Here is a 109,598-nt window from a genome sequence, read left to right as displayed (position 1 = left end):
CCCTAAAACGGCGCACTACCCGCCCCCTACCTAGCCCGCGCCCCCCCCGGGGGGGGGGGGCCCCCCCGGGGGGTGGGGGGGGGGGGGGGGCCCCCCACCCCCCCCCCGGGGGTTTCCCCCCCCCCACGACCGTCAGTCCTTCAGTTCGCAGAGGGTGGTGCCTTGGGACACCGAGTCGCCTGGCTGAGCCGACAGGCCCGTCACCGTGCCCGATTTGTGGGCCGTTACCGGGTTTTCCATCTTCATCGCTTCCAGCACCGCGATCAGGTCACCCGCCGCTATCTGCTGGCCGTCGGTTACCGCGATCTTCACGATCGTGCCCTGCATCGGCGCCGTCACCGCATCGCCGGAGACCGCCGCTCCGGCCTTGCCCGCAGAACGCTTGCGCGGCTTCGCCTTCGCCGCTGGCGCCGCCGACGGCGCGGCGAACTCGGCGGGGAGTGAGACCTCCAGGCGACGGCCACCCACCTCTACCGTGATCGTCTGCCTCGGCTCCGCTTCCTCGACCTCCGCACCTCCGGTGAACGGTTCGATGGTGTTGTCGAACTCCGTCTCGATCCAGCGGGTGTGCACCGTGAACCCGTCGGTGCCGACGAACGCCGGGTCTCGGACGATCGCGCGGTGGAAGGGCAGCACCGTGGCCATCCCCTCGACGACCATTTCGTCCAGCACCCGCCGGGATCGCTCCAGGGCTTGCTGGCGGTCGGCACCGGTGACGATCACCTTGGCCAGCAGCGAGTCGAACTGCCCGCCGATCACGCTGCCCGTCTCCACCCCGGCATCCACCCGGACACCCGGTCCCTGCGGGGCGACGAAGCGGGTGACCGTGCCGGGCGCGGGTAGGAAGCCGCGGCCCGCGTCCTCGCCGTTGATGCGGAACTCCAGCGAGTGGCCGCGCGGCTCGGGGTCCGCGGTGATGCGCAGCTTCTCCCCCGCTGCGATCCGGAACTGCTCTCGGACCAGGTCGAGGCCGGTGGTCTCCTCCGAGACCGGGTGTTCCACCTGCAGCCGGGTGTTGACCTCCAGGAACGAGATCGTCCCGTCCAGGCCCACCAGGAACTCCACGGTGCCCGCACCGTAGTAGCCAGCCTCCGCGCAGATCGCCCGCGCCGCCTCGTGGATGGTGCGGCGCTGCTCGTCGGTGAGGAACGGCGCCGGGGCCTCCTCGACGAGCTTCTGGTGGCGGCGCTGCAACGAGCAGTCGCGGGTGCCGACGACCACCACGTTGCGGTGCTGGTCGGCGATGACCTGCGCTTCGACGTGCCGCGGCCGGTCCAGGTAGCGCTCCACGAAGCACTCGCCTCGGCCGAACGCGGTCTCGGCCTCCCGCACCGCGGAGGCGTACAGCTCCGGGATCTCCTCCAGCGTCCGAGCCACCTTCAGACCTCGACCGCCGCCGCCGAACGCGGCCTTGATGGCCACCGGCAGGCCGTGCTCCTCGGCGAAGGCGACCACTTCGTCGGCGCCCGACACCGGGTCCTTGGTGCCCGGCACCAGCGGTGCCCCGGCGCGGGTCGCGATGTGCCGGGCGGTGACCTTGTCGCCGAGGTCCCGGATCGCCTGGGGGGACGGGCCGATCCAGATCAGTCCGGCGTCGAGCACCGCTTGCGCGAACTCGGCGTTCTCGGACAGGAACCCGTAACCGGGGTGCACCGCGTCGGCTTCCGACCGCTTCGCGACGTCGATGATCTTGTCGATGCTCAGGTACGACTCGCCCGGCGTCGAACCGCCCAGCGCGAACGCCTCGTCGGCCAGCCGCACGAACGTCGCGTCGGCGTCCGGCTCGGCGTAAACGGCGACGGAGGCGATGCCCTCGTCCTTGCAGGCGCGGATCACCCGCACCGCGATCTCACCGCGGTTGGCGACCAGAACCTTGCTGATCGACGTCACGTCCACAGTGGTCAACTCCTCATTTCCCGGCGCGCCGCCGGAGGAACTGGCGAAATCTTGGTTGGCAGGAACCGGTCAGCCCGGCAGGCCCGACGCGCGCCAGGCGTGCGGGCCGGGGCGCAGCGGCCGACGGCCCGCCGGGTGGCGCAATCGAGCTGCTCGGTCACCCCACAGCGACATCGGCTGCCGCTGCGGCGGCTCCGCGGCCTGCGCGGCGGCCAGGCCGCTCAGCGCCGCCGTCAGCGCGGCGATCTCGACGTCGTCGGGATTGCCGCGCACGATGCGCAGCACCGGGCGCTGGCCCGGTGTCGCGTCTGCGTGCTGGCTCATAAGAACCTCCTCGTGAGCGGCAGCGACCACCGCCGCTCACGACCGTCACAGGGGGATGTTTCCGTGCTTCTTCGCGGGCAGGTTGGCGCGCTTGTCGCGCAGCATCCGGAGCGACCGCGCCACGTACCCACGGGTGTAGGACGGCGGGATCACCGAGTCGACGTAGCCGCGCTCGGCGGCGACGTACGGATTGCAGAGCGTGTCCTCATACTCCTCCTGCAACCGCGCCCGCACCGCGTCGACGTCCTCGCCAGCCTCGGCCGCGTCGGCCAGCTGCCGCCGGTACAGGATGTTGACCGCGCCCTGCGCGCCCATCACCGCGATCTGCGCCGTCGGCCAGGCCAGGTTGATGTCGGCGCCCAGGTGCTTGGAGCCCATCACGTCGTAGGCCCCGCCGTATGCCTTGCGGGTGATCACGGTGACCAGCGGGACGGTGGCCTCCGCGTAGGCGTAAAGCAGCTTCGCACCGCGCCGGATGATGCCGTTCCACTCCTGGTCGGTGCCCGGCAGGAAGCCCGGCACGTCCACGAAGGTCAGCACCGGGATGTTGAACGCGTCGCAGGTTCGCACGAACCGCGCTGCCTTCTCGCTGGCATCGATGTCCAGGGTGCCTGCGAACTGGGTCGGCTGGTTGGCCACCACACCCACCGGGTGGCCCTCGACGCGCCCGTAGCCGGTGATGATGTTCGGCGCGAACAGCGCCCCGACCTCCAGGAACTCCGCGTCGTCGACTACGCGGGAGATGACCTCGTGCATGTCGTAGGGCTGGTTCGGCGAGTCCGGCACCAGCTCGTCCAGCTCCCGGTCGGCGTCGGTGATGGACTCCGCCACCGGGCCGGTGCCGGTGTCGGGGCCCTCGAACACGGGTGGCTCGGCGAGGTTGTTGCTGGGCAGGTAGGACAGCAGCTCCTTGACGTAGGCGATGGCGTCCGCCTCGTCGGTGGCCAGGTAGTGCGCGTTGCCCGAGCGCGAATTGTGGGTGCGCGCGCCGCCGAGCTCCTCGAAGGTCACGTCCTCGCCGGTCACCGTTTTGATCACGTCCGGGCCGGTGATGAACATGTGCGAGGTCTGGTCGACCATCACGGTGAAGTCGGTGATCGCCGGGGAGTACACCGCGCCGCCCGCGCACGGTCCCATGATCAGCGAGATCTGCGGGATCACGCCGGAGGCGTGGGTGTTGCGCTTGAAGATCTCGGCATAGAGGCCCAGCGCCGCGACGCCTTCCTGGATCCGCGCGCCGCCGGAGTCGTTGATCCCGATCAGTGGGCACCCGGTCTTCAGCGCGAGGTCCATGACCTTGACGATCTTCTCGCCGAACACCTCGCCCAGCGATCCGCCGAAGATGGTGAAGTCCTGCGAGAACACGCACACCTTGCGGCCGTCGATGGTGCCGTACCCGGTCACCACGCCGTCGCCGTAGGGCCGGTTGGCGTCCATCCCGAAGTTCGTGGACCGGTGCCTGGCGTGCTCGTCGAGTTCCACGAACGAGCCGGGGTCCAGCAGCATGTCGACGCGCTCGCGGGCGGTGTTCTTGCCCTTCGCGTGCTGCTTGGCCACCGCACGCGCCGAGCCCGCGTGCACCGCCTCGTCATTGCGCCGGTACAGATCCGCCAGCTTGCCCGCGGTCGTGTGGATGTCCGGCACGTCCACCGGGGGCTGACCCACCGGCTCCGTCGCGCTGCTCATGACTGGCCCGCCCCTCCGCGATTCGCAGTGGTGGTTGCGTCCACACGAATCTCGCGTTTCGCGGTTTCTTGTGGCTGGCTTGCTTCACGGTCCCCTGAGGTGCGGTTGAGGAGGACCGGGGCTACAGGGCTACTCATGCGACCAACCTGTCCTCGTTAGCTGCTCGGCTCCAGTGTCTACGGCCCACCTGCGGCTGTACACGACGCATGTGCGGGCAGACCCGGCAGGTGCGGAGACTAGTGCGGCGCGGTCCCCGAAGTCAACCTCGAAGTGAGCGGCGCATAGCCCTTCCAGGACTAGGGGGATCCTCTCTTCCTGCGGATTCACCCCTTAAGTGAATAGATAGTAGCGAGTCAGCCGGTCGTCACCGGAGTGTCGAGCATCAGCGCCGAGCCGACCCGCAGCAGGGCGTCGACGTCGCGCACCGCGCCGGTGCGGGCCATGTCGTTGGCCGCCGTCAACGCCGCCTGCACCAGGATCCGGGACCGCACCGGGTCGAGTTCCGGGCGCGCTTCGCAGAGCAGCCCGACCCACTCCGCCACGTAGGCGTGCTGGGTCTGCCGCGCCCGGTGCCGTTCCGCGTCCGGCAGGTGGTTGACCTCGCTGACCAGGATGTCGATGAACCCGCCGTGGTCGAAGGCGAACGTGATGTAGGAGCGCAGCAGCTCGCGCAGCGCGTCGTCGGCGGCCGGGGTGTTGGCCAGGGTGCGTTCGAGTTCAACCTCCAGCCACGCGTTGCCGCGGGTGATCACCGCGCCGAGCAGTTCCTGCTTGCTGGCGAAGTAGTTGTACAGGCTGGGCCCGGCGATACCCGCCGCCGCACCCACGTCTTCGGTGGTCACCTTGGTGTAACCGGCGTCGGAGAACAGCCGCATCGCCGCGGACAGCAGCAACCGGCGCCGGGATGCCCGCCCGGCGAACAGCGCCGACCGCTGGTCGAGCTCGGCGGTGCCGCGGTCGGCGAACCGCTGCGGCGGCTGAGTGCCGATGACGACGACCATGGCCCGCAACAGCTGCTCGAACTCCCGCCGGGCCAGGTCCACCTGGTGGTAGGAGGGGCTGGTGAGGACGCTGAACATGCACCAAGCGCGGAACCGGGCGTCCGCACCGGTCAGCTCCGGCCGGAAGGCCCGCGCCACCTCGGCGAGCCCGCTGGCGACGCCGCGCAGCTCCTCGCGCAGCACGTCGCGCTGCTGCTCCGGCAGCTGCCGGGCCTCGCGCTGCCACAGCACTCCGAGTTGGCGGTGGTCGAGCGCGGCCGTGGCGAGCTGCGCGACCACCTGGTCCAGGTCCTGCTCGGCCACGCGCGCGGTGATGGCGCTGAACGGCTGGAGTTCGTCGAGCACGACGCGGGTCAGCAGCTGCTGCTTGCCCGCGAAGTGCCGGTACAGCGCCGACGAACCGACCCCGACGGCCTCGGCGATGTCGCTCATCCCGACCCGCCCGTAGCCGAGGCGGTAGAACAGGTCCGCCGCGGCGGCGGTGATCAGGGCACGCCGGTTGCGCGGACGCGTGTTGCGGGCAGGTGGGTTGGTAACTTCAGCCATCGCCGCCTCCCCTTCGCCGAGCAGCACGAGCATACTTGCGCAGCGTGCGGCCGACACCGGAGCGTGCGGGTCCACATCAGATCATCGGCGAAAAGGCCCGATCAGCAGTGGATCTCCGCAAATGTCCACTGTGGATCTCCCGATCACCAGCGCCAACGGGTGAGCGCCGCGAGTTCGTCCGGTTCCACGTCGCCGAAGCGGTCCGCTTCGGCGCGGCGAACCGTGCAGATCGCGTCGTGCAGTTCCTCGCCCAGGGCGTCGGCCAGCACTTCCGATCCCTCCAGCGCAACAGCGGCTTCCGACGCGTTGGTGGGCAGCCGGTGAATACCCGCCGCAGCGCGTTCGTCGTCGCTGAGCGCCGCCGGATCGCCGGTGATCTCCGGTGGCAGCCGCAGTTCTTCGCGCATCCCGGCGAGACCGGCCGCCAGCACGGCACCAACCGCCAGATACGGGTTGGCGGTGGCGTCGAAGCATTTCACCTCGGCGTTGGCCGCCCACTGCTCGGTGCCGGTCGTGCCGGTGATCAGCCGCACCGCGGCCTCCCGCGTCTCCCGGCCCCACACCTGCCAAACCCCGGCCCAGCGGGAAGGTTCCAGCCGGAGGAAGCTCGCCGGGTTGCCACTTCCGATGGCCACCAGTGCGGGAAGTTCCCGCAGCACACCCGCCAGGAACGCCTCCCCCGCGCGCTGCAGGCCGTAGCGGCCGGGACCGTCGGCGAGCAGGTTGCCGTCCGCGCCGTGCACCGACAGGTGCAGGTGCGCACCGGAGCCCGCGCCGCCCGGAACCAGGCAGGGAGCGAAGCTCGCGCGCCAGCCGTGCCGCCGCGAGACCGCTCGCACCGTGTGCCGCACCAGCAGTGCGTCGTCCGCCGCTCCCAGCGGATCCTTCGCCGCCACCGACAGCTCGACCTGGCCGAGCGCGTACTCCGGATGGAACTGCTGCACCTCCAGCCCCTGCTCGTGCAACGCGCCGACCAGCTCGCGCGCGTAGTCGGCGGTCGCCTCCAGCCGCACCTGGCCGTAGGCGGGGCCGGTGAAAGCGGGCACGAATTCCTCGGTGTCGACCGCGCCCAGCGCCCATTCGTGCTCGAAAGCGGCGAGCACCGCCAGCCCGGCGTCCGCGGCGGCGCGCACCTGGCGAGCCGCGAAGGCTCGCTGGCAGGCGACGAAGCGCTGCCCGTCCTGGGTGAACTTGTCGGCTGGCGCCCAGGCCCAGCCCGGCAGCGCCGCCAGCCGCACCAACCGGTCCAGATCCGGCACCAGCCGCAGATCACCGTCCGGTCCGCCGAGATATCGGCCGAGCACCATCTGATCGTCGAAGGTGAACGTTTCGAAGCACGGCGAAGCCCCGACGCCGAAGCGGGCCACCGCGGGCAACCGTCCCAGCGGGACCGACTTCGCCCGCACGTTCCCCGCGTTGTCCACAAAGGACATCTCGACCAATTCGACGCCCTCGGCGCGCAGTCGCGCAAGGACGTCGGCCAATCCAGCCCGCTCGTCGGCCGGGATGCGATCGCCAGTCATACCGCCACCGTATCCGTCGGCCGACGTGCGCGGCACCTCCTGGCCCAAACCTCAGTTCCTGGGTTGCGCGAGGAGTTGTTCGAAAGGGATCGGGTCCGCGAAGGCATCGGGTGGAGCCGTGGCGGGACGCTGATCGATCAGGGCGGCGAACTCGCCTGCCGCGCGCTCGATTCGGTCGGCCAACGCCGTCGCGTCACCACCGGTGCCCCAATCCTCGGATGCCGCGTAAACCGCCGTCGGCACCACCACTGCCCGCAGGTAGCTGAACATCGGTCGCATCGCGTGTTCCAGTGCGAGCGAGTGGCGGGGCGATCCCCCGGTCGCACCGATCAACACCGGCTTGCCCACCAGCGAATCGCTGTCCAGCACGTCGAAGAACGACTTGAACAGCCCACTGTAGGACGCCTGGAAGATCGGCGTCACCGCGATCAGGCCGTCCGCCGTGGCCACCTGGTCGAGCACCCCGCGCAAGTCACCGCCGGGAAATCCGGTGACCAGGTTGTTCGCGATGTCCTTGGCGTGATCGCGCAGCTCGACCACCTCGGTGCGCACCTGCACGACGCGTGCGGTCGCGGCCGCCAGCCGGTCAGCCAGCAGTCGGGTGGACGACGGCTGGCTCAACCCGGCCGAGACGACGACCAGTTTGCGGTCGCTCATTTCACCGCCTCCGATTTCTTCGCCTCGGCCGCGGCCAACAGCGAGGCGTGCGTTGGCGCTTGCGGCACGTGCTTCGGCCGCAGCAGCTCGAACTCCTTGCGCAGCACCGGGACGACCTCCTCGCCGAGCAGGTCGAGCTGTTCCAGGACGGTCTTCAGCGGCAGCCCGGCGTGGTCCATCAGGAACAGCTGGCGCTGGTAGTCGCCGACGTAGTCGCGGAAGGTCAGGGTCCGGTCGATGACCTCCTGCGGGCTTCCGACCGTCAGCGGCGTCTCGCGGGTGAACTCCTCCAACGACGGCCCGCCGCCGTACACCGGCGCGTGGTCGAAGTACGGCCGGAACTCTCGCACCGCGTCCTGCGAGTTCTTCCGCATGAACACCTGGCCGCCGAGCCCGACGATCGCCTGGTCCGCCGAACCGTGCCCGTAGTGCTCGAACCGCTGCCGGTACAGCCGCACCATCCGCTCGGTGTGCTCCTTGGGCCAGAAGATGTGATTGGCGAAGAAACCGTCGCCGTAGTACGCGGCCTGCTCGGCGATCTCCGGACTTCGGATGGAGCCGTGCCAGACGAACGGCGGCACGTTGTCCAGCGGCCGGGGCGTCGAGGTGAACGACTGCAGCGGGGTGCGGAACTTGCCCTCCCAGTCGACCACGTCCTCCCGCCACAACCGGTGCAGCAGGTGGTAGTTCTCGATGGCCAGCGGGATGCCCTGGCGGATGTCCTGGCCGAACCACGGGTACACCGGGCCCATGTTGCCGCGGCCCATCATCAGGTCGACCCGGCCGTCGGCCAGGTGTTGCAGCATCGCGAAGTCCTCGGCGATCTTGACCGGGTCGTTCGTGGTGATCAGCGTGGTCGAGGTGGACAGGACCAGCCGCTCGGTGCGCGCCGCGACGTAGCCGAGCATGGTGGTCGGCGAGGACGGCACGAACGGCGGGTTGTGGTGCTCACCCGTGGCGAAGACGTCCAGGCCCACCTCCTCGGCCTTCAGCGCGATCCGCACCATCGCCTTGATCCGCTCGGCCTCGGTGGGGGTGCGGCCGTTGGTCGGGTCGGTGGTGACGTCGCCGACCGTGAAGATCCCGATCTGCATGCGAACTCCCGCGCTAGCCGATTATTACAATCTTCAACTACTTTCACGAACGATTCTTCCTTGCGAAATGTTCCCCGGTGAACCGGAACCCATCCCAACGGGACGCAGGTCACAAGCAGACCGCGATCAAGCCCCGGTCGTCCACCTGCTCAGCCCGACACACCGCCGCATGTCGTAGCTGGCGGCGCACCGGTTCACGTCATCGGGGCTGCGTAAGATGCGCGCCGTGGCTTCCCCCGATCTTGCTTTCGAGGTGACCAACGCCCAGCACGTCCTGCAGCGGGTGTTCGGCTACGACTCGTTCCGCGGCGCGCAGCAGGAGATCGTCGAGCACGTGGTGAGCGGCGGCGATGCGCTGGTGCTGATGCCGACCGGCGGGGGCAAGTCGCTGTGCTACCAGATCCCGGCGCTGGTGCGGTCCGGGGTGGGCGTCGTCGTCTCGCCGCTGATCGCGCTGATGCAGGACCAGGTCGACGCGCTCAACGAACTCGGGGTGCGCGCGGGCTTCCTCAACTCGACGCAGACCTTCGAGCAACGCCGCCGCACCGAGGACGCGTTCGTCTCCGGTGACCTCGACCTGCTCTACCTGGCGCCGGAGCGGCTGCGGCTGGACTCGACGCTGGAACTGCTGGACCGCGGCGAGGTCTCGCTGTTCGCGATCGACGAGGCGCACTGCGTGGCGCAGTGGGGCCACGACTTCCGCCCCGATTACCTGGCCCTGTCGGTGCTGCACGAGCGCTGGCCGTCGATCCCGCGCATCGCGCTGACCGCCACTGCCACCGACGCGACCCGCCGCGAGATCGCCACCCGGCTGGAGCTGACCGAGGCGCGGCACTTCGTCGCCGACTTCGACCGGCCGAACATCCAGTACCGCATCGCGCCGAAGAACGACGCGAAGAAGCAACTGCTGCAACTGCTGCGCACCGAGCACGCCGGTGAGGCGGGCATCGTCTACCGGCTCTCCCGCGCCGAGGTGGAGCGGACCGCGGAGTTCCTGGTCGCCAACGGGATCGACGCGCTGCCCTACCACGCGGGTCTGGACAAGGAGGTCCGCGCCGCCCACCAGTCCCGGTTCCTGCGCGAGGACGGCCTGGTCATGGTCGCCACCATCGCCTTCGGCATGGGCATCGACAAACCGGACGTGCGCTTCGTCGCCCACCTCGACCTGCCCAAATCGGTCGAGGGCTACTACCAGGAAACCGGGCGCGCAGGCCGCGACGGACTGCCATCGACCGCATGGATGGCCTACGGCCTGCAAGACGTCGTGCAGCAGCGAAAGCTGATCGAGCTCTCCGAAGGCGATGACGCGCACCGCCGCTCGCTGTCGAGGCACCTGGACGCGATGCTCGCGCTGTGCGAGACCGTCGAATGTCGCCGCATCCAGTTGCTCGCCTACTTCGGCCAGCAGGCGCAGCCGTGCGGGAACTGCGACACCTGCCTGGCCCCGCCGGAGTCCTGGGACGGCACGGTCGCCGCGCAGAAGTTGCTGTCGACCGTGGTCCGACTCGACCGCGAGCGCAATCAGAAGTTCGGCGCTGGCCAGGTCATCGACATCCTGCGCGGCAAGAAGACCGCCAAGATCGAACAGTTCCGGCACGACACGCTGAGCGTGTTCGGCGTTGGTGCCGACCTGAGCGACAACGAGTGGCGCGGCGTGATCCGCCAACTGCTGGCCCAACGCCTGCTCGCCGTGGAAGGCGACTTCGGCACCCTGGTCCTCACCGAATCCAGCGGCGAAGTGCTGCGCCGCGAGAACCCGCGCCAAGTCCTGCTGCGCACCGAACCCAAGCGCACCTCCGCACCGGCCAAGTCCAAGGACCGCAAGCAGGCAGCCCAGGACATGCCACCGGAGGCGGAGCCGATCTTCCAGCAACTCCGTGCCTGGCGCGCCGCCACGGCCCGCGAAGAGAACAAAGCGCCGTTCATCATCTTCCACGACTCCACGCTGCGGCAGATCGCCGCGATCCAACCGTCCACTCTGGACGAGCTGGCCGCCATCAGCGGAGTCGGTGAACAAAAACTCGCCAAATACGGCCAAGCCGTCCTGAACGCCCTCCAAGACGAGTGAGCTGATCAGGGGTACCGGAATTCAGGTAGCCGACGTTTTCCGGTAAGCGCTGGGTGTGGTCCCGACCTCGCGCCGGAAAACCGATCGGAAGTTCGCGGCGGTGCCGAACCCCGTCACGGCCGCGATCTTCTCGACCGACCAGTCCGACTTCTCCAGCAGTCGGCGAGCGCTGAGTACGCGCTGCAGGACAACCCAGCGCATCGGCGGCATTCCCGTTTCGCTCTCGAAGTGCCGGATGAACGTCCGGCGCGGCATGTTGCTGTGCTCAGCCATGCGTTGCACCGTTATCGACTCCCCGATGTTCTCCATCACCCACGCCCGAGTGCGGGAGAGGTCCGAACTGGACGGTGTCAGCACATCGACGTACTGCAGTTGGTCGCCGCTGCGCGCCGGGGCGGCGACAACGCCATTTCCCGCTTCGCGCGGATCTAGTCCAGCAGCGCAGCGCCTTGCTGGGTGGTTCGGGCGCGTTCGCGGAGGACGTTCTTCTGGAGCTTGCCGGTGGAGGTCTTGGGGAGGTCGCCGAAGATGACCCGCTTCGGGGCCTTGAAGTGGGCGATGCGGGCGCGGACGAAGTCGATCAGGTCGGTCTCGGTGGTCGTCGCCGTCCCGCGCAGCGTCGCGTAGGCGATGGGGACCTCGCCCCACTTCGGGTGCGGGGCACCCACCACGGCCGCCTCCAGGACGTCCGGGTGCGCGGTCAGCGCGTTCTCCACCTCGATCGAGGTGATGTTCTCGCCACCGGAGATGATCACGTCCTTGATCCGGTCGCGCAGTTCGACGTAGCCGTCGGGGTGCCGGACTCCGAGGTCGCCGCTGCGGAACCAACCGTCCAGCGAGGCCGCCGCGGTCGCGGCTTCGTCGCGGTAGTAGCCGAGCATCACGTCGTTGCCGCGCAACAGGATCTCGCCGGGTGTCTGCCCGTCGGCGGGCACGTCGCGCCCCTCCAGGTCGACCACGCGCAGCGGTTCGGCGATCACGTTCGCGATGCCTTGCCGGGCGATCAGCCGGGCCCGCTGGTCGATGGGAAGTTCGTCCCACTCCGGCTGCCACTCGCACACCACCGCCGGGCCGAAGGTCTCGGTCAGGCCGTACAGGTGTCGGATGTCGATGCCCAGTTCGGTCATCCGCGCCAACAGCGCGGGCCAGGGTGGAGCGCCACCGGCGAACACCCGCACCTGCTGGGTGACCGGCTTCGCAGCCTCGGGGTGCTCGGCCAGCATCGCCAGCACGGTCGGTGCGGCGCAGAAGTGCGTGACGCCGTCGATGCGGATCGCGCGCCAGATGTCCTCGGCGACGACCTTGCGCAGGCAGTGGTGCACCGCCCCGGCGGCCGTCACCGCCCACGGGAAGCACCAGCCGTTGGTGTGGAACATCGGCAAGGTCCACAGGTAGCGCGACGACGTGTCGAGCTTCGCGTGGTAGGCCATCGCCAACGCCTGCAGGTAGGCGCCGCGGTGGTGGTACATCACGCCTTTCGGACGGCCGGTGGTGCCGCTGGTGTAGTTGATCGACAGCAGGCCGCGCTCGTCGGCCACCTCGACGCGGTGCGGTCGCGCGGCGTCGCGGAGCTGGTCGTACTGGTCCGAACCGAGCACCGGCAGGTCGAGACCGGACATCGCCGCGTCGAGGACCTGCCGGTGCTCGGTGTCCACAATGACCAGTGCCGCGCCGCTGTGCTCCAGGATGTAGCCGATTTCCGGCGCCGCCAAGCGGGTGTTCAACGCGACCAGCACCGCACCGGCCAGCGGCACCCCGTAGTGCGCCTCCAACAGCAGGTGGGTGTTGGGCGATAGGACCGCGACCCGGTCTCCTGGCCGAATTCCGTGCGCGGCAAGCATTCCGGCCAGCCGTTGCGCGCGGTCCCAGAACTCCGCGTAGCTGTAGCGGTGCTCGCCATCGACGACTGCCAGGCGATCGGCGAACACCGCCGCTGCACGCTCCAAAAAGGACACCGGCGACAGTTCCCGAAACGCGATCCCGCTCACCACGCGCCCTCCCGGCTTGCTTTGGACGCCCAGTGCCGGTTGCCCAGCACTGGGCGCGTCCGGAGCATAACCAGAACACCCCGGCCAGCGCGATAGTCGATTCGCACAGCGGCGCAAGCGTTCTCACGCATGCCACCCGCGCCGCTACGCAACGCGACCCGACTAGAAGGCGAAGCCGCCCGGTTTGTCGTTTCGATCAGCCAGCAGACCAGCCAGGGTCGCGATGGCGATCTCCGGCGGCGTCCGGGAGCCGATGTTCAGCCCGATGGGCCGGTGCACCCGCTTGATCTCGGTGTCCGGTACGCCCAGTTCCTGGAGCGCGGCCACGTGCGGACCGACGTGGCGCGGGTTGCCCATGATGCCCACCCAGCGCGCGTCGTGCGCCAGCACGTCCCGCAACACCGTCCCGAGTTCCGGGCGGTGGTGATCGGTCACCACCACGTCCACCTCGGGCCCCAGGTCCGGCACCGCTGACCGCACATCGACGCCGTCGGGCGTCGCCCGCTCGGCGTCCGGCTCGACCAGCACCGGCCGGAAGCCGAGGTCCCGGCCGTAGCGCAGCAGGAAGTCCGCCACTGGCGAGGCGAAAACCGCCACCAGCGTGCGGCCACCGGTGTCCACCGGAACTTCACCGTGCGCCACCGCGCACGCAGCATCCTCGGTCATCCACCCAGTGTGCCAGCTGCGCACGGCCGGGACCACACCCCCAGGGTTCCACAGTGGACTTCAGCGGCGGGTGGCGGTGGCCAGCCAGGCCGGGAGTTCGACCAGCGCACCGTCCTCGACGCTGAACGCCACCGCGTGCTCACCGCGCGCGACGCCCTGGTAGCTGCTCGGCCGCACCCCCTCCAACCGCCAGCCTTCGCCGAAGACCTCCTGGAACACGGTTTCGCGGACAACCGGCCCGAAGGCCGGTTCGGTCTCGGCGAGCGCCAGGATGTGCACTCTGGCCCCGGCCCGGCACACCCCGTGCAGACCGCGCACGTAGGCCAGCTGGCTCTCCAGGTCGAAGACGTGGAACAACGCGCTGTCCACGACGGTGTCGAAGCGCGGCTCGCCGCCGAGGTGCAGCGCATCGGCGACCTCGAAACGGGCGTCTACCTGCTGCTGGGCGGCGTTGGCCCGAGCTCGCCCGATCGCCCACGCGGAGAAATCGACCCCCTGCACGTCGTAGCCCAGCTTGGTCAGCAGGATCGTGTGCTCCCCGGCGCCGCAGCCGGGGTCGAGCACCGCACCGCTGATGCCACCGGCCCGTTCGAGCTCGACGATGGCCGGTTGCGGCGCGCCGATCACCCACGGCGCGGTGTTCGACTCGTAGGCGGAGTCGAACACCGTTCGGTCCACTGAACTCTCCATGCTAGTGCCCCTTCGATGCGACGTGATCGCGGTCGAGCCCAGCTTGAACCTTCCACTTAACTAGAGGTCAACCCCACTGCGTCAGTCCTCCCCGGTCTGCTGCCACTTGAAGAGGTAGGACATGGCGAAGCCGAGCAGGCCGGTGACCCCTGCGGCGATGGTCATCGCCTTGCCCAGGCCGTCGACGACTCCGGAGACCAGCGCGGCGTTGCCGGTGAGCACACCGATCGCCTGGGCACCGACGACGATGATGCCGAGCAGCAAGAGGATGGCCAGTCCGCATTTGAACAGCGGCATGGTGATCCGGCGGGCGAGATCGGCAGGCATGGGAATTCCTTCCTAGACGAACAGCGGTAACGCACCTGTCGCGATCAGCACGCCGATGACCAGCGTCGGGATCACGAACCAGAGGATCAGGCGGACGAACGTGCGGGCCGGGTCGACCCCGGCGATCCCGCTGGCGATGTAGATCGGTGCCGCACCGGGCGGCGACGCGCCCTCGGTCGAGGCGAAGATCAGGATCACCGTCGCCGCCACGGCCGGTGCGACACCTGCGCTGGTCAGGGCGCTGAAGGCGACACCGCCGATGGCGGCGATGGTGGCGGTGGCGGTCAGCGGCGCGGCGATGATCACGATCAGCACGCCGACCAGCGAGACGATCACCCAGAGCGGGGCGTGGATGTTGTTCATGATCGCGGTGAGCTGGTCGACCAGTCCGAGCTCGCCGAGGCTGGCCGCGGCGGCGAAGGCGAACAACAGCGTCGCGCCGATGACCGCGTACCGGGGCGCCATGTCGCCGAGCACTTCGCTCCAGCCGCGTGCCGTGCGCGGTAGCCGCTTCCAGCCGACCAGCAGCGTCCCGATGATGGTCAACACCGGGATCCACACCACGATGCTGATGTCGTCGGCGGCGTCGCCGAGCCGGGATTCCAGGAACCGCACGCCGATGTCCAGCGTCATCAGCACCGGGATCGCGATGCCGAGGTAGACCAGCAGCGAAGCCGCTCCCTGCCGCAGCGCGACGCGGAACGGGGCGATGTCGGCCGCGTCCATGGCGTCCACCCGGAACCGGCGGACCCAGATGAACACCACCACGAAGCGGTGCAGCACCGTCCACAACCCGCCGACGAACGCGGCGACGATGAACTGGTCGGCGGTGAGCACCGGCGCCACCGCCGCCGAGCCCAGCAGCAGGAACATCGACGAGCTCGGCGGGATCGAGATGCCCAGCCCAGCGTTCCCGGCCACCAGCGACGCGGCCAGCTCCGGCCGCCAGTTGGACCGGACCATCCACGGGATGGTGACCGAGCCGACCGAGGCGGCGACTCCGGAGCCCGACCCGGCCGGGCCGCCGAGCAACGCCGCGGTGGCCGTGGACACGTAGGCCGAGCCGCCGCGCAGTCGGCCGAACACCGAGTTGAGCAGCGTGACCTGCCGGTCGATCAGGCCGAGCCGGGTCATCAGGTAGCCCATGAAGACGAAGGCCAGCGCGGCGAAGACCACCTCTTCGGAAAGCGCGTCGTCGAGCCCGGCCCAGGCCAGTTCGAGCGCGTTGGAACCGCCGAAGAGGCAGACCACCACGAACCCGATGAGCATCGCCTCGCCGATGTTGCGCTTGAGCACCGCGTTCCAACCGACGATCACGCCGATATAGCAGATCAGCGCCCATATTGCTACGCCCACAACGAGATCTCCTTTGATCGTGGAGCGTTCGATTACCGGGGGTGTTGCGAGATCTCCTCGGCCAGCGCGAGAACGCGGCGGGCTTTGGCGACGATGGGGGCGTCGACGAACCGGCCGTCGGGCAGGACGAGCGCGCCGACGCCGTCGACTTCGGCCCGTGCCGCGGCTTCCACCACGTCCCGAGCACGGGAGATTTCCGCCTCAGTGGGCCGGAACGCCTTGCGGATCAACGGGATCTGGCTCGGATGGATCGCGGTTCGGCCGAACAGGCCGAGGCTTCGGCCGCGTCGGCAGGAATCGAGCAGCCCCGCTTCGTCCCGGACGTTGGCGTACACCGACATCGGCACCGGTCCCAGCCCGGCCGCCGCCGCTGCGACGACGACTTGCAGGCGCAGCTGGTCCAGGGCGGCTTCGTCGATGGACAGTTCCGCGAGGAGGTCCTGCTCCCCCAACGCGATCCCGGCGGTGCGCGGATGCGCCGCGATGGCATGCGCGTTCGCCAGGCCCCGCGCGGATTCCAGCAGTGGGAACGCGGGCATCGCTCGGTCGCCGAAGACCTCGTCGAGGACATCCAGGTCGGTCGGCGACTCGACCTTGGGCAGCCGCACCCCGGCCAACCCCGCAACGTCGGCGAAGGCCGCCAGGTCCGCCCGGCCGCGCTGGGTCGCCAGGTCGTTGATCCGAACGTGCACCTCCGGACCGCCCCTGGTCCCGGCCAGGTGCGCCACGGCGTTGTCCCGCGCCTGGTCCTTCCGGCTCACATCAACGGCGTCTTCGAGATCGATGATCACCACATCGGCACCGCTGGCCGCAGCTCTCTCGAAGCGGTCCGGGCGGTCGCCGGGCACGTAGAGCCAGGTGATCGGCGTCGTCATGCCACGACCCCCGTCCGGCGCAGTTCTTCGATCTGCTCGGCGGCATAACCGGATTCGGCGAGCACCTCGTCGGTGTGCTTGCCCAGCGGCGGGCCGGGCCAGCGGACCTCACCCGGTGTGCCGGACAGCCGGAAGAGCACGTTCTGCAAAGTCACGCTGCCGAGCTCTTCATCGGGCAGGTCGACGAACGTGCCCAGCGCGGCGTACTGCGGGTCCTTCGCGATGTCGGCGACGTCGTAGATCGGCGCGATCGCGGCCTGCGCCTCGGTGAAGGCCGCGATCACCTCGTCGGCGTCGCGCTCGGCGATCCAGGAGGCGACCGCCGCGTCCAGCTCCTCGACGTGCGCGACCCGTCCGGCCCCGGTGCTGAACCAGGGTTGCTCGGCGATCTCGGGCCGTCCCACCAACGTCATGACGCGTTCGGCGATCGACTGGGTGCTGGTGGAGATCGCCAGCCAGCGGCCGTCGCGGGTCCGGTAGGTGTTGCGCGGCGCGTTGCTGTTCGAGCGGTTGCCGGTGCGCTTCGGGACCACGCCGAGCGCCCGGTACGCGGTCATCTGCGGGCCGAGCAGGCCCAGGATCGGCTCGATGATGGCCATGTCGATGACCTGGCCGTGCCCGCTGCCTTCCCTGGCCCGAACCGCGACCATGATCGCGTACGCCATGGCCAGCCCGGCGATGCCGTCGGCCAGCGCCAGCGGCGGCAGCACCGGCGGGCCGTCCGGTTCGCCGGTGCTGGCGGCGAAGCCGCTCATCGCCTCGGCCAGGGTGCCGAAGCCGGGCTGGGCGGCCATCGGACCGAACTGCCCGAAGCCGGTCATCCGGGCCACGATCAGCCGCGGGTTGATTTCCAGCAGGTCGGCGGGCGCCAGGTGCCAGCGTTCGAGCGTGCCCGGCCGGAAGTTCTCGATCAGCACGTCGGAGGTTTCCGCCAGCCGCCGCAGGACCGCTTGCCCATCGGATTGGGACAGGTCGACCGCGGCGGTGCGCTTGTTGCGCGAGAGGGTCTTCCACCACAACCCAACGCCGTCCTTCAGCACGCCGTGGCCGCGCGCGGGATCGCCTCGTCGCGGATGCTCGATCTTGATCACGTCGGCGCCGAAGTCGCCCAGCAGCATCGCCGCGGACGGTCCGGCGAACAGCGTGGCGGCGTCGATCACCCGAAGCCCGGCAAGACTCGTCATGGCGCGATAACTTATAAGATGTATGTAGTAAGTCAAGCCCTGCTTCGGGCAACCAGGCGGTACGGGATACTCGACGCAGATCGACTAGCCGAAGGATGGGCATGCCGGAGCCGACGGCCAACCGTCCGCCGATGAGCAAGGCGGACTACGTCTACCACGTGCTGCTGCGCGAGATCCGCAGTGCGCAGATCCCCGGTGGCACCCAGCTGAAGGCCGCTCCCTTGGCTGAGCGCCTGGGCGTGTCGATCACCCCGGTACGGGAAGCCCTGCGGCGCCTGGAGAACGATCGCCTGGTCAGCTACCAGAGCCACTACGGCGCGACCGTGATCGATCTCAGCGACGAAGCGCTGTTCGAGTACTACAACGTCCGCGCGGTGGTCGAAGGTCTCGGCGCCCGGCTGGCCGCCGACCGGATCACCGGAGAACAGCTCGCCCAGCTGCGCATCCGCCACGACGCGATGGTCCGCGCCGCCGTCGAGGGCGACCGGGACGGACTCGGCGAGCAGAGCCAGGAACTGCACCTGGCGATCGCCGACATCGGCGGCCCGGCCTTCCTCGGCCAACACGCCCGCGCGGTGCGCAACAGCTACCCGGTGCCGACCGAGGCGTCGCTCTGGCTCGACCCGGAGCACACGCGACGCCACCTCGAAGCACACGCCGAACTGCTCGACGCGCTCGAAGCAGGAGACGGCGCGAAGGCCGAGCGGATCATGATCGACCACATCAGAGCCGCGGGCACCTACCGCGTCGGCCAACGCACCGCGGATCACTAAGGCTGTCCTCGCGAGGACCTCGGGAGGCGGGGTGTCCTAGATGATTGCTTCCAAGGACACCTCACCTGTGCCCGGCAGGCCCGTCGCGCCGTCACCTGGCCCCGATCGGCTGTGTCAGGCCGACGTTCGGTAGGTGCGGAATGCGCGTGTGGACAGCAGGCCCATCACGAGGGCTGCCGCTGTGAGCAGCCCCAGGTGTGCCCAGACCGTGCTCCAGTCGGTGTGGGCGAGCATCGCCCCCCGGGCCGCAACGACCGCCCATTTCATGGGGTTGTAGTCGGCGACGTGATCGACCCAGCCAGGGGCGAGGCCGAGGTCCATCACGGCCGAGCTTAGGAACATGAGCGGCAACGTGGTGAACTGGGAGATCGCGATGAGCGTCGCTTGCTGGCGGGTCAGCAGGGCGACGGCGTCGGACAGCGCCGAGAAGATCAGGGTCAGCAGCACTGCGGCGAGGAGTGTGACGCCGACGCTAGCGACGCCCCCGGGGAACCGGGCACCAGCGACCAGGGCAATGGCCACGATGATCAGACTCTGGATGAGCGTCTGGATCGCCTGGTAGGCCATGGTCGCGATCACCATGGCGCCCCGACTGGCAGGCGACGTGAGCATCCGGTCCATCACGCCGCGGTCGATGTCCTGGAGGTAAGTCGTTCCTGCCCACGCGCTCGCGAACAGCGCGGTCATCATCACCACGCCCGGCGTGAGGAATTGCAGGAAGCCGCCGTCGCCGTGCGCGAACCCGGGCAAGTTCACAACCGAGTGGAAGAGCTGCCCGAACAGCAGCAGCCAGATCACCGGCTGCACGAGGCCGATGACGAGGAAGGTAGGCATCCGCCGCAGAGTGCGCAGCAGCCGACCGGTCAGGAGCGCGGAGTGCATGATCACGGTCAGCGGGCGCGAACTGGCGAGGCGCGCGGGTGCGGTGGTCACTTCGTCGCCTCCAGGGTCTTCAGGGCCGTGTCGGCGTCGAGAGTGCGGCCGGTGTGCCGGAGGTAGACGTCGTCGAGCGAGGGCCGGGCGAGCGTCGCGGAGCTCACAGCGATGCCCGCTTCCTCGAGCGCAGCAAGCACGGGTCGCAACGCCCGAGCACCATCGTCGGTACGGCCGCGGACAGCGCTCCCGGCCATGGTGATGTCACGCAACTCGGGCACCGTCTGCAGCACCGGGAGCGCTTTGTCGTCGGCCTGGGCGAGCTCAACGTGCACCCCGTCGCCACGCAGGCCGCTTTTGAGCTCATCCGGGGTGCCCGCAGCGACCACGGTGCCGTGATCGACGATCGCGAGACGGTCGGCGAGGTGGTCGGCCTCCTCCAGGTAGTGCGTCGTCAGGAGCACCGCCATCTGCTCCTCCCCGGCCATCCGGGCGACCTCGGCCCACATCTCGCTCCGGGCGTGGGGGTCGAGCCCCGTCGTCGGCTCGTCGAGGAAGAGCACCTGGGGGCGGTGCATCAGGCCGAGAGCGACGTCGAGCTTGCGCGCCATGCCGCCGGAGTACGTCTGCACCAGCCGGTTCGCGGCGTCGGCCAGGCCGAACCTGTCGAGAAGCTCACGGGCCCGCGCCACGGCATCCCGGCGGGACATCCCGTGGAGGCGCCCGGCGAGCAGCAGGTTCTCGGTCGCGGTGCCCATCGGGTCCGTGCTGGGCTTCTGGGACACGAACCCGATCGCCCGGCGCACCCGCTCGGGCTGCGTCACCACATCGATTCCAGCCACGCGTGCCGATCCCGAGTCGGCGGCTGAGAGCGCCGAGAGGATCTTCACCGTGGTCGACTTGCCGGCCCCATTCGGGCCAAGCAGCCCGAAGACGCTCCCCCTCGCCGCGGAGAAGCTCAGTCCCCGCAATGCCGTGACCGGCCGCTTGTTCCGGCCCGCCGGATAAGTCTTGACCAGATCGACGGCTTCCACAGCCGGATCTGCTGCCTGGGCAGCACCCATCGTCACACCCCTTGTCAGGATCTGGTGTGACTTCCACCTTCCCGGTGTCACCGGACACGAGGAGGCTGGATGGCGAGGGCTGGACCCTACGGTGAGAAGTCGTCAGGGACGCTAACACACGAGCGCAAGCGACCAGTTCCGATGCCGACCATGGCGGCCGCATCCTGAACACCTATGACCGCCGCCCCCTCGGAAGCAAGCATCTAGCGTGAGTGCGAAAACCGGCTCCAGCCGGTTTTCGCACTCACGACTTCGTCGGCGGGCGCCAGTGCGCGGACGGCTTCGACCCAGTCGGTTTGCGCTGCCTTGTCGTCGCCGCGGAACCCGGTGTCCAGCAGTTGATCGCCCAGCCGCCAGGTCACCACGACCAGTCCGGCACCGGGCACCACCTTGTTGGCCAGCTTGTGGTCCAACCGGCAGTCCACGATGGACTCCGCCGGGATCCACAGCGCACTGGCTCCGGTCCGGCGCAGCAGCAGCCCCGAAGCGTGCAGGTGCGCGGTGCCGTTGGCGCGGTGGCCGATGTCCCCGACGGCGATGCGGTCCTGCCAGTCGGTCGCCTTGGTGGTGCCGACGTACATGCCGGACGCTGCGGGCAGCAACTGCTCACCCGGCTCGGCAGGCGGCACCGGGAAGTCCGGCAGTTCGGCGGCCTGTCGACGGGCCCGGTGCACCCAGCCGCGCCGCATCCCGAAGAACACCAGCGCGAGCAGCGCGACGAGACCGAGCACCCACAGCAAGCGTTCCATCAGCGCCTCACCTTGCCTTCGTGCGCGGTGAGCCGTCCGCGCAGCAACGTCGCGACCACCCGGCCGGGCAACCGCATGCCTTCGAACGGCGAGTTCTCGCCGAGGCTGGCCAGTTCCGCGCCGCGCACCGTCCACTCGGCGTCCGGTTCGACCAGCACCAAGTTCGCCGGTTCGCCCGCGGCGACCGGTCGGCCCTGGTCGGTCAGCCCGGCGATCTCGGCGGGCCGCTCGCTCATCACCCGCGCCACGCCCCGCCAGTCCAGCAGGCCGGGACGCACCATCGTCTGCACCACGATGCCGAGCGCGGTCTGCAGGCCGAGCATGCCGGGGCTCGCGGCGGACCACTCGCAGTCCTTGTCCTGCGCGGCGTGCGGTGCGTGGTCGGTGGCCACGCAGTCCACGGTGCCGTCGGCGAGCGCCTGCCGCAGCGCCAGCACATCGGCGTCGGTGCGCAGCGGCGGGTTGACCTTGTTGACCGGGTCGTAGCTGTTCAGCCGGTCGTCGGTGAGCAGCAGGTGGTGCGGCGTGACCTCGGCCGACACCCGGCACGCGGACTTGCGGGACTTCCACCAGCGCAGGATCTCGGCGGTGCCCTCGGTGGAGACGTGGCAGATGTGCAGCGTGCCGCCGGTGTGCCCGGCGAGCAGGCAGTCGCGGGCGACGATCGCTTCCTCGGCCGGTGCGGGCCAGCCCGCCAGGCCCAGCCGCGCGGCGTTCGCACCCTCGTGCGCCTGCGCGCCGACGGTCAGCCGCGGCTCCTCGGCGTGCTGCGCGATCAGGCCGCCGAACGACTTCGTGTACTCCAGCGCGCGCCGCATGATCAGCGGGTCGTGCACGCAATGGCCGTCGTCGGAGAACACCCGGACCTCGGCGGCGCTGCGGCGCATGGTGCCCAACTCGGCCAGTTTCTCGCCCGCCAGCCCCACGGTCACCGCGCCGACCGGATGCACGTCGACCAGTCCGACCTCGCGGCCCCGGCGCCACACGTGCTCGACGACCACTGCGTTGTCGGCGACCGGGTCGGTGTTGGCCATCGCGAAAACCGCGGTGTAGCCACCGAGCGCGGCGGCCATCGAACCCGTCTCGACGGTTTCGGCGTCCTCCCGGCCCGGTTCCCGCAGGTGGGTGTGCAGGTCCACGAAGCCCGGCAGCGCCACGGCACCACCGGAGTGCACGATCTCGTCAGCGTCCACATCGAGATCCGGGCCGATCTCGGCGATGACCTCGCCGACGATCAGCACGTCCACCGGCTCATCCGCACCGTACGGGCGGACCTCCTTCAGCAGCACCCGGCTCATGCTGCGATCTCCTCTCCGGCCAGCAGGTGGTAGAGCACCGCCATCCGCACGTGCACGCCGTTGCTGACCTGCTGGGTGATGGCGGCGCGTGGCGAATCGGCCACCGCTGGCGCGATCTCCATGCCGCGCAGCATCGGACCGGGGTGCAGGACCACCGCGTGCTCGGGCAACCTGCCCAGCCGCGCCTCGTTGAGCCCGTAGGCGATCGAGTACTCGCGCGCCGACGGGAAGAACCCGCCGTGCATCCGCTCGGCCTGGACCCGCAGCATCATCACCGCGTCCAGCTTCGGCAGCTCCGGGTCCAGGTCGTGGCAGACCTCCGCGCCCCAGTGCGACGCCCCGACGGGCACCAACGTCGGCGGCGCGACCAGCACCACCTCGGCGCCGAGGGTGCGCAGCAGGTGCACGTTCGAGCGCGCCACCCGGCTGTGCAGCAGGTCGCCGACGATCGCGATGCGGCGCCCGGCCAAGTCACCCAGCCGCTCGCGCAACGTCGCGGCGTCCAGCAGCGCCTGGGTGGGGTGCTCGTGCATGCCGTCGCCCGCGTTGATGACCTGCGTGCCGACCTCGTCCAGCCAACCGGCCAGCCGGTGCGCCGCGCCGGAGGCCGGGTGCCGGATGATCACGCAGTCCGCTCCGGCGGCGGCCAGCGTCAGCGCGGTGTCGCGCAGCGACTCGCCCTTTCCGACCGAAGAACTGCTGGCCGAGACGTTGATCACGTCGGCGCTCATCCACTTCCCGGCGACCTCGAAGGACACCCGGGTGCGGGTGGAGTTCTCGTAGAACAAGGTCACCACTGTCCGGCCGCGCAGCGTCGGCAGCTTCTTGACCTCGCGCCCGAGCAGCGTCTGCTTCAGGGTGTCGGCGGTGTCGAGCAGGCTCGTCGCGGTGGCCGCGTCCAACCCCTCGGTGGACAACAAGTGGCGCATCACTCGCCTCCCTCTCGCCGCAGCAGCACCACGCCATCGGTCTCGTCGGTCTCTTCGAGCTGGACGGCGACGTCTTCGGAGCGCGAAGTCGGGATGTTCTTGCCGACGTAGTCGGCGCGGATCGGCAGCTCGCGGTGCCCCCGATCGACCAGCACCGCCAGCTGCACCGCCCGCGGTCGGCCCTGGTCGCGCAGGGCGTCGAGGGCGGCGCGCACGGTGCGGCCGGAGAACAGCACGTCGTCGACGAGCACGACCAGCGCGTTGTCGATGCCCCGCGTCGGCAGGTTGGTGGGCTCCAGCGGACGGTTCGGGCGCTGCCGCAGGTCGTCGCGGTAGAGCGTGATGTCCAGGGTGCCGGTGGGCACCGTCACCCCGCTGAACTCGCTGATCTTCGCGGCCAGCCGCCGGGCCAGCGAAGTCCCCCTGGTGGGGATGCCCAGCAGCACTACGTCGCTGTTCGCCGTGTCCAGCGCGGTCTTCTCGATGATCTGGTGGGCAATCCGGGCAATCGTGCGCGCAACGTCACCGGCCGAGAGCAGCTCACGCTGCTCGACCGGTTCCGCCGCGTCCGCCGGTCGGCGTGACGCCACGGTGGACCTCCTTCCCCGCCTCACTGGACGGGTCCTTAAAGGATGGTGTGTGACCTGCCCCGCAATCCTGGGCTCAGAAGCCACTGCGGACTGCCGGGCTGCCTTGTACGCTATCAGCGCCGACAGGTCAATCGTCCGGGTGGTGTGGTGGCGTTCGCCGCATTGCCGAGAAAGACCAACTTGACCTGGTGACGCTTGCGAGCGAACATTACTCTCCGTATCGATCTGAGCTTTGCTCCCCGGTCGCCGTTATCGGCTGACGGGGCGAACGAACGGAGAAACGCCACATGGGCGACTACGCCAAGGCGCTGGGCAGCAAGCTCCGCGCTATCCGCCAGCAGCAGGGTCTGTCGCTGCACGGCGTCGAGCAGAAGTCTGGCGGGCGGTGGAAGGCCGTGGTCGTCGGGTCCTATGAGCGAGGCGACCGTGCGGTGACCGTGCAGAAGCTGGCCGAACTGGCCGACTTCTACGGAGTTCCGGTCGCGGAACTGCTTCCGGAGGGCCGGGTGCCATCCGGCGCCGAGCCCGCCACCAAAGTTGTGATCAACCTGGAACGGCTGCAGCAGCTGCCCGCTGAGAAGGTGGGCCCGCTGGCCCGCTACGCGGCCACCATCCAGAGCCAGCGCGGTGACTACAACGGCAAGGTGCTGTCCATCCGCACCGAGGACCTGCGATCCCTGGCCATCATCTACGACATGACGCCGGGCGAGCTCACCGAGCAGCTCATCGACTGGGGCGTGCTTCCGCCGGAGGCCCGCCCAGCCCGGGAGGAGTGACAACACACCCGGCCCCGCTCGAACAGGTGAGGGCCGGGTGACGTGAACGGGGCACCCGACGACCAGAAGTCGCAACAGGTGCCCCTTCGTCTTATTCGCGTGAGGGGCACCCTTCACCAACTAAGTTGGTGAAGGGTGCCCCTCACGCGTAGCTCGTCTGGTTCGGCGCGTGATCGGAGCGGCCTGCGGCCTCGTCTCGGAAGGGACCGCGCCGGGCTCAACCGCGCGCGAGAGCGCGGTGCGTGGGCAGCAGGTGCAAAGCAGGTGCCGGGTCGGCGGGCGAAGTTATTCGGAGACTTGGTCTGCGGGTTGCTCCGGGCGCACCGACTTGCGGAGGCGGTGCGCGATGCCCGCGATGCGCCCCAGGACTCCGTTGACGAAGCGCGGTGAGTCGTCCGTGGACAGCGCCTTGACCAGCTCCACCGCCTCGTCGATGGCCACCGCTGGCGGCACGTCGTCGCTCCACAGCAACTCGTACAGGCCCAACCGCAGCACCGCGCGGTCCACGGCGGGCATCCGACCGAGCGTCCAACCCTCGGCGTGCTGGGTGAGCAGTTCGTCGATCCGCTCGCGGTTCGCGTTGACGCCCTCCACCAGGGTGATCGTGTACTCGCTGACCGGCGGCACGTCCGGCGAACCGACCCGATCGGCCAGCAGGGTCACCGGGTCGATGTCGCGTTGATCGGCTTCGTAGAGGAAGTCCACGGCGCGCTTGCGCGCCTTGCTCCGAGAACCCACCTCACACCCTCTTTCCGGCCGGAGCGACTCCCGCGGCGGACGGGCAGGCGATCATTTGGCGCTGACGCGGCTGAGGTACCGGCCGTCGCGCGGGTCGACCTTCACCTTGTCACCGGTGTTGAGGAACAGCGGCACCTGGATCTCGGCACCGGTCTCCAGGGTGGCGGGCTTGGTGCCGCCGGTCGAGCGATCGCCCTGCAGACCCGGATCGGTGTGCGAGATCTCCAGCTCGACGGAGGCGGGCAGCTCCACGTACAGCGGGTCGTTGTCGTGCCGTGCCACGACCACCGAGCTGTTCTCCAACATGTAGTTCGCCGCCTCGCCGACGACATCGGCCGAGATGCCGACCTGGTCGTAGGTGTCGGTGTCCATGAACACGTAGTCGGCGCCGTCGTTGTAGAGGTAGGTCATCTCGCGGCGGTCGACGTTCGCGGTGTCCACCTTCACCCCGGCGTTGAAGGTCTTGTCCACCACCTTGCCGGAGAGCACGTTCTTCAAAGTGGTGCGCACGAAGGCGCCGCCCTTGCCGGGCTTGACGTGCTGGAAGTTCACGACGCTCCACAACTGGCCGTCGATGTTGAGCACCAGTCCGTTCTTCAGGTCGTTCGTGGTTGCCACGGTGGGGGTCTCTCCTGCGGTGATGGCTTGGGCGTGTTTCGTCGGAACGCGAACCGGATTCCAGCGGTGTGCGTCAGACTTCGACGAGCTCCTTCGTCGTCAAGGTGAGGAGCTCCGGTGTGCTGGGACGCACGACCAGCGTGTCCTCGATGCGGACCCCGCCCTGCCCTGGTAGGTAGACGCCAGGCTCGACGGTGACCGCCATCCCGGCGCTGATTCTACCGTCCCCCCGCTGCGACAACATCGGTGCCTCGTGGATCTCCAGGCCCACACCGTGCCCCAAGCCGTGCAGGAACTGCTCCCCGTAGCCCGCGTCCGCGATCACGCTGCGGGCCGCGGTGTCCACGGCCTTGACGTCGGCGTCGACCTGCACCGCGCCGCGTCCAGCGGTCTGCGCCGCACGCACCAGCTCGTAGATCTCGCGTTGCCAGTCCGCAGCGTTGCCGAGCACCACGGTGCGGGTCATGTCCGAGTGGTAGCCGTCGACCAGCGCGCCGAAGTCCATCTTCACCAGGTCTCCGGACGCCAGGACCCGGTCGGTGGGCCGGTGGTGCGGCACCGCGGAGTTCGACCCGGCGGCGATGATCGTCGCGAACGACGGACCGGCCGCACCGTGGTCGAGCATCCGGGTCTCCAGTTCGCGAGCCACCTCCAGTTCGGTGCGGCCGGGGCGCAACCCGCCGTGCTCGATGAGGTCGGCCAGCGCCCGGTCGGCGGCGGCGCAGGCCATCCGCAGCGCTTCGATCTCGGTTTCGTCCTTGATCAGCCGCAACTTCTCGACGATGCCCGGCGCGCGCACCAAATCGGCCTTGCCCGCGGCGTCGGCCAGCGCATCGCAGCGGTCGACGGTGACGTGCTGGCTCTCGAACCCGACGCGGCGGTGTTCGGTGGCCTCGGCGCCGATCCGCTTGGCCAGCTCCAGGTCGCTCGCCCGGTCGATGACGCGCGCCAGATCCGGCACCTGCGCTTCGGCCTGGGTCAGGTAGCGACCGTCGGTGCAGAACACCGTCCGCTGCTCCGCGCCCGGCTCGTCGGCGGCGTGCACCACCAGCGCGGCGTTGGATCCGGTGAAGCCGGTCAAGTAGCGGATGTTGAGCAGATCGGTCACCAAGATCGCGTCCAGCTCGTTCTCGCGCAGGCGAGCGCGGACGGCGTGACGCCGGTGGGCGTAGGTTGCGGACATGTTTCGGAGCCTAACCCGCGATACAGCGAACCGGCCTGGTCGCGCGAACGTTTGCGGGAAGCCGCCATGATCTTGCGCATCGCCTGTTGTCGGTGCTCAGCGGTACTCTGCCGGACATGTCGCTGTCGTGGAGCGCGGTCGCCAGCCCGGTCGGGGAGCTGACGGTGGTCGCCGCCGAATCGGGGGTGCGCCAGGTGGCCTTCGCCGGACCGGATGCGGTGCTCGGCGAGTTCGACGGGGCCGAGCTGAGCCGGGACACCGGCATCGCGGTCGATGCCGCACGGCAGCTCGACGAGTACTTCGCGCGGCGGCGCCGCGAGTTCGACGTGCCGATCGAGTGGTCGCCCCTGGAGGGGCTGCGGTTGCACGTGCTGCGCACGTTGTACGAGCTGGTGCCGTTCGGCGAGACGGTGAGCTACAAGCGGTTGGCGGAGTTGTCCGGGCGGCCGGAGGCATCGCGGGCGGTCGGCACCATCATGGGCAGCAACCCGGTGCCGTTGCTCGTGCCGTGCCACCGGGTGCTGGCCAGCGGTGGCGGGCTTGGCGGGTTCGGCCCCGGACTGGAGGCCAAGCGGCGCCTGCTGGTGCTGGAAGGCGTCCTGGAGCCCAGCCTGCTCGAACTCGACCTGCTACCGGCCGGACAGGAATAGGTGGTAGGTCGTTCTCGCACGGCCCAGCTCCACCGGGATCGCGATTTCTTCGCAGTTGCCGAAAACCGCGTGCATCGCGGCGCGCAACTCCGGCGCGGTGTCGGCCGACCAGATCGCGACCGTGCCGTTCGGGGCGAGCACTTTTGCGCACCGGCTCAGGAAATCGCTCCGGTAGATCGCGGAATTCGCTTCGTAGACGAGGAAATCCGGGCCGTTGTCCACATCGAGCAGCAGGACGTCGAAGCTTTCCGGCGGCTGCGCGCCGATCACCTCGGTGATGTCACCGACGCTGAACACGACCCGGTGGTCCTGGATCGCGGTGGCGGTTTTCGGGATCAGCCCGCTGCGGTGCCAGTCGAGCAGGTCGGGCTCGATCTCGACGACGTGCGCTTCGCGCACCCGCGGGTCGGCCAGCACTTCGCGCAAGGTGAAACCCAGGCCCAGACCACCGATCAGCACCCGAACCCCGTCGGTCCGGACGGCCGCGCGCAGCGTGGCGCTGGCGAGCAGCCGTTCGGTCTCGGTGTGCACGGTGTCCATGACGAACACGCCGTTGACCCGGAGCTCCAAGGCCCCGTCCCGGCGCAGCAGCACGACCTCACCGCGTTCGGTGCGGGCACTCGCGACACGATCCGACACCCCCCGAACGTACCGCGCCCCGGAACCAGGCCCGACCTGCATCGGGCCGCTCGGGCCCGCAGTTGCCACTGCTACCCCGACCTCCGGGAAATTCCCGCCCCGACGTCGATCACCGTGACGCTGACCCCGCGGTGACCTCGCCCGGCGTCGCGGGTGTGGCGGCGACCCGCCGGATCGAGACCGAGAAGGCCGTCGCCAGCAAGCACAGCAGGCCCGCGCCGTACCAGGCGGCGGCGTAGTCGCCGAACTGGTCGCGCACCACGCCCGCGATGCTGGCGATGGCCGCCGCCCCGACCTGGTGCGAGGCGAACACCCAGCCGAACACCACCGATGCGCGGGGGCCGAAGTGCTCCCGGCACAGCGCCATCGTCGGCGGCACGGTGGCCACCCAGTCCAATCCGTAGAAGACCACGAACAGCACCATGTTCGCCTCCACCGACGGCGCGAACAGCTGCGGCAGCACGAACAGCGACAGACCGCGCAATGTGTAGTAGACGGCGAGCAGGATGCGCGGGTTGATCTTGTCGGTCAGCCAGCCCGACAGCACGGTCCCGGCCACGTCGAAGACGCCGATCACGGCCAACAGCCCGGCGGCCATCGTCGTGGGCATGCCGTGATCGTGCGCGGCGGGCACGAAGTGGGTGTTCACCAAACCGTTCGTGCTCGCGCCGCAGATGGCGAAACCGCCTGCCAGCAGCCAGAAAGCCGGTACGCGGGCCGCGTCGCGCAAGGTGCGCAGCGCGACGACGGCGGGGTTGCCGCGCTCCAGCGCCTGCTCGGGTTCGGCGTCTGCCGCGCCGTAGGCGGCGACGCCGAGGTCGCGCGGCTGATCGCGAAGCACCAGCCGCACGAGCACGCCGACCAGCAGCGCCGCACCGGCGATGGTCAGCGAGGCGACGCGCCAGCCGAAGTCCTCGACGAGCACGGCCGCCAGCGGTAGGAAGATGAGTTGCCCGGTCGCGCTGCCCGCGGTCAGCACCCCGCTGACCAGTCCCCGCCGGGCCACGAACCACCGATCGACCACAGTGGACACGAAGGCCAACGCCATCGATCCGGTGCCCAATCCGACCAGCAGCCCCCAGCAGACCACCAACTGCCAGCTGGCCGTCATGAACACGGTCAGCCCGCTTCCCGCCGCCACGAGCAGCAGCGCGGTGACGGTCACCCGGCGGATGCCGAAGCGCACCATCAGCGCCGCCGCGAACGGTGCGGTCAGACCGAAGAGCAGCAGGTTCAACGACACAGCGGCGGAGATGACGCTGTGCGGCCAGCCGAATTCGTCGTGCAGCGGATTCATGAACACGCCCGGCACCGACCGGAAGGCCGCAGCGCCAACCAGGGCGATGAAAGCGACGGCCGCCATCCACCAAGCCGGGTGGACTCGCCGCGCGGACACAGTGCTGATCACGTTAGCAGCCTCGCCGACGCCGAAGCTCCGGACCAGTGGCCGGAGGGACAAGATGTGAGAGGATCCGGCCATGCACCAGCCACACCGGATCGCGGTCCTGGGGATCCCTGACGTCGTCGGCTTCGACCTCGCGATCCCGTCGCAGATCTTCGCCGGTGCCCTGGGCCCGGACGGCGAAGCGCTCTACGACGTCCAGGTCTGCAGCCTCGACGGCAGCCCGATCCGCACCACCAAGGGTTTTTCGATCCTGCCCGAGCCCGACCCGGACTTCCTCACCGCGCCGGACACGCTGATCATCCCCGGCACCTACGCCGAAGGCCCGCGCACCGACGGCAGCCTGGACCCGAAACTGGCCGCCTACCTGGCCGAACTGCCCCGCACCACCCGGATCATGTCGATCTGCACCGGCGCCTTCGTGCTCGCGGCGGCGGGCCTGCTCGACGACCGCCCGGCGACCACCCACTGGGCGCACGTGCGCCGCTTCCAGCGGCTGTACCCGCAGGTCGAACTGCACCCGGACGTGCTGTTCGTGGACGACGGCGACGTGCTGACCTCGGCTGGCGTGGCCGCCGGGATCGACCTGTGCCTGCACGTGATCCGCCGGGACCACGGCAGCGAGGTCGCCAACCGCGCCGCCCGTTCCAGCGTCGTGCCGCCGTGGCGCGACGGCGGCCAGTCCCAGTACATCGAACGGCCGCTGCCGGAACCCACCGGTGTCGGCACCGCGCCAACTCGCGCGTGGCTGCTCGAACGGCTCACCGATGTCCGCACGCTCGACGAGGTGGCCGCGCACGCCGGGATGAGCGTGCGGACCTTCACCCGCAAGTTCCGGGAAGAGACCGGCACCAGCCCGCTCGACTGGCTGCTGCAGCAACGCATCGAGCGCGCCCGCCACCTGCTGGAGTCCACCGACCTGCCGATCGAGGCGGTGGCCGAGCAGTCCGGCCTGAGCACGGCGGCATCGCTGCGCAAGCACCTGCGGCAGCGCCTGGGCACCAGCCCAGCCGCCTACCGCCGCACCTTCCGCAGCGGTGCGTAGCGGTTCGGGTCACATCGACAACCCGCGCATGGGTCGCGCGTCTCTTGATCAGAGTTTCGACACATCGGGAGACGAGATGATTCGAGCCAAGTTCTTCGCGATCACAGCTGCGGCGTTGGCGGTCGGCACGGTGGGCCTGAGCGCCTGCAGTCCGGGCGGATCGAGTGCGCAGGCTCCGACGGACCAGGCACCAGTTTCGCAGGCAACCGGCTCGTCCGGCGCAACGTCCGGGCTGATGGCGCAGTCCCCCACCGATCAGGAATCGGGCACCGACGCCGGGCTGTGCACGGCCGGGGACCTCCAGCTGTCGTTCGGCCGTGGCGGCGGGGCAGCCGGAACCACCTACCGGCCGCTGATCTTCACCAACACCAGCGACCAGGCGTGCGTCCTCCAAGGCTTCCCCGGCGTGTCCTACGTCGGCGGCGAGGACGGCCACCAGGTCGGTGCCGCCGCCTACCGGGACGGTTCGAAGGGACCGGCGGTCACCCTCGCCCCCGGCGACCAGGCTTCCGCCGTGATCGGTTTCGCGACCGTGGAGAACTACGAAGCCGAGGTCTGCCGACCGGAGCCGGTCAAGGGGCTGCGGATCTACCCGCCGCAGGAGACGGCGTCGATGTACATCCCGTTCGACTACGCCGAAACCGGCTGCGCCAACGAACAACTGCCCGGCAACCAGCTCACCGTGCAGACCATCCAGGCAGGCACCGGCGAGCAGTGAACCGCAGGTGAGCGGACCGCTCACCTGGGATGAGTCCGACCGGCGCCGTCGAGGAAGACTGTGGTGATGGCGGCGCCCGCCGACTCGACGCCGAGTTCACCGCGGGCGACCAGCTGCAGCGACTTCTCCAGCAGTCCGGTGAACATCTCGAACAGGACCTGCGGGCTCAGGTCCGTGCGCAGCGTGCCGTCGGCGACGCCGCGGGCGAACAGCTCGCGAATGGGGGTGGCGACCGCGCGTTCCATTTCGGCGCGGTCGCCCAACTGCTTCTTCGCACCGTGCACCAGCACCGCGTACTTGCTGCCCGCGAGGGCGGAAAGCCTTGCCAGCCGGGCAATCCCGTCGCGGACGTCGACGGTGTCGAGCTCGGCCCCGGCGATCAGCTCGCGCAGATCGGCAGTCGCGACCTCGATGAGGCCGCGCAGCAGGGCATCCCGGTTGGGGAAGTAGCGGTACAGCGTCGCCCGCCCGACTCCGGCCGCCTCGGCTATCTCGGCCATGCTCACCGCCTCGCCGCGCTCGGCGAGCACCGCTGCGGCGGTTTCGAGAATTCCGGCCGCGACCCGGTCCTGCATTGCACTGCCCTTTACCACCTACGCAGCATACTTCGCTGACTCTTCGTTTGACATGCATGCCTCGTGGTGAGACATTGATGTCTCACTGGAGGTAATCATGGACAACCGCAGACTCGGCACCACCCAGATCGAGATCAGCCCAATCGGACTCGGCTGCCTGCAGTTCGCGGGTCGCGGCCTCGCCGCGCAGTTCTACTCGTCGCCGGAGGCCATCACCGAGATCGTGCGCACCGCGCTGGACAGCGGGATCAACTGGTTCGACACCGCCGAGATGTACGGCCGAGGCGGCTCGGAACGCGCGCTCACCACCGCGCTGCACGAACTCGGCCGCAGCCCCGGTGAAGTCGTGATCGCCACCAAGTGGTCACCGGCGATGCGCATCGCGTCGAGCATCCACCGCACCATCGAAGATCGGGTCGCCGCGCTGCAGGGCTACCCCATCGACCTGCACCAGATCCACCTGCCGCACGGCGGTTTCTCCAGCATCGAACGGCAGGTCCGGGCGATGGCGGAGTTGAGCCGCGCCGGTCGGATCGCATCGGTGGGGGTCAGCAACTTCTCGGCCCGCCAGATGGAACGGGCCAGCGAGGTGCTGCGCTCCTACGGGCTCGCCCTGGCCAGCAACCAGGTGCAGATCAGCCTGCTCAAACGCGATGTGGAACGCAACGGCGTGCTGGCCACGGCACGCCGCCTGGGCGTCACGCTGATCGCCTACTCCCCGCTGCGGTCCGGCGTGCTCACCGGCAAGTTCCACGACGATCCGGCGCTGGTCAAGGCGATGCCGCGGATCCGACGACTGCTAAGCGGCCTCAGCGAGCGGGCGCTGGTCCGAACCGCCCCGCTGATCGACGAACTCCGCGCGATCGCCGAGGCCCACGGCGCCAGCATCGGACAGGTCGCACTGAGCTGGCTGATCAGCTTCTACGGCAACACCGTGGTGGCGATTCCGGGCGCGACGAAACCGCACCAGGCCAAGGAAAGCGCCGCCGCGATGAACCTCCGCCTAACCGACCAGCAACTCACCCGCCTCGACGAACTCTCCCGTTCGGGTGATGAGTGAAGGGCACCTTTGACCGGCTTACTCGGTCGAAGGTGCCCTTCACTTGGACCCGGTCGGGTGACTCAGGTCTCCGGCCGAGGCGTGCGCACCCCATTCCTGTTGGGAGACATCGACAATCGGAGAACCGTTGGCGTCGGCCACTTCTGAAGGAACCGTCCACAGTCGACCTTTGTCGTCCAGCAGTCCGACCTCGCCCTGCGGTGATCGCAATGCCTTCGTCCCAGCCGAAATCGTGGCGACCACCGGAAGATCGTCCAATGCGGACACCCGCGTCTCCAGCACCTTGGTGACCAGCTTCTCCGCGACGGAGCGGCGTTCCACGCGGATCAGCTGCCCGTCGCGCACCACGTCGACGGTACGAGCTGGCGACGGCACCGCGAAACCCGCCAGCACAGCAGCGGCCTGACTGGTCGTCGCGCATCCATTGACACCGGTCACGTCGATGCCGAAGTGCCGGATGTCGGTCGGCGCCGGAGCAGCCGCAGTAGCGCGGAGGAGGTCCACCGGAACCGTGCCACACGGGTCCGATGTGGACGCTGGGGCGTGACCGTCGGGTTGGCGGACCAGTCCCGGCCCCTCCTGCCAAGGGCCGGGCACCACCACCGGTTCGTACGGGTGGCGGGTGAAATCGCGGTCCCAGAAGGTGATCGTGGTGCCCGCCGAGGTCTGGTGCGCGATGGCGAAGGCGTCCAGCGCCGGAACCCACATCCAGTCCGCGCTGAACGCATCCACCACCGAACGGGATCGCTTGGCACTGGCAGGCTCGAAACCGGCCTCGGTCAACGTCTGCACCTGGTCGGTGAACTCGGCGTTGCGGGCGCGGAGCACGAACTGCCCGGCGCCGTTCCAACCCGCGCCGGACGCAGTCGTGTCGGTGAACATCAGGTAGAACCAGCCGTCCAGGTACAGCGCGGACGGCTGGCCCGCCCCGTAGACGTTGTCCCGGTTCACCTCGCCGGACGCCGTCACGATCGGGCCGCCACCGGCCTCCCGCCGCCACGCGAAGCCATCGGCGCTGCTGGCCACCCCGATGGCGTTGCCGTGCGCGTGGTCCCCCGCCGCACCCGTGTAATACAGGTAATAGCGACCGTCCACTTTCAACACTGACGGATCGCACGTGTGCATGCCGTCGAAACTTCCCGGCTGCCCAGCGAAAACCGGCACCGCGGGCGCGCCGCCGGGGTGTGTGAAGGGGGCATCGAGACTGCTCGAAACGGCGTGAAGGATGTCGTCCCCGGCCGGGCCGATCCCAGGCAACTGGCTGCACCACCAGGCACGGTACTGCCCGCCCTCGACCAGCACCGTCGGCCCGTAGTTGTACGGCGCGGGCAACCCGCCCGCCGCCACCACGCCAGCGCTACCGCGTTCGCCGCCAACCGAGAGCTTGATCGGCTCGCGCGGCACGTCCACCCGCGGCTCGACCTGCGGCTGCGGACCGGGCGTGCCCTCCACCTGCGTGCACCCCGCCAACAACACCGCCGACGCCAGCACGCCCACCCGCCGCAAAACCCGCTTGCTCACCCGGAACCTCCCCCCAAGCACCGCACCAACACCCAGGAGCACCCCGCTGACCCGTGCGAATGGTGCAGGTGGTGGGGGCACCAGTAGGTAACCTACTGGGTCGTCGGTGCCCCTCGCCCCAACGTCAGCCGCGTGTGTCGGCCAGCCAGCGGATCGCCAGCGGGTAACCCGCCACGCCGAGGCCCGCGATGACCGCGGTCGAGATGTCCGACAGGTAGCTGGTGTGCCGGAACTCCTCCCGCTTGTGCACGTTGGAGATGTGCAGCTCGATCAGCTCCGCGTTGAGCTGTGCCGCCGCGTCGCGCACCGCGATCGAGTAGTGCGTCCACGCGCCCGCGTTGAGCACCACCGGCCACTGCTGGTCGGCGGCCTCGTGCAGCCACTGGACCATTTCGCCTTCGTGGTCGGTCTGCCGGACCTCGACCTCGACACCCAGTTCCTTGCCGGTCCGCGCGCACATCTCGACCAGATCGGCGTACGTGGTGCTGCCGTAGACCGAGGGTTCGCGCTTGCCCAGCCGACCGAGGTTCGGCCCGTTGAGGACGAGCACCTTCACAGCAGCACCTCCGAGCTCGACTTGGCTTCGCCGCCGGTCACCGCGGAGTACGCGGCGGCGATCAGCGACGGGTCCGGGCCCTCCAGCCGACCGGGCTTGGCCAGGCCGTCGAGCACGACGAACCGCAGCGTTCCGGCGCGGGTCTTCTTGTCCACCCGCATCGCCTCCAGCAGCTGGCCGAGCGCGTCCGGGTCGTAGCTCGTGGGCAGGCCCAGCAGGTCGAGGACCCGCTTGTGCCGGTCGGCGGTCTCGTCGTCCAACCGCCCGGCCAGCCGGGCCAGCTCCGCGGCGAAGACCAGTCCGACGCTGACCGCCGCGCCGTGTCGCCAGCGGTAGCGCTCCCGGCGCTCGATGGCGTGGGCCAGGGTGTGCCCGTAGTTGAGCACCTCGCGCAGGTGCGATTCCTTCAGATCCGCGGCGACCACCTCGGCCTTGACCTTGATCGACCGGCGCACCAACTCAGCGAGCACCTCGCCGCCGGGGTCGGTGGCGGCGGCCGGGTCGGCTTCGATGAGCCGCAGGATCTCCGGGTCGGCGATGAAACCGGCCTTGACGATCTCGGCCATGCCCGCGACGAGTTCGTTGTGCGGCAGGCCCTCCAAGGTCGCCAGGTCGGCCAGCACCAGGCTCGGCTCGTGGAACAGGCCGACCAGGTTCTTGCCGGTCTCGGTGTTGATGCCGGTCTTGCCGCCGATCGCGGCGTCCACCATGCCCAGCAAGGTGGTCGGCACGTGCACCACGCGGACCCCGCGCATCCACGTCCCGGCGACGAAACCGGCGATGTCGGTGACCGCGCCACCGCCGAAGGAGACCACCACACCGCTGCGGTCCATGCCGATCTTGCCGAGAACTTCCCAGCAGAACCCGGCCACCTGGAGGCTCTTGCCGTCCTCGGCGTCGGGGATCTCCACCCGGTGCGCGTCCACCCCGGCCTCGGCCAGCTCATCGCGCACCGCTTCTACGGTGTTGGTGATGGTGGGCTGGTGCACCAGCGCCACCACCGATGCGTCGCGCAGGTAGTCGACGAGCTCGCCGAGCAGTCCCCGGCCGACCACCACGTCGTAGGGCTGCTGGCTGGCCACCCTGATCCGCACCGGTTCGGTCATCATCGTCCCTTCGGCAAAGAGAGTGCTGGGCTCGTGCTGCGGGTCGGCGTCCCCACCGGACTCCGCTCGGTCCGAGGTCCCCGACTCGTGCATGTCCAATACTCCACGTCGAGACCGTCCTCCCGCAGCGACATTCGAGAACCCGCGGCAGCGCGAAACGGCTTCGCACGTGCAGTCGAACGCATCCCACTTCCCATCCGCGGCGGCCTCGTCCTGATCAGCTGGATGGGGCGCTGCTCGCCGACAGCGCGGCGATCACCCGGTCCACGACCTCGTCGGGGCCCACGTGATCGGTGGCGATCTCCACCGCGGCCGCCGAACGGTAGATGGGCAGCCGCGCCTCCAACAGCGCTTTGAACGTGGCGCGGGGGTTCACCCCGGCCAACAGCGGTCGCGCGGTGGACAGCCCCACGCGCTTGGCACCTTCGGACAGCCCGACCGACAGGAAGACCACGGGATGCCCGGCCAGGCGCTCGCGGGTGCGATCGGAGAGCACCGAGCCGCCGCCCAGCGCCAGCACGCCGTCGTGTTCCCGCAGCGCTGTGGCGACCGCTTCTTCTTCCATCGCCCGGAACACCGGCTCGCCGTCGTTGGCGAAGATGTCGGCGATGGGCCGCCCCGCCGTCCGCACGATGTCGTCGTCGGTGTCCCGGAACGCCACGCCGAGCCGCTTCGCCAGCAGCTGACCGATCGTCGTCTTCCCCGCGCCCGGCGGGCCGATCACCACTGCGCGCGGCGCCATCACCGCACCTGCCGCTTCTCGGCGCGCTCCCGCAGCGAGGCCAGGTAGCCCTCGACGTTGCGGCGGGTCTCCGGCAGGGAGTCGCCACCGAACTTCTCCAACGTCGCCTCGGCCAGGACCAACGCGACCATCGTCTCGGCGACCACCGCGGCGCGCGGCACCGCTGTGATGTCGGAGCGCTGGTGCATCGCCTGCGCGGGCTCGCCGGTAGCCATGTCCACAGTGGCCAGTGCGCGCGGCAGGCTGGAGATCGGTTTCTTGGCCGCGCGGACGATCAGCGGCTCGCCGTTGGTGATGCCGCCTTCCAGGCCGCCCGCCCGGTTGCTGCCGCGCCGGACCCACTTGGCGCCCTGGTCGGGGTAGATCTCGTCGTGCGCCGCGCTGCCGCGCCGATGCGCGTTGGCGAAGCCCTCGCCGATCTCGACGCCCTTGATCGCCTGGATGCTCATCAGCGCCCCGGCCAGCCGCGCATCGAGCTTGCGGTCCCAATGCACGTGGGAGCCGATGCCCGGAGGCAGGCCGTAGGCGATGACTTCGACGACGCCACCGAGGGTGTCGCCGTCCTTGCGGGCCGCTTCGACCTCGGCCATCATCCGCTCGGTCGCCTCGTCGCCGAAGGCGCGCACCGGGTTGTGGTCGATCGCGTCCAGGTCGTCCGGCCCTGGCAGCACACCCTGTTCGGCGTCCACGCCACCCAGGCTGATCACGTGGCTGACGATCTCGACCCCGAGCGACTGCGAGAGGAACTGCCGGGCGACCGTGCCGACCGCCACCCGCGCGGCCGTCTCGCGGGCGCTGGCCCGCTCCAGCACCGGTCGGGCCTCGTCGAAGCCGTACTTCTGCATCCCGGCGAGGTCGGCGTGCCCGGGTCGCGGCCTGGTCAGCGGCGCGTTGCGGGCCAGCGACGACAGCACGTCCTCGTCGACCGGATCGGCGGCCATCACCTGCTCCCACTTGGGCCACTCGGTGTTGGCGATGCGGATCGCGACCGGCCCGCCCTGGGTCCGGCCGTGCCGGATACCACCGACCAGTTCCAGCTCGTCGGCCTCGAAGTTCATCCGCGGGCTACGCCCGAAGCCGAGCTTGCGCCGCTCCAACTGGGTCGCGATGTCGGTGGAGGTCACCTCGACCCCGGCCACCATGCCTTCCAGCACCGCCACCAAGGCGGGGCCGTGCGATTCTCCAGCGGTCATCCAGCGCAGCACACATAGATCCTGCCACGTCAGCCCCCCGACGAGCCGGGCCGGGGGTCCCGGTCGTGAGTACGAAACCGGCCTCCAACCCGGCCACGCACTCACGACCCCATTCAGGTGACGAGTGAAGGGCACCTTTGACCGAGCAAGCCGGTAAATGGTGCCCTTCACCTCGTTCCCGTCACCCGGTGGTGCCGCAAGGGACAGGAGGATTCGGTTCAGCGCGGGTGGGTTCGTCATGGCCATGGTGGGAAGGTGGTGGCGAGCCAGGCCGGGGCGAGCATGGCCGGGCCGTGCGGGATTCCGCCTCGGCGCAGGCACACCGCCGCCACCAGCGTTGTTGCCGCCGCAGCGACCATCACCACCAGCACCGCCGTCAACGACACCGCACCCACCACCGCACCGAGGCTGCCCGCCAGCTTGACGTCACCCGGTCCCATCGCGCTCGATGACACCACGCGCACCAGCAGGTACACGCCGAAGAACAACAACGCGCCACCGACCGTTCCGATCAGGACTCCGGGCCGGTGCACCGCCGCGACGGCCAGCAGTACCGCTGCCACCGGATATGCGGGCAGGGTCAGGACATCGGGCAGCCGTGCGGCGAGCACATCGCACACCGTCAGCAACACCGCAAGCCAACCGAGCAGCAGCGGAACCGCCGCCCACCACAACGGCATCCCGGCGGCAGCGCGGAACGCGACGACTGTCCACAACAGCCCCACCGCCACCTCGCACCACAGCCGAGGTGGCCTGACTCCCCTGCGCGCTCGGCACAGCAGCAGCCGTCCCAGCCGTCCCGCACCGAATCCCGCTGCACCACCGACGATTCCGATCAACATGAACATCGCGTCAGCCTCGATCGAGCAGCACCGCGCCGCCAGCACCCCGCCCGCGAAGGTGCGCGTGTCGGCACGGGTTCGTGAGTGGTAATAGCCGCTATGACAGCCACAACCGCTCACGAACCCGATCGAGCGCTCCGCAACAGGGGTGAGGGGCACCCGTGACCATGTAACTGGGTCACAGGTGCCCCTCACCCCGATGCCGAACGGGTCAGGCGTCCACTGTGAACAGGGGGTCGCCAGCGAGGACCTGGCCGTCTTCGCGGAGGTCGGCCAGCGTCTCCGCCGCCACGTCCAGGGCGACGATCGGGCAGATCGACGAATACCCGTGCGACTCCACCTCGCTGGGATTCCAGCTGACGATGCGCTGGCCCGCTTCGACGGCGTCGCCCTTGGCCACGTGCACGGTGAAGCCCTCGCCCTTGAGCTTCACGGTGTCGATGCCCAGGTGCACCAGGATCGCGGCACCGCCGGGCGAGGCGATCACGAACGCGTGCGGGTGCAGGGTCGCGACCTTCCCAGCCACCGGCGCGACGGCGTCGGCCCGTCCGCCAGACGGCTGCACCGCTACCCCAGGACCCACCATGGCCTGCGAGAACACCGGGTCAGGCACCTCGCTGAGCGCGGTGGCCAGGCCCGCGACCGGGCTGCCGACCTCGACGCTCACATCAGGTCCTCGATGTCCCCGGCCAGCGTGTCCGCCTCCGGCCCCACCACGACCTGCACGACCGAGCCCTGCTTCATCACGCCATGCGCACCGGCGGCCTTCAGGGCCGCCTCGTCGATCTTGGAACCGTCCTCGACTTCGCAGCGCAGCCTTGTGATGCACGGTTCGATCTCCACCACGTTGTCCCCGCCGCCAAGTGCGGCCAAGATCGCCGCGGCCTTGTCCTGAGCCACCCCGTGCTCCCTTCGTCCTCCGACGACGCGGGCCTGCGCGCCGCGCCGCGACGATCTTGCGTTACTCGGTGTCGATGCGGCAACGAAATCCGGGCCGTCTTGACACCCGATCGCATGACGGCGCATTGTTCGCAACCGACTGGTTTAGACCGGACAGTACCAACAGGGTGACGCCGGTGAACAGCACCGGATGAAACCACGATCCGATCCGCTCATGTTCGACCTGGTGCCGGTAGTCCACAAGGCACCAGACGTGGTGTTCTGCAAGACCGTTGGAGGCAGTGGTGGCGGCACGGCGAACCGCGGACCGCGGTCAGCGCGCTGAGGTGCTGCGCGACGGTCCGATGCCCAAGCACGCCCAACTGCGGGAAATCCTGCGCGGGCTGGCGAATTCGGAGCTGCTGCCAGGATCGCCGGTGCCCTCCGAACGCGACCTCGCCCTGCGCTACGGGGTGTCCCGGCTGACCGTCCGCGAGGCGGTCGGACAGCTCGTCGCCGAGGGCCTGCTGGTGCGGGTCCGCGGCAAGGGCACCTTCACCACCCGGCCGCGGGTGGACTCCCAACTGCACCTCGCCTCGTTCACCGAGGACATGCGCCGCCGCGGCATGCGCCCAGAAACAGAGGTGCTCGAAGCCGCCGAGGCGATCCCACCGCCCCGCACCGCCGAAGCGCTGGGCATCGACCCCGACCAGCGCGCGTACTGGCTGTACCGGCTGCGCAAGGCCGACGGAGCGCCGATGGCGGTGGAGCGCGGCTGGTACCACTCCGGGATGCTGCCGCGGCTGCTCGACCACGACCTGACCGCCTCGCTGTACACACTGCTGGCCCGCCGCTACGACGTGCAGCTGGAAAGTGGTACGCAGACCGTGCTGGCCGAAGGCGCCGACGCCGAGACCGCGCGGTTGCTCGGGGTGCGCACCGGCAGCCCCGTCCTGGTGTTCCGCCGGATCGCCACGGCCCAGGGCCAACCGGTCGAAGACATGACTTCCTGGTATCGCGGCGACCTGTACCAGGTAACCATGCAACTGGACCGCGATCCCAGCGGCTCCGGTCACAACCGCCCGTCCATGCGGCCCACCTGACCGGGGCCGACCACCAGACCACTCGGTGTCCACGACACAGGAGGTATCCGATGAGTGCCAGCACCACCACGGCACGCGGCAACAGGAAGGGTTTCGCCCTGCTGCAACGGCTGGGCCGGAGCCTGATGCTGCCGATCGCCGTTCTGCCCGCCGCCGCGCTGCTGGCCCGACTCGGCCAGCCCGACCTGCTCGGCGAGGAGGGACTCGGGCGGGCCTTGCCCTGGTTGCAGCCGGTGGCCGGGGTGATCGGCGCGGCCGGTAACGCGCTGTTCGACAACCTGCCGATTCTGTTCGCAATCGGCGTCGCGATCGGCTTCGCCAAGAAGGCCGACGGCTCGACGGCGCTGGCCGCGGCCGTCGGCTACCTGGTGCTGTCCGGGGTGCTGTGGGAGATCACCGGCACCGAGGCGGACACGTCCCTCAACAAGGGCCCGTACGGCGTGCTCGGCGGCATCGTCGCCGGGTTGACCGCGGCCTGGCTGTGGCAGCGGTACCACCGCATCAAACTGCCCGACTACCTGGGCTTCTTCGGCGGGCGCCGATTCGTGCCGATCATCACCGCGTTCGCCATGGTGATCGCCGGGGTCGTGCTCGGTCTGCTGTTCCCGATCTTCGACGCCGTGCTGACCGCCTTCAGCGACGCGGTGACCCAGAACGCCGTTCTCGGCGGCGGCATCTACGGCGTGATCAACCGGCTGCTGCTGCCGTTCGGACTGCACCACATCCCGAACAACGTGGTGTGGTTCCTCTTCGGCGACTACCACGGTGAGAAGGGCGACATCGCGCGGTTCTTCGCTGGTGACCCGACCGCGGGCACCTTCATGACCGGCTTCTTCCCGATCTTCATGTTCGCCCTGCCCGCCGCGGCGCTGGCGATCTGGCAGTGCGCGAAGCCGTCGCAGCGCAAGATCGTCGGCGGCGTGATGATCTCGGTGGCGCTCACCTCGTTCCTCACCGGCATCACCGAGCCGCTGGAGTTCTCGTTCATCTTCGTGGCCTGGCCGCTGCTGCTGATCCACGCGGTGCTCACCGGCACCTCGCTGGCGCTGGTCAACGCGCTGGACATCCACACCGGGTTCGGGTTCTCCGCGGGCGCCATCGACTACCTGCTGAACTTCGGCATCTCGCAGAACTCGCTGTGGCTGATCCCGATCGGTCTGGTCTACGCGGTCATCTACTACTTCGCGTTCCGCTTCGTGATCACCAAGTGGCAGCTGCGCACTCCGGGCCGTGAGGAGGACGACAACGACACGGGCGCGGTGGCTGCGGATAATGCCGGTGGGGACGCCACGCCGGACCCCGAGAAGAGCTGATCCCCGGCGTTCGTTCCCGATTCCCCCGACGAACGGAGAGCCATGCTGGAGCGACGGGTAACCGTGGCTAGCAAAGTGGGGCTGCATGCGCGGCCAGCGGCACTCGTGGCCAAGGCCGCCGCAGCGCAGTCCGTCCCGATCACCATCCGCAAGGACGACACGGATCCGGTGGAGGCGGGCAGCATCCTCGGCCTGATGACCCTGGGTGCGGCCTACGGTGACGAGGTGGTGCTCGCCGCCGAGGGCGAAGGCGCCGAAGCCGCGCTGGAGCACATGGCCGAACTGGTCGCCTCCGACCTCGACAACAACTGAAACCATCCCCCGACTGAACGGCCCCTCTTCCCGGGGGGCCGTTCGTATGAGTTCACCGAGCGCGCGCCGTTCAGGTGAGAGGTGAAGGGCACCTTTTACCCAGTTACTTGGCAAGAGGCGCCCTTCACCTCGCCGCACCAGTGCCGGTGTCAGAGCGGGAGCGGGACTTCGCCGCCGGTGGCGGCGGCGAGGGCCTCGCGCATGGCTTCGCGGGGCGCGGTCCGCCCGGTGAACTGCTCCACCTGGCCGAACGCCTGGTGCAGCAGCATGTCCAGACCGGTGGCGATCCGCCCACCGGTCGCGGTGACCGCGGTGGCCAGCGGCGTCGGCCACGGGTGGTAGACCACGTCCAGCACGCACGCGGCCTTCGCAAGCTCAGCCGCTCGCGCGTCCAGCGCTCCCGCTGGCAGCGTCGACACCACGACGTCCGCCGCTGCCGCGGCGTCCGCGAGCGACACGCGGTCCAGCCGCTCGACGCGCACCCGCACTCCGACGCGCTCCGCGGTCTCCGCCGCGTCGCGCGCTCGCGCGGGCTCGCGCACCGCGAGCGTCGCTTCGCCGATCCCGAGCTCCGCGAATGCCGCCAGGGTCGCGGCGGCGGTGCCGCCCGCTCCCAAGATCAGTCCACTGTGGCCGGTGGTGAACCCGCCAGCACAACGCAGCGCACCGACGACTCCGTCGACGTCGGTGCTGTCCGCGCGCCAACTCCCATCTGCTTGGTGCACCAGCGTGTTCGCCACGCCGACGGCCACGGCCCGCTCGCTGGCCTCGCTCGCGACCCGCAGCGCCGCCCGCTTGCCGGGCATGGTCACCGACAGCCCGACCCACTCCGGGCCGAGCCCGGCGACGAACTCGACCAGCCGGTCCGCGTCGGCCTCCACCCGCTCGTAGGTCCAGTCGTGCAGACCGAGCGCGGCATAGGCGGCGCCGTGCAGCACCGGGGACAGCGAGTGCTCGATCGGCGAACCGAGCACTGCTGCCCGGCGTGGCTCAGAACGCGCCACGTGCCCGTGCCTCGGCGATGTAGGCATCGTGCTGTTCCTGGGTGTCGGCGAAGCAGGAGGTGCCGTCCGGGTAGCACTTCACGAAGTACCGCCAATTGCCCTCGGCGGGCTTCTCCGCAGCGGCGACCGCTTCCTTGCTGATCGCCGAGATCGGCGTCGGTGGCAGGCCGTAGTTCTGGTAGGTGTTGTACGGGCCCGGCCGGTCCCGGTCTTCCGGCCTGGTCAGCAGGGTCGGCTTGTCCAGCGGGTAGTTGATCGTGGAGTCCAGCCCGAGGTGCATGGCGGGCGGCGCCAGGCGGTTCTGGATCACCCGCGACACCTGCGGGAAGTCCTTGGTGATGCCTTCGCTCTGCACCAGCGATGCGATGGTGAGCAGCTGGTACGGGCTGAAGCGGGTGCCCTCGGCGGCCTGCGGCAGCCCGGCGACCTCCAATGCCGCCGCGGACCGGGTGACCACGTCGCGCAGCACGTTCTCCGCGCTCTCACCCGGCTTCACGTCGTAGAGGCCGGGCATGATCAGCCCTTCCAGCCGCCGCTTGGGTTCGGCCCTGGAGGCGTCCGCGATGGCCCACTCCGGCACGCCCAGCGAAGCCAGGTCGGCCGTCTCGGCGACCCGGTGCATCTCCTCCGGCGTGGTGCACTTGGCGTTGGCCCCGGCGCAGGTCGCCTCGGCGAGGCGCCGCAGGATGCCGGGGGTGTGCCCGCCGTCGGGCGCCAGCTGGTCCTCCAGCCGCATGCCGCCCCGGATGTCCACCCGGCCGACCTTCGCGTCCATGGACAGGATGTGCGCCACGGCCGCTTCGCCGGACATCTTGTTGCGCATCAGGTAGTAGCCCGGCTGGATGCTGTTGATCTGCCGGTTGTCCTCGGCGGCCTTGGTGAACGCCTTGGTGCTGGCGACCACGTCCCGGTCGGCGAGGGTGCGACCGATGGCGCTGACCGTGTCGCCGGATTTGACCTCGATGACGACGTCGCCAGCGCCCTCGCCTTCGTAGTCGTCGTAGCTGCCGATCTGCATGATCTGGCTGGCCCCGTAGAGCACCCCGGAACCGACCAGCAGCAGCACGAACAGGCCCGCCACCGCGGTCACTATTCGACGTCGTTTGCGGCGGCGGAACCGTTCCGGATCTGGGGCGCGCCGCCGTCGCTCACCGGGCTCGTCCGCGAACAGTCCGAGATCGTCGGTCACGAAAGTTCCTCTCGTGTCGTCTGCCCCCGGCCGTCCAACCATGCCTGCAGAATCTCCACCGCTGCCGCCTGATCCACCACGGCGCGCTGCTTCTTCCCCCGCACGCCGCGTTGCGACAGCATCCGGCTGGCCGTCACGGTGGTCAGCCGCTCGTCGGCGAACCGCACCGGCACCGGTGCGATCCGTTCCGCGAGCGCCGCCCCGTACGCCTGCGCCGTTTCCGCTGCAGTTCCGTGCCGACCCGCCAGCGTCTTGGGCAGGCCGACCACGACTTCCACCACCTCGTGTTCGGCCACGAGCTCGGCCAGCTGACCGAGGTCGTGACCTCCGACGGCGTCCCGCTGCAAGGTGATCAGCGGGGTCGCCAGCATCGGGGCGGGGTCGCTGAGCGCGACACCGACCCGGACCGCACCGACGTCAACGCCGAGTCGACGTCCCGGTCCGGGGTCCGCCTGCCGGTGCTCGTTCACCCGTTCGCCACCACCTGGTCCAGCGTCACGCGCAGCGCTTCGATCGCCGCCGTGATGCCCGCCGGGTTCGAACCGCCGCCCTGCGCCATGTCCGGCTTGCCGCCGCCACGACCGCTGACCTCGCTGGCGAAGCCGGGCACCAGCTTGCCCGCCGCGATGCCCTTGTCCTGCGCCGCGTCGTTGACGCCGACGACGAAGCTGACCTTCTGCTCGTCCGCGGAGAACAGCGCCACCACGGCGGGCCGGGAACCGATCCGACCCCGGATCTCACCGGCCAGCGCGCGCAGCGCGTTGCCGTCCACACCGTCCGGCACCTGCTCGGCAACCAGCGTCACGCCGTGCACGTCCATGCCCTTGTCGGCGAGTTGGCCAGCGGATCGCAAGACCTGGGCGATGCGCAGCTGCTGCAACTCCTTCTCGGCGCTGCGCAGCCGGGACACGACGCCCTGGATGCGCTCCGGCAGCTCCTCGGCGGGCACCTTGAACTGCTCGGCGAGCTGGCTGACCAACAGGTGCTCCTTGCTGATGTGGCGCATCGCGTCCATGCCGACCAGCGCTTCGACGCGGTGCACGCCAGCGCCCACCGAGGAGTCGGCGACCAGCTTGACCACCCCGAGGCGGGCGATGCTCGGCACGTGGGTGCCACCGCACAGCTCGCGGGAGTAGTCGCCCATCTCCACGACTCGGACCCGGTCGCCGTACTTCTCGCCGAACAGCGCCACCGCGCCGAGCTCCATGGCCCGGTCCATCGTCGTGACGAAGTCCCGCACCTCGACGTCGGTCTGCAGGTAGTCGTTGACCTCTTCCTCGACCCCGGTGAGCACCTCCGGGGACACCGAAGTCGGGACGGTGAAGTCGAAGCGCATCCGGCCGGGCGAGTTCAGCGAACCGGCCTGCGCGGCCCGTTTGCCGTAGGCGCCGCGCACCGCCGCGTGCACGAGGTGCGTCGCGGAGTGCGAGCGCTCGATGGCGTGCCGACGCGCCACGTCCACAGCGGCCTCCAGCGTGGTGTCCACGCCGAGTTCGCCTTCGACCACCTTGGCGCGGTGCACGAACAGACCCGGCACCGCGCGCTGCACGTCGTGCACCTCGACGGCCACTCCGGGGCCGACCAGCCGACCGGTGTCGGCGATCTGGCCGCCGCCCTCGGCGTAGAACGGGGTGCGGTCCAGCACCAGCTCGACATCGGTGCCCGCCGCGGCGGACTTCACCGGCTGACCGTCCACCAGCAGGCCCAGCACCCGGCTGTGCGACTGCAGATCGGTGTAGCCGAGGAACTCGGTGGTGCCGTGCTGGTCCAGCAGCGTCCGGTAGGTCGACAGGTCGCCGTGCCCGCTCTTGCGCGCCTTGGCGTCCTCCTTGGCCCGGCGGCGCTGCTCGGACATCAGGTTCCGGAAGCCCTGCTCGTCCACGGTCAGGCCCTGCTCGGCGGCCATCTCCAGGGTCAGGTCGATCGGGAAGCCGTAGGTGTCGTGCAGCTGGAACGCCTTGTCCCCGGCGAGCTGCTTGCCACCGGCCTGCTTGGTGTCGGCCACCGCCATGTCGAAGATCTTCGAACCTGCGGTCAGCGTGGCCCGGAAGGCGTCCTCCTCGTTGCGCATCACCGAGTCGATCCGGTCGAACTCGGCGACCAACTCGGGGTAGCTCGGTGCCATCGCGTCCCGCACGACCTTGCTGAACTCGCCGAGCACCGGCTCCTGCACGCCCAGCAGTCGGGTGGAGCGGATGATGCGGCGCAGCAGCCGCCGCAGCACGTAGCCGCGCGCCTCGTTGCCGGGGGTGACACCGTCGCCGATCAGCATCACGCCGGAGCGGGCGTGGTCGGCGATGACGCGGAACCGCACGTCATCGTCGTGACTGGCGCCATAGCGGCGGCCGGAGAGCTCCTCGGCCTTGGCGATCACCGGCCGGACCAGGTCCGTTTCGTAGACGTTCTCCACGCCCTGCAGCAGGCATGCCACCCGCTCGACGCCCATGCCGGTGTCGATGTTCTTGGTGGGCAACTCGCCGATCGGCGGGTGCCCTTCCTTCGGCGGCAGCTCACCCCGGATGTCCTGCATGAACACCAGGTTCCAGATCTCGATGTAGCGGTCCTCGTCGGCGATCGGACCGCCTTCGCGCCCGTACGCGGGACCGCGGTCGTAGTAGATCTCCGAGCTCGGACCGCCGGGACCGGGCACGCCCATGTCCCAGTAGTTGTCCTTGGCGCCGCGGGCCTGGATCCGCTCGGCGGGCATGCCGGTGATCTTCTGCCACAGCCCGGCGGCTTCGTCGTCGCCCTCGTAGACGGTGGCCCACAACCGCGCCGGGTCGAGGCCGTAGCCGCCGTCGGCCTGCGACCTGGTGATCAGTTCCCAGGCGTGCTCGATGGCGCCCGCCTTGAAGTAGTCGCCGAAGGAGAAGTTGCCCGCCATCTGGAAGAACGTGTTGTGCCGGGTGGTCTTGCCGACCTCGTCGATATCGCCGGTGCGCACGCACTTCTGGATGCTGGTGGCCCGCGGGTACGGCGCCGGGGCCTCACCCAGGAAGTAGGGCTTGAACTGCACCATTCCGGCGTTGACGAACAGCAGGGTCGGGTCGTCCAGGATGAGCGAAGCGCTGGGTACCACGGTGTGCCCGCGGCTGCGGAAATGCTCGATGAACCGATCGTTGATCTCGTGGGTCTGCACGGTAAGTCCTCGGGAGTTCAGGTAACGGACACGGCTGCGGGTATCGGCGAACGGCTGGCGGCGCGATGCGCCGACGTCAGCGGCCCGCCCGACGAGCTCGTCGACCGTTGGCCGCGCCCGCGTCGCCAGGCGCGTCGATCCGGCGGAACTGCACGGTGTCGGCGCGGTCCACCACGTCCTGCAGTTCCTGCTCCCGTTCCTGCATGCCTGCGCGCACCTCGGCACCGAACGAGCCGACCGCACCGGCGAGCTCCCGGACCGCGCCGCCCAGCTGCTCGGCCATGCCGCTCGGGGTCGCCTTCCGGGCAGTCTCGTTGAGCTTGCGCGCCAGCGCGACTCCGGCCGCGACTCCGGCACCGAACCAGAACAGGCGCCTCACTTGCGCCCCCCTTTGCCCTTGCGGCGGAAGTGCCGACCAGCAGGCTCCTGCTTCCGCTTCCGGCGGGCCCGCAGCGCCTTGCTGACCCCGTAGGAGAACGCCGCCGTCTTCACCAACGGACCACCCAGTGTAGCCGTGAACAGCGAGGACAACGCCGAGACGTTGCCGCTGATCGTCTTGGCGTTGGCGGTGATGCCGTCGACCCGCTCCAGCTGGGTATTGACATGGGTGATCGTCGAGTTCGCCCCGGTGAACAGCGGATCGGAGTTCTCGTGCGCCTTGCGGATCGCGATGGTCGCCTCGTCCAGCGTGCGGCCGAGCTTGATCAGCGGGATCGCCAGCAGCACGACCAGCAACACGAACGCTCCGGCGGCGATCAGCGCGGCGATCTGCGTGGGCGTCACGTGCCCTCCCGTATGTCCACGTCATGTCCGTAGCACCGAGACGCGAGCCCCGGTCTGTTGATCGTGCGTCAGGTTACCGGGGCCACCGCAGGACGCCCGCACCCGGTCGCAGCAGCGCGGGGCAGCGGGCACCGCGGACGGCCCCGCCCTCGCCGCAAGGCGGTTTCGCCTGGTCAAGATCGTCAGCGGTGCTCGTGCTCAGGGCCGTACCGGGGTGACCGGTTCGTTGCCGGTGAGGACCGCGACCACGTTGCGCGCGGCGAGTTCGGCCATCGCGGTGCGGGTTTCGGTGGTCGCTGAGCCCAAGTGCGGCGCTACCACCACGTTGTCGAGCTCCAGCAGGGCCGGTTCCACCTCCGGCTCGCGCTCGAAGACGTCCAGCGCCGCGGCCCCGATCTGGCCTTCGCGCAGCGCCTTGGCCAGCGCCTGCTCGTCGACCACCGGCCCCCGACTGGTGTTGACCAGCACGGCGGTGGACTTCATCGCGGCGAGCGCTGATTCGTCGATGAGGTGGCGGGTCTGCTCGGTCAGCGGGCAGTGCAGGGACACCACGTCCGCGGTGCGCAGCAACTCGTGCTGGGGCAGGAAGCGGGCCTCCAACTCCGCCTCCACCTCCGCCGGTGCGCGGCCACGGCCGGTGTAGACGATGTCCATCCCGAACGCGCGGGCCCGCCGGGCGACGGCCTGGCCGATCGCACCGAGCCCGACGATGCCGAGCGTCTTGCCCTGCAGTCCGGTGCCGAGCATGAAACCGAGGTGGAAAGTCCACGACTGGCGGGCACGCAGCAGCCGTTCGCCCTCGCCCAACCGCCGGGTGACCATCAGCAGCAGCCCGAGGGCGAGGTCAGCGGTCGCGTCCACCAGCACGCCAGGGGTATTGGTGACGGTGACGCCGCGTTCGGTCACCGCCGGGACGTCGATGTTGTCGTAGCCGACCGCGACATTTGCCACCACCTGCAACTGCGGTCCGGCCGCAGTGATCAGGTCGGCGTCGATCCGGTCGTGCAGCATGGTCACCACGCCGTGCGCGCCGCGCACCGCTTCGTGCAGTTCGGGGACCGTCAGCGGTCGGTCCTGCGGGCAGACGTGCACCGCCCCGACCTTCCGCAGCATGTCCAGCGCCGACTCCGGCACCGACCGGGTGACCACGATCTGCTTGCCCACCACCAGCGACCTCCTCGCGACGAATCCCCGCGAAATCTACCCGGCACGGCACCCCAAGATCACCAGGTGGCTTCGCCCACCCGCGCCGTCGGACTCAGTCCTCGCCGCGGATGATGCCGCGCAGCTTCGGGACGCGGTCGCTGAGCGTGCGCTCGGCACCTCGGCCGGTCGGCTGGTAGTAGTCGCGGCCCACCAGCCCGTTCGGCGGGTACTGCTGGGGGAGCACGCCTTCGGGCTTGCTGTGCGGGTACTCGTAGCCCTGCGCGTTGCCGAGCTTGCTCGCTCCGGCGTAGTGCCCATCGCGCAGGTGCGGCGGCACCGGGCCGCCCTTCCCGGCGCGCACGTCGCTCAACGCCTCATCGATCGCAGTGATCACCGCGTTCGATTTCGGGGCGGTGGCGAGGTGGATCGTGGCCTGCGCCAGCGCGATCCGCCCCTCGGGCATTCCGATGAACTGCACCGCGTGCGCGGCGGCCACCGCGGTTTGCAGCGCGGTCGGATCGGCCATCCCGATGTCCTCGCTGGCGTGCACCACCAGTCGACGGGCGATGAACCGCGGATCCTCCCCCGCCTCCACCATCCGGGCCAGGTAGTGCAGCGCAGCGTCCACATCGGACCCGCGGATGGACTTGATGAACGCGCTCACCACGTCGTAGTGCTGGTCACCGCCCCGGTCGTAGAGCACCGCGGCGCGATCCACGGTGGCCTCCACGGTCGCCAGGTCGATCGTGTCCGCACCGGTCGAATTCGCCGATTCCGCCGCTGCTTCCAGCGCGGTCAGCGCTCGCCGCGCGTCACCCCCGGCGAGCGACACCAGGTGTGCTTCGGCGGCTTCGTCGAGGCGCAATGCCGCACCCAAGCCGCGCTCCTCGTTGACCGCTCGGCGCAACAGCGTGCGGATGTCCTCGTCGTCGAGGCTGCGCAGTTGCAGCACCAACGACCGCGACAGCAGCGGCGCTACCACGGAGAAGAACGGGTTCTCCGTGGTAGCGGCCACGAGCAGCACGGTGCGGTCCTCGACCGCGCCCAGCAGCGCGTCCTGCTGGGTCTTGGAGAAACGGTGGACCTCGTCGATGAACAGCACCGTCGACTCGCCGGACCGGCCGAGTCGGCGACGCGCCTCCTCGATGACGGCGCGCACCTCCTTGACCCCGGACGACAGCGCGGACAGCGCCGCGAACCGGCGGCCGGTGGCCAGCGAGACGAGGTTGGCCAGGGTCGTCTTGCCAGTACCGGGTGGGCCGTAGAGCAGCACCGATGCCGGGGCAGCGCCTTCGACCAGGCGGCGCAGCGGTGCCCCGGCGCCCAGCAGGTGCTGCTGGCCGACGACCTCGTCCAGGCAGCGGGGCCGCATCCGCACCGCCAGCGGCGCGTTCTCGGCCAACCGCTCGCCCGCCCGAACCTCGGTGTCGGCGCCGAACAACCCTTCGTCGAAGAGCCCTTCACTCACGCCGACGACGCTACCCGCCACCCCCGACGCGTCAGCCCACCCGTGCGGGCAGCGCGACCTCGACTGTGCAGTCACCGCGACGGCGCTGCGCCGCCCAGTGCTCGACTGCCTGGTGGCAGGCCCGATCGAGGTGCCGGACCATCGTCAGGTCCAGGTGCACGTGCTTGGCCGTCGGCAGCTGTTCGAGGTGGTCCAGCAGCCTCGGCAGTCGCAGGAACGTCGCGTTGCCACCCATCTTGACCCACACGTGGTCCTCGCCGTGCTCAGCCCGAACCGACAGCCGGGACACCTCGACCGCGGTCTTGACGATGGCGACCGCCAGCCCGGTCAGGGTGCCGATCAGCAGGTCGGTGGCCACGATCGTGCCCGCGGTCAGCACGAGCACGAACGCCTCCGAGCGGTGCTCCCGCACCAGCGCGACGACCTGCCGCAGTTCCAACAGCTTCCAACCGGCCTGGATCAGCAGCGCGGCGAGCACCGCAGTCGGGATGAAAGCGAGCACGCCCGGCAGCAGCACCACGAACAGCAGCAGCCAGAACCCGTGCAGCACGCGGGAAAGCTTGGTCTTCGCACCCGCTTGCACGTTGGCGGAGCTGCGCACGATCACCGCCGTCATCGGCAACGCCCCGAGCAACCCGCAGACCGCATTGCCCGCACCCTGGGCGACGAGTTCCTTGTTGTACTGGGTCTTCGGGCCGTCGTGCATGCGGTCCACGGCGGCGGCGCTAAACAGGCTTTCCGCCGAGGCGATCAGCGCGAAGGTCAGAATCGAACCCAGCACGGCTGGCGTGGCGAGCGAACTCCAAGCCGCCGCGGTCGGCAGGTTCAGCGCCGCGAGCAGCGAGCCCACCTCGACCTTCTGCACCGGCAGCGCGAGCAGCGCCGCCACCACGCTGGTCGCGACGACGGCCACCAGCGCACCGGGCACGAGCCGCAACCGGGCCGGAGCCCACTTCCAGGCGGCCATGATCACCAGCGCCAGCACGGCCAGCGCCACCCCGCTGATGCCCTCCGGGGTGGTCGTCATCGTGATCAACAGGTCCGGGATCCCGGAGAACTTCGCCCAGGTGGACTCGGGCTGCGCGAGCCCGCTCACCGGGTAGATCTGGCCGAGGATCAGCACCAGCCCGATTCCGGCGAGCATGCCCTGCACCACCGACGGCGAGATCGCCCGGAACCAGGTGCCGAGCTTGCTCAGGCCCAACAAGACCTGCACGATCCCCGCGCCGAGCACGATCACGCCGAGCACGGCCAGGCCGTGCTGGTCGACGGCCGAGGCCACCAACACCGTCAGCCCCGCCGCTGGCCCGCTGACCTGCATCGTGCTGCCGGGCAGCAGGCCGACCACGAGCCCGCCGATGATGCCGGTGACGATGCCCAGTTCGGCGGGCACCCCGGACGCGACGGCCACGCCGACGCACAGCGGCACGGCCACCAGGAACACCACCAGCGAAGCCCCCACGTCGGCGCCGAACGTCGGCGCGCTGGGCTTTCGGCGCGTCCGAGGCGGATCAAGTTGCGTAGTCACAATGCCCTCCAGGGCGAGTAGCGGAATGCCGGGAAGCAGGTATCGCGCCGCGCACCTCGGGGTGCGGGCGTCGACCTGGCGAAACTGGACTTACAGCGGCAGGAAGTCCGACGCGTCCGGGGTTTGCGGGCAGGCGAAGGTCAGACCGGTGTCGATCTCGTAGAACCAGCCGTGCAACCGCAGTTCACCGGTGGCGAGCCGATCCCGGATGAACGGGTACTCGCGCAGCGTCTGCAACTGGGCCTGGATGTGCCGCTTGCTCTCGGCGCTGACGCTGGGGTCGCCTGGCTCGACGCTGGGCTGGCCGTCAGTGCCCAGCCAGGTCCGCAGTGCGGGCAGTTCCTCCATGCCTCGTCCGGCAAGCGTCAATGCCGTGACGGCACCGCAGTACGAGTGCCCGCAGACGATGATCTCCGGGACGCGCAGCTGCAGCACCGCGTATTCGATGGTGGCCATTTCACTGGACGCCGAGTCCGGCGCATATTCCGGGACGACATTGCCCGCGGTCCGCAGTTCGAACAGCTTTCCGGGTTCGGCGCCGGTGATCTGGGACGGGATCACCCGCGAATCGGAGCAACCGATGAACAGCGCGGTCGGTTTCTGGCCTGCCGCGAGCTGCTGTCGGCGGGCCTCGGAAAGGGTGCTCGGGTGTCGTCGTGCGTGCCGCACGAAATGTTCGAAGCTCATGATTCGCCTCCTGGTCGCTGGCTTGCGAAAAATGTCGCGAGCGAGCCGATCAGCGGCGGATGACCTGGAGTCCGGCTGGTGAATGTCTGAGCTTCGCGTAGCAGTGGTGCGGCGTGGGCCCGGCATCCGGCAGCGTGCCGACCTCGGCCTGGCTTTCGATATCGGCGACGCGCTGCAGTTCTCGCGGCAGCAGCGCGCGGCGGCCGTCGCGCCGCTCCTGGGAACGTCGCTGCAGCGCAATGCCAGGCAGCCGTTCGCGCAGCTTCTCGCAGTCCCGGCGCTCCTTGGTCTCCGAATTGGACTCCGCGGGAGCGCCGGTGCGCGACAGCGCGCTGGCCTCGGCCTCCGACTGCACCGGCCCGAGCACGGCGAGCACGACCGCGAAGAGCAGGAACAGCCCTGCCCTCGTGATCTGCCAAGCCTTGCCCCGCACCGAATGCCTCCTGGAATTGAGCAGCCGATCCCCTTCCGGCGACATCGACGGTAGCGGGAAGAAGTAGCGAAACGCTGAACTCAAGGTATCCGACAACTGCGGTGGTAGCGCAAGTCTCAGATCCGGGCAAGCTGCCCGGAAACAAATGAAGATTTGTTGATGCAACCCGGTTCGAGCTGCGAATTCACCCGAATGCCGGGTGGACAAGGCAACCGCCATTGCGGTGTGTAAACGATGTTCACTACGCAATGTGTCGGATTTGTGACAAGGATTACCTCATCGTGGGAGTTTGAAACCTGAACTGAGTTCACACAGGCAACGAAGTCGAAACAACGAATCCTAGCGGACCCGATAGTGGTAACTGTGCGAGGGCACGAAACCCAGCGTTTCGTAACACCGGCGCGCACCGGGATTGTTCGCCTCGACCTGGAGGAAGAGCCGCGCGGCCCCGGCCTCCGACGCCCACCCGGCGCCCGCCCGCAGGATCGAGCTCGCGATGCCGCGCCGTCTCCAGTCGGGATGCGTGGCCATGCCGTAGACGCCGCACCAGTCCGCCGAGACGGCGAACATCCCGACACCGACCGGGAGTCCGCGGTGCAGGGCGATGGCGAACCGAACCGGCTGCGGTACCCGGTCCAGGCTCGGTTCCGGCGTGCTGCCCACCGCCTCGGCGGCGACGAGCCAGGACGGTCGCGGGCCGGATTCAAACCGGACTTGAAAGGCAGCGGTCGGAGCCGCGGAGGCCACCCGCGCGCAGTCGGCGAACATGGTATCCGTCGGCGCGATCGCGCGATAGCCCCGCTCGGCGAGGAACGCATCGAGCTCGGCATGCCGATCCAGCGGGCTGACCTGCACGATCGGCGCGATGTCCCAGGCGGCGTAGAAGCCCTCCACCTGTTCGACAGCCGCAGCCGGATCCGCGACGACCTCGGGCGGCAGTGCCGAGTTCGAGCGCTTGCGCTTCATCAGCCCGCAGTGCCGCAGCAGCCAACCGTCCACGCGCTCCACGGTCTCGGCTGGCCAGGTGTCCACCGCCGCCCGCTCGATCTCCAACTCGACGGAAACCACGCCGCACACCCTCCCGCTGCATACTGTTGCAAGTATTCGTATACCGATACAAGCACAGCGGGCGCGGCCCTTCAACGCAATTACTGGGAACACCTCGATCGGCAAGCGCCGCAACGCGCCCAGGCACGCACGCGCCATGGGAACGAGCTCGGGTACGCAACAAAGGTCGTGCGGCTCGGGCGTGACGAGGGTGGTCGCCAGACAAGCGGCGCGAGCAGCTTCCCGCGTCGCTGCTCCGCAGGCCCGCTAGGCGGTTCGGAAAGCCGGATATGGCAACAGATGCAGGGCACCAGCGCCGAAGCGGTCCACCAGCGCGTCGACCAACTCGTTGGCGAACTCGGCGATGTCGGCCATCCCGGCCGCTTCGGCGTCCGCGCGCAGATGCCGCCAGCGGTCGACCAGCGCCGTGCTGCGTCGCGGCGAGGGCATGTGCAGGTCGATCGGCCGGTCAGTTTCCCCGGTGCGCGGCAGGAACCACCACGTGGACACCCACACCCACAGCAACTGGGCGTTGAACAGCCGGGGCATCAGCACCTCGTCGTCGTCCAGCTCCGGCCAGACCTCGGCGATCTCCGAACGCCACGTCGACAACATGCTCTGCGCGAGATTGTCCGGCAGCGCGTAGGAACACCACGACGACGGGAACGGGTACTGCAGGTACGCCGCGTCCATCGCGACATCGCGCACGCAGCCCCACTCGAAGTCCAGGAAGCGCACCCCACTACCGGTCACCAGGCTGTTGTCCGGGCAGATGTCCGACGGGCTGAACGACCGGTACTTGCTCGCCTCCAGGAGTTCGGCGGCGCCGGTCAGCCGCTCGACCATGAGCGGCGGCGTGTCCACCCCGAGGGTCTGGGCCAGCAGCTCCGGCAACTCCGACACCGAACGGACGATGTCGTCGGCGACCGGATCGGTCCACGACTTGGCGCCCAGGCGGCGCATCAGCGCGTCGAAGTCCGCTTCGCAACCGGCGGTTGTGCTGTGCAGCCGCCCCAGCGCCCGAGCCCAGGCCAGCAGCGCCCGCTCGGCGACCCGCGGGTCATCGGCGAACAGCACGTCGGCGAGGGTGGAACCCCGCCCGAGGTCTTCGAGCACCAGCAGACGCTCGGCGGCATCGTGCGCGATGAGTTCAGGGCCCACCCGGGCCTCCGGCGACAGCGCCGTGGTGAGCTGGCAACTCGCCGCCTCGTGTGCGAACGGATCGGAGCGGGCTTCCGCCGGGCACTCGCCGTAGTGCTTGACCACGACAGTCCGGGGCAGTTCGAACGGCGATTCGGCGATCCGCACCCGCATCACGACCGAGCGGTCACTGCCACCAAGATCCTCAGCATCGGCAAGCCGGACCGGGGCTCCGGTCCGCTTGCTCAGCACGGCTTCCGCGGTCCCGACGGTGTCGCTCGCCTCCGTGCTGGCCGGAACACGAACCTCCGGGGGGCCGGTGGTGATCTCCACGCTCATCGTCTCCAGACACTACCCCCACAACATGAACCCGAAAGGGCATGACCGGTCAAGTGACACGCAACCGGTCAACACCCGTAATCGCAGCGTGTTCGCCCGAATACACCGCTCCCACCACCGGCGAGCACGGCGCGAACACACCCCCTAGACGCTGACGGAACCGGACGTCGGTGGCGTTGCACGGCGGCGAAGATTGCGCAACCGCAGCCCCCCGCACCTCACAGCTCCTCCCGCGTCAGCACTCGATCGCCCGCCCTCGCACGCCTGCGGCGCAGCACGAGAACCCCGGTGGCGGCAACGACGATGCCGACCAGGTTGACCAGCAACTGCGCCACCGAACTCAGGCACTGCGCCCAGTCGCCGAGCGTCGCGGCGACCATCGCGTAGCCAGCGGCGGGCACCGTGGTGACCGAGATGAACACGCCGACCAACACCGCCGATTTCGCTGAGGTCAGTGACAGCATTCCGGCGGCACCGGCCAATAACGACACGATGAGTGACGACCAGCCGACCTGGTAGACGAACGCCACCTGGCTGTCCGGCGGCAGGCCGAGCCGGTCGATCAGGCCGCCCCACTCGCCGAGCAGCGCGGCCGCCGCGGTCACCAACATGGCCACCGGGAAGCCGACGCCGAGCGCCACCGCGGCCCGTTGCGCCAGCAGCCAGCGGCGGGACACCAGCCCGACGGCCAACGCCGCCAGCGGCCCGAACTCAGGGCCGACCACCATCGCGCCGACGATCGTCACCGGCGAGTTGGTCACCACCCCGACAGCTGCGAGCACGCAGGCGATGGACAGGAAAGCCAGGAACGTGCCGCTGAGCCGACACTCCTCGCCGGTGCGGGCGATCAGCTCGTCCCAGACCACCGCGTCGTCACCGTCGCCAGGCGCCGCCTCCTCGGCACGCTCGGCGCGGTGCGACAACGTGGTGCCAGCCTCGGTGATGGTCACCGCGCCGACCTCGGCCAGTTCGGAGGCACCGATCGCGGCCAGCACCTCGTCGGCAGCCTCCCGCGCGAGGTCGACCTCGACGAGATCACCCGGCGGATCGACCGCGCCACCGCGCACGAGCACGACGTGTGCCGCGCCCGGATGTGCCTGGACTCCGGCCAGCACGCGATCGGTGTACTCGGCCGGGCAGATCACTCGCAGGTGCAGCACTTGGCGGCCCGCTCCCGGTCAGCCCTGCTTCTCCACCACCCCAGGTGGGAATACCGAAATGCTCTGGTCGCCGACCTGCGCCGCCGGTTTGGCGTCGATCCCGGCTTCCTTGCGCTGCTCGATGGTGATCGGCGAGGGCGCCCCGGTCAGCGGGTCGAAACCGCCGCCGCTCTTGGGGAAGGCGATCACGTCGCGCAACGAGTCGGCACCGGCGAGCAGCATGCAGATCCGGTCCCAGCCGAAGGCGATGCCGCCGTGCGGTGGCGGGCCGAACTTGAACGCCTCCAGCAGGAAGCCGAACTTGTCCTGCGCCTGCTCGTGCGAGATGCCGAGCAGTTCGAACACCCGCTCCTGGATGTCGGAGCGGTGGATACGAATCGAACCGCCGCCGATCTCGTTGCCGTTGCAGACGATGTCGTACGCCCAGGCCAACGCGTTCTCGGGATCCTGGTCGAAGTTGTCGATCCAGTCGGCGTTCGGTGAGGTGAACGGGTGGTGCACCGCGGTCCAGCGGCCGGTGCCGACCGCGATGTCGTCGGTCTCGTCCACCGGCTCGAACATCGGGGCGTCCACGATCCACACGAACGACCAGGCGTCGTGGTCGATCAGACCGCCGCGTTCGGCGATCTCCAACCGGGCCGCGCCAAGCAGGCCGCGGGCCGCCGAGCGCGGACCGGCGGCGAAGAACACGCAGTCGCCCGGCGCCGCGCCCACCGCCTTGGCCAGGCCGTCGCGCTCGCTGTCGGACAGGTTCTTCGCGACCGGGCCGGACAGCGTGCCGTCGGCCCCGACGAGCACGTACGCGAGGCCCTTGTGGCCGCGCTGCTTGGCCCACTCCTGCCAGGCGTCGAGCTGCCGCCGGGGCTGGTCGGCGCCACCGGGCATCACGACCGCACCGACGTAGGGCGCCTGGAACACCCGGAACGGGGTGTCCTTGAAGTACTCCGTCATCTCGACCAGTTCGAGCCCGCAGCGCAGGTCCGGCTTGTCCGTGCCGTACCTGGCCATCGCCTCGGCGTAGGTCATCCGCGGAATCGGGCGCGGGATCTCGTGATCGGCGAGCTTGGTCCACAGCGCGGCCAGGATCTCCTCGCCGAGCTCGATGACGTCGTTCTGCTCGACGAAGCTCATCTCGATGTCGAGCTGGGTGAACTCCGGCTGCCGGTCGGCGCGGAAGTCTTCATCGCGGTAGCAGCGGGCGATCTGGAAGTAGCGCTCCAGACCGCCGACCATCAGCAACTGCTTGAACAGCTGCGGCGACTGCGGCAGCGCGTACCAGTTGCCGGGCTGCAGCCGGGCAGGGATCAGGAAGTCCCGCGCGCCCTCGGGCGTCGAACGGGTCATCGTCGGGGTCTCGACCTCGACGAATTCGCGGCCGTGCAGCACGTCTCGGGCGGTCCGGTTGATCTCGCTGCGCATCCGCATGGCGCGGGTCGGTTCGGCGCGTCGCAGGTCCAGGTAGCGGTGCTTGAGCCGGACTTCCTCGCCGACCTCCAGGTGCTCGTCCAACGGGAACGGCAGCGGCGCGGCCTCGGAGAGCACGTCCAGCTCGGTGGCGGTCACCTCGATCTCGCCGGTGGCGATCTCCGGGTTCTCGTTGCCCGCCGGGCGGCGGATCACCTCGCCGGTCACCTTGACGCAGAACTCCGCGCGCAGCCGGTGCGCCCGCTCCGCCATCTCGCCCTCGCGGAAGACGACCTGGGTGACGCCCGAGGCGTCGCGCAGATCGATGAAGATGACCCCGCCGTGATCGCGACGGCGCGCCACCCACCCGGCGAGGGTGACGGTCTGCCCGGCATGACCGGCGCGAAGCGATCCGGCCTCGTGCGTGCGCATCACGGGTATTGAGCTCCTTCTTCCACTGTTCAGCGCTTGCTGGTGACGATGTTGCCGCCGCCGAACTCAGCACGCCCGGTGGACACGCAGGCTCAGCAGCCAGGACACGAGATGTCAAGGCTAGCCAACCGGCAGCGGGCCGCAGCGGGCAGGTGTCGCGCCTCCGGCCACCACCGCAGGGTGCGACCGCCTCCGATCACGCACCCGACCAGGGGGATGCCCACCTGGTTAGCCCGTTCGCCAGAGCGACGCCAAATGGTCGATACCAATTTCGGCACAGGTGGTCCACAATTCACCTGATTCCAAGCACGATCGACGATCACGCAGGCGGCATTGTTTCGGTGTCTCGGGAGTTGATTCCAGCCATAAGTTCAGCCCACTTCCTCCTTTAGTTGGAGGCACCTACCGGAACTCGGTCGTTGCACAACATAGATGCACTGATTAGCGTAAGTCGGAATTCGGCGGACACGAGGAGTAACGATGACCGGCCCGAAAACCGAGGCTCGCCCGGCCGCCCACCAGGCCGTCCGCAGCGCGCAGCAAGGAGCGAATGCATTGTCGGCCGAACTCTCCGAGCTGCTCCGGACCGGTCCGTTCGAAGCCGCCCTGCGCACCGCGATCCGCGCGAGCCGGTTGAGCCTGGAACGCATCCAGCACCGGCTGCGCGCCCGCGGCACCCCGGTCAGCATCACCGCGCTGAGTTACTGGCAGTCCGGTCGCCGACGCCCGGAGCGTCCCGACTCGCTGCTCGCGCTGCAGCAGCTGGAGCAGGTCCTGGGCGTTCCGGAGAGCTCGTTGTCAGCCCTGCTGGGACCGCCCCGCCCCCGCGGCCGCACCCGACAGGCCCCGGCCGAAGCGCCACCGCTGAGCGCGCTCTGGTCGGAGAACGAGTCGGCCGCCGAACTGCTCACCAAGATCGACACCAGCCATGACAGCAAGCTCGCCCGGCTCAGCCACCACGACGTGGTGCACGTCGACCAGCGCGGTGAGCTGCGCAAAATCCGCACTCGCAAGCTGGTCCGGGCCGAGACCAACGGTGTCGACCGCTGGGTGATCATGTTCGACGGCGCCTCGTCCAGCGAGACCCCGCCGATCATCCGCCCGATCCGGTCCTGCCGACTCGGCCAGGTGCTCACCGACCACGCCCGCGACCTGGTGGTGGCGGAGCTGCTGTTCGACCGGGCGCTGGCGCGCGGTGAGACGCTGCTGCTGGAGTACGAGATCATCGACCCGCCGACCGGACCGAACGAGGTCGAGCACAGCTTCTGCCGACTCTTCCGGCTGCCCGTGCGGCAGTACGTGGTCGAGTTGCAGTTCGATCCCGCGCACCCACCGACCAAGTGCGAGAGCTACGTCGGCGACTCCAGGACGCAGGAAGTCGAGCCGCCGAAGCCGCTGGCGGTGGACCGTTTCGGTCGCACCCACGCGGTGGCGCTGGACTTCGGCATGGGCGTCTTCGGCGTCCGGTGGCAGCCCGAGGAACACCTGGGCTCCGGCACATCCTCGCGCACCACGACGCGCTAGCGGGTGCGCGGATCGGCTTGCGAGGCGGAAGCAACCGCCTTCTCGGCTCCCTGGTCCGCGATATCCAGGCATGTCCACCACGTCGGTGCTGTTCCCCCGAGGCAGCTCGGCGTGCGGCGTGTACCCGCATGGCACCCTCGAAGAGCCTGCGGCGGTGCACGCTGCGGGAGCGGTGAAAAGCGGCCGTAGCCGCGTGCCTGGCGGCGGGCCACCCCCGTCACGCCTAATCCATGCGAGTTAGCCCGATCCGGGCGCACGTCGAGCGGGCAGCACGCAAGGTAACCAGGAATCGATGGCCTTCTGAACGCTCGCCGAACTGCGAACAACGCCGCCAGCGCTTTTACATTCCAGAAACCAGCCGCCACGTTCCGATAGTCACCAGCAATCGTTTTCCTTATCATTGTCTTATCCCAATCGAAAATGATGTGCATTTCCTGAACCAGGATTCCACACCCCCGGTCCGGCCGGGTCACAGCAAGCTGAGCTGGCGCACCCCCTCCCCATCGGCAACGGACCGGGCGGCCCCGGCCGATACGTCGCGGAACTCCGGCATCCGCGACGATCCGATGCCGTGGCGGCGCTTCGCGTCGGCCACCAGGGCGAGCACCTCCCGCTGGTACGACTTCGGCAGGTAGGAGCCCTCCCGGTACAACCTGGCGTAACTCGGCACCAGTTCGGGATGCCCACGCTGCAACCAGGCCCGGAACCACTCGCGCGCGCCGGGCCGCAGGTGCAGCCGCAGCGGCGTGACGTTAGCCGCGCCTGCCTGGGGGCCAACTCCCGCACCGTCATGTCGATCTGCTCCGGCGCGTCGCTCAGTCCAGGCAGGATCGGGGCCATCAGCACCGAGCAGCCGATACCGGCATCGGCGAACCGCCGCACCACGTCCAGCCGTCGCCGTGGCGACGGCGCGCCCGGCTCGACAGCCCGCCACAGGCGTTCGTCGACCGACCCGACGGACACCGCCACCGACACCGGCGCCACCTCGGCGGCCTGCAAGATCAGGTCGAGATCGCGCTGTATGTCGCCAGCAGCGCCCGAGACGCGGCCGACTGCGGGCAACTGCTCGCCATGCTCGGTCTCGCCGCAGCCGACGCCCGACAGGAGGTGACCGCGTGAACGCCACCGACACCCAGCCGTGCACGATCGGACGCTGCCAACGCGCCGCCGATCCCGGCAGCTACGCCTGCCCCCCAGTGCGCCGAGCTGGTGCGCCGCTGGCTACGCGAAGTCGAGGAGTTCGCCGCCGCGCTCAACCCTCGACTGCGGTGGCGACAGTGGCCGCCGCTCACCCGGCTATGGAAGCAGGCCACCGGTCCGGCTCGACGTGATCGCCGCACTCGATCCACGCAGCCTGCCGCACGCCATCGGCCCCGACGACGGCGACGTGCGTTCGATCCTCGGCACCCTGGCCGCGCTCGCTCGATGGGTTGCTGAAGAGCCGCCGACCTACGGCGAGCGATACGGCCACGATTGCCAGCGAAGCGCGGTACCTGCGCGGGCGCATCTACTGGTGCACTGGACGGCATTGGGTCGACGAGTTCGCCGCCGACCTCCGTGAGCTGCACGCCCAAGCCCGCCGATTGGCTGGCGAGGCACCGAAACCAACTGCGCCTTGCCCTGATTGCGATGGTCCACTGTGGCCGATCGGCGACCGCGAAACAGTCGCTCTGCGCTGTGGCGAATGCAGAACTACGTATGACGAGTGGTTCACCTCCCGAACAAAGGAATCACACGGCTTCCACAGTGTGCACAAGCCGAAAGCGCTGGGTCAGCACCAAGGTGTCATCGTTCACGGTGAAACCAGGGTCGCCCAGTTCCGCACGCACCTCCGCGCTGTGCCAGAACCTTTCGTGCCCGGCCCGCCATTGCGCAACTGACTCATCGCCCTCACCCTCATCCAGGGCGTGCTGCAGGTCTACATCGGCGAGCCGGACCACCCGCACCTCGGTCAGCTCGATCGCCGCGACTCGCCGATCCTCTGAGTCCACCACCGCCAATTGCTGGCCGACGCTGGGCAGCGGCTCGTTCTCACGCTGATACGCCAGCACCAGTCCAGAGGTCGAGGTCTTCGCGCCGGACAGGATCGCGGCCACCAACTGATCCCGCAGTGGCCCGGGGAACGCGAACTCCGCCCTAGGTAGACCGTCAAGATTCACGCAGTAGAAGCTACAGGGCGGACGTCGCAACGCCGATCCGTGCGGCCTGCACCACGTCGATGACCGGCAAACAAGTCGGAATCAGTCGTCTAGTTCGGTTTCGGTCGGAACAACCGCCGCGGATTACTGTCGCTCCCCGCGCCGAATGGCAAGGAGGTACGGCGGTCGAATCCCGCCCACCATCCACAATGGACGTCGAAGGTGCGCGCGCGGTTTCACCTCGTCAGGACGCCGCTACTAGTCAAGGGCACCTTCAAGACTGCCTTGAAACCCCGAGTACAGCCAACTTTGTTGGCACCCCTCTTGACCTGTGCTTTTTTACACTTAGGCGTCAAGAGATTTGACACCCGTGGCGTTTTCGCACTTAGACGAGTCGACTTCCGGACGAGAGCTCGACAACTGCGCAGCGACGACACTTCGCCTGGCGCTCGAACGCGTTATCTGGGGTGTCGTCGTCGGCGTGTCATCGCCGCTTCGATCACCGCGTCGATAGCTTCCGGGCTCGTCGTTGTCGCCGGAAGCAAGGACGTGCGCGGTGCTGGTGCAGAAGGTGGTGATGCCCGACGAAGCCACCGAGTTTTGGACCGTGCTGGACCGGGACTTCGCCCAGGTCGATCGGCCATGCCGTCGCCGTCAGTGATGCTGTCGGCGCACGGCGACCCGTGCCCTGCGCCGACGGGCCTGTCCGCGCGATTCAGACGGGGCGGTAGGTCAGCAGGACGTTGCCGGAGCGGAACGTCGTGGTCCGCCACAGTTCGAGCGGGACGCGCTTGTTCAGCGTCGAGAACAGCGAACGGCCCTCGCCCAGGATGAGCGGGTTCACGAGCACGCGCAGCTCGTCGATCAGGCCGAGTTCGAGCAGGCTCGCGGTCAGCGTCACGCTGCCGAACAGCGCGATCTCCTTGCCCGGCTGCCCTTTCAGGGCCTTGATGGTCGTGGCGACGTCGTTGCTGCCTACGAGGGTCGTGTTGTTCCACTCCGCCTTCTCAAGCGTGGAGGAGACTACGACCTTCTCCACGCTGTTCATGAACTAGACGATCTCGGGGTCGGGCCCGGTGGCGTTCGGCCAGTGTGCGGCCATGTGCTCGTATCCAGTCCGGCCGAACAGCAGTGTGTCGATGTAAGCGTTGCTCTGGTTGGCGAACTCGAAGTACTCCGCGTCGACATTCGGCCAGTCGAACTCGCCGTTCGGGCCCTCGTAGTAGCCGTCAAGGCTGATCGCCACGTAAGAGAAGAGTGTGCGCACGGGATTCGATCTCCGATCTTGTCTGAATGTCGGCTCTGGAAGTCAGACTGCTCGCGAGAGCGAAACTCATCGGGCCCTGTCGGCCAGCTAGGCAGCGAGCTTGTCCCATCACCACGGGCGGACTCGCACAGCGGCAGAGTCCGCACCGCCGACGGGGCGGGTCTGCACGCCATCCCCCTTCCAGTCTGCGCCCGACGACAACACTGTTCTCGACATAGACCGGCAGCTCAGCGCCATCATGAACAGCATGAACCCTGGTGAACTCGTGTTCGACAACGTCCACCCGAAGCCACCGTGGAAGCGCGGCGACGACCGCAGGGTCCGCCCGCCGCGGCCAGTGTGGGTGCCCTCGCTTCGGTGTAGGCGGCTTCCTGCATCGCTTGGAGTGCCCCGGCAGCTTCGGCTGCGTCAGGAGTTGACGGGGAGGTCCGTTCCGGGAAGTCCAGCGTCGGTAGACGATGTGCTGGAAGGTGCCTCGGGTGGATAGATCAGATCGCCGACAGCGGCAACGACCGCAGGAAAGGGAACCGGGGCCTTGACGATCGAGATCACGAACTGGCGCAAGTCCAGCCGCTCCACCAACTCGCAGTCCTGCGTTGAGGTCGGCGGGACTAGCGACGCTGTCGGTGTCTGAGACACCAAGAACCGCGCTGCTGGATACGTCACCGTGACCTCTTCGCAGTGGTTCGCGTTCCTCGACGCAATCAAGGACGGCCGGTTCGACGCCTGCTGACCACGTAGACAGGCGGGCGCTGGGGATTCTGATTTCCCGCTGTAGGCGGCGAGGTTGTGCGCCTCGACGGTCGCGTCACAACAGAGTGAGCTGGCGCTCCCGGTCCCGGTCCGCGTCGGACTGCGGGGGATCATGCTGCTGTTCGCGGAAATTCTCCGGTCGCTGCGGGTGAGCCAACCCATGACGACGCTTGGCCTGCTCCACCAGGTTGGCGACTTCCCGCTGATACGACTTCGGGGTGTACGCGCCGTTGCGGTAAAGCCGCTCATACAACGGCAGCAGTTCGGGCCGCTGACTGCGCAGCCACCCGTGATACCACTCGCGCGCACCCGGACGCAGATGCAGCACTATCGGCGTCAGACTCGTCGCCCCCGCCTCGGCAATCGCGGCCACCGTACGATCAATCTCGGCTGACGAGTCGCTGAGTCCGGGCAGGATCGGCGCCATCAAGACCGAGCACCCGATGCCCGCCTCGGCAAACCGCCGCACAACGTCGAGACGACGCAGCGGCGATGGCGCCCCCGGCTCCACTGCCCGCCACAAACCCTCATTGACCGACCCCACCGACACCGCCACCGAGACCCTGGCCCGCTGCGCAGCCTCCGTAATCAGATCCAAGTCCCGCAGGATCAGCGTCCCCTTGGTCAGGATCGAGAACGGGTTGGCGCGATCGCGCAGCGCCGCGATGATCTCCCGCATCAGCCGATAACGCCCCTCGGCGCGCTGGTACGGATCGGTATTGGTGCCCATCGCGATCGGTTCACCGGTCCAACGCGGGCTGGCCAACTCCTTGCGCAGCAACGCCCCGGCGTTGACCTTGACGACGATCTTGCTGTCGAAGTCATGGCCCGCGTCCAGGTCCAAGTACGTGTGAGTGCGGCGGGCAAAACAATAAATGCAAGCATGGGTGCAACCTCTGTAAGGATTCACCGTCCAGCGAAACGGCACCTGGGACTCCCCCGGCACCCGGTTCAGCACCGACTTCGCGTGGATCTCGATCGCGTACGCCTCCTCCGTGCCCGCCTCGATCGGCACCGGCTCCGGCAGGCGCAGCCCCGCCCGCGGACGCTGCTCCGACGAACTAGGGGCGCCTTCGGGCAACCCCAAAGGAAGCTCCGGGGCACTCGCGCCCTCTTTCGGAGGCACCACCCGTTGACGTTCCCATCTCATGACTCGATTCGAACACAGTTTCGAGATCGTGTCGAGCAACATTTCCTGATGTCCACCTATCGTGGAATCGCGACGGCGCTGTTCCGCCAGGCCACCTCTCCGGAGGTCACCGACCGGGCAGTCCGCATAATTGCCCGGTGAACGCCCGCCCTCCCGCCGCCGAACCTCCGGAACCCGGAGGCGGCCGCCGAGCTCGCCACCGCCGGGCAGCGGACCGGGACCAGGCGAACCCGGATGCCCCCCAGCAACACGGACACGGACACGGGCACGCCCCGGCGGAACCGGCGTCCAAGCAGGTCAAACGGATACTCGCGATAGCACTGGTGCCCTTCGCGCTGGCCGCCATCGTCGGCATCCTGCTGCTCTACCCGTTCGGCCACCACCAACGCACCGGCACCGACCTCGGCTTCGGGCAGTACCCGGTGAACGCGGAGGTCGTCTCCGCCGCCGCCGGTTCGTGCACCCAGGACTCCGCCGAGCAAGGCAGCTGCGTGCACCTCGGCGTGCGGATGCAGGACGGTCCGCGACCGGACCAGACCATCCAGCAGGTGGTGCCCACCGACCCCGGCAGCCCGCGCTTCGCCGTCGGTGACCAGGTGGTGCTCAGCTACTCCGGCGCCGACCCCGCCGACCCGACCTCCTACCAGGTCGTCGACTTCCAGCGCGGCACGCCGCTGCTGGTCCTGGCGGTGGTGTTCGCCGCGGCGGTGATCGTGCTCGGTCGTTGGCAGGGCTTCACCGCGCTGATCGCCCTCGGACTGAGCCTCGTGGTGCTGATCGGCTTCGTGCTGCCCGCCATCCTCGCGGGCGAGGACCCGCTGCTGGTGGCGGTCGTGGGCGCCGGGCTGATCATGTTCGTGGTGCTGTACCTGACGCACGGCTTTTCCGCCCGGACGTCGACGGCGGTGCTCGGCACCCTGCTTAGCCTCGCGCTGATCGGCCTGCTCAGCACGATCTTCTCGGCAGTCACCAGCCTGACCGGACTGGACGAGGACACCGCCAGCCTGATGGGCGTGCTGGGTGCCCCCATCGACGCGCGCGGTCTGTTGCTGGCCGGGATCGTGATCGGCGCGCTCGGTGTGCTCGACGACGTGACGGTGACCCAGACCAGTGCGGTGTGGGAGCTGCGCCGGGCCAACCCGACGCTGTCCTGGCGGCAGCTGTACTCCGCCGGGCTGCGCATCGGCCGCGACCACGTGTCCTCGGCGGTGAACACCCTGGTCCTGGCCTACGCGGGTGCGGCGCTGCCGATGCTGCTGGCCTACACGCTCTCCGGCCGGACCGTCGGCGAGATCGTGAGTTCCCAGGCGGTGGCGCAGGAAGTGGTGCGCACGCTGGTCGGCAGCATCGGTCTGGTCGCCGCGGTGCCGATCACCACCGCGATCGCCGCGGCGGTGGCGATTCGGGAGCCCGCACCGGTCACCCGCCGCAGCGGGAGCTCGGTCGCGGATCTGGTCGGCCGGGCAGCCGCCACCGGCGCGGAAGCGCCGACGGTGCGAAGGCGTCCGCCGCACCGCAAGCCAGGTCGCTGATTGGGCTGTGCGGCCCGGCCGCCGTGCAGCAGACTGTCGACCATGCGAATGCCGTTACCCGATGTCGGCAGCATTCTCGTCGTACCTGGTCGGTTGCTCGGTGGTCTGGCCCTCGTCGGGGGCCTGGTGATCCGCGAAACCGGCGCTGTGCTCGCCGCGATCCACGCGCTTCCGCGGCTGGTCGTGGCCCTCGACCGGCTCGCGCCAGCGGCCGACTCGCTCGCGGCGCTCGCGGAAACCCGCGACGCGCTCGACGAAATCGCCAACGGCGCCGAGCACCTCGCCCCGACCCTGGACCAACTCCGCGCGCTGCACGAACAGGTCGTGGCGCTGGCTTGCGACCTGCGCGCGCTGGAGCCGGAAATCCAGGGCCTGGCGCAGAGCGCCGCTACGTTGGACCGCTCGATTCGCGTGCTCGCTGGTGCGATCGGTCCGCTCCAAAGCACCACCGAGCGCGTCGGCCGCCTGGTGGACCGGCTACCGGAACGGCGTCGCCGCGCGGGTCAGTGATCCAGCGCAGCGACGAAGCGGGCGACCGCGTCGGAATGCAACCGCTGCGCCATCCGGCCCGGCGGCGCGACTGACGCGAGCCGGTACAGCGGACGGTCCGAGGCGGCGTCCCCGCGCGCTTCCGAGCGCAGTTGGGCCACGATCAGCTGCGAGAGCACCAGTGCTCGGGTGTCCTCGGAGCTCGCCAAGGTGTCCGCCAACCGACGCAGCGCGTACACCCCGAGTTCGCGCCCGCCGGTACCCGCGTACATCGCCAGCGACACGCTGATCGCCTTGCCCTTGGGCGGGCCGCCGACCAGCAGGTTGACCGTCCGCGCGCCGCGCAGATCGGTGACGAACAACTCGAGGCGATCCGCCGTGCGCACGTCGACCACCCGGCTGCCCAGCGCGCGGGCCACCACCTCGCCGCCGCGCAACGCGATCGTCTTGCGCGCCTCGGCGAAAGCCATCAGCAGCAACGGGATCGCCACGATCGCCGCGGTGATGGCGAAGCCGGTGGGTCCGGCGAACAGGCTGACGATGCCGCCGAGCGCCGCCGCGACGATCAGCGCCGCGATGGCGACGTTGCGGGCGCGGGTCCGGATCGTCTTGCGATCCAGCAGATCCAGCGGGATCGTCTCGGCTTCGGTCATCTCAGCGGCTCCGCGACAGCGGCCTGGACGTCGTCCACCAACGTCTCCAAGGACACCGCCCGCTGCTCGCCGCTGGCCAGCTCCTTCAGCTGCGCGCTACCGGCTTCGAGGTCCCGCTCGCCGAGCACCAGCGCGAACCGGGCACCTGAGCGGTCGGCGGCCTTCATCGCACCCTTGAGGCCCTTGCCGCCGTAGGCCAGGTCGACGCGGATCCCAGCGGCCCGCAGCCCGCCCATCGCCGTCACCAGGCAGCGCTTGGCCGCCTCGCCCATCGGCACGCAGTACACATCGCATCGAGCCTGGTCACCGACCGCGATCCCTTCGGCCCGGCAGGCCAGCAGCGTGCGGTCGACGCCGAGACCGAAGCCGATGCCGGAGAGGTCCTGGCCGCCGAGCTCGGCCATCAGGCCGTCGTAGCGACCACCGCCGCCGATCCCGGACTGCGCGCCGAGTCCATCGTGGACGAACTCGAAGGTGGTCTTGGTGTAGTAGTCCAGGCCGCGCACCATGCGGGGGTTCTCCACGAACGCCACGCCGAGGTCGATCAGGTATGCCTTGACCTGCTCGTAGTGCTCCTTGGCCTCAGCTGAGAGGTGGTCCACCATCAGCGGCGCGTCGGCGACCAGGTCCTGCACTTCGGGGCGCTTGTCGTCGAGCACCCGCAGCGGGTTGAGCTCGGTGCGACGTCGGGTCTCCTCGTCCAGCGGCAGGCCGCGCAGGAACTCCTGGAGCTTCGCCCGGTACGCCGGGCGGCAGGTGCTGTCGCCCAGCGAGGTGATCTCGACGCGGTGCCCGGTCAACCCCAGCCGCCGATAGCCCTCGTCGGCGATCGCGATGACCTCGGCGTCCAGCGCCGGGTCGTCGACGCCGATCGCTTCCACGCCGACCTGCTGCAACTGCCGGTACCGCCCGGCCTGCGGCCGCTCGTAGCGGAAGAACGCGCCCGTGTAGTACACCTTCACGGGAAGTTGGCCCCGGTCCAGGCCGTGCTCGATGACCGAGCGCATCACGCCCGCGGTGCCTTCCGGGCGCAGCGTCACGGACCGGCCGCCGCGGTCGGCGAAGGTGTACATCTCCTTGGTGACGACGTCGGTGGACTCCCCGACGCCGCGGGCGAACAGCGTGGTGTCCTCGAACAGCGGCAGCTCGATGTAGCCGTAGCCAGCGCGGCGCGCGGCCTCGGTCAGGGCGTCGCGGACCGCCAGGAAATCCGCTGACTCCGGCGGGTAGTACTCCGGGATGCCCTTGGGTGCGGTGAACGTGCTCATGGGTGGTGGTTCAGTCCTCGTCAGGAAATGGCGTCGGAAGTCGGCAGGCCCTGCAGGAACGGGTTGCCCGCGCGTTCGCGCCCGATGGTGGTGGTCGGTCCGTGGCCCGGCAGCACGACGGTCGCATCGTCGAGCGGCAGCACCTTGGTGCTCAGCGACTCCAGCATCCGGCCGTGGTCGCCGCCGGGCAGATCGGTGCGCCCGATGGCTCCGGCGAAGAGGGTGTCGCCGGACAGCAGCAGCCGTCCGCCCTCGCCGGTGGAGATGCCGAGCAACACCGATCCGCCGGTATGGCCCGGGGTGTGCCTGACCTCGAAGCGCAGTCCGGCGAGCTCCAGATCGTCTCCCTCGGCGAGGTCGCGGACGTCGGTGGGAGCGGCCATCGCCGGACCATCGCCGAACAGCTGCCGACCGGCCGGGCCGAGCGCGGCCCCCGGATCGTCGAGCATGAACCGGTCGGCGGGGTGGATGTAGGCCGGAACGTCGTGCGCGGCGCACACCTCACCAGCGGAGAAGACGTGGTCGAAGTGCCCGTGGGTGAGCAGCACCGCAGCGGGCGCGAGGCGGTGCTCGCGCAGTTGTTCGTCCAACGGCGGCACGGCGTCCTGACCGGGGTCCACCACGACGCACGGCTCGCCTCCCCCGCGCGCGAGCACGTAGCAGTTCGCCTGCAAAGGTCCTACCGGGAACCCGAGGACAAGCACGACGTGCGACCTTTCGTTGGGACGGCACCCGATGGTGCGGGTCGGCTGCCCACCAGATTATCGTCCCGCCCACGTGGGCCTTCGCGCGCCGCACGCGCAATCCGCAGGCTCTCAGGAACCGCTGCCGGGGCACCCCATAAACTCCCCGCGACAACAACAGACCCACCGCATCCGGGGAGGGAGCAGGTGCCCAGCAACGAACAACGTCGCCAGGCGGCCAAGCGGAAGCTCGAACGCCAGTTGCAGCGCCGCGCGGAGCAGGCCAAGCGACGCCGGATGATCACCATCGGCGCGACGATCGTGGTGGTCATCGCGGCAGTGGTGGGCATCTTCTACTTCACCCGCACCGGCGGGGAGCAGCAGACGCCCGCGGCGCAGCCGCAGGCCCACAACGGCACGAACGGGCCGTGCGCATACGCGAAGTCCGATGAACCGGCCGCGAAGCCCGTCGACCTACCACCCGATCCGAACCCGACTCCGGCCCAGGGCACCGAGAACGTCACGCTCCAGACGAGCCAGGGCGCCATTCCGATCACGCTCGACCGGGCCAAAGCACCGTGCACCGTGCAGAGCTTCGGCCACCTCGTGGGCGCTGGTTACTTCGACGGCACCGACTGCCACCGGCTCACCACGACTGAGGGGCTGAAGGTGCTCCAGTGCGGCGATCCCTCCGGGACCGGCAGCGGTGGCCCCGGATACTCGATCAAGGACGAGCCCCCGACCGGGCTCTCCCCCGCACCGAGTCCGAACGACCAGAGCGGTGCGGTGATCTACCCGCGCGGCACGCTGGCGATGGCGAAGTCGAGCCAGCCGAACAGCGGCGGCAGCCAGTTCTTCATGGTCTACCAAGATTCCTACCTGCCGCCCGAATACACCGTGTTCGGCACCATCGGCGAGGGCGGACTGGCGGTGCTCGACAAGGTCGCCGCTGCGGGGGTGCAGCCCACCAACGGCGAGGGCGACGGAAGTCCGAACATGGCGGTGCGGATCGAGCGCGCATCCGCGAATGCCTGAGTCATGAGCAAAACGGGCCCGGCGTTGCGACGTCGGGCCCGTTTTGCTCGTCCGCGAACTGCCGTCAGGTCGCGGAGGTCACGCGGTAGACGTCGTAGACGCCTTCGATGTTGCGGACCGCCTTGAGGACGTGGCCCAAGTGCTTCGGGTCGCCCATCTCGAAGGTGAAGCGGCTGACCGCCACCCGGTCCTTCGAGGTCGTCACCGACGCCGACAGGATGTTCACCCGCTCGTCCGCCAGCACCTTGGTGACGTCGGAGAGCAACCGGTGTCGATCGAGGGCTTCCACCTGGATCGCGACCAGGAACACCGACGAGGCCGACGGCGCCCAGTACACCTCGACCAGCCGCTCCGGGGTGCTGCGCAGGTCGTCGGCGTTGGTGCAGTCGGTGCGGTGCACGCTGACCCAGCCACCGCGGGTCACGAAGCCGAGGATCTCGTCCCCGGGCACCGGCGTGCAGCAGCGCGCCAGCTTCGCCCACACGTCACCGGCGTCCTTGACCACCACACCGGAGTCACCGCTGCTGCGGCGCTTGCCGCGCAACGTCGAGGGCGTGGACCGCTCGGCGATCTCGTCCTCGGCCTGCTCCGGTCCGCCGATGAACGCCACCAGCCGCTGCACCAGGTGTTGCGCCGAGAGCTGCTTCTCGCCGACCGCCGCGTAAAGGCCGGTGACGTCGACGTAGTGCAGCTCGCGGGCCACCGCACCGAGGGTTTCGGCCGACACCAGGCGCTGCACCGGTAGGCCGAGCCGCCGGATCTCCTTGGCGATCAGCTCCTTGCCGGATTCGATCGCCTCCTCGCGGCGCTCCTTGGCGAACCACTGCTTGATCTTGGCCTTGGCCCGCGGCGAGGCCACGAACGACAGCCAGTCCCGGCTCGGGCCCGAGCCCTCCGCTTTGGACGTGAAGATCTCGACGACCTCGCCGTTCTCCAGCTTGCGCTCCAGCGCCACCAACCGGCCGTTGACGCGGGCGCCGATGCAGCGGTGGCCGACCTCGGTGTGCACCGCGTAGGCGAAGTCCACCGGCGTCGAACCGGAAGGCAGCGTGATCACATCGCCCTTCGGCGTGAAGACGAAGATCTCCCTGGTCGCCAGGTCGTAGCGCAGCGACTCCAAGAACTCACCGGGATCGGCGGCCTCCCGCTGCCAGTCGAGCAGCTGCCGCATCCACGCCATCTCGTCGACCTCGACGGCGGACTGCCCGCCGCTGCCGTTGCGGCCCTTGGTCTCCTTGTACCGCCAGTGCGCGGCGATGCCGTACTCGGCGGTCCGGTGCATCTCGTGGGTGCGGATCTGCACCTCCAGCGGCTTGCCCTCCGGGCCGATCACCGTGGTGTGCAGCGACTGGTACACCCCGAAGCGGGGCTGGGCGATGTAGTCCTTGAACCGGCCGGGCATCGGCTGCCACAGCGCGTGCACCACGCCCATCGCGGCGTAGCAGTCGCGCACCTCGTCGACCAGGATCCGCACGCCGACCAGGTCGTGGATGTCGTCGAAGTCGCGGCCCCGCACGATCATCTTCTGGTGGATGGAGTAGTAGTGCTTGGGGCGGCCCTCCACCTTCGCGGCCAGCCGCGCGGCGTCGAGCTGGCGGGACAGCTCGTCGATCACGGTGCGCAGGTAGGTGTCTCGCGACGGCGCGCGGTTGGCGACCAGGCGCACGATCTCGTCGTACTTCTTGGGCTGCAGGATGGCGAATGCCAGGTCCTCCAGCTCCCACTTGATGGTCGCCATGCCCAGCCGGTGCGCCAGCGGGGCGAGCACTTCGAGGGTCTCCCGAGCCTTGCGGGCCTGCTTCTCCGGCGGCAGGAACCGCATGGTGCGCATGTTGTGCAGCCGGTCGGCGAGTTTGATCACCAGCACACGCGGGTCGCGGGCCATCGCGATGATCATCTTGCGGATGGTCTCGGCTTCCGCGGCCGCACCCAGCTTGACCTTGTCCAGCTTGGTGACGCCGTCGACCAGGTGCGCCACCTCCTCGCCGAACTCGGTGCCGAGCTTCTCCAACGCGTAGTCGGTGTCCTCGACGGTGTCATGCAGCAGGCCAGCCACCAGCGTGGTGGTGTCCATGCCGAGCTCCGCCAGGATCGTCGCGACCGCGAGCGGGTGCGTGATGTAGGGGTCGCCGGATTTGCGCTGCTGGGTCCGGTGCCGTTCCTCGGCGACGTCGTAGGCGCGCTGCAGGAGGGCCAGATCAGCCTGCGGGTGCAGCTCGCGGTGCACCGTGGCCAGCGGTTCGAGCACCTGTTTGACCTGGGCTGCCCGCTGCGCCGTGATCCTCCTGGCCAGCCGGGCGCGGACGCGACGGGTCGCGGAGGCCGCACGCGGCTCGGCAACCGGGTCGGTTGCCGAAGCAGGGGATTCGACGTGGTGGCTCACCGCACGCTCCCGGGCTCATGTTGCGCTAGTCCCAGGTCCGGGGGACCCGGACACTGAGAATAACGCCAGCCGGGCGGCGGACCTTCCCAGGTATGGCTGTGATACGCCCAGCGGTCACCTGACCCGGCCGAGAGCCCGCCGCACTTCACCCGAGCCGATCACCGCGACTTTCCGCATCGCGGAGCAATTTAATCCCCTTTGTCTGTTTTTCCGGAAATCGCTACGGGAAAACCGGATAAATTGACCGGCGGTTTTGGGCAAAACCGCCAACCCTCCCGGGGGCTCGTGCCGGTCAGGCTCGCAGCAGGGCTCGGATGGTCTCGCCGATGATCTTGTCGCGGCCTGCGAGGGCGGTCAGTTCGAGGACGACAGCCGCCGCCGCGACATCCGCACCTGCTTGCCGGACCAGGCGGCATGCCGCGCCCAGGGTGCCGCCAGTGGCCAGGACGTCGTCGACGATCAGCGCCCGCTGACCCGGTCGCAGCGTGTCGGCCGGTAGCTCCAGGGTCGCTCGGCCGTACTCCAGGGTGTAGTCGACCCGGTCCGCCACCACCGGCAGCTTGCCGGGCTTGCGCAGCCCGACCACCCCGGTACCGAACTGCTGCGCCACCGCGGCGCCCACCAGGAAGCCGCGGGCCTCGACCCCGACCACCACGTCGAACTCGCAGTCCCGTCCCAGCGCCGACACCACGGCGTTCAGCCCGGCGCCGTCGGCCAGCAGCGGGCTGATGTCGCGAAACAGCACCCCCGGCTCGGGGAAGTCCGGAACCACTCGGATGAGCGCGGCGGCCCGCCGGAGCGCGTGATCGGCCTCGTCGGTGAGCTGCACGGAGATGGCGCCCTCTTCAGGTGGGGCCATCAACGCCGCCGCTTGCCGGTCGGACGCCCCGTCTTGCTCATGGGACGACTCGGACGGCGCGCGGAACCCGCACCGGAGCCCGCGGCCACCGCGTGCTTCGGCTCAGCCGGGACGTCCTCCCCGGCCGCCTTGGCAGCGGCCCGCTCGCGACGCTGCTGCACCTTCGCCGCGTGCTCCCGGAACTTCGGGTCGCGGCCGCGCATCTTGAAGTCCACCAGCAATGGCGTGGCCAGGAAGATCGACGACACCACGCCGGTGAGCATGCCGACCAGCTGCACCAGCGCCAAGTCGCGCAGCACGCCGACGCCGAGCATCCCGGCTCCCACCACGAGCAGCCCGATGACCGGCAGCAACGCGATCAACGCCGTGTTGATCGAGCGCATCAGGGTCTGGTTGACCGCCAGGTTGGCCGCTTCGGCGTAGGTGCGGCGGGTCAGTCCGAGCAGGCCGCGGGTGTTCTCCTTGACCTTGTCGAAGACCACCACGGTGTCGTAGAGCGAGAACCCGAGGATCGTCAGCAGACCGATCACGGTGCTCGGCGTGACCTCGAAGCCGACCAGCGAGTAGATCCCGGCGGTCACCACCACGTCGTGCAGCAGCGCGATCAGCGCGGCCACCGCCATCCACTTCTCGAAGTAGAAAGCCAGGAAGATCGTCACCAGCACCAGGAACACCGCGAGGGCGATCAACGCCTGCTGGGTGATCTCGCCACCCCAGGAGCCGCTGACCGCGCTGTCGCTGATCACCTGCTGGCTCGGCTGCCCCTGCGCGTCCAGCGGCCGCACCTCGTTGAACAGCGACTGCTTGACCGCGGCCACCTGGTCCACGGTCAGCGACGAGGAGCGGATCTGGATGCTCTGGTTGGCCCCGACGCCCGCGATCTGCACCGTCTCGGCCGGGTGGCCCAACGCGCGTTGGAACGCGTCTTGCACCTGGTCGGTGCGGATCGGGCCTTGCGCGCCGACCGCGGGCAGCTGGATCTTGGTGCCGCCCTCGAAGTCGATGCCGAGGTTGAAGCGATTGATCCCCATCGCCCCGATGCACACCAGCACCAGCAGGCCCAGAGCGACGTACCAGCGGACGCGCTTGCCGACGATGTCGAAGGCCCCGGTGCCGGTGTAGAGGCGGTGGAAGACGCTTTCGCGCCGGGCCCGTTCGGTACCTGGAGTCGTCACCTTCACGCCTCCTTGGCGGTGGTCGAGGCGGCCTTGCGGGCGGCCCGGTACTGGTCGCCGAGCCGTTGCACCGCCCCCAGGCCGGAGACCGAGGGCTTGGACAGGAACTTGTTCTTCGAGGCGATCGCCACCAGCGGGTGCGTGACGAGGAAGACCACGACCAGGTCCAGCACCGTGGACATGCCCAGGGTGAAGGCGAAGCCCTTCACCTGGCCGACGGCGAGGATGTAGAGCACGGCGGCGGCCAGGAAGCTGACCGCGTCGGCGGACAGGATCGTGCGCCGGGCCCGCAGCCAGGCCCGCGGCACCGCCGAGCGGAACGTGCGGCCCTCGCGGATCTCGTCCTTGAGCCGTTCGAAGAAAACGATGAACGAGTCGGCGGTGATGCCGATCGCCACGATGAACCCGGCGACCCCGGCGAGGTCGAGGGTGAATCCGACCCAGCGCCCGAGCAGCACGAGCACTCCGAAGACCACGCCGCCGGAGAGCACCAGCGACAGGATGGTCAGGATGCCCAGCAGCCGGTAGTAGAGCAGGCAGTACACGGCCACCAGCACCAGGCCGAGGCCACCGGCGATCAACCCGGCCTCCAGCGAGGCGACCCCGAGGGTCGCCGACACCGTCTCGGCCTCGGACTGGTCGAAGGCCAGCGGCAGCGACCCGTACTTGAGGATGTCGGCCAGGTCAGTCGCGGTCTGCTGGTTGAACTGGCCGTTGATCCGCGCGTTGCCGCCGAGCAGCGGCTCCTGGATCTGCGGCGCCGACACCACCTCGGTGTCCAGCACGAACGCGGCCTGCTGTCCGACGTTGGCGGAGGTGAAGTCCGCCCACGTCTTGGCCCCGGCGCTCTTGAAGTCCAAGTTCACCGTCCAGCCCGGCTCGCCCGCCTGCGGATTCGGCGGCGCCGCCTGGGCGTTGGCGATCTCCTTGCCCTCCAGGAACACCGGCTCCAGCAGGTACTTCTGCTGGCCCTCCCGGTCGCAGGTCACCAGCGGCAGCTTCGGATCGTCATTGCCGCGCAGCGGATCCTCGGCCGCGCAGTTCAGCGCTTGCAGCGCCTGCATCTGCACGTTCGGATCGGTGCTCTGCCGGAGCGCCTTCGCCTCCTCGATCGCGCGCTGCTGGTCGCCCGGCCCCTGCTGCTGGGGCACCGCCTGCGGGGTGGTGCCCGCCGGAGGCGGCGTCGCGGGCACCGCGTTGACGACCTTGCGGAAGGCCAGCTCGGCGGTCTGCCCCAGCTGCTTGGCCTGCTCACCGCCCTCGCCGGGCACGGTGATCACCAGGTTGGTGCCGTCGCGGGTCACCTCGGATCCGCTGATGCCCATGCCGTTGACGCGGGTCTCGATGATCTGCCGGGCCTGGTCCAGCGACTCGTTGGTGGGCGGCTGAAGGGTTGGGGTGCGAGCCGTCAGCGTGACCCGCGTGCCGCCCTGGAGGTCGATCCCGAGTTTCGGGTGCGGCTTGCCATCACCGGTGAAGAACACCAGCGCGTACAGCGCGACCACGATCAACGCGAAGATCGCTAGATAACGCCCTGGGCGGATTTGCCCGGCCGGAGGTGCCACGGTGCGTCTGTCTCCTGTCCACGGTCTGCGTCGGTGCGCCAGATCGGTTCGCTTCGGCGTGCCCCGCGACGAACCGCGCGCAGGCGGTGACCGGTTCGGTCGCCCGCCCGACGCCAAACGTACAGCCGGGTTCGCCGAGTTCCGCGATCGGCGCGCTCTGGTGGCGATCTTCGCCACGACGCGGCGACTCGCCTCCATCCAGTCTGACAGGCCCGCTTCGGACGTCATCGCCGCGGGTGGCAACCGTGGGTTGATCGACGACTACGCACGGACGCGGGCCCGGAAACGGTCTCTCCGGTGCCCGCGTCGCGACCTGAGCGGCAACGGCCCCACCTGCCGGGCGCCGACTCGCGGCGCACGGTGGCGCGGGGACGCCCGCCGGGCGTCAGTTGGTCTTCTGCTTCTCGATCGGCTCGGCGATCTCGGCCTTGGACTCGGTGGTGTCGGTCGAGGTGGTGGCCTCGGCCTCGGCCGGGGTCTCCTCCTTCTCGGCCGACTCGGCGGCCGGGGCGCTGTCGGTGTTGACCTTCTCGCGGACCGCGGCACGCACCCAGGTGGTGGTCATGCCGGGAGCGATTTCCAGGTCGATGCTGTCGTCCGAGGTCGCGACGACGGTGCCGAACACGCCGGAGGTGGTCATCACCCGGTCACCGGGGGTGATCGAGTTCTGCAGCTTCTGCTGCTCCGCCACGGCGCGCTTCTGCTTGCGCGCCTGCAGGAACAGCGGCACCGCCAGCAGGACGATCAACAACGGGAGAATCAGGGATTGCAGGTCCATCGTGCTCCGTTCAGCGGACGCTTCGGGGCCCAGCCCTCGCAGTACTGCGCCCGAATTGTTCGGATGTTCAGCCCCAGTGTGCCAGGTCAACTCGGGTTGACGTCCTCCCCCGCTGGGAAACAGGAGAGTCTCCACGGCCCGCAGGTTCGATCCGCGAGTGGTTCGCGGATCCGCCTGCCCGCTCTCGCGGGAGACGCGGTTCGTGCTGCCGCGCTGCACACCACCCGTCCGGCGGTGCCACCTCGCGCGGTTCGGTTACCACCGAACGAGACGTGAGGAGGATAACGTCACGCGACAAGCACGGACCAGCACCCCGACCACGAGCCGATCGCTGGGCGAAACACACAGTATCGGCGAATGGTCACCATTCGATCTACTCATCGAAAAGACCCGGTGGCGGCTCGCCGGGCGCGTGCTGCGGTGGCGTGAGTCCCAGGTGGTGCCAGGCGGCCGCGGTGGCGACGCGACCTCGCGGGGTGCGGGCGAGCAGCCCGGCCCGGACCAGGTAGGGCTCGCAGACCTCTTCGACCGTGGTGGACTCCTCGCCCACCGCCACCGCCAGCGTCGAAATCCCCACCGGACCGCCGTGGAAGGACTTGATCAGCGCCCGGAGCACGGCTCGGTCCAGCCGGTCCAGGCCGATCTCGTCGACGTCGTAGACCTCCAGCGCGGCGCGCGCGATCTCGCGGGTGACCGCGCCGTCGGCCCGGACTTCGGCGTAGTCGCGGACCCGGCGCAGCAGCCGGTTGGCGATTCGCGGGGTGCCTCGGGATCGACCGGCGATCTCGATGGCCCCGTCGTCGCGCAGGTCCACCCCGAGGATCCCGGCCGAGCGGCGCACCACCAGCTCCAACTCGTCCGCGGTGTAGAACTCCATGTGCGCGGTGAAGCCGAACCGGTCGCGCAGCGGCCCGGTCAGCGCGCCGGACCGGGTGGTGGCCCCGACCAGCGTGAACGGGGCGAGCTCCAGCGGGATGCTGGTGGCGCCGGGCCCCTTGCCGACCACGATGTCCACCCGGTAGTCCTCCATCGCCAGGTAGAGCATCTCCTCGGCGGGGCGGGCGATCCGGTGGATCTCGTCGATGAACAGCACGTCGCCCTCGGCGAGGTTGGACAGCATCGCCGCGAGGTCACCGGGCCGCTCCAGCGCAGGGCCGGAGGTGACCCGGATCGACGAGCCGAGCTCGGTCGCGATGATCATCGACAGGCTGGTCTTGCCCAGCCCCGGCGGCCCGGAGAACAGCACGTGGTCGGGCTGGTCACCACGCCCGAGCGCGCCGTGCAGCACCAGCTCCAACTGCTCGCGCACCCGCGCCTGGCCCACGAACTCGCTGAGCTTGCGCGGGCGCAACGTCATCTCGACGTCCTTGTCCCCCGCGTCCTGGTGCGGGGTCAACGCGACCCCGTCCTCGGTCGGTGACCAAACCGCGTTGTCCTCGTGCATCAGGCCGACCTCACTTCGGTCCGAGGGTGGCCAGGGCCTTGCGCAGCACCGCCGAGGTGTCCAGGTCGCCGTTGCCCGCGGCCAGCACCGCCTCGACGCTCTGCTCCGCCTGCTTGGCCGAGAAGCCCAGGCCCACCAGCGCCTCGGACACCTCGGTGCGCACCCTGCCGCGGTCCACCGTCGCCGGCGGTCCGGACGCGGTCACCGCACCGACCTTGTCGCGCAACTCCAGGATCAGCCGCTCGGCGCTCTTCCGGCCGATGCCGGGCACCTGGGTGAGCACCGTCAGGTTGCCGTCGGCCAGGGCGTTGCAGAGCTGGTCGGGCGAGAGCACCGCGAGCGCGGCCAGCGCGAGCCGGGGGCCGACGCCGGAGGCGGTCTGCAGCAGGACGAAGAGGTCGCGGGATTCGGCGTCGGCGAAGCCGTAGAGGGTCAGCGAGTCCTCGCGCACGATCAGCGAGGTCCACAGCCGCGTCTCCGCACCGCGCCGGAGTCCGGCCAGCGTCACCGGCGTGGCGTGCACGGCCATGCCCACCCCGCCGACTTCGATGACGGCGTGGTCCAGTCCGATCGACAGCACCGGACCTCGCACGGTGGAGATCATCGGGCAATCCCTCCTGTTCGGGCACGAAAGCCGGTCTGCGGGCTCGTCTTGCGCGGGCGGTCCAGTAGCGGGACCCCGGTCCGCCGATCCCCGACATCATCTACGCCCACCCCGTCCTCCCGAGACGACCCCCGAGAACCCACGGGTGGGCCGAGCGACTCCGCCGCTTCGAGCACCAGCACTAGGAGCCTCGGATCGCCTGCTGGGCGGCCTTCAGGCGGGCGCGGTGGTTGCGGGCGAGTTCGGCGGCCTTGGCCTCCGCGCGGGCCAGCCGGTCGGCCAGCGGCGCGCGCCAGAGGTGGCAGACCGCGAGCGCCAAGGCGTCGGCGGCATCGGCGGGTTTGGGCGCGGTGGCCAACCCGAGGATCTTGGTGATCATGGTCGTGACCTGGTGCTTGTCGGCCCGACCGGACCCGCTGATGGCGGCCTTGACCTCGCTGGGCGTGTGGAAGGCCACCGGCAGGTCGCGGCGGGCGGCAGCCAGCGCCACGACTCCGGAGACCTGCGCGGTGCCCATCACGCTGCGCACGTTGTGCTGGCTGAAGACCCGCTCGATCGCCACCACCTCGGGGCGGTGCGCGTCCATCCACTGCTCCACCACGTCGGAAACCGCCAGCAGCCGACTGGGCAGCTCGTCATCGGCCGGGCTCCGCGCCACGCCGACCGCGACGCAGCTGACCTCGCGGCCGCGGCCGCCGTCGACCACCCCGAGGCCGCACCGGGTCAGTCCGGGGTCGACTCCCAGCACGCGCACGACGCCCCCTAGCCCGCAGCCATGAACACTCGTTCGAACCTTATCGGACCACCGAAGCCCGACGCCGCACCGACACGCGCGTCACCCTGGCGGGTGGCAGTGCACAATTTCTCGCGAAATCGCAAACCGCCCCGAGCAAGCGGATCAGGGGCCGTTGGTGCCCGGGGTCCAGCTCTCCGGGAGGCCGCTGTCGGTCAGGATCGGCTGGTGCTCGCGGAAGCCACCCGGCGCGTCGGGCTGCCACGGGAACTTGGCGTCCTGCGGGCTGGAGACGATCAGCTGCACCGCCGGGAAGTCCGGGCCGTGGTAGACGAGGAACGCGCTGCCCAGGTACTCGGGGTAGTACTGCGACGCCACCTTCTCGAAGGTGACCGGGCAGCCCTGCAGGAAGCCGTCGTAGAGCAGCCCCGGCGTGAACCGCTCGCCCGCCCCCGTCCGCTGCACGTAGGTGTTGACCACCGAGTGCGCGACGTCGCGGGGCAGGCCGATCACGACCACTTCTGGTTTGCCGAAGCGACGCCACGCGCCGACCGAGAACGCGTACGACGCGCCGTTCTCGTCGCCCGCCACGTGCAGCACCGCCGCTCCGTGCCGGTCAGCGGTGTTCACCATCCACTTGCGCAGAGCCTCATCCGTGTCGACCACGACGGTCATTCTGCCGGTGGCGCGAACCGCTCCCGCCGGGACCCGCGAAATCGGACCACTGTGGACACTGGCGGGAGCGGGTCGAACACGGTGCGTGTCAACCGACTTCGGCCGCTGACGTGGAACTCGGCGCAGTGGCGAACTTCGCCATCCGACCGCTGCTACGCGTTGACCTCTTCGAGCACCGAGTCGGACACGTGGAATTTGGCGCGGTGGCGATACGCCAACTGCCAACCACTCACGCGTTGACCTCTTCCAGCACCGAGTCGGACACGTCGAAGTTGGCGTAGACGTTCTGCACGTCGTCGCAGTCTTCGAGGGCGTCGATCAGCTTGAACACCTTGCGGGCGGCGTCCGCGTCCAGGGGGACGTTTACCGAGGCCAGGAAGTTGGTTTCCGCCGAGTCGTACTCGATGCCCGCGGCCTGCAACGCCTTGCGCACCTCGACCAGGTCGGCCGGGTCGGCCAGCACCTCGTAGCTGTCGCCGAGATCGTTGATCTCCTCCGCACCGGCCTCCAGCACCGCCGAGAGCACGTCGTCCTCGCTGAGCCCGTTCTTCGGCAGCAGCACGACGCCCTTGCGGTTGAACAGGTACGACACCGAGCCCGCGTCGGCCATCGAGCCGCCGTTGCGGGTCATCGCGGTGCGCACCTCGCCAGCGGCCCGGTTGCGGTTGTCGGTCAGGCACTCCACCAGCACCGCGACGCCGTTGGGTCCGTAGCCCTCGTACATGATCGTCTGCCAGTCGGCGCCACCGGCCTCTTCACCGGCACCGCGCTTGCGGGCGCGCTCGATGTTGTCCATCGGGACCGAGTTCTTGCGCGCCTTCTGGATGGCGTCGTACAGGGTCGGGTTGCCTTCGGGATCGCCCCCACCGGTCCGCGCGGCAACCTCGACGTTCTTGATCAGTTTCGCGAAGAGCTTGCCGCGCTTGGCGTCGAGGGCGGCCTTCTTGTGCTTGGTGGTGGCCCACTTCGAGTGGCCGCTCATCTCTCCTCCGTCTTTCTACGCCCGCGCCGCGGAATCCAGCCGCGCGCGGACGATCTGTGCGAAATAGCGGTGCACGCGCTCGTCCCCGCCGACCAGCTCCGGGTGGAAAGCGGTGGCGAGCACCGGGCCCTGCTTGACCGCGACGATCCTACCGGCGGTGTTCGCACGCCCGGTGCCATCCGGGTCGTCCGGCACGGTGGCCAGCACCGACACCTCGCTGCCGACCTTCTCCACCCACGGTGCGCGGATGAACACCGCGTGCAGCGGACCGCCGGGGATACCGGTGAAGTCCAGGTCGGTCTCGAAGGAGTCGACCTGCCGTCCGAAGGCGTTGCGGCGCACGACCACGTCCAGCGCACCCAGCGGCCGGACCGCCGGGAGGTCGCGGTCCTCGTCCAGGACCTCGCTGGAAAGCATGATCATCCCGGCGCACGAGCCGTAGGCGGGCAGCCCAGCCGCCAGCCGCTCCCGCAGCGGTTCGTAGAGCTCGAAGGTGTCCAGCAGGCGGGTCATCGTGGTCGACTCGCCGCCGGGCAGCACGATGCCGTCCACGGCGGCCAGTTCCTCGGGACGGCGGACCGGCCGGGCGTCGGCCCCGCTGCGCTCCAGCGCGGCCAGGTGTTCGGCCACGCCACCCTGCAACGCGAGGACTCCGATCACGGGTTTCATCACAACTTCGATTCTCCTGCACTCGCATCCCCGGCCGCCAGGCGGTCGACGCGCGGACGGTCCGTCACATTCCCAGGTCCAGCAGTCGCAGCAGCGCCGTGGTGGCCGCCGCCGCGACCACCACGACCACGAACGGGGCCTGACGCCAGGCCAGCACACCGCCCACCGCGACACCGGCGAAGCGCGCCCAACCGGCGAAGCCGCCGGACTCGAACGCGGTGCTGGTGGCCACGAACGCGCCGAGCAGCACGATCGCGGCGATCGACATCAACTGCTCCCACCGCGGGGAGATCCGGAACCGGCCGCGCAGCAGCGGACCGGCCAAGCGCATGGCGTAAGTTCCAGCGGCCAAGGCGAAGATCACGCCGAGCGTCATCGGACTGCCTCCCCCGCCAGGCGCTTCGGCAGCGGCAACGCGGCTGCCAGCCCGACGAGCGCCGCCATCACCGGCAGGCCCTCGGGCAGCACTGGCGTGGTCAGCACCGCGATCAAGACGCCGAGAGCCACTGCTCGCAGGGTCCGGAACTCCCGCAGCGACGGCATGATCAACGCGAGCAGCGCGGCAGGCATCGCGGCGTCCAAGCCGAAGGCATTGGGATCGCCGACGCTCTGCCCCAGCAGTCCACCGACGAACACCGACGGCGCCCAAGCGCAGTACAGCGCGATGCCGGTCAGCCAGTACGCGCGCTTCTTCTCGGCGGTGGTCTCCTGCGCGAGCGCGAACGCGACCGATTCGTCGACCATCAGGTGGCTGCCGACCAGTCGACTCGGCCAACCGCGGTCCAGCAGTCCACCGACGGCCATCCCGAACGGCAGGTGGCGGGCGTTGAGCATCAGCCCGCCGAGCACTGCGGTGATCGGAGCCGCGCCAGCGGTGATCAGACCGACCGCCATGAACTCCGAGCCACCGGCGAACACGACCGCGCCCATCAGCGTGATCATCGGCAGCGGCACGCCCTTGCTCACCGCGATCGCTCCGAGCGAGGCGCCGACGACGGCCATCGCCAGGGCCATCGAAAGCACGTCGCGCAGCAGCCCGTCTCGCCAGAATCCCGCTCGCGTTCGCTGTACCGTACTCACGTTCGCTATCCTGAACGCAACTACCTGTGTTCGTCAAATCGAATGCACGGACCGACGGAGCGAACAGGCATGAGTGGAACCGAGAGCACCCCGGCCGCGCCACCGCTGGAGACCATCGCCGCGTCCCTGCGCCGGGAACGCGACCGCGCCGGGCTGACCCTGACCGAACTGGCCAAACGCGCCGGGATCGCGAAGTCCACGCTGTCCCAGCTGGAGTCGGGCACTGGGAACCCCAGCGTGGAAACGTTGTGGGCGCTCGGCGTGGCGTTGGGAGTGCCCTTCAGCCGCCTCGTCGACCCACCGACACCGCAGGTGCGGGTGATCCGCGCCGGTCAGGTGCCGATCGTGCGCTCCGAGCAGTCGACCTACGCCGCGGCACTGCTGTCCTCCGGCCAATCCGGCGCGCGCCGCGATCTCTACGTCCTCGAACTCGAACCGGGCGGCGCCCGCCACGCGGACGCCCACATACCGGGCTCGGTGGAGCACGTCGTCCTGACCGCGGGCCGACTCCGCGTCGGCCCGGCGGACAACCCGGTGGAACTGGGGGTGGGCGACTACATCTCGTTCTCCGGAGACGTCCCCCACGTCTACGAAGCCCTGCAACCAACCACCCGAGCAGTCCTCGTCATGGAACACGTCTGAGCAAAGACCTCGTGAGCAGTTGAACCGGCAAGAGCCGGACAACCACTCACGAGTGCCTGGTCACCAGCCTCGGTGGGCGTAGCGTTGTTGTTCGGTCAAGTCGTCGAGGTTGATGCCGACCATCGCTTCGCCGAGACCTCGGGAGACCTTCGCGATCACGTCCGGGTCGTCGTAGAACGTCGTGGCCTTCACGATCGCCTCGGCCCGCTTGGCCGGGTCGCCGGACTTGAAGATCCCCGAGCCGACGAACACGCCCTCCGCGCCCAGCTGGCGCATCATCGCCGCGTCCGCCGGAGTCGCGATGCCACCCGCGGTGAACAGCACGACCGGCAGCTTCCCGGTCCCGGCGATTTCCCGGACCAGTTGCACCGGCGCGCGCAGTTCCTTCGCCGCGACGTAGAGCTCGTCCTCGCCGAGCACCGAAAGCCGCCGCATCTCGGCGCGGATCTGCCGCATGTGCCGGGTCGCTTCGACGACGTTGCCGGTACCGGCCTCGCCCTTGGAGCGGATCATCGCCGCGCCCTCGGAGATCCGGCGCAGCGCCTCGCCGAGGTTGGTCGCGCCGCACACGAACGGCACGGTGAACGCCCACTTGTCGATGTGGTTGACCTCGTCGGCCGGGGTGAGCACCTCGGACTCGTCGATGTAGTCCACCCCGAGCGACTGCAGGACCTGCGCCTCGACGAAGTGGCCGATGCGCGCCTTGGCCATCACCGGGATGGAAACCGCGTCGATGATGCCCTCGATCATGTCCGGGTCCGACATCCGGGCCACGCCGCCCTGCACGCGGATGTCGGCGGGCACCCGCTCCAGCGCCATCACCGCGACCGCACCGGCGGCTTCGGCGATCTTGGCCTGCTCGGGCGTCACCACGTCCATGATCACGCCGCCCTTGAGCATTTCGGCCATGCCGCGCTTGACCCCGTCGGTACCGGTCCGGGTGGTGCTGGCGGTGTCCTTGACGTCGACGGTAGTCACCTTCGGCCTTCCTGTTGTCGGTGTTCTGCCGCGAACAGGCTATTCCCGAACTGGACCATTTCCACGGTCCACTAACCGGGATTTCCGGTAGTCCACTTGCCGCCGGTGCGCGCACCGCTGCGACCTCTCGGCGACACGCGCGAGCGCCGACGGCCGTCGCCCTTGCACGACCCGAACACGAGGTGTGTGATCGGAGACACAGTCGACCGCCGGGAGCGCGCAGGGAGTACTCATGGGAAGCAAGCAAAGCGGCACAGTAGGAGGGCCGGTGATCCCGGCCCCAGCAGATCCCGCGAAAATCCGCAACGTCGTGCTGGTCGGCCCGTCAGCCGCCGGGAAGACCACACTGGTCGAGGCCATGCTGACGGCCACCTCGACGATTCCCAGATCGGGCGCGGTCACCGAGGGCACCACGGTGTGCGACCACGAGCCCGCCTCGATCGAGCAGCAGCGGTCCATCGGACTGGCCGTCGCGCCACTGCAGCACGGTGACATCAAGATCAACCTGATCGACACCCCCGGTTACGCGGACTTCGTCGGCGAACTGCGCGCCGGGCTGCGCGCGGCGGACGCGGCGCTGTTCGTGGTGGCCGCAGCCGAAGGCGTGGACCCCGCGACCCGCGCGATCTGGCACGAGTGCGCCGCGGTCGGCATGCCGCGCGCAGTGCTCATCGCCCGGTTGGACCAGCCGCGAGCGGACTTCGACAGCACGCTGCTGACCTGCCAGGACGTCTTCGGCTCCGGCGTGCTGCCGCTCTACCTGCCGCACCGCGGCGCGGACGGCGAGGTCGCCGGGCTGATCGGCCTGCTCACCGAGAGCATCTACGAACCCGGCCGCACCAGGGCGGCCGACGATCAGCTGCGGGCGCAGATCGACGGGCCGCGCAGCGAGCTCATCGAGGCGATCATCGCCGAGAGCGAGGACGAGTCGCTGATGGACCGCTACCTGGGCGGCGAGCCGATCGACGAGGACACGTTGATCGCCGATCTGGAGACCGCCGTCGCACGGGGCGGCCTGCACCCGGTGGTCCCGGTCTGCTCGATGACCGGGGTCGGCATCCAGGAAGTGCTCGACGGCATCCGGCGCGGCTTCCCATCGCCACTGGAGCACGCACTGCCGGAGTTCACCGATCCGCAGGGGCGCGATCCGCGCACGCTCAGCCCCGATCCGGAAGGCCCGCTGGCCGCCGAGGTCGTGCACACCTCGGTCGACTCCTACGTGGGACGGGTTTCGCTGGCGCGGGTGTTCTCCGGCACGATGCGCCCGGAACGCCCGGTGCACGTCTCCGGGCACGGCATGGCCGAACGCGGCCACCCCGACCACGACGAGGACGAGCGGGTTGCGCACCTGTACTCGCCGCTGGGCGCGAACCTGCGCGAGGTGCCGCACTGCATCGCCGGTGATCTGTGCGCGCTGACCAAGATCGGTTCGGCGGAAACCGGTGACACCCTGTCCGAGCCCTCGGATCCGCTGCTGCTCACGCCGTGGCCGATGCCCGAGCCGCTGCTGCCGATCGCGGTCACCGCGCACACCCGCAGCGACGAGGACGCGCTGGCGCGCAACCTGAACCGGCTGATCGCCGCCGATCCGAGCCTGCGGTTGGACCGCGACAGCGAGACCCACCAGTTGGTGCTGTGGTGCATGGGCGAAGCGCACGCCGATGTGGTGCTGCAACGGCTGCGCGAGGGTGGCGCGGAGGTCGACACGGTGCCGGTTCGGGTGCCCCTGCGGCAGACCTTCGCCCAATCCGCCAAGGGCCACGGGCGACACGTCAAGCAGTCCGGTGGGCATGGCCAGTACGCGGTTTGCGACATCGAGGTGGAGCCGCTGCCGCGTGGTTCCGGTGTCGAGTTCGCGGAGCGGGTGGTCGGTGGCGCGGTGCCGCGGCAGTTCATCCCCAGCGTCGAGAAGGGCGTGCGGGCGCAGATCGAGAAGGGCATCACGGAAGGGTTCCCGCTGGTGGACGTGCGGGTCACGCTGGTGGACGGCAAGGCGCACAGCGTCGATTCCTCCGACGCGGCTTTCCAGGCGGCGGGTGCGCTGGCGCTCAAGGCTGCCGCCGAGCAGTCGAAGCTGATCACGTTGGAGCCGGTCGACGAAGTCGCGGTGCACATCCCCGACGAGCACCTCGGGGCGGTGCTGGGCGACCTGTCCAGCCGACGCGGCAAGGTGATCGGCACCGAACCGGAGAACAGCGGCTGGACCGTGGTGCGCGCGCACGTGCCCGCGAGCGAACTCGTCCGCTACAGCGTGAACGTGCGCTCGCTGAGCTCCGGCAGCGCGACCTTCACCCGGCAGTTCGAGGCTTACGAGCCGATGCCCGAGTCCCTCGTCCCGCAGAAGTGAGCCGCGACGCGCCAGGGCCTGGCGCTCGTCGAACGTCGCGCGGCGCGCGGCGGGCGGCGGGCGATTTCGCGCGAAATCGCCAAAGGCACGCGAACCGGAACCCGATCGCCGGATTCCCGAACGCGGAACGTCCCCGCGGGTCACCGGTTCCGGGACGAGGTGTGCACGGCGATGAGGCGTTGCGCGATGGTGACCAGCGACAGCGCCGCTAGCAGCCACACCGCGACGTCCAGCACGTACGGCACGCCCAAGCCGTGCAGGCCGGTGCCGACCAGCACCACGAGGAACCGCTCGGCGCGCTCGGCAAGACCGCCCTCAGCGCTGAGCCCGTTGGCCTCCGCGCGCGCCTTCACGTAGGAGATGACCTGCGCGCACACCAGGCAGATCAACAGCGCCAGGCCGCGCACCTGGTCGACCTCGACGACCAGCGACCACCACACCAGCGCGCCGAACAGCGCGCCGTCGACCATTCGGTCGCAGCTGGCGTCGAGCACGCCGCCGAACTGCGACGCCTTGCCTCCGGCCCGCGCCATCGCGCCGTCGAGGACGTCGAAGAGCAGGAACACCGCGACCACCAAGGTGCCCACGAACAGCTGGCCGCGCGGGAAGAACCACAGGGCCGCAGCGATGCTGGCGATCGTGCCGGTCACCGTCACCGCGTTCGGCGACAGCCCGAGCCGGACCAAGCCCGCGCCAAGCGGGTTGGTCAATCGTGATAGTGAGGCCCGCGCGAAAAAGTTGAGCATCGCTTGAAGTGTCAGCCGCCTGTGCACCGAGTGTCGTTCCTTGCAGATTAGCCGCAGGTGATCACCGCGCACCGGAAGCATCCACCGACCCCGCTCACAGGCGGCTCGTGAGGTGAGACACAATGAGGAATCCTTGAAGCTTCAATAGTGTTCGGGTGACACACGTTACGTTCCTTGGAGGCAGCATGACGTCAACCACGCAGATCCCCGGCTACGTCGCGGGTACCTGGGACATCGACCCGGTCCACTCGGAAATCCAGTTCACCGTGCGGCACATGGGTGTCGGCAAGTCCCGCGGCCGCTTCGACCACTTCCAGGGCGAGATCACCACCGCCGCCAACCCGCTGGAGTCCAAGGTCACCGCCACGATCGAGGCCGGGTCGATCAGCACCGGCAACACCGACCGGGACGCGCACGTGCGCACCGCCGACTTCCTCGACGTGGAGCAGTTCCCCACCGTGACCTTCCGCTCCACCGGCATCCGCCAGGACGGCGAGGACTTCGTCATCGACGGCGACTTCACCCTGCACGGCGTCACGAAGCAGGTGTCGCTGGCCACCGAGCTGAGCGGATTCACCGAGGACGGCCTGCTGGGCCTGTCGGCCACCACGACCATCAACCGCACCGACTTCGGGGTCGGCGCGGCCGGTGGTGCCGTGGTCGGCGAGAAGATCAAGGTCACCCTCGACATCGAAGCCAAGCTCCGCGGCTGAAAACACCTGTCTTCGTACTCGTTTTGCGTAGCGGTGCAGGTAGCGGAACCTCAGGCGCCGTCTCGGTCCGGGATCCCCGACATCATGTGCCAATACACCACGTCGAGGCTGTCCTCCCGACACGACGCCTGAGAACCCGCGGCGGTGCAAGTTGCAAGGGCGGGCCAAGCGGCTGCGCCGCTTCAAAACAAGAACAAAGACAGACCGTGAAGCCACGTGAAACGGGCTGGGGAGGCGCGTCCTCGGCCCGTTTCCATGCGGAATCCCGGACGGTCAGGGCACTTCGCGCCAGGCGGTGGCCAGCAGCTGGTGGGTTTCGCCCAGCAGTTGCGGCAGGACCTTGGTGTGGCCGATGACCGGCATGAAGTTCGAGTCGCCGCCCCACCGCGGCACCACGTGCTGGTGCAGGTGCGCCGCGATGCCCGCACCGGCCACCGGCCCCTGGTTGAGCCCGATGTTGAACCCGTGCGGCGCGGAAACCTGGCGGATCACCCGCATCGCGTGCTGGGTGTACTCCGCGACCGCCACCGTCTCCGCCGCGGTGAGCTCGGTGTAGTCCGCGACGTGCCGGTACGGCAGCACCATCAGGTGTCCCGGGTTGTACGGGTACAGGTTGAGGATCGCGAAGACCAACTCGTCGCGCGCCACGATCAACGTCTCGGAATCCGGCCGCCCGGAGTCGAGCAGCCTGCAGAACGGGCAGCCGTCGCTGTCGTCGCCCTCCGGCTTGTTCTCTCCCTGGATGTAGGCCATCCGGTGCGGTGTCCACAACCGTTGCAGGGCGTCCGGTACGCCGACACCGTGCTGCTCGACCAGCTCGACCCCCTCGGGTCCGGGAACTTCGCTCACGCCTGCTCCGCCTGGAAGTTCTCAGCGGTCGGCGAGGCGTTCTCGCGGCGCTCGATCCAGCCGGTCAGCGCGGCGATCGCGGCGTCCACCGGCACCCCGTTGATCTGGGTGCCGTCGCGGAACCGGAACGACACCGCGTCGGCAGCCACGTCCTTGCCACCCGCCAGCAGCAAGAACGGCACCTTCTGCGTGGTGTGGTTGCGGATCTTCTTCTGCATCCGGTCGTCGCTGGTGTCCACGTCGACGCGAATTCCCTTGGCGCGCAACGCCTCTGCCACCCGCTGCAGGTGCTCAACGTGCTCGTCGGCGATCGGGATGCCGACCACCTGCACCGGTGCCAGCCAAGCCGGGAAGGCACCCGCGTAGTGCTCGGTGAGCACCCCGAAGAACCGCTCGATGGACCCGAACAGCGCGCGGTGGATCTTGATGGGCCGCTGCTTGCTGCCATCCGGCGCGGTGAACTCCAGGTTGAACAGCTCCGGCAGGTGGTAGTCGACCTGGATGGTCGACATCTGCCAGCTGCGGCCCAGCGCGTCCTTGGTCTGCACGGAGATCTTCGGACCGTAGAAGGCGGCGCCGCCGGGATCCGGCACCAGTTCCAACCCGGATTCCACGGCCGCGGCGCGCAGCGCCTCGGTGGCCATCGCCCAGCTCTCGTCGCTGCCGACGTACTTCTCCTCGTTGCGGGTGGACAGTTCGAGGTAGAAGTCCTCCAGGCCGTAGTCGCGCAGCAGGTCGAGGACGAAGTTCAGCAGCGACTGCAGCTCGTCCTGCAACTGGTCGGGAGTGCAGTAGATGTGCGCGTCGTCCTGCGTCATGCCGCGCACCCTGGTCAGCCCGTGCACCACACCGGACTTCTCGTACCGGTACACCGACCCGAACTCGAACAGCCGCAGCGGCAGTTCCCGGTAGGACCGCCCGCGCGAGCGGTAGATCAGGTTGTGGAACGGGCAGTTCATCGGCTTGAGGTAGTAGTCCTGCCCCGGCTTGCGCAGCTCGCCGTCGGCGTCGCGCTCCTCGTCGAGGTGCATCGCCGGGAACATGCCGTCGCGGTACCACTCCAGGTGCCTGGAGGTCTTGAACAGCACGTCCTTGGTGATGTGCGGGGTGTAGACGAACTCGTACCCGGCCTGCTCGTGGCGCTTGCGCGAGTAGTCCTCCAACTCGCGCCGGATGATGCCGCCCTTGGGGTGGAACAGCGGCAGCCCGGAGCCGACCTCGTCCGGGAAGGAGAACAGGTCCAGCTCCGCGCCGATCCGCCGGTGGTCGCGGCGCTCGGCCTCGGCCAGCCACTCCAGGTACTCGTCGAGCTTCTCCTTGGACTCCCAGGCGGTGCCGTAGATCCGCTGCAACTGCTGGTTGTTCTGGTTGCCCCGCCAGTACGCGGCGGCGACCCGCATCAGCTTGACCGCCGGGATGAACCGGGTGTGCGGCACGTGCGGACCGCGGCAGAGGTCGCCCCAGACGACCTCGCCGTGCCGGTCGATGTTGTCGTAGACGGTCAGCTCGCCGCCGCCGACCTCCATCACCTCGCTGGTGTCCACATCGGACTTGAGGTCCACCAGCTCCAGCTTGTACGGCTCGTCGGCCAGCTCCTGCTTGGCGGCCTCGACCGACTCAAGTCGGCGGCGTGCGAACTGCTGCCCGGACTTGATGAGCTGCTTCATGCGCTTCTCCAGCGCTTGCAGGTCATCCGGGGTGAACGGTCGGTCGACGTCGAAGTCGTAGTAGAAGCCGTCCCGGATCGGCGGACCGATGCCCAGCTTCGCGTCGGGGAACAGGTCCTGCACCGCCTGCGCCAGCACGTGCGCGGCGGAGTGCCGGATGACGCTGCGGCCGTCCTCGGTGTCGGCGGCGACCGCCTCGACTTCGACGTCCGAATCCGGCGCCCAGGCGAGGTCCCGCAGGTTCCCCGCGGCGTCGCGGACCACCACGACGGCGTCGGGACCCTTCGACGGCAGCCCCGCCTCGGCGACGGCTGCGCCCGCGGTAGTGCCCGCCGGAACCTTCACCCGGAGAGCTTGCTGGGCTTGGGAAGGCTGTACGGACACGATCACTCCTCGGCTGGACCGGTCACCGACCGGTGCGGATACGCTTCGCATCCCGATGCTATCGGCCTGTCGCCACCCAGTTTTCGCCGCACCGAGCGGCGTGGCCCACCGTTGCGCGAAGTGGCGGTGCGACCGGCTTGACCTCAGCCGCTTCCGCCTGCCTGCGCAACTCGCGTCGCACGCACCCCGCGAGCTCAGCCCGATTCCGCGAAGAGCTGCTCGATCTCCGATGCCGAGGCCAGCTCGCTGACGTAAGGACCTTGCACCATGCAGACACCCAGCTCTTCCAGTCGCTGGGCCTGCAGCGCGGTGCGCACGCCGCCGACGAGCACCGGGAAACCCATCAGCTTCGCCGCGCCGACCGTGCTGCTCACCAGGTGCCGACCCAGCGGATCGGGGCCATCCGGGTCGGCGAGGCTCGCCAGGTGCGGGCCGTCGATGCGCACTCCGGTGATCGGCAGGTCGCGCAACCGGCCGACTCCGGTGTAGTCGTCGCCGAACTCGTAGACGACCAGTCGAATCCCCATCTCGGCGAAGATCTCCAAGGTGTCGACCGGGTCGCCGTTGTGGTCGAACAGCGCGGCTTCGGGCAGGCCGAGCGCCAGCGACTGCGCTGGCAACCCCGTCTTGTGCAGGATGCGCCGCACGTCGGCGACGAGTTCGGGATCGCGGCAGTGCCGCGGCGACAGGTTCACCGCGGCGATCGGCGCGTCCTCGCCCAACCGCTGCACCCAGCGTGCCGCTTGCTCGCAGACCTGTTCCAGCGCCCAGCTGCCGAGCCTGGTGATCAGTCCGGTCTCCTCGGCCAACGCGAGGAACCGATCGGCGTCCAACTCGCCGAACTCCGGGTGGTCCCACCGCACGTTGCCGGTGGCGCCCACCAACTTGTCGGACTGCAGCCATTTGATCGGCTCGTACTCGACGAACAGTTCGTTCTGCTCCAGCGCCGCGGGCAGCGCGGCGGAGAGCTTGAACCGGTCCAGCGCCACCGCGTTGTGCACGGCGTCGAACAGCACCCACTGCGCTCGGCCATCGCTCTTGGCCCGGTAGAGCGTGATGTCGGCATCCCGCAGCAGCGCCTCGGCATCGGTGTCGGCGACCTCGCGCTCCACGATGCCGACACTGGCCGAGGCGCTCAGCTCGTGGTCACCGATGCGCACCGGCCGGTTGATCTCCCGGAGCAGGCGGTCCACCAGTTCGATCACCGAGTTGGCATCGCGCGAATCGGGCACCAGCACCACGAACTCGTCGCCGCCCATTCGGGCCGCCAGCGCCAGTTCGGCCTTGGCCAGCGCATCCAGGCGCTGCGCCACCTGCCGCAGCAGCCGGTCGCCGATCGGGTGGCCGAGGCTGTCGTTGACCGCTTTGAACCCGTCCAGGTCGAAGTAGCAAAGCCCCACCCGGCGGCCTGGATAGGCCGGTTCCAGCGCGGCGTCCAGGCTGGACTCCAACTGCGTGCGGTTGGCCAGACCGGTCAGCGGGTCGTGGGTGGCCTGCCTGCGGAACTGCTCCTGGAGCATGTGCCGGTCGGTGATGTCCTCGTACAGCAGGACCTGGTAGTCCGGCTCGCCCTGGGCGTCCCGGACCAGCGACCCGGACACCTGGGTCCAGATGTGCGTGCCGTTCGGCTCGGTGCGGCGGGTCTCCAGTTGGCAGCGGTCGAGCTCACCGGCGGCCAGTTGGCCGGTGGCGTCCTGGAGTTGCCCCAACCAGGGCTCGTCGACCAGGTCGAACACCGCGCCGCCGACCAGTTCGCCGGTCGTGTGCTGGAAGATCCGCGTCAGCGCGGCGTTGACCTCTTCGATCGTCCCGTCCAGCGACACGACCGCGATGCCCAGCGCCGATGAGGTGAACACCGCGCGCGTTCTCGCCTCGCTGGCCCGCAGCGCCTCCTCGGCGGCATCCCGAGCGTGCAGGACCGCCTGCTTGATCACTTCCTGCTCGGCCAGCGTCTGCTCGCGCAGCCGCCCGGCGAAGCCCGCGGTCAGGTCGCCGATCGCGGCGAACAACCGATCGCGCCGCAGGTCCGGCAGCATCCTGGGCAGTTCGGCGGCGAACAGCCGCACCGTGCGGGAGAGCGCTTCGGGGTTGGTGAAGTGGATCTGCACGAGCTGGGCGCCGACCTCCAGCGCCTCGCCCGGCAGGGCTGCGCCGGTCAGCTCGCCGAGCAGTCGGTCGAGGCAGTCGGTCAGCAGCTCGTCGATGTCGCTGCGGTGCAGCGGCACGTAGCTGGTGTGCACGATCTCGCGCTTCCAGCGGTGTACGAACTCCAGGCGGTCCACTCGGGTGATCACTGCTCGACTCCGCCGGGCGCGGGGTGCCACAACTTGCGCATCTCCCACCTGTCCTTCGCATTGGATCGCTGCGAGTGAGGGCATGACACCCACCTGAGCGGCGGGTGCGGCTGATCGAGTTCGAATCTTACTGTCACGCACCGCGCTTGGTCACGCACGCATGGTGGGCAGCCCCAGATGGGCGGGCCCGTTATGACCATTGTCACGAGCCCAGATCGCGGGATCAGCGGTTAGGCATGCCTAAGCTTGAGGCTCACCCGTGCACTTCAGCAGGCCCGGAACCCGACCGGGTCCGATCACGCGCGAGTCCAGTCGAGCGCGCCGGAGGTCGGCGCCCAGGAGAAGGACGCATGAGTAGCCCTGTGTGTCAACCCCAGTCCCCCTCAACCGCACCCCAGGGGACCGCGACGCAAACCAGCCACAAGAAACCACACAACGCGAGATTGAGCTGAACGCAACCACCACTGTGAATCGCGGAGAGGCGGACCAGCATGAGTAGCCCTGTGTCAACCCCAGTCCTTCCCAACCGCACCCCAGGGGACCGTGACGCAAACCAGCCACGAGAAACCACGCAACGGGAGATTGGGCTGGACGCAACCACCACTGCAAATCGCGGAGAGGCGGAACCGGCATGACCCGCCCGCTGCGAGTGGTGATCGTCGGTGCCGGACCGGCCGGGGTTTACGCGGCCGACATCCTGACCAAGTCCGAGACCCCGGTGGAGATCGACCTGCTGGACCGGATGCCCGCGCCCTACGGCCTGATCCGCTACGGCGTCGCCCCGGACCACCCGCGCATCAAGGGCATCGTCAGCGCGCTGCACCGGGTGCTGGACAAGCCGGGCATCCGCTTCCTGGGCCACGTCGACTACGGCGTGGACGTCAAGCTGGACGACCTGCGCCGCCACTACGACGCGGTTGTCTTCGCCACCGGAGCCGACCGGGACCGCGCGTTGGACATCCCGGGCATCGACCTGCCGCACAGCTTCGGCGCCGCGGAGTTCGTCTACTGGTACGACGGCCACCCGGAGGCTGCCCGCGACTGGACGCTGGACGGTCAGCAGGTCGCGGTGATCGGTGCTGGCAACGTGGCGCTAGACGTCGCTCGGGTGCTGGCCAAGCAGGCCGACGACCTGCTGCGCACCGAGATCCCGGACAACGTGCACCGGGGCCTGCGGAGCTCGCGGATCACCGATGTGCACCTGTTCGCCCGGCGCGGCCCGGCGCAGGCCAAGTTCACCCCGCTGGAGCTGCGCGAGCTGGACCACCAGCCCGGCGTGGAGATCATCGTGCACCCCGAGGGCTTCGAGCTAGACGCGGCCAGCGAAGCGGCGATCCGCACCAACAACCAGGTCAAGACCGTCGTCAAGACCTTGCAGGACTGGGCGCTGCGGGATCCGAAGCACGACACCGCGCGCCGCCTGCACCTGCACTTCCTGCGCGCGCCGGTCGAGGTGCAGGGCATGGCGCGGGTCGAGGGTTGCAAGGTCGAGGTCATGGAGCTCACCGGTGACGGCAACGTGCGCGGCACCGGCGAGTACGAGACGTACCCGGTGCAGCAGGTCTACCGCGCGGTCGGCTACCTGAGCTCGCCGCTGGCGGACATCCCGTTCGACCACCACTCCGGCACGGTGCCCAACGACGGTGGCCGGGTGCTGGACCTGGACGGCGACCACATCCCAGGCGTCTACACCACGGGATGGATCAAGCGCGGACCGGTGGGCCTGATCGGACACACCAAGGGCGACGCCCTGGAGACCATCAACAACCTGCTGGCCGACGCGACGACGCTGCCGCAGGCGGAACAGCCGTCGCCGCAGAGCATCCTGCGGCTGCTCGAAGAGCGCGGCGTGGAGTACACGACGTGGGAGGGCTGGAGCCGCCTGGACGCGCACGAGAAGGCGCTGGGCGAAGCCCTGGGCCGCGAACGAATCAAGGTCGTCGCCCGCGAGGAGATGGTGCGAATCTCCCGCGCCCAACACTGACCACGTCGTTCCGCGCGTCGACGCGACTGGCGCCGCTCCCCGTTCGAGTGAGAGGTGAGGGGCACCCCTGACCAAGTAACTGGGTCACGGGTGCCCCTCACCTCGACCTCATCGCGTGACGGTGCTGCGGTGCCAGCTTCGAGAGAGGGCTGAGCGGTTGGCGGCGTTTCCTGACAAGAGCAGAGGTGAATTGTCGGTGCGTTATTTCGAACAGTGTCCGGCTGGTCGGGTGGTGGGGCGTATTACGGTGTTGGGGACAGCACTCGAACCGCGCAAAGGATGGGCACGTTGACCGCGATCGACCGGATTCCGGACACCACCCAAGCCGAACTCGACACCGTCCTGCAGCGAGCCGCCGACGCCGCCGACGCCTTCGGCGCGCAGTCGCCCGCCACCCGCGCCCGCCAGCTGACCGCCGTCGCCGACGCGCTGGACGCCGCCAGCGGCGAGCTGGTGCCGCTGGCGATCGCCGAGTCCAACCTGTCCGAGGGTCGGCTGACCGGCGAGCTCAAGCGCACCACCTTCCAGCTGCGGCTGTTCGCCGAAGTCCTCGACGAGGGCAGCTATCTGCAGGCCACCGTGGACCGCGCGGACGCCGGTTTCGCGTTGGGCGCCAAGCCGGATCTGCGCCGGGTCCTGCAACCGGTGGGCCCGGTGCTGGTCTTCGCCGCGAGCAACTTCCCGTTCGCCTTCTCGGTCGCGGGTGGCGACACCGCATCGGCGCTCGCGGCTGGCTGCCCGGTGGTGCTCAAGGCACACCCCGGCCACCCGCGGCTGTCGGTGCGCACCGGGGAGATCATCGTCGAGGCGCTGCAGGCCGCCGGGGCACCGGACGGCGCGTTCAGCGTCGTGCTGGGCGTCGAGGTCGGCACCGCCGCGCTGCGGGACCCGCGGATCAAGGCGGCGTCGTTCACCGGATCGGTACCGGGCGGACGGGCGCTTTTCGACATCGCCAACTCGCGGCCCACGCCGATCCCGTTCTTCGGCGAACTCGGCAGCCTCAACCCGGTTTTCGCCACGCCCAGCGCGGTCCGCGCCCGCGGCGAGGAGATCGCCAAGGGCTACGTGACGTCGTACTCGGGCAACGCCGGTCAGCTGTGCACCAAGCCGGGCCTGCTGTTCCTGCCCGCCGACCACGGGCTGGACGACGTGCTGGCCGCCGAGTCCAAGGCGGTCGCGGGACACCGGATGCTCAACGAACGGCTGCACCAGGGCTACTCCGGACGCCGCTCCGCCGTCACCGAGGTGCCGGGGGTGCGGGTGCTGGCCGAGGGGAGCGCGGCGGATGAGACGGTGCCTACGCTGCTGACCACCGATGTCGAGACGCTCCTGGCGAACCGCGAGGCGCTGCTGGAGGAAGTCTTCGGCCCGCTGTCCATTGTGGTCACCTACGGCTCGGAGGACGAGGCGCGGCGGGCGGCCGAGGCGTTCGAGGGCAACCTCACCGCGACGCTGCACGCCGAGGCCGATGACACGGAGTTCGCCGGAAGCCTGGTCAGCCGACTGCGCGACCGCGCGGGTCGACTGCTGTTCAACGGCTGGCCGACCGGCGTCGCGGTCTCCCCGGCGATGCAGCACGGCGGACCGTACCCGGCGACGACGGACGCCCGCTTCACCTCGGTGGGCACCGCGTCCATCGACCGATTCCTGCGCCCGGTGACGTACCAGAACGTCCCGCAGGACCTCCTCCCTGCGGCGCTGCGCGATGACAACCCGTGGGGCATCCCGCAGACCATCCACGAACCCAAGTGACGACCCGCTGATCCGAACGGACACCGCGTCCACAGTGGACACGGTGCCCGTTTCGTCAAGCGGCGCGGGATCCCGGCTGGTGTGCGACGAGCAGCCAGGCCATCAGCGCGGATGCGGCGGCGCCGACGAGCGTGGCGATTCCCACCTCGCCTCGGACGGCGTAGGCCGCCGTCGCGGTGGTGAACACCCCGGCCGACATGCCGAAGGCGAACACGAGAGCCGGGCTGGCGGTGGCCACCGGCAAGACGGCGGCTACCACCAAGAGCGCGCAGATGATCAGGTCGGGGATCAGGAACAGGTTGTCAGCGCGCCACGATCCATGGACGAACAGGAATCCGAACGTCGCCAGGCTGAGCACGAACGCCACTGCCCGGCCCGTGTTGACCAGCCGCGTTGTCGTCATGGCCGGTTCCAGGCGGGCCGGTCCACGCGATCGGTGGGCACCACGACCTGCCCGGTGACGAACCGGCTCCACACGCCGAAGCGGAGCTCGTGCCGGGGCGGCGCGTAACTCTCCACGAAGCTGTGCGTCCCGGTGGCGTCGCTGGTGGTCGCCCCGAAGGAGACCTGGAAGCGAGTGGTGGCGGAACGCTCGTGCGGGGGCAGGGGTGACGGGAGCAGTTCGTCGGAAGCCCAGCGGTAGTCCGCGCGGTACGGGGCGACGACGGTTTCGAAGGTGTTCTCCAGCACCGCGCCGGTGGCCGGGATGGTGATCAGCACACCGCGCAAGCCGTTGTCGTAACGGGTGTTGAACACCGCGACTTCGGCCGAGGTGTCGGGGTAGATGACGGCCCGACCCGACCCGACCTTCGAGCCGGGCGGGCACGCGGCGGGCCCACCGGCCTCGAAGTCGGCCCGCGCGCAGGTCGGGAACTTCTCCGGGTTGAACCGGATCGACTTGTCGAAGAGGAACACGAACCGGTTCGCCGGAGCGGGTTTCTCGCCGCTTTCGGTCCGGCTCGTGCGGTCGAAACCGATCTCGACGCCCAACGGCGATCCGCCGTCCGGGCTGACCGACACCGCTATCGCGTCGATGTTGACCGGCCCTTCGACGACCGGTTCTTCGGGCGGGGTCGGGCCACCCGGTGTGGGCACCGGGTAGCTCCCAGCGCTCGCCGGGCTGCTGGCCAGCAACGTTGCGGCGCAGGCCAGCGCCGCGGCGGCGAAGGCGGGTCTTGATCGCATCGCGCCTCCAGGAAGAGTCTTTTCGAACCTCCTCGAACAAACCAGACAAAAGGTATTCTTTTCGTAAAGTCTCGAAAAGAGGAGGACGCGGTGCCACTGGGCCGGTGGACTCCACTGCACCACCCGGAGATCGAGGACGTCGCAATCGACGACGTGCTGCAAGCCCTCGCGGACCCGACGCGCCGCCGGATCGTGCGGCTGCTCATCGACGAGGGCGACCGGCCGTGCGGAACGTTCGGCCTGAACATCGCCGCATCAACCCTCAGCCACCACTTCCGAACACTGCGCAAAGCCGGAATCCTCCGGCAGTACGACAGCGGACGGCGCCGGATAAACACGCTGCGCCTCACCGAACTCGACAACCGGTTCCCCGGCGTCGTACACACAATCCTGCAAGCAGCCGAGGACTAACCGCCCGCGCTCCACCCCCGACGCTGGTACACCGCCACTGTCACGGATGCGGTCAGCTCGACCGGTTTCGGCAGGGCGGCGATGCGGGCGCGCAAGTCTTCGGTCTCGGCATGCCAGGCGCTGGGTCCCATCGCCACCACTGCCTCGGTTTCCGCTTCGCCCAGGGACAGCGGGAACTCGCAGGTCTGTTGGGAGACCGGGGTGAACCGGTCGGCCAACTGCTCGGTCAGCCGCTGCTGCTTGTGCTCGTCCACCTTGAGCAGGTCGAGCTCGGCGACCAGCTCGGCCAGGTGATCGGAATTCGGGACGACCACCACGAGGTACCCGCCGGGACGCAGCACGCGGTGCATCTCGGAGGCGTTGCGCGGCGCGAAGACGTTCAGCACCGCCGACGCCGCCTCGCTTTGCACCGGTAGCGGCTGCCAGGCATCGGCCACCACCGCACCCAGTCTCGGATGGGCCTTGGCGGCACGTCGGCAGGCGTACTTCGAGACGTCGAGCGCGACGCCGACCCTCTCCGGCGACTCCGCCAGCACGCGGGCGAGGTAGTAGCCGGTCCCGGCCCCGAGGTCGACCACGCAGCCCTCGACCGGCGAAACTGCCTCGGCCACCGCGTCGGCGATCGGGGCGTAGTGGCCCGCGTTGAGGAAGTCCGCCCGTGCCGCGACCATCGCCGCGGTGTCGCCGCCCGTCCGGCTCTTGCCGGACAGCAGGCTCACGTAGCCCTGGCGGGCGATGTCGAACACGTGGCTCGTCGCGCAGCGCAACGTGCTCCCGGCTCGGTCCAGGTCCGCGCCGCAGTGCGGGCAGGCCAACACCGCCACCACGTCGTCCAGCACGTTCGCCCTCCACCCCGTCGGTAAGCGATTCTAGAAGCCGGTGACCCGCTGGATTGGTGGGCAGGATGTGGGAGTGGTTTTCGGCACCTGACTACTGGGCCGCTCGGTTCGTGGTGCAGCACCTGCTCGCGGTCGGCTACCTGATGGGCTTCCTCAGCGCGGTGCGCCAGTTCCGGGGTCTGCTCGGCGAGCGCGGCCTGACACCGATCCCCCGGTTCCTGGCGCGCGTGCCCTTCGGGCAGGCGCCGAGCCTGTTCCACCTGCACTACTCCGACCGGTTCTTCGCGGGTGCGGCGTGGCTCGGCGTCGCCGGGAGCACGCTGGCGCTGGTTGGGGTCGCCGACATCGCTCCGCTGTGGGCTTCGATGGCGTTGTGGCTGGTGCTGTGGTTGCTGTACCTGTCGATCGTCAACGTCGGGCAGGTCTGGTATTCGTTCGGCTGGGAGTCGTTGCTGCTGGAAGCGGGATTCCTGGCGATCTTCCTGGGTCCGGCGGCAATGCAGCCACCGGCGCCGGTGCTGTGGCTGCTGTGCTGGCTGCTGTTCCGCCTGGAGTTCGGTGCCGGGCTGATCAAGCTGCGCGGCGACACCTGCTGGCGGGACTTCACCGCGCTGTACTACCACCACGAGACGCAGCCGATGCCCGGCCCGCTGAGCCGGTGGTTCCACTGGCTGCCGAGACCGCTGCACCGGTTCGAGGTGGCGGCCAACCACGGCACCCAACTGGTGGTGCCGTTCCTGCTGTTCGCCCCGCAACCGGTCGCCACCGCGGCGGCGTTGATCATCGTGATCACGCAGGTCTGGCTGGTGCTGAGCGGGAACTTCGCCTGGCTGAACCTGGTGACCATCACGCTGGCGTTCGCTGCGATGGACTCCTGGCTGCTGCGCTGGGTGACGCCCACCCCACCACCACTGGCCGACCCGCCGCGATGGTTCGTGGCTTTGGTGCTCGCGGTGACGGTCGGGTTCGTCGTGCTCAGCTACTGGCCGGTGCGGAACATGCTGGGGCGGCGGCAGGTGATGAACCGCAGCTTCAACAAGCTCCACCTGGGCAACACCTACGGCGCCTTCGGCAGCGTCACCCGCACCCGCTACGAAGTGGTCGTCGAGGGCGCGGCCGACGCCGACGCACCCTGGCAGGAGTACGAGTTCAAGGGCAAGCCCGGCGACCCGCACCGGCGACCGCCGCAGGTGGCGCCCTACCACCTGCGGCTGGACTGGCTGATGTGGTTCCTCGCGATTTCCCCCAGCTACGGCCGGACCTGGCTGCCGAACCTGGTGGAAGCGCTGCTGCGCAACGAAGAACAGGTGCTGCGACTGCTGCGCCACAACCCGTTCCCGGAGTCGCCGCCGCTGCTGGTCCGAGCGGAGCTGTACCGCTACCGCTTCACCACCCGAACCGAACGACGCGAAACGGGAGCCTTCTGGATCCGCAGCCGGGTCAGCGAATTCGTCCCGCCGCTGACTCTGGGGGACCTGAAATGTTGACGTCCTCCCCGCAGATGAATCCGGGGGATTCCAACCTGCCTAGGCGGCGGTTGGGCAGGTAATCCCTCGCGGTTTCCCTGCTGGTTCCTGCTTCGCGGACCGCCTAGCGGCGCGGTCTCCACAGGCTGTCACCGCAAGCCCTGCGGCGAGGATGTTCTTGGCAGCGTTGACGTCCGCGCTATCGCAGTGGCCACAGCGGGTGCACCGGAACCGCGCTTGGCTCTCACGCGATTCCGGATCCACATAGTGGCACTGCGAGCACATTTGCGACGTGTACGCAGCCGGGACTTTCACAATCCGGGTGCCCGTGTACCGGGCGACACTGGCCAAGGCTGTTTCGAGCTGATACCAGCCCTTTTGGAGTATGCTCCGATTCAGCCCGGCTTTCTGCGCAACCCGCGAGCCAGGCGCCTGGACTGTCCCCGCGGCCGAGGCTGTCATGTTGCGGGTCTTGAGGTCTTCCAACACAACTGCTCCGTGCGCGGTGGCGAGGCGGTTCGCCGTCCATGACGCGAAATCGGCGCGTCGGTCCCGTTCCCGGCGTTTGATCCTCCGCATCGCTGCGATGGTCTTGCGCCGGTTGGCTGATCCGTGTTTCTGCCGCGCAAGCTGCTTCTGCAACCGGCGATAACGCAGGTCCTCACCGCCAGTGGTGAATTCGCGGTCGCGCATGGTGCCGTCTGAGCAGGCCACCGCTGCCGCAACGCCCCGATCCACACCCACAGCCGTGGCGCTGGCGTGCTGTTCGGGGGTTACCTGGCCGTCGTCGATGAGGAACGACACGAACCAATCCCGGCTGTCGCGGGACAGCGTCGCCGGCCGGATCTCGCCGCCCGGCGCGCGGGACCACCTGAACCGCACCCACCCGAACTTGGGCAGCTTGCAACGGCCCCACCGCTTGTTCAGGCGCTCGATCTGGATCTTCTTACCGGCAGGAAACCGGAACGACGGCGACCAACGCCGTTGCGAGCGCCACCGCACCTTGAACGTCCCGTGCTCACGGCACGCCCGGTCCAGATCCATGAGGGTCTGCTGAAGGACATGCGACGGCGCGGCCTTCAGCCACTCGTTGTCGTTCTTCGCGTCGGCACGTTCAGCGGCTTGCGGTGCGTAGTTCATCCACGCTCCGCGCCTGCGGTATTCGCGGCGCTGTTCCAGGGCTGTGTTCCACACCGACCGGCAGATGTTGCCAATGGTCTCGGCGAACTCAGTCTGCTCCAGCGTGGGCGCGAGTCTGTACTTCCGTCCGGTCAGCATCACGTCACCGCGTCTTCTGCTGCTCGACGTAGCGCTTGATCACCGACAACGGCGCACCACCGACGGTGGCAACGAAATAGGCGTTGGTCCACAACGTCGGCAGCTTCGACCGCAACCACGGGAACTCCTCGCGCAGCGCACGCGACGAACGCCCCTTGATCGCCTTGACCAGGCGGTGCACGCCGTACTGCGGATCGACTTCGACGAGAAGGTGCACGTGGTCCGGCATGGTTTCCAGTTCCACCAGCCACGCTCCCTTCTCCTCGATGACCTCGCGGATGATCTCTTTGAGACGCTGTTCCATCCGCCCGCCGATGACCCGGCGCCGGTACTTCGGGCACCACACCACATGGAACGCGCACTGGAAGGTCACGTTCGCGTTCGAACGCAGCGTAACGACCACACCGACACTATACAGCGGCAAGCTACCTAATGTTGGCAGGGTTACCGGCGGGCCCGTTCAATACGAGGTTGGCGCGGTAACCCCACGCAAAAACCAGAGGTCTGCGCGCTATGTATTTTCGATCAGCTGCGCCCGGAGAGTTCGCCGCGCGGACCTTCGCTGAGCGACGCCGGGCGGGACCGCGCCTGCTCAGCGCGTCGGCCGCCGTAGCGCCCCGCGCCGAGGCTCACCTCGCCGGTCGGCCCGGACGACACCTGGTGCAGGCTCGCGGAGAGATCGGCTTCCAGGCCACCGGGCAGCTTCAGCCGAACCAACAGCGGCAGCAGGAAACCGACCGCCACCATCGCGACCAGCACCGGCGTCAGGGTGCCCAGCAGCACGGTCGGCACCTGGTACTGCAGGAAGAACGCGCTCCACAGCAACGCCAGCATGACCAGCGAAACGGTGATCAAGGCAGTGCTGCCGACCACGCTGGAGCGAGCTCGCCGGATGCGCTGCTGCGCCAGCACCCGCACGCGGTGCGCCTCGGAGTGGCGGCTGTCGAACTGCTCCACCCGCCGCAGGTACCGCATCGCCCGGCGGAAGTGCAGCGAGGACAGCTGGGCGTCGCCGCTCTCCCCGATCTTGTAGGCCGCGACCCCGGCCACGAAGTACGGTTCGGCTTCGTCGGTGGCCGAACCGATCGCCTCCCGTGCGATGGCCAGCGCCTCCAGGTATAGGTCTTCGCTGCCGGTCGCGTCGCCGCGCTGGACCAGCAGCCGCGCCAACTCGACCTGCAACCGCCACTTCGGCAGGTCGCAGTCCGCTCGATCGAGCGCGTAGCGCAACGGCTCTTCCGCGCTCACGAGGTCCCCGGAGGAGCGGGCCACGGCACGGGCCAGTCCGATCGCCGCGGTTCCGTTGCCCGGCTCCAGCACGGTCGCCTGGCGGAACTGCTGCGCCGCCCGCCCGGCCCACTCGCCCGGCTCGCCGCCGTCGACATCCCGCTGGAAGCAGAGGTTGCCCAGCTCGACGTGCGCCTGCACGTCGTAGAAGTCCCGTTCCACCGCCTTGCCGAGCAGTTCCTCCGCCTCGTCGAAACGCCCCAACTGGCTGTACAGCGCAGCGAGATCGACGTAGGCACCCGTGTACGGGTCGAGGTCCACCGCGGTGCGCAGGTGGTGCTCGGCAGTTGCGTAGTTGCCCCGGCGGAAGTGCAGGACCCCGGAAAGCACGTGGGCCTCGGCCGAATACGCGTCGTCGGCCAGCACACCCGCGCAAAGCCGCTCCACCTCGTCGTGGTGGCTGCTGAGCCCACCGCGCAGCAGCGTCGAGGCCAGGGCCAGCCGGATCTCGTCCGCCGTCGGCCGGATCGCCAGCGCCGCCCGGAACTGCCGCTCGGCTTCCGGGATGTCGTTGCGCTGCAACGCGAGCCAGCCGAGCGCTTCCAGCGATTCCCAACGTTCGTCCACCGTCGCGGAGTTGTCCAGAAGTCCCTGGAACAGCTCCTCCGCGGCCGGGAACCGCTTCTGCGCCAACAGGATCCAGCCCAACTCGAACTTCAGCGACCGCTTGTGGGCGAACCGCTGGAGCATCCCGCGGACCAGCCGTTCCGCCTCGCCGTACCTGCGCAGCTTGCCCAGGACGTTGGATTTCAGCAGCACCGTGCTCAGCCGCAGCGGGGAGCGCGCCAGCACGTCGTCGCACTGCGCCAACGCCTTCTCCAGCCGGTTCGTCCACGCGTAGAGCTGCGCCAACTGGTGCGGGAAGCCCACGTCGTCCGGGAAGCGTTCGAGTGCCGACCTGGTGGCCGCTTCGGCGTCGCGGAGTTCCCCCATGCGGCACAGGGCATTGATCTCGTCGAAGTACCCGACGGTGTAGAACGGGTCCATCCGCTGCACTCGGCGGGCGACCTCGACGGCCTCCGCGACCCTGCCGGTCCGCGCGAAGGTCCGCCCGAGTTCCACCACCAGGAGCACCCAATCCGGGTGCTGCCGCATCTCCGCTCGCAGCAGCGCCACTGCCTCGTCGTAGCGGTCCTGGATGCGCAGCACTTTGACCTGGTCCCGGATCGCGGCCGGGGCTCTCGTCCCGATCTCCTGACAACGTCGGAACCGTTCGAACGCGGCGGCGTAGCGGCCCTGATCCACATCACACCAACCGAGGCGTTCCTGCACCAATGCGTCCTCGGGGAACCGCTCGGCCAGCTCCGCTGCTGCGGATTCCGTGCTGCACCGCAACTCCTCGAGGAGGTCGATCCGGCGCACTCCGGCTGCCGCGTTGTCCGGATCGAGCCGGATCGCCGTCTCGGTCTCCCGCAACGCCTCCTCGTAGCGCCCCTGCGAGGAGTACGCCACGATCAGAGCCGACCGCAGGTACCAACCCTCGCCGCACTCCGCCAACCCGTCGTGCAAAGTGGACAGTGCGGACTCCTGATCACCTCGCGCGGACAGCACCAGGGAGAGTTCCTCGTGCAACTCCGGTCGGCGCGGCCGACGGCGCAACGCCTCCCGCGCCGCTGCCTCTGCCTCGTCCAGCCGCCCCATGAGCCGCAGCGACATCACCCAGTGCTCCAGGGTGTCCGCGTTTCCGGGTGCCCCGTCCAACGCTCGCTCGAACCAGTTGAGCGCGGACGGGAAATCGTGCCGCTCGAAATGGGCCTCGCCGACCTCGTGGCAAAGGTGCGGAACTTCCGGGAACCGCTGCTGGGCAGCTTCGGCCACGGCCAGCTGCTCGTCGTAGCGGCACAGCCCGGACAGGAACTCCAACCGGGTGGCGTGCAGTCCGAAATCGTTGGGTGCGTCGGCCAGGAGGCGGACGCATTCCGCCAAGGCCTCGGCTGATCCGTGTTGGCGGGCGACCACCTCGACCAATTGGGACCGCAGGTCCTGGTCGTGCGGGAAGATCCGCAGTTCGCGCCGGGCGACCTGTTCGGCTTCGTCCAACCGCCCCGCTTGGGCCAGCAACGCGACCTCGACATCACGCGCCATCCAGTAGGGATCGATGCGGAACGCCTCGCGCACCGCTGCGATGCTGTCGTCCTCGCGGCCCTGCGCCCTGCGCAGTCGGCCCAGCTCGACGTGCAGTTGCGGTTGCTCGGACTGGCGGTTCAAGGCATCGGTGAGCAGCTTGTCGGCTTCGTCGTACCGTTCGGCCCAGCGCAGGAAAGTGGCGTGCCATTCGATGATCAGCGCATTGTTCGGATGCATCGCGGCTGCCGCTTCGATGCGTTCGAGGGCCAACTCGGCCTGGTCGTGCGCATAGGCGAGCCGGGCGTGGGCCGCCAGGAGCTGCGGGGCCTGGGGCCGGTGCCGCAGGGTCTCGGTCAGCACCTGGTCGGCTTCCTCGAACCGGCTCAGGTACATCAGGTAGGAGGCTTTCCGGTTACCGGCGACGTCGTGCGCCGGGTCGATCCGGATCGCTTGGTCCAGCGCTTGCAGCGCGGCGTGGCAACGCCCCTGGTCGAAACGCGCGTACGCCAGGGCGGACAGCAGGTCCGGCTCGTCGGGAATCAGCTGCGACGCCTGCTGGGCGGCGAGCACCGCATCGTCGGCGCGGCCCAGGTACGCGAGCACGTAAATGCGCCTGCGCAGGGCTCTGAGATCCCCTGGGGCAATGTCGAGCACAGCATCGACCTGCGCCAATGCCTCGTCATCGCGGTTCATCGAGCTCAACGTGGTGACCCGCGCCAAGCGGACCGGGATGCTCTGCGGAAACCGCACCGCAGCGTCATCAGCGGCCGCCAGCGCCGCTTCGTAGCGAAACACGTCCGTCAGCGCCGTGATCCAGCGCGCCCGAACCGCGTCGGAATCAGGATCCAGTTCGACGGCGCGCTCGAAATCAGCCAGCGCGGCGGCTGGGCCCTCCCGCGCCGTTGTCACCCGACCGCGCAAGATGCGCAGCTCGGCACTGTCGCCACGGGCCAGCGCCCGATCGACTGCCTGCTGCGCATCGACGTAGCGGCCCTGCCGCCGGAGCAGGTCGATGTCGTCGAAATCGCGTGCTGCTCCGGAAGTTCCGCTCACCAGTCGCCTCCTGTTCGCTGCCAGCGGCAGTTTGCCAGCAGCGAACACCGGCCCGGAACGGAATGAGCCGATTGCCGGTCGTGGGTGTGAAATGTGGCCACCCCCGCCAATGACACACACGACCCCCGCAGCCCATGGCGGCGGCTTGCCGGGGCGCGCTGGGGGGCGTGGCCAAGCCGCACAAAGCCCC

Annotated in this window: 104 protein-coding genes; 22 read left to right on the top strand and 82 right to left on the bottom strand. The window is 69.3% G+C overall.

The genetic code is table 11. From position 1 onward, the window contains the following. Positions 1-132: 132 nt before the first annotated feature. The 7 genes from MOQ72_RS22520 to MOQ72_RS22490 form a co-directional block, all read right to left on the bottom strand. The gene (locus MOQ72_RS22520; RefSeq protein WP_242186991.1) at positions 133-1,896 is read right to left on the bottom strand and encodes an acetyl/propionyl/methylcrotonyl-CoA carboxylase subunit alpha; all 1,764 of its coding nucleotides are present in this window, start codon (positions 1,894-1,896) and stop codon (positions 133-135) included. Positions 1,897-1,965: 69 nt separating this feature from the next. After that, positions 1,966-2,220 carry an acyl-CoA carboxylase subunit epsilon gene (locus MOQ72_RS22515; RefSeq protein WP_242186939.1) on the bottom strand — a complete coding sequence of 85 codons (255 nt, stop codon included), beginning with the start codon at positions 2,218-2,220 and terminating at the stop codon, positions 1,966-1,968. A gap of 45 nt (positions 2,221-2,265) precedes the next feature. Next, positions 2,266-3,906 (bottom strand): acyl-CoA carboxylase subunit beta, encoded by a 1,641-nt coding sequence (locus MOQ72_RS22510; RefSeq protein WP_242186937.1) that lies wholly within the window; start codon positions 3,904-3,906, stop codon positions 2,266-2,268. A gap of 353 nt (positions 3,907-4,259) precedes the next feature. After that, a complete protein-coding gene (locus MOQ72_RS22505; protein ID WP_242186936.1) occupies positions 4,260-5,453 on the bottom strand; it encodes a TetR/AcrR family transcriptional regulator in 1,194 nt (397 codons plus the stop codon). A gap of 143 nt (positions 5,454-5,596) precedes the next feature. Next, positions 5,597-6,976, bottom strand: a complete 1,380-nt coding sequence (locus MOQ72_RS22500) for a type I glutamate--ammonia ligase (RefSeq protein ID WP_242186934.1) — start codon at positions 6,974-6,976, stop codon at positions 5,597-5,599. A 51-nt stretch (positions 6,977-7,027) separates the two neighbouring features. After that, positions 7,028-7,633, bottom strand: coding sequence for an FMN reductase (locus MOQ72_RS22495; protein ID WP_242186931.1), 606 nt, complete (start codon positions 7,631-7,633; stop codon positions 7,028-7,030). Further along, entirely contained in the window at positions 7,630-8,727 is a 1,098-nt protein-coding gene (locus MOQ72_RS22490) for an LLM class flavin-dependent oxidoreductase (RefSeq protein WP_242186901.1), read from the bottom strand. Before MOQ72_RS22490 ends, MOQ72_RS22495 begins: the two co-directional genes overlap by 4 nt. A 217-nt stretch (positions 8,728-8,944) precedes the next feature. Here MOQ72_RS22490 and recQ point away from each other — a divergent pair, with 217 nt between their 5' ends. Then, complete coding sequence (gene recQ / locus MOQ72_RS22485; protein ID WP_242186900.1) at positions 8,945-10,795, top strand: DNA helicase RecQ; 1,851 nt, start codon at positions 8,945-8,947, stop codon at positions 10,793-10,795. A gap of 21 nt (positions 10,796-10,816) precedes the next feature. Here recQ and MOQ72_RS22480 read toward each other — a convergent pair whose 3' ends face one another. The 8 genes from MOQ72_RS22480 to MOQ72_RS22445 all read right to left on the bottom strand — a co-directional run bounded on the left by MOQ72_RS22480 (position 10,817) and on the right by MOQ72_RS22445 (position 17,881). Beyond that, on the bottom strand, positions 10,817-11,068 hold the full coding sequence (locus MOQ72_RS22480) for a helix-turn-helix domain-containing protein (protein WP_242186898.1): 252 nt from the start codon (positions 11,066-11,068) through the stop codon (positions 10,817-10,819). A gap of 155 nt (positions 11,069-11,223) precedes the next feature. Continuing rightward, the gene (locus tag MOQ72_RS22475) at positions 11,224-12,783 is read right to left on the bottom strand and encodes an acyl--CoA ligase family protein (RefSeq protein WP_242186888.1); all 1,560 of its coding nucleotides are present in this window, start codon (positions 12,781-12,783) and stop codon (positions 11,224-11,226) included. A 162-nt stretch (positions 12,784-12,945) separates the two neighbouring features. Beyond that, a complete protein-coding gene (locus MOQ72_RS22470; protein ID WP_242186879.1) occupies positions 12,946-13,449 on the bottom strand; it encodes an XdhC family protein in 504 nt (167 codons plus the stop codon). A gap of 60 nt (positions 13,450-13,509) precedes the next feature. Continuing rightward, on the bottom strand, positions 13,510-14,127 hold the full coding sequence (locus MOQ72_RS22465) for a class I SAM-dependent methyltransferase (protein WP_308197935.1): 618 nt from the start codon (positions 14,125-14,127) through the stop codon (positions 13,510-13,512). Positions 14,128-14,220: 93 nt separating this feature from the next. After that, a complete protein-coding gene (locus MOQ72_RS22460) occupies positions 14,221-14,466 on the bottom strand; it encodes a hypothetical protein (protein ID WP_242186868.1) in 246 nt (81 codons plus the stop codon). Positions 14,467-14,478: 12 nt separating this feature from the next. Beyond that, positions 14,479-15,822 carry a TRAP transporter large permease subunit gene (locus MOQ72_RS22455; protein ID WP_242186866.1) on the bottom strand — a complete coding sequence of 448 codons (1,344 nt, stop codon included), beginning with the start codon at positions 15,820-15,822 and terminating at the stop codon, positions 14,479-14,481. 32 nt (positions 15,823-15,854) lie between these two features. Then, positions 15,855-16,697 (bottom strand): HpcH/HpaI aldolase/citrate lyase family protein, encoded by an 843-nt coding sequence (locus tag MOQ72_RS22450; protein ID WP_242186863.1) that lies wholly within the window; start codon positions 16,695-16,697, stop codon positions 15,855-15,857. Next, positions 16,694-17,881, bottom strand: coding sequence for a CaiB/BaiF CoA transferase family protein (locus tag MOQ72_RS22445; RefSeq protein ID WP_242186861.1), 1,188 nt, complete (start codon positions 17,879-17,881; stop codon positions 16,694-16,696). Before MOQ72_RS22445 ends, MOQ72_RS22450 begins: the two co-directional genes overlap by 4 nt. A 101-nt stretch (positions 17,882-17,982) precedes the next feature. Here MOQ72_RS22445 and MOQ72_RS22440 point away from each other — a divergent pair, with 101 nt between their 5' ends. Further along, positions 17,983-18,654: a GntR family transcriptional regulator gene (locus tag MOQ72_RS22440; RefSeq protein ID WP_242186851.1), complete on the top strand. Its 672-nt coding sequence runs from the start codon at positions 17,983-17,985 to the stop codon at positions 18,652-18,654. A 114-nt stretch (positions 18,655-18,768) separates the two neighbouring features. Here the strand turns inward: MOQ72_RS22440 and MOQ72_RS22435 are convergent, their stop codons facing one another. The 6 genes from MOQ72_RS22435 to pyrR all read right to left on the bottom strand — a co-directional run bounded on the left by MOQ72_RS22435 (position 18,769) and on the right by pyrR (position 24,157). Next, positions 18,769-19,587 (bottom strand): ABC transporter permease, encoded by an 819-nt coding sequence (locus MOQ72_RS22435; protein ID WP_242186849.1) that lies wholly within the window; start codon positions 19,585-19,587, stop codon positions 18,769-18,771. Then, a complete protein-coding gene (locus tag MOQ72_RS22430; protein WP_242186847.1) occupies positions 19,584-20,591 on the bottom strand; it encodes an ATP-binding cassette domain-containing protein in 1,008 nt (335 codons plus the stop codon). Before MOQ72_RS22430 ends, MOQ72_RS22435 begins: the two co-directional genes overlap by 4 nt. 203 nt (positions 20,592-20,794) lie before the next feature. Beyond that, positions 20,795-21,340 (bottom strand): PH-like domain-containing protein, encoded by a 546-nt coding sequence (locus tag MOQ72_RS22425; protein ID WP_242186838.1) that lies wholly within the window; start codon positions 21,338-21,340, stop codon positions 20,795-20,797. Next, positions 21,340-22,638 (bottom strand): dihydroorotase, encoded by a 1,299-nt coding sequence (locus MOQ72_RS22420; protein ID WP_242186836.1) that lies wholly within the window; start codon positions 22,636-22,638, stop codon positions 21,340-21,342. The genes MOQ72_RS22425 and MOQ72_RS22420 overlap by 1 nt, the downstream gene beginning before the upstream one ends. After that, positions 22,635-23,567 carry an aspartate carbamoyltransferase catalytic subunit gene (locus MOQ72_RS22415; protein ID WP_242186822.1) on the bottom strand — a complete coding sequence of 311 codons (933 nt, stop codon included), beginning with the start codon at positions 23,565-23,567 and terminating at the stop codon, positions 22,635-22,637. The genes MOQ72_RS22420 and MOQ72_RS22415 overlap by 4 nt, the downstream gene beginning before the upstream one ends. Next, on the bottom strand, positions 23,567-24,157 hold the full coding sequence (gene pyrR / locus MOQ72_RS22410; protein ID WP_308197934.1) for a bifunctional pyr operon transcriptional regulator/uracil phosphoribosyltransferase PyrR: 591 nt from the start codon (positions 24,155-24,157) through the stop codon (positions 23,567-23,569). The genes MOQ72_RS22415 and pyrR overlap by 1 nt, the downstream gene beginning before the upstream one ends. Positions 24,158-24,444: 287 nt before the next feature. Between pyrR and bldD the strand changes: the two genes are divergently transcribed. Continuing rightward, entirely contained in the window at positions 24,445-24,933 is a 489-nt protein-coding gene (bldD, locus tag MOQ72_RS22405; RefSeq protein ID WP_010311046.1) for a transcriptional regulator BldD, read from the top strand. A gap of 285 nt (positions 24,934-25,218) precedes the next feature. Here the strand turns inward: bldD and nusB are convergent, their stop codons facing one another. The 3 genes from nusB to MOQ72_RS22390 all read right to left on the bottom strand — a co-directional run bounded on the left by nusB (position 25,219) and on the right by MOQ72_RS22390 (position 27,472). Next, positions 25,219-25,671, bottom strand: a complete 453-nt coding sequence (gene nusB, locus MOQ72_RS22400) for a transcription antitermination factor NusB (RefSeq protein WP_242186819.1) — start codon at positions 25,669-25,671, stop codon at positions 25,219-25,221. A gap of 51 nt (positions 25,672-25,722) precedes the next feature. Beyond that, entirely contained in the window at positions 25,723-26,289 is a 567-nt protein-coding gene (gene efp, locus MOQ72_RS22395; RefSeq protein ID WP_242186810.1) for an elongation factor P, read from the bottom strand. 73 nt (positions 26,290-26,362) lie between these two features. Continuing rightward, positions 26,363-27,472 carry a M24 family metallopeptidase gene (locus MOQ72_RS22390; RefSeq protein ID WP_242186801.1) on the bottom strand — a complete coding sequence of 370 codons (1,110 nt, stop codon included), beginning with the start codon at positions 27,470-27,472 and terminating at the stop codon, positions 26,363-26,365. A 92-nt stretch (positions 27,473-27,564) separates the two neighbouring features. Between MOQ72_RS22390 and MOQ72_RS22385 the strand changes: the two genes are divergently transcribed. After that, entirely contained in the window at positions 27,565-28,122 is a 558-nt protein-coding gene (locus MOQ72_RS22385; RefSeq protein WP_242186791.1) for a methylated-DNA--[protein]-cysteine S-methyltransferase, read from the top strand. On the opposite strand, the gene MOQ72_RS22380 is transcribed toward MOQ72_RS22385, so the two are convergent. Together MOQ72_RS22380 and MOQ72_RS22375 are read right to left on the bottom strand one after the other, a co-directional pair. After that, positions 28,102-28,761 (bottom strand): spermidine synthase, encoded by a 660-nt coding sequence (locus tag MOQ72_RS22380; protein ID WP_242186650.1) that lies wholly within the window; start codon positions 28,759-28,761, stop codon positions 28,102-28,104. The genes MOQ72_RS22385 and MOQ72_RS22380 overlap by 21 nt on opposite strands. Before the next feature lie 109 nt (positions 28,762-28,870). Further along, positions 28,871-30,241 (bottom strand): MFS transporter, encoded by a 1,371-nt coding sequence (locus MOQ72_RS22375; protein WP_372495507.1) that lies wholly within the window; start codon positions 30,239-30,241, stop codon positions 28,871-28,873. Here MOQ72_RS22375 and MOQ72_RS22370 point away from each other — a divergent pair. Beyond that, positions 30,240-31,208: a GlxA family transcriptional regulator gene (locus tag MOQ72_RS22370; RefSeq protein WP_242186647.1), complete on the top strand. Its 969-nt coding sequence runs from the start codon at positions 30,240-30,242 to the stop codon at positions 31,206-31,208. The genes MOQ72_RS22375 and MOQ72_RS22370 overlap by 2 nt on opposite strands. 76 nt (positions 31,209-31,284) lie before the next feature. Continuing rightward, the gene (locus tag MOQ72_RS22365) at positions 31,285-31,926 is read left to right on the top strand and encodes a DUF4232 domain-containing protein (protein WP_242186645.1); all 642 of its coding nucleotides are present in this window, start codon (positions 31,285-31,287) and stop codon (positions 31,924-31,926) included. A gap of 20 nt (positions 31,927-31,946) precedes the next feature. Here the strand turns inward: MOQ72_RS22365 and MOQ72_RS22360 are convergent, their stop codons facing one another. Then, a complete protein-coding gene (locus tag MOQ72_RS22360; protein WP_242186643.1) occupies positions 31,947-32,519 on the bottom strand; it encodes a TetR/AcrR family transcriptional regulator in 573 nt (190 codons plus the stop codon). A gap of 79 nt (positions 32,520-32,598) precedes the next feature. Between MOQ72_RS22360 and MOQ72_RS22355 the strand changes: the two genes are divergently transcribed. Continuing rightward, a complete protein-coding gene (locus MOQ72_RS22355; RefSeq protein WP_242186641.1) occupies positions 32,599-33,561 on the top strand; it encodes an aldo/keto reductase in 963 nt (320 codons plus the stop codon). A 39-nt stretch (positions 33,562-33,600) separates the two neighbouring features. On the opposite strand, the gene MOQ72_RS22350 is transcribed toward MOQ72_RS22355, so the two are convergent. From MOQ72_RS22350 to MOQ72_RS22315, 8 genes are all read right to left on the bottom strand, one after another. Beyond that, positions 33,601-35,082 carry a glycoside hydrolase family protein gene (locus MOQ72_RS22350; RefSeq protein WP_242186621.1) on the bottom strand — a complete coding sequence of 494 codons (1,482 nt, stop codon included), beginning with the start codon at positions 35,080-35,082 and terminating at the stop codon, positions 33,601-33,603. A gap of 124 nt (positions 35,083-35,206) precedes the next feature. Continuing rightward, on the bottom strand, positions 35,207-35,638 hold the full coding sequence (aroQ, locus tag MOQ72_RS22345) for a type II 3-dehydroquinate dehydratase (protein WP_242186619.1): 432 nt from the start codon (positions 35,636-35,638) through the stop codon (positions 35,207-35,209). Then, positions 35,635-36,744, bottom strand: a complete 1,110-nt coding sequence (gene aroB, locus MOQ72_RS22340; RefSeq protein WP_242186984.1) for a 3-dehydroquinate synthase — start codon at positions 36,742-36,744, stop codon at positions 35,635-35,637. The genes aroQ and aroB overlap by 4 nt, the downstream gene beginning before the upstream one ends. A gap of 217 nt (positions 36,745-36,961) precedes the next feature. Continuing rightward, on the bottom strand, positions 36,962-37,486 hold the full coding sequence (locus MOQ72_RS22335) for a shikimate kinase (protein WP_242186610.1): 525 nt from the start codon (positions 37,484-37,486) through the stop codon (positions 36,962-36,964). Then, positions 37,486-38,691, bottom strand: a complete 1,206-nt coding sequence (gene aroC / locus MOQ72_RS22330; protein WP_242186600.1) for a chorismate synthase — start codon at positions 38,689-38,691, stop codon at positions 37,486-37,488. The genes MOQ72_RS22335 and aroC overlap by 1 nt, the downstream gene beginning before the upstream one ends. A 224-nt stretch (positions 38,692-38,915) precedes the next feature. After that, positions 38,916-39,527 (bottom strand): prepilin peptidase, encoded by a 612-nt coding sequence (locus MOQ72_RS22325; RefSeq protein WP_242186589.1) that lies wholly within the window; start codon positions 39,525-39,527, stop codon positions 38,916-38,918. 205 nt (positions 39,528-39,732) lie between these two features. Then, positions 39,733-40,188 (bottom strand): PTS sugar transporter subunit IIA, encoded by a 456-nt coding sequence (locus MOQ72_RS22320; protein WP_242186586.1) that lies wholly within the window; start codon positions 40,186-40,188, stop codon positions 39,733-39,735. Then, positions 40,185-40,421, bottom strand: a complete 237-nt coding sequence (locus MOQ72_RS22315) for a PTS sugar transporter subunit IIB (protein WP_242186576.1) — start codon at positions 40,419-40,421, stop codon at positions 40,185-40,187. Before MOQ72_RS22315 ends, MOQ72_RS22320 begins: the two co-directional genes overlap by 4 nt. A 344-nt stretch (positions 40,422-40,765) precedes the next feature. On the opposite strand from MOQ72_RS22315, the gene MOQ72_RS22310 reads away from it, so the two are divergent. Genes MOQ72_RS22310 through MOQ72_RS22300 form a run of 3 tightly spaced genes read left to right on the top strand, consistent with a single transcriptional unit; the run spans position 40,766 to position 43,128 of the window. Further along, positions 40,766-41,503, top strand: coding sequence for a GntR family transcriptional regulator (locus MOQ72_RS22310; protein ID WP_242186976.1), 738 nt, complete (start codon positions 40,766-40,768; stop codon positions 41,501-41,503). Between the two features lie 50 nt (positions 41,504-41,553). Beyond that, a complete protein-coding gene (locus MOQ72_RS22305; protein ID WP_242186574.1) occupies positions 41,554-42,816 on the top strand; it encodes a PTS transporter subunit EIIC in 1,263 nt (420 codons plus the stop codon). Positions 42,817-42,858: 42 nt separating this feature from the next. After that, the gene (locus MOQ72_RS22300) at positions 42,859-43,128 is read left to right on the top strand and encodes an HPr family phosphocarrier protein (RefSeq protein ID WP_242186535.1); all 270 of its coding nucleotides are present in this window, start codon (positions 42,859-42,861) and stop codon (positions 43,126-43,128) included. Positions 43,129-43,277: 149 nt separating this feature from the next. Here MOQ72_RS22300 and MOQ72_RS22295 read toward each other — a convergent pair whose 3' ends face one another. The 15 genes from MOQ72_RS22295 to aspS form a co-directional block, all read right to left on the bottom strand. Then, the gene (locus tag MOQ72_RS22295; protein WP_242186533.1) at positions 43,278-44,132 is read right to left on the bottom strand and encodes a shikimate dehydrogenase; all 855 of its coding nucleotides are present in this window, start codon (positions 44,130-44,132) and stop codon (positions 43,278-43,280) included. Continuing rightward, positions 44,119-45,321, bottom strand: coding sequence for an endolytic transglycosylase MltG (locus tag MOQ72_RS22290; protein WP_242186528.1), 1,203 nt, complete (start codon positions 45,319-45,321; stop codon positions 44,119-44,121). Before MOQ72_RS22290 ends, MOQ72_RS22295 begins: the two co-directional genes overlap by 14 nt. Further along, positions 45,318-45,791, bottom strand: coding sequence for a Holliday junction resolvase RuvX (gene ruvX / locus MOQ72_RS22285; RefSeq protein WP_242186511.1), 474 nt, complete (start codon positions 45,789-45,791; stop codon positions 45,318-45,320). Before ruvX ends, MOQ72_RS22290 begins: the two co-directional genes overlap by 4 nt. Next, a complete protein-coding gene (gene alaS / locus MOQ72_RS22280; protein ID WP_242186491.1) occupies positions 45,788-48,460 on the bottom strand; it encodes an alanine--tRNA ligase in 2,673 nt (890 codons plus the stop codon). The genes ruvX and alaS overlap by 4 nt, the downstream gene beginning before the upstream one ends. Positions 48,461-48,536: 76 nt before the next feature. After that, positions 48,537-48,839 carry a hypothetical protein gene (locus tag MOQ72_RS22275; RefSeq protein WP_242186488.1) on the bottom strand — a complete coding sequence of 101 codons (303 nt, stop codon included), beginning with the start codon at positions 48,837-48,839 and terminating at the stop codon, positions 48,537-48,539. After that, positions 48,836-49,243, bottom strand: coding sequence for a DUF948 domain-containing protein (locus MOQ72_RS22270; RefSeq protein WP_093345703.1), 408 nt, complete (start codon positions 49,241-49,243; stop codon positions 48,836-48,838). Before MOQ72_RS22270 ends, MOQ72_RS22275 begins: the two co-directional genes overlap by 4 nt. Positions 49,244-49,441: 198 nt before the next feature. Next, on the bottom strand, positions 49,442-50,407 hold the full coding sequence (locus MOQ72_RS22265) for a 2-hydroxyacid dehydrogenase (protein WP_242186974.1): 966 nt from the start codon (positions 50,405-50,407) through the stop codon (positions 49,442-49,444). A gap of 94 nt (positions 50,408-50,501) precedes the next feature. Further along, on the bottom strand, positions 50,502-51,857 hold the full coding sequence (locus tag MOQ72_RS22260) for a replication-associated recombination protein A (protein WP_242186486.1): 1,356 nt from the start codon (positions 51,855-51,857) through the stop codon (positions 50,502-50,504). Between the two features lie 31 nt (positions 51,858-51,888). Further along, positions 51,889-53,385, bottom strand: a complete 1,497-nt coding sequence (locus tag MOQ72_RS22255; RefSeq protein ID WP_242186484.1) for a SulP family inorganic anion transporter — start codon at positions 53,383-53,385, stop codon at positions 51,889-51,891. A gap of 90 nt (positions 53,386-53,475) precedes the next feature. Continuing rightward, positions 53,476-54,072 carry a carbonic anhydrase gene (locus MOQ72_RS22250; protein ID WP_242186482.1) on the bottom strand — a complete coding sequence of 199 codons (597 nt, stop codon included), beginning with the start codon at positions 54,070-54,072 and terminating at the stop codon, positions 53,476-53,478. Between the two features lie 49 nt (positions 54,073-54,121). Then, a complete protein-coding gene (locus MOQ72_RS22245; protein WP_242186480.1) occupies positions 54,122-54,505 on the bottom strand; it encodes a hypothetical protein in 384 nt (127 codons plus the stop codon). Positions 54,506-54,844: 339 nt separating this feature from the next. After that, positions 54,845-55,573, bottom strand: coding sequence for a GNAT family N-acetyltransferase (locus tag MOQ72_RS22240; RefSeq protein WP_242186477.1), 729 nt, complete (start codon positions 55,571-55,573; stop codon positions 54,845-54,847). Positions 55,574-55,819: 246 nt separating this feature from the next. Beyond that, a complete protein-coding gene (locus MOQ72_RS22235) occupies positions 55,820-57,031 on the bottom strand; it encodes a phosphotransferase family protein (RefSeq protein ID WP_242186475.1) in 1,212 nt (403 codons plus the stop codon). 218 nt (positions 57,032-57,249) lie between these two features. Further along, entirely contained in the window at positions 57,250-58,191 is a 942-nt protein-coding gene (locus tag MOQ72_RS22230) for a DUF389 domain-containing protein (protein ID WP_242186473.1), read from the bottom strand. 18 nt (positions 58,192-58,209) lie between these two features. Continuing rightward, on the bottom strand, positions 58,210-60,030 hold the full coding sequence (aspS, locus tag MOQ72_RS22225; RefSeq protein WP_242186471.1) for an aspartate--tRNA ligase: 1,821 nt from the start codon (positions 60,028-60,030) through the stop codon (positions 58,210-58,212). A gap of 477 nt (positions 60,031-60,507) precedes the next feature. Between aspS and MOQ72_RS22220 the strand changes: the two genes are divergently transcribed. After that, complete coding sequence (locus tag MOQ72_RS22220; RefSeq protein WP_242186469.1) at positions 60,508-61,551, top strand: hypothetical protein; 1,044 nt, start codon at positions 60,508-60,510, stop codon at positions 61,549-61,551. Between the two features lie 469 nt (positions 61,552-62,020). Here the strand turns inward: MOQ72_RS22220 and MOQ72_RS22215 are convergent, their stop codons facing one another. The 4 genes from MOQ72_RS22215 to MOQ72_RS22200 all read right to left on the bottom strand — a co-directional run bounded on the left by MOQ72_RS22215 (position 62,021) and on the right by MOQ72_RS22200 (position 64,935). Continuing rightward, positions 62,021-62,485, bottom strand: a complete 465-nt coding sequence (locus MOQ72_RS22215) for a radical SAM family protein (protein ID WP_242186468.1) — start codon at positions 62,483-62,485, stop codon at positions 62,021-62,023. Between the two features lie 796 nt (positions 62,486-63,281). Beyond that, the gene (locus tag MOQ72_RS22210; protein WP_504980795.1) at positions 63,282-63,710 is read right to left on the bottom strand and encodes an ASCH domain-containing protein; all 429 of its coding nucleotides are present in this window, start codon (positions 63,708-63,710) and stop codon (positions 63,282-63,284) included. Between the two features lie 694 nt (positions 63,711-64,404). Then, on the bottom strand, positions 64,405-64,737 hold the full coding sequence (locus MOQ72_RS22205; protein WP_242186464.1) for a dihydrofolate reductase family protein: 333 nt from the start codon (positions 64,735-64,737) through the stop codon (positions 64,405-64,407). 3 nt (positions 64,738-64,740) lie between these two features. Then, positions 64,741-64,935 carry a dihydrofolate reductase family protein gene (locus tag MOQ72_RS22200; protein WP_242186453.1) on the bottom strand — a complete coding sequence of 65 codons (195 nt, stop codon included), beginning with the start codon at positions 64,933-64,935 and terminating at the stop codon, positions 64,741-64,743. Positions 64,936-65,491: 556 nt separating this feature from the next. Here MOQ72_RS22200 and MOQ72_RS45245 point away from each other — a divergent pair. Continuing rightward, a complete protein-coding gene (locus tag MOQ72_RS45245) occupies positions 65,492-65,590 on the top strand; it encodes a DUF397 domain-containing protein (protein ID WP_308197933.1) in 99 nt (32 codons plus the stop codon). A gap of 174 nt (positions 65,591-65,764) precedes the next feature. Here the strand turns inward: MOQ72_RS45245 and MOQ72_RS22190 are convergent, their stop codons facing one another. Further along, the gene (locus MOQ72_RS22190) at positions 65,765-66,901 is read right to left on the bottom strand and encodes an Rv2578c family radical SAM protein (protein WP_242186450.1); all 1,137 of its coding nucleotides are present in this window, start codon (positions 66,899-66,901) and stop codon (positions 65,765-65,767) included. A 95-nt stretch (positions 66,902-66,996) separates the two neighbouring features. On the opposite strand from MOQ72_RS22190, the gene MOQ72_RS22185 reads away from it, so the two are divergent. Together MOQ72_RS22185 and MOQ72_RS22180 are read left to right on the top strand one after the other, a co-directional pair. Then, positions 66,997-68,391 (top strand): YibE/F family protein, encoded by a 1,395-nt coding sequence (locus MOQ72_RS22185; protein WP_242186433.1) that lies wholly within the window; start codon positions 66,997-66,999, stop codon positions 68,389-68,391. A 42-nt stretch (positions 68,392-68,433) separates the two neighbouring features. Further along, a complete protein-coding gene (locus tag MOQ72_RS22180) occupies positions 68,434-68,901 on the top strand; it encodes a hypothetical protein (protein ID WP_242186431.1) in 468 nt (155 codons plus the stop codon). On the opposite strand, the gene MOQ72_RS22175 is transcribed toward MOQ72_RS22180, so the two are convergent. The 3 genes from MOQ72_RS22175 to MOQ72_RS22165 are packed head-to-tail and all read right to left on the bottom strand — an operon-like array spanning position 68,895 to position 71,505. Beyond that, positions 68,895-69,533: a hypothetical protein gene (locus MOQ72_RS22175; RefSeq protein WP_242186429.1), complete on the bottom strand. Its 639-nt coding sequence runs from the start codon at positions 69,531-69,533 to the stop codon at positions 68,895-68,897. The two genes, MOQ72_RS22180 and MOQ72_RS22175, sit on opposite strands and share 7 nt — an antisense overlap. Continuing rightward, positions 69,530-70,801: a histidine--tRNA ligase gene (gene hisS / locus MOQ72_RS22170; RefSeq protein WP_242186426.1), complete on the bottom strand. Its 1,272-nt coding sequence runs from the start codon at positions 70,799-70,801 to the stop codon at positions 69,530-69,532. The genes MOQ72_RS22175 and hisS overlap by 4 nt, the downstream gene beginning before the upstream one ends. A gap of 20 nt (positions 70,802-70,821) precedes the next feature. Continuing rightward, the gene (locus MOQ72_RS22165; RefSeq protein ID WP_242186416.1) at positions 70,822-71,505 is read right to left on the bottom strand and encodes an MBL fold metallo-hydrolase; all 684 of its coding nucleotides are present in this window, start codon (positions 71,503-71,505) and stop codon (positions 70,822-70,824) included. A 186-nt stretch (positions 71,506-71,691) separates the two neighbouring features. Here MOQ72_RS22165 and MOQ72_RS22160 point away from each other — a divergent pair, with 186 nt between their 5' ends. Continuing rightward, complete coding sequence (locus MOQ72_RS22160; protein ID WP_242186415.1) at positions 71,692-72,519, top strand: peptidylprolyl isomerase; 828 nt, start codon at positions 71,692-71,694, stop codon at positions 72,517-72,519. 64 nt (positions 72,520-72,583) lie between these two features. Here the strand turns inward: MOQ72_RS22160 and MOQ72_RS22155 are convergent, their stop codons facing one another. The 13 genes from MOQ72_RS22155 to MOQ72_RS22095 all read right to left on the bottom strand — a co-directional run bounded on the left by MOQ72_RS22155 (position 72,584) and on the right by MOQ72_RS22095 (position 85,466). Beyond that, a complete protein-coding gene (locus MOQ72_RS22155; protein WP_242186412.1) occupies positions 72,584-74,902 on the bottom strand; it encodes a RelA/SpoT family protein in 2,319 nt (772 codons plus the stop codon). A 292-nt stretch (positions 74,903-75,194) separates the two neighbouring features. Then, the gene (locus MOQ72_RS22150) at positions 75,195-75,761 is read right to left on the bottom strand and encodes an adenine phosphoribosyltransferase (protein ID WP_242186398.1); all 567 of its coding nucleotides are present in this window, start codon (positions 75,759-75,761) and stop codon (positions 75,195-75,197) included. Continuing rightward, complete coding sequence (gene secF, locus MOQ72_RS22145) at positions 75,761-76,942, bottom strand: protein translocase subunit SecF (RefSeq protein ID WP_242186397.1); 1,182 nt, start codon at positions 76,940-76,942, stop codon at positions 75,761-75,763. Before secF ends, MOQ72_RS22150 begins: the two co-directional genes overlap by 1 nt. Further along, positions 76,939-78,501 carry a protein translocase subunit SecD gene (gene secD / locus MOQ72_RS22140; RefSeq protein ID WP_242186388.1) on the bottom strand — a complete coding sequence of 521 codons (1,563 nt, stop codon included), beginning with the start codon at positions 78,499-78,501 and terminating at the stop codon, positions 76,939-76,941. Before secD ends, secF begins: the two co-directional genes overlap by 4 nt. Before the next feature lie 385 nt (positions 78,502-78,886). Beyond that, complete coding sequence (gene yajC, locus MOQ72_RS22135; RefSeq protein WP_242186372.1) at positions 78,887-79,279, bottom strand: preprotein translocase subunit YajC; 393 nt, start codon at positions 79,277-79,279, stop codon at positions 78,887-78,889. A gap of 373 nt (positions 79,280-79,652) precedes the next feature. Then, positions 79,653-80,723 carry a Holliday junction branch migration DNA helicase RuvB gene (gene ruvB, locus MOQ72_RS22130; protein WP_277954469.1) on the bottom strand — a complete coding sequence of 357 codons (1,071 nt, stop codon included), beginning with the start codon at positions 80,721-80,723 and terminating at the stop codon, positions 79,653-79,655. Positions 80,724-80,733: 10 nt separating this feature from the next. Then, on the bottom strand, positions 80,734-81,327 hold the full coding sequence (gene ruvA, locus MOQ72_RS22125; RefSeq protein WP_242186370.1) for a Holliday junction branch migration protein RuvA: 594 nt from the start codon (positions 81,325-81,327) through the stop codon (positions 80,734-80,736). A gap of 181 nt (positions 81,328-81,508) precedes the next feature. After that, the gene (gene ruvC / locus MOQ72_RS22120) at positions 81,509-82,081 is read right to left on the bottom strand and encodes a crossover junction endodeoxyribonuclease RuvC (RefSeq protein WP_242186367.1); all 573 of its coding nucleotides are present in this window, start codon (positions 82,079-82,081) and stop codon (positions 81,509-81,511) included. 144 nt (positions 82,082-82,225) lie between these two features. Beyond that, complete coding sequence (locus MOQ72_RS22115) at positions 82,226-82,735, bottom strand: DUF4262 domain-containing protein (RefSeq protein WP_242186365.1); 510 nt, start codon at positions 82,733-82,735, stop codon at positions 82,226-82,228. 229 nt (positions 82,736-82,964) lie between these two features. Continuing rightward, the gene (locus tag MOQ72_RS22110) at positions 82,965-83,717 is read right to left on the bottom strand and encodes a YebC/PmpR family DNA-binding transcriptional regulator (protein ID WP_242186363.1); all 753 of its coding nucleotides are present in this window, start codon (positions 83,715-83,717) and stop codon (positions 82,965-82,967) included. A 15-nt stretch (positions 83,718-83,732) separates the two neighbouring features. Continuing rightward, positions 83,733-84,386 (bottom strand): pyridoxal 5'-phosphate synthase glutaminase subunit PdxT, encoded by a 654-nt coding sequence (pdxT, locus tag MOQ72_RS22105; protein ID WP_242186347.1) that lies wholly within the window; start codon positions 84,384-84,386, stop codon positions 83,733-83,735. A gap of 64 nt (positions 84,387-84,450) precedes the next feature. Then, the gene (locus MOQ72_RS22100; RefSeq protein WP_242186344.1) at positions 84,451-84,762 is read right to left on the bottom strand and encodes an AzlD domain-containing protein; all 312 of its coding nucleotides are present in this window, start codon (positions 84,760-84,762) and stop codon (positions 84,451-84,453) included. Beyond that, positions 84,759-85,466 carry an AzlC family ABC transporter permease gene (locus tag MOQ72_RS22095; RefSeq protein ID WP_242186335.1) on the bottom strand — a complete coding sequence of 236 codons (708 nt, stop codon included), beginning with the start codon at positions 85,464-85,466 and terminating at the stop codon, positions 84,759-84,761. Before MOQ72_RS22095 ends, MOQ72_RS22100 begins: the two co-directional genes overlap by 4 nt. Before the next feature lie 69 nt (positions 85,467-85,535). Between MOQ72_RS22095 and MOQ72_RS22090 the strand changes: the two genes are divergently transcribed. Continuing rightward, complete coding sequence (locus MOQ72_RS22090) at positions 85,536-86,108, top strand: helix-turn-helix domain-containing protein (protein ID WP_242186331.1); 573 nt, start codon at positions 85,536-85,538, stop codon at positions 86,106-86,108. 60 nt (positions 86,109-86,168) lie between these two features. On the opposite strand, the gene pdxS is transcribed toward MOQ72_RS22090, so the two are convergent. Then, entirely contained in the window at positions 86,169-87,086 is a 918-nt protein-coding gene (gene pdxS, locus MOQ72_RS22085) for a pyridoxal 5'-phosphate synthase lyase subunit PdxS (protein WP_308197931.1), read from the bottom strand. Between the two features lie 232 nt (positions 87,087-87,318). Between pdxS and MOQ72_RS22080 the strand changes: the two genes are divergently transcribed. Next, entirely contained in the window at positions 87,319-89,433 is a 2,115-nt protein-coding gene (locus MOQ72_RS22080) for an elongation factor G-like protein EF-G2 (protein WP_242186321.1), read from the top strand. Positions 89,434-89,573: 140 nt separating this feature from the next. Here the strand turns inward: MOQ72_RS22080 and pgsA are convergent, their stop codons facing one another. Beyond that, a complete protein-coding gene (pgsA, locus tag MOQ72_RS22075; protein WP_242186319.1) occupies positions 89,574-90,179 on the bottom strand; it encodes a phosphatidylinositol phosphate synthase in 606 nt (201 codons plus the stop codon). 185 nt (positions 90,180-90,364) lie between these two features. On the opposite strand from pgsA, the gene MOQ72_RS22070 reads away from it, so the two are divergent. Continuing rightward, the gene (locus tag MOQ72_RS22070; protein WP_242186316.1) at positions 90,365-90,892 is read left to right on the top strand and encodes a YceI family protein; all 528 of its coding nucleotides are present in this window, start codon (positions 90,365-90,367) and stop codon (positions 90,890-90,892) included. Positions 90,893-91,165: 273 nt separating this feature from the next. Here MOQ72_RS22070 and MOQ72_RS22065 read toward each other — a convergent pair whose 3' ends face one another. The 3 genes from MOQ72_RS22065 to MOQ72_RS22055 all read right to left on the bottom strand — a co-directional run bounded on the left by MOQ72_RS22065 (position 91,166) and on the right by MOQ72_RS22055 (position 96,086). Continuing rightward, positions 91,166-91,741 carry an HIT family protein gene (locus tag MOQ72_RS22065; protein WP_308197930.1) on the bottom strand — a complete coding sequence of 192 codons (576 nt, stop codon included), beginning with the start codon at positions 91,739-91,741 and terminating at the stop codon, positions 91,166-91,168. Then, positions 91,738-93,753 (bottom strand): threonine--tRNA ligase, encoded by a 2,016-nt coding sequence (gene thrS / locus MOQ72_RS22060; RefSeq protein WP_242186965.1) that lies wholly within the window; start codon positions 93,751-93,753, stop codon positions 91,738-91,740. The genes MOQ72_RS22065 and thrS overlap by 4 nt, the downstream gene beginning before the upstream one ends. A 233-nt stretch (positions 93,754-93,986) precedes the next feature. Beyond that, entirely contained in the window at positions 93,987-96,086 is a 2,100-nt protein-coding gene (locus MOQ72_RS22055; protein ID WP_242186314.1) for a putative bifunctional diguanylate cyclase/phosphodiesterase, read from the bottom strand. A gap of 631 nt (positions 96,087-96,717) precedes the next feature. Between MOQ72_RS22055 and MOQ72_RS22050 the strand changes: the two genes are divergently transcribed. Continuing rightward, positions 96,718-98,070, top strand: coding sequence for an FAD-dependent oxidoreductase (locus MOQ72_RS22050; RefSeq protein ID WP_242186311.1), 1,353 nt, complete (start codon positions 96,718-96,720; stop codon positions 98,068-98,070). A 288-nt stretch (positions 98,071-98,358) separates the two neighbouring features. Further along, positions 98,359-99,822, top strand: coding sequence for an aldehyde dehydrogenase (NADP(+)) (locus MOQ72_RS22045; protein ID WP_242186310.1), 1,464 nt, complete (start codon positions 98,359-98,361; stop codon positions 99,820-99,822). Between the two features lie 55 nt (positions 99,823-99,877). Here MOQ72_RS22045 and MOQ72_RS22040 read toward each other — a convergent pair whose 3' ends face one another. Further along, positions 99,878-100,225 carry a hypothetical protein gene (locus tag MOQ72_RS22040; protein ID WP_242186308.1) on the bottom strand — a complete coding sequence of 116 codons (348 nt, stop codon included), beginning with the start codon at positions 100,223-100,225 and terminating at the stop codon, positions 99,878-99,880. Further along, the gene (locus tag MOQ72_RS22035; protein WP_242186306.1) at positions 100,222-101,007 is read right to left on the bottom strand and encodes a hypothetical protein; all 786 of its coding nucleotides are present in this window, start codon (positions 101,005-101,007) and stop codon (positions 100,222-100,224) included. The genes MOQ72_RS22040 and MOQ72_RS22035 overlap by 4 nt, the downstream gene beginning before the upstream one ends. Positions 101,008-101,097: 90 nt before the next feature. Here MOQ72_RS22035 and MOQ72_RS22030 point away from each other — a divergent pair, with 90 nt between their 5' ends. Further along, positions 101,098-101,418: an ArsR/SmtB family transcription factor gene (locus MOQ72_RS22030; RefSeq protein WP_242186303.1), complete on the top strand. Its 321-nt coding sequence runs from the start codon at positions 101,098-101,100 to the stop codon at positions 101,416-101,418. Here the strand turns inward: MOQ72_RS22030 and MOQ72_RS22025 are convergent. Continuing rightward, positions 101,415-102,257: a putative RNA methyltransferase gene (locus MOQ72_RS22025; protein WP_242186300.1), complete on the bottom strand. Its 843-nt coding sequence runs from the start codon at positions 102,255-102,257 to the stop codon at positions 101,415-101,417. The two genes, MOQ72_RS22030 and MOQ72_RS22025, sit on opposite strands and share 4 nt — an antisense overlap. A gap of 65 nt (positions 102,258-102,322) precedes the next feature. On the opposite strand from MOQ72_RS22025, the gene MOQ72_RS22020 reads away from it, so the two are divergent. After that, the gene (locus MOQ72_RS22020) at positions 102,323-103,744 is read left to right on the top strand and encodes a lipase maturation factor family protein (protein ID WP_242186298.1); all 1,422 of its coding nucleotides are present in this window, start codon (positions 102,323-102,325) and stop codon (positions 103,742-103,744) included. 39 nt (positions 103,745-103,783) lie between these two features. On the opposite strand, the gene MOQ72_RS22015 is transcribed toward MOQ72_RS22020, so the two are convergent. The 3 genes from MOQ72_RS22015 to MOQ72_RS22005 form a co-directional block, all read right to left on the bottom strand. Next, positions 103,784-105,001 (bottom strand): RNA-guided endonuclease InsQ/TnpB family protein, encoded by a 1,218-nt coding sequence (locus MOQ72_RS22015; RefSeq protein WP_242186297.1) that lies wholly within the window; start codon positions 104,999-105,001, stop codon positions 103,784-103,786. A 4-nt stretch (positions 105,002-105,005) separates the two neighbouring features. Beyond that, positions 105,006-105,404, bottom strand: a complete 399-nt coding sequence (tnpA, locus tag MOQ72_RS22010; RefSeq protein ID WP_242186294.1) for an IS200/IS605 family transposase — start codon at positions 105,402-105,404, stop codon at positions 105,006-105,008. A gap of 122 nt (positions 105,405-105,526) precedes the next feature. Beyond that, complete coding sequence (locus tag MOQ72_RS22005) at positions 105,527-109,408, bottom strand: tetratricopeptide repeat protein (protein WP_242186284.1); 3,882 nt, start codon at positions 109,406-109,408, stop codon at positions 105,527-105,529. Positions 109,409-109,598: the final 190 nt, after the last annotated feature.

It is taken from the genome of Saccharopolyspora soli (assembly GCF_022678645.1).
GTDB classification, from domain to species: Bacteria; Actinomycetota; Actinomycetes; order Mycobacteriales; family Pseudonocardiaceae; genus Saccharopolyspora; species Saccharopolyspora soli.
Note: the sequence above shows the minus strand (reverse complement) of the source record. Positions and strands in the feature narration are given on the sequence as shown.

Bases quoted from the DNA above. Each gene is read 5' to 3' on its own strand.
- MOQ72_RS22515 (WP_242186939.1), bottom strand. From the start codon at position 2,220: ATGAGCCAGCACGCAGACGCGACACCGGGCCAGCGCCCGGTGCTGCGC.
- MOQ72_RS22510 (WP_242186937.1), bottom strand. From the start codon at position 3,906: ATGAGCAGCGCGACGGAGCCGGTGGGTCAGCCCCCGGTGGACGTGCCG.
- MOQ72_RS22505 (WP_242186936.1), bottom strand. From the start codon at position 5,453: ATGGCTGAAGTTACCAACCCACCTGCCCGCAACACGCGTCCGCGCAAC.
- MOQ72_RS22500 (WP_242186934.1), bottom strand. From the start codon at position 6,976: ATGACTGGCGATCGCATCCCGGCCGACGAGCGGGCTGGATTGGCCGAC.
- MOQ72_RS22495 (WP_242186931.1), bottom strand. From the start codon at position 7,633: ATGAGCGACCGCAAACTGGTCGTCGTCTCGGCCGGGTTGAGCCAGCCG.
- MOQ72_RS22490 (WP_242186901.1), bottom strand. From the start codon at position 8,727: ATGCAGATCGGGATCTTCACGGTCGGCGACGTCACCACCGACCCGACC.
- recQ (WP_242186900.1), top strand. From the start codon at position 8,945: ATGCGCGCCGTGGCTTCCCCCGATCTTGCTTTCGAGGTGACCAACGCC.
- MOQ72_RS22480 (WP_242186898.1), bottom strand. From the start codon at position 11,068: ATGGCTGAGCACAGCAACATGCCGCGCCGGACGTTCATCCGGCACTTC.
- MOQ72_RS22470 (WP_242186879.1), bottom strand. From the start codon at position 13,449: ATGACCGAGGATGCTGCGTGCGCGGTGGCGCACGGTGAAGTTCCGGTG.
- MOQ72_RS22460 (WP_242186868.1), bottom strand. From the start codon at position 14,466: ATGCCTGCCGATCTCGCCCGCCGGATCACCATGCCGCTGTTCAAATGC.
- MOQ72_RS22450 (WP_242186863.1), bottom strand. From the start codon at position 16,697: ATGACGACGCCGATCACCTGGCTCTACGTGCCCGGCGACCGCCCGGAC.
- MOQ72_RS22445 (WP_242186861.1), bottom strand. From the start codon at position 17,881: ATGACGAGTCTTGCCGGGCTTCGGGTGATCGACGCCGCCACGCTGTTC.
- MOQ72_RS22440 (WP_242186851.1), top strand. From the start codon at position 17,983: ATGCCGGAGCCGACGGCCAACCGTCCGCCGATGAGCAAGGCGGACTAC.
- MOQ72_RS22430 (WP_242186847.1), bottom strand. From the start codon at position 20,591: ATGGGTGCTGCCCAGGCAGCAGATCCGGCTGTGGAAGCCGTCGATCTG.
- MOQ72_RS22425 (WP_242186838.1), bottom strand. From the start codon at position 21,340: ATGGAACGCTTGCTGTGGGTGCTCGGTCTCGTCGCGCTGCTCGCGCTG.
- MOQ72_RS22420 (WP_242186836.1), bottom strand. From the start codon at position 22,638: ATGAGCCGGGTGCTGCTGAAGGAGGTCCGCCCGTACGGTGCGGATGAG.
- MOQ72_RS22415 (WP_242186822.1), bottom strand. From the start codon at position 23,567: ATGCGCCACTTGTTGTCCACCGAGGGGTTGGACGCGGCCACCGCGACG.
- bldD (WP_010311046.1), top strand. From the start codon at position 24,445: ATGGGCGACTACGCCAAGGCGCTGGGCAGCAAGCTCCGCGCTATCCGC.
- MOQ72_RS22390 (WP_242186801.1), bottom strand. From the start codon at position 27,472: ATGTCCGCAACCTACGCCCACCGGCGTCACGCCGTCCGCGCTCGCCTG.
- MOQ72_RS22370 (WP_242186647.1), top strand. From the start codon at position 30,240: ATGCACCAGCCACACCGGATCGCGGTCCTGGGGATCCCTGACGTCGTC.
- MOQ72_RS22375 (WP_372495507.1), bottom strand. From the start codon at position 30,241: ATGGCCGGATCCTCTCACATCTTGTCCCTCCGGCCACTGGTCCGGAGC.
- MOQ72_RS22365 (WP_242186645.1), top strand. From the start codon at position 31,285: ATGATTCGAGCCAAGTTCTTCGCGATCACAGCTGCGGCGTTGGCGGTC.
- MOQ72_RS22355 (WP_242186641.1), top strand. From the start codon at position 32,599: ATGGACAACCGCAGACTCGGCACCACCCAGATCGAGATCAGCCCAATC.
- aroB (WP_242186984.1), bottom strand. From the start codon at position 36,744: ATGACCGAACCGGTGCGGATCAGGGTGGCCAGCCAGCAGCCCTACGAC.
- MOQ72_RS22335 (WP_242186610.1), bottom strand. From the start codon at position 37,486: ATGGCGCCGCGCGCAGTGGTGATCGGCCCGCCGGGCGCGGGGAAGACG.
- MOQ72_RS22325 (WP_242186589.1), bottom strand. From the start codon at position 39,527: ATGTTCATGTTGATCGGAATCGTCGGTGGTGCAGCGGGATTCGGTGCG.
- MOQ72_RS22310 (WP_242186976.1), top strand. From the start codon at position 40,766: ATGCCCAAGCACGCCCAACTGCGGGAAATCCTGCGCGGGCTGGCGAAT.
- MOQ72_RS22305 (WP_242186574.1), top strand. From the start codon at position 41,554: ATGAGTGCCAGCACCACCACGGCACGCGGCAACAGGAAGGGTTTCGCC.
- MOQ72_RS22300 (WP_242186535.1), top strand. From the start codon at position 42,859: ATGCTGGAGCGACGGGTAACCGTGGCTAGCAAAGTGGGGCTGCATGCG.
- MOQ72_RS22250 (WP_242186482.1), bottom strand. From the start codon at position 54,072: ATGAGCTTCGAACATTTCGTGCGGCACGCACGACGACACCCGAGCACC.
- MOQ72_RS22235 (WP_242186475.1), bottom strand. From the start codon at position 57,031: ATGAGCGTGGAGATCACCACCGGCCCCCCGGAGGTTCGTGTTCCGGCC.
- MOQ72_RS22220 (WP_242186469.1), top strand. From the start codon at position 60,508: ATGACCGGCCCGAAAACCGAGGCTCGCCCGGCCGCCCACCAGGCCGTC.
- MOQ72_RS22205 (WP_242186464.1), bottom strand. From the start codon at position 64,737: ATGAACAGCGTGGAGAAGGTCGTAGTCTCCTCCACGCTTGAGAAGGCG.
- MOQ72_RS22190 (WP_242186450.1), bottom strand. From the start codon at position 66,901: ATGTTGCTCGACACGATCTCGAAACTGTGTTCGAATCGAGTCATGAGA.
- MOQ72_RS22180 (WP_242186431.1), top strand. From the start codon at position 68,434: ATGCGAATGCCGTTACCCGATGTCGGCAGCATTCTCGTCGTACCTGGT.
- MOQ72_RS22175 (WP_242186429.1), bottom strand. From the start codon at position 69,533: ATGACCGAAGCCGAGACGATCCCGCTGGATCTGCTGGATCGCAAGACG.
- hisS (WP_242186426.1), bottom strand. From the start codon at position 70,801: ATGAGCACGTTCACCGCACCCAAGGGCATCCCGGAGTACTACCCGCCG.
- MOQ72_RS22150 (WP_242186398.1), bottom strand. From the start codon at position 75,761: ATGGCCCCACCTGAAGAGGGCGCCATCTCCGTGCAGCTCACCGACGAG.
- yajC (WP_242186372.1), bottom strand. From the start codon at position 79,279: ATGGACCTGCAATCCCTGATTCTCCCGTTGTTGATCGTCCTGCTGGCG.
- ruvB (WP_277954469.1), bottom strand. From the start codon at position 80,723: ATGCACGAGGACAACGCGGTTTGGTCACCGACCGAGGACGGGGTCGCG.
- ruvA (WP_242186370.1), bottom strand. From the start codon at position 81,327: ATGATCTCCACCGTGCGAGGTCCGGTGCTGTCGATCGGACTGGACCAC.
- MOQ72_RS22115 (WP_242186365.1), bottom strand. From the start codon at position 82,735: ATGACCGTCGTGGTCGACACGGATGAGGCTCTGCGCAAGTGGATGGTG.
- MOQ72_RS22110 (WP_242186363.1), bottom strand. From the start codon at position 83,717: ATGAGCGGCCACTCGAAGTGGGCCACCACCAAGCACAAGAAGGCCGCC.
- pdxT (WP_242186347.1), bottom strand. From the start codon at position 84,386: ATGAAACCCGTGATCGGAGTCCTCGCGTTGCAGGGTGGCGTGGCCGAA.
- MOQ72_RS22100 (WP_242186344.1), bottom strand. From the start codon at position 84,762: ATGACGCTCGGCGTGATCTTCGCCTTGGCCGCTGGAACTTACGCCATG.
- MOQ72_RS22090 (WP_242186331.1), top strand. From the start codon at position 85,536: ATGAGTGGAACCGAGAGCACCCCGGCCGCGCCACCGCTGGAGACCATC.
- MOQ72_RS22080 (WP_242186321.1), top strand. From the start codon at position 87,319: ATGGGAAGCAAGCAAAGCGGCACAGTAGGAGGGCCGGTGATCCCGGCC.
- pgsA (WP_242186319.1), bottom strand. From the start codon at position 90,179: ATGCTCAACTTTTTCGCGCGGGCCTCACTATCACGATTGACCAACCCG.
- MOQ72_RS22070 (WP_242186316.1), top strand. From the start codon at position 90,365: ATGACGTCAACCACGCAGATCCCCGGCTACGTCGCGGGTACCTGGGAC.
- MOQ72_RS22050 (WP_242186311.1), top strand. From the start codon at position 96,718: ATGACCCGCCCGCTGCGAGTGGTGATCGTCGGTGCCGGACCGGCCGGG.
- MOQ72_RS22040 (WP_242186308.1), bottom strand. From the start codon at position 100,225: ATGACGACAACGCGGCTGGTCAACACGGGCCGGGCAGTGGCGTTCGTG.
- MOQ72_RS22035 (WP_242186306.1), bottom strand. From the start codon at position 101,007: ATGCGATCAAGACCCGCCTTCGCCGCCGCGGCGCTGGCCTGCGCCGCA.
- MOQ72_RS22020 (WP_242186298.1), top strand. From the start codon at position 102,323: ATGTGGGAGTGGTTTTCGGCACCTGACTACTGGGCCGCTCGGTTCGTG.
- MOQ72_RS22015 (WP_242186297.1), bottom strand. From the start codon at position 105,001: ATGCTGACCGGACGGAAGTACAGACTCGCGCCCACGCTGGAGCAGACT.